This is a genomic window from Thermosynechococcus sp. HN-54 (assembly GCF_023650955.1).
Taxonomy (GTDB): Bacteria; Cyanobacteriota; Cyanobacteriia; order Thermosynechococcales; family Thermosynechococcaceae; genus Thermosynechococcus.
Genome location: NZ_CP098039.1, coordinates 1,725,502 through 1,840,844 on the forward strand (window position 1 = coordinate 1,725,502; position 115,343 = coordinate 1,840,844).

The following is a 115,343-nucleotide window of genomic DNA, read 5'->3' on the forward strand; positions in this document are numbered from 1 at the left end:
CACAAAAGACCAAGGCAAATTTTGAATATAAGAAGACCATTCACGATGAATTAGGATTACTGTGTTATTCTGACTAAATTTATACAGAAGTTTACACTCCTCAAATAATCTCTCTGCTAATTTTTTACTTCTCGGTTAACTTGCTGATCTTTACAATCCACTCAATTCTCTAAAGAAGAGTCGTATCAACCGAAAGGGTACATATCTAGTAAGCTTTTCATCAATATTTTTACTTTTTATTGCTTCACGAATAATAATTTTATTACTTTCTGTATTTTTAATTTTTAATGGTAAGTTATCAGAACTTAAATTTAGAGACTTTAGTTTCTCAGTAACCATATCTTACAATCCGAAGGATAGTCTAACTATTGAATGAGAATACCAAGCATTGACCAACATCTCAATAGCCAAATCTTTTAAGCTAATTGGTGAAGTTACCTCAAAAAAGCGACTACTTAGAATGTCTAATATTGAGAGAAAAAAGAGGAATATACAGGAATTTGTAGTGTCATCAAGCAGTCTCGAAAAAGTAACGATATCTAAGCTTTCAGAATTAGGCAGACTGTATGGACTATCCATAGAAAGTTAATCTTGTGGAAAAGCTTGAGATGGAATAAGACTAAGATTACAATTGCCTTGTAGTAACTGAAGTAATCTGAAGCACTTGGTCAGGGAACTGCAGAAGTTACACAACTTTGGTTTGGACTAATTCTTTTGCTGGACTGAGCACACCATAACCTTTTCATAGCTAGCAATAACTTGATCCGTTCGCTCTATTAACTCCAATAATGTTTCCCCTTAAGTCCAAGTATGGGTTCTACCATCTCGATGATTTTGTTCCTATTCGATTGCCTTCTGGAAAAGGTCAGGATACTTTTGTGCTATTCGTACTTACACTGAAAGAAGCAAAAATAGCAACCCGATCGACTGCGCCAGCGATAGTAAGCTGGTAAGGCAATACTGCTCTCTTCAAGCAATCTGAGAATAGCATCTTTACCTCGCTCTTTGAATGGGAAAACTAGCTTAACATTATACCAATTCAGTTTGAAGATAGGTCTAATAGAGGCTGTGTAATGAATGACCAGCCTGTCAAAGAGCGAACCACCCCCGCTGTTATTTGCGACAATACGGATGGCAGCTTTTGATGCAGTGCCTCCAGCGTCTCAGACAACTGCCATGCCAATGCTGCTGAATTGGATTCACTTCAGGGGCAAACACAGGCACGACATTCGGCAGCCAGTTCATTATGTTCGCGTGATGTCCCGTGAGCGTAAGCTGTCCCTAGCGACTCTTGTCTTGACAAAAGTAGTGCAGCCGCTTGCGGCTACCAACGACCGCTTGCAAGATTTGCAGGAGGAGAGGGAGTTTTCTTTAAAGTCTTCGGTTGCTCCTTGCAGTTCTTTAGAGCTTTCTGTAAATGTCACAAAGAGCTGGTATCAAACTTGCTTTGTGGGTTGGGGCGATCGCCTAGGTTAGATTGATAGCAAGACCTTGTATCCTAGTCCTCCTGACCTTGAGGGGCGAATGATGACCGAACCCGCCACCCGCTCTGAACTCAGTCAAGTCCTAGATGCCATCCAAGGGATGCAAGCCGATATGCGGGCGATGCAAGCCACCATTCAGGCGATGGACAAAAAATTAGATATCCACATTGCCACCACAACAGAGCGCTTCAACCTCATGGATGAAAAGCTGAAGCGGCTGGAGGACAAAATTGATGCCGTAGAAGCAAAGCTAGAGCAGCGGATCAATGCTGTAGAAGCCAAACTGGAGCAGCGCATTAACGCTGTGGAGGCTAAGCTAGAACAGCGGATCAATTCTATAGAGATACAGTTAGGGCAGCGGATTGATACGGTAGAGTCCACATTGCAGGACATTGCTAAGCGACAGGCGGGCACGGATGCGAGGCTGTGGGGCTTCTTGGTAACCCTATTGGTGGCAACGCTGGGACTGCTGGCAAAATTATTACTCTTTGATTTGCCCTCGTCTTAATCGGCGAGGGGTCGCCTCTGTACAGCCCTTTTCTAAAATACGGGATTGCAAACCGTCATCAGAACAGTCACTGACAGTCATGCAACGCTTAACAAGTTTTTTAGTGAACCTACCAGCAGGAGCATTTTCTTTAGTCCTCCTACCATTGGTTGTACCAGCAGTTGCTAACGCTGAAAATCCTGCTCATGTGCGCCAACTCTTGGAAACGCGCCAATGTCCCAACTGTGATCTGCGGGGTGCGAACCTGATGGATGCCAATTTGTTTAAGGCGAATTTAGCGGGTGCCAATTTGGAGGGCGCCTATCTGGCGGGTGCGAATCTCTTTGGCGCCAATTTGGAAAGGGCAAACTTGAACCGTGCCAGTCTCTACCTAGCGATTTTGGTCAATGCCAATTTGGCAGGGGCACAACTGGTGGGAACCCGCCTGACCCTGACTAACCTCGTGAATGCCAACCTTAGCGGTGCCAATCTAGAGAATGCCGTCATGAAAGGCGCCAATATGATTGATGTTGATTTAACGGCTGCAAATCTGAAGGGGGCAGATCTCGATCGCGCAAATTTGAGTGGGGCTAATTTAAGACAAACGATCTTCGATCGCCCCCCTAGCCCCTAGGAAGTAACCTGTGCCTGTTTCAATGCTGCTGCAAGTCGCGGTTGATCCCAGCCCCGTTGGTGGAGAATTTGCCATGTGGCCATTAAATCAGGACCATGGACAGCACCTGTGAGAGCAGCACGCAGGGATCGCATCGTTGCCCCTTTTTTCACCCCTGCGGCTTTGGTGGCCTGTTGAATCAAGTGTTGCCCCATCTCCACAGTGAGCGTCGGTTCTGAGGGTAGATGTTCTAGTAGGTAGGCCAGAATGGTTGCACTTTGGGGCTGGCTCAGTTGAGCCATTGCTTCAGAATCAAAGGTGACACTGGATACAAAGAAAACCGCCCCTTGATCAATAGCCTCCTTGAGGGTGTTGAGACCGGGTTGAAGGAGTTGGACAAGGTCAAGCAACCAAGGGCGATCGCCTCCCTCATCAAAGGCATAGCCTGCCCCCTGCCACAAGGGAATAAGTTCCGCCAAAAGTTCTTCTGGCTCTAGTTGTTGAATGTACTGACGATTGAGCCAATTGAGCTTGTCCCAGTCAAAGCGAGCGCCTGCTTTGTTAATCCGCTCAAAGCTAAAGTGCTTGGCCGCCAGATCTAGGGTAAAGAGTTCACCCATGCCCTCAGGGGGCGACCATCCAAGCAGTGTCATATAGTTAACCAAGGCTGGCGCTAGATACCCCATGGCTCGAAAGTCAGAAATGGAGGTAACCCCATCCCGTTTTGAGAGTTTTTGCCCCGCTGAATTGAGAATTAAGGGAGTATGGGCAAAGTTAGGGGGGGGGGCTCCCAGCGCTTCGTAGAGCAAAATTTGCTTGGGTGTGTTGCCAATGTGATCCTCGCCGCGAATGACATCGGTAATACCCATGGCAATGTCATCCACCACCACCACCAAGTTATACAGGGGATAACCAATTTCACCGCGGGGGGCTGCCCGCGCAATTACCATATCGCCGCCGAGATCAGCCCCTTGCCAACAGACCCGACCCCGCACCAAATCCTGCCATTCAATCTGGCGATCGTCCTCAATTTTGAAGCGAATCACAGGCGTGCGCCCTGCCGCATCAAAGGCCGCTTGTTCCTCTGGGGTCAAATGGCGGTGACGGTTGTCGTAACGCGGGGCTAGACCCTTGGCTTTTTGTTCGGCCCGCAGGGCATCGAGTTCTTCGGGGGTGCAGTAGCAGTAGTAGGCTAGTCCCTTGTCCAAGAGGGTTTGAATCGCTTGGCGGTACAGATCAAGGCGATCGCTCTGAAAATAAGGACCTTCATCCCACGTCAGCCCCAGCCATTGCAAGCCCTCAAGGATATTCTCGGTATATTCAGGTCGCGAGCGCTCGCGATCGGTATCCTCAATCCGCAGAATAAATTTTCCTCGCCAATGGCGGGCGTAAAGCCAGTTGAACACAGCGGTACGGGCAGTCCCAATGTGCAGATTGCCTGTCGGACTCGGCGCTAAACGAACACGAACTGTCACTGCTGACCTCGAATACAAAAATTGCCCTTTTGATCCTACCCCATTGGCTGTAGGCCTTTTAGGCAAGGGTATAGGGGCGATTCAGCCGCTCCAACTGCTGCACCATCAGGCTGAGGAATAGTCCCACGTCGGTGACCACGCCCACAGATTCCACAGAGCCGCGATCAGCGAGTTTGGTGACGACCGCTGGGTTAATATCCACACAGACGAGCTTCACTCCCGCTGGCGTCATATTGCCCACCCCAATGGAGTGCAGCATTGACGAGAGCATCAAAATCATATTGGCCCCCTGAATCAGGCGGGCATACTCCCGCTGCGCCACAATTAAATCCATGATTGTATCGGGCAGGGGGCCATCATCGCGGATTGACCCTGCAAGGACAAAGGGCACATTATTCTTGACGCACTCGTACATCACGCCACTGGTGAGAATGCCCTGAGCCACTGCGTTGGCGATGCTGCCACAGCGGCGAATCATGTTGATCACTTTCAAGTGGTGACGGTGGCCGCCCCGCACAGGGACGCCCCGTTGCATATCCACCCCCAAGGAGGTGCCCATGATCGCCTGCTCCATATCGTGCACAGCGATCGCATTGCCGCCGAGGAGTCCTTGGACATAGCCTTCACGGATCAGCTTGGCTAAATGCTCACCACCGCCCGTGTGGATAACTACTGGTCCGGCCACCACAATCACTTTGCCCCCCTGATCGCGGATACGCCGTAGTTCCCAAGCAATTTGCTCCACGACGAGTTCCACCCGCCGCTCACTGGAAACCCCCGATCCCATAAAGGTGAACTCTTGGGTATTGCGCTGGCTTTCCGTTTTGCGAATCGTGCGGATGCCCTCGACGCCCACAACCACGCGATCGCCCACCTCTAAATCTCGCAGGATGCGACACTCCGCCACCGTGCCTTCCGGCGTTGAGCGCACGACAATCGCCCCATCCATGCGTTGGTTTTGCACGCGAACCCACTCGCCCTGAACCCGCACCTCTGTGGGGTAAATGGTCGTTACATAAAAGTCATCCGGAGCAACGCCCGCCTGCGTTACAGGTTCAAGGGTGGCATCGCAAACTTCCGACGGCGGCAGAATTGCACCGAGGGTGATCAACTGCGCCATAATCGCATCCATCACCTCAGCATCGGGCGCCATGACGCGAATATCCGCTTGGGAGGGACTTTGCCGTTGTTCGCCAAGATTAAATTGCAGGACTTGGAAACTGCCACCACTTTCCACAATCGTGTCTAGGACACGGTTTACAAGGCCAGAGTCGAGGAGGTGTCCCTCCAGATGAATGACTCGGCTAGGCAGCGTTGCCGGTGCATGGAGTTCTTCGCGCACCGGTTCGGTCACCCGCAAGGTCAAGCATTTGGCCGCACCCCCCGCTTTGAGAAATTCGGTCAGGGGCGTCTCCACCACCTCAAAGCCCACTTGGGCAAGGGCTGATTTGAGTTCTTGGCTGGCACGGTTGAGAATCACTGTGCGATCAATATTAACCGCATTGCAGGCAAAGTTAACCGCATCAGCCTCTTTAACGGCAATTCGTTTATCCGCTGGTACCCGCAGTTCAATGAGGCGGTTGGAATAGGCATCAAAAGCGGGAGGATAGTAAAGCAAGTAGCCGTCCGTCAGCGGACAAAAACACGTGTCAAGGTGGTAGAAGCGCTCATCCATGAGCCTCAGGGAGAGGACTTCAATATCCAGCCACTTCGCCAAATAGGCATGGGAATCCAATTCTGAACGGAAGCCATACCCCGCCCACAGCCAGCGACCTTCGCGATCCAAAAGGGCATCCCCGGCTCCCTCAAAGGGGAGTTGCTTGGGTAGCTCAAAAACTTGATACCCCTGAGATTCAAACCACGCTTTGAAATAAGGTTCTTCCCCTTGGCGTTCTGGGTGATAAAAGCGACTGAGCACCACGCGATCGCCCAGCACCAAGCCTGCATTCGCCGTAAACACCATATCCGGCCAGCCCGGCTGCGGCTCAATCAAGTCAACCGTCGCCCGAGCATGGATAATTTCGTAGAGTTTTTCCCACTGCTCCTGTGCCCGATCGCGGGAGGACTTGTGGATATTTCCCTCCATCCAAGGATTGATCACATAGTCCACCTCATAATGGGTGGGAGGGCACATGAGGAATCGCAGGGTTGAACTCATAGAGGTTGTTTAGAAATCGTTGCAATTTGTGAAAACAGTTAGGTGTGGGCTACACGGCACCCATCACAAACTTTTATTCTATAGGCAGTGGGGATCCTGACGATTGCTTTTGTTATCAAACCTTGACATTACACCCGTTGCCGTTGGCTTTTAGGGGCAACTCTATTTGCAAAGAGCAGGGGAAATCTGCGCTAAAATTATAATTTGCGCGATCGCGCACACCGAACTGACACTACTACTAACCGCATCTGCGAAGGGGAATGACCTTGACTGACGTGACTGATCTCATTTCCATCACTACTGAACCGCGCTCCAATAGCCAACTGCTCGCCACGATTGAGGTTTCGGGGGCGCACTCCCAACAGGTGTATAACCAAGTGGTCAATGATCTCCTTCGCCAGACACAGTTGCCCGGATTTCGCAAGGGCAAAGCCCCTCGGCAGCTTGTCTTACAGCAAATTGGCAAAGAGCGGCTGCGCTATGTGGCCATGGAAAAACTGATTGAGGATACCGTCAAAGCCGCCGTCGAAAAGAACAATATCCCCTATCTAGGTAACCTCGAACTCCAAGGGGACATTACAGAGTTACTGAACCAATTTCAGCCCGGCGACAACTTTTCTTTCAGCGTCACGTTTGATGTCGACCCAGAAGTGACAGTCACAGCCTACAAAGGGCTAACCATTGAGTACAATCCCGTCACCTACAATCCCGAAACTGTCGAGAAGCTCTTGCAGCGGCACCAACGGGAGCATGCCACCCTCATTCCCGTCGAAGACCGGCCAGCTCAGTGGGGCGATGATGTCACCCTAAAACTGGTCACCAAAGATGAACATGGGGAGGTGGTGAAGGAACTCTCAGCAGATGAACTGCCCCTGTCCCTCGATGAAGAGCAACCCTTTTTGCTCAAGGAGATTCCTGCTGCTGTTGTCGGCATGAGTGTCGGTGAAGCGAAAACGGTGACGGTGTCTGTTGCCGAGGAAGCAAAGGAGGGGAAAGCAGAGACCCCCAAACAATTGACCGCTGAGATTGAACTTTTAGGGATTAAAGCACCGGAACTGCCCCCCCTAGACGATGCCTTTGCCGCTGAGCACAGTGAATTCAGCACGATGGCAGAATTGCGGGCTTATTTGGAGCAAAATCATCAGGAGCGAGCTGAAAACCAAGATAAGAAGGCCAAAGAAGCTGCCCTCATTGATACTCTCATTGCCCAAAATCCAGTTGAATTGCCAAAAACCCTGATCCGTAAAGAAGCAGATGTGAAGGTGCGGACAACGCTGATGCAAATTCAGTCCCAAGGCATTGATCTCAACAAGATCATGACCGAGGAACTCTACGAAAAAATGCGTCAAGAGGCAGAGCCAGGGGCTGCTAAGGAGGTGCACTCCCGTTTATTGTTGAGGACGATCGCTCGTCAAGAGGGCATTGAACCCAGCCCCGACGCAATTGAGGAACGGCTGAACCGCTATAAAGAGGCGTTGGGTAACCAAACAGCCAAGGATCTGGAACGACTCCGCGAATTTGCCCACGATGAAGTGCAGCAGGAGGAAGCCCTCAACTGGCTCCTAGAGCAAAATACATTTCAGCCAACCAAGTCCGCCCCCACCACTGATCAGCCCACAGCAACTGCTGAAGCGCCAAAAGAGACTCCCGTGGAACCTGAGACCACGGTCGAAAAAACAGCGAAGCCTTCAAAACGCTCTGGGAAAAAAGAAAGTTCTGTCCCATCCCAAGAATAGTTCGGCATAATGAAAGTGGTGATCCCTACGGAACCAAACCGCTAGTTACAATTAATTACAAACGAACCGTCATTCTAGGCAACTATGCTGCAATCGCGTTACGACCATCCCCTCAGTGCCATTCTGCGCTCTCCAGCGCTCAACCTGCCGCCTACCCATGCCAATATTGTGCCGATGGTGGTTGAGCAGTCGGGGCGGGGTGAACGAGCCTTTGACATTTATTCGCGGCTTCTCCGCGAGCGGATCATCTTCCTAGGTGGGGGTGCGGGGGATCGCCGAGGCATTGATGATGCGGTTGCTGACTCCATCGTGGCGCAGCTTCTATTCCTTGATGCCGAGGATCCGGAGAAAGACATTTACCTGTACATCAACTCACCGGGTGGCTCGGTTACAGCCGGCATGGCCATCTACGACACAATGAAGCACATTCGCCCTGATGTGTGTACCCTCTGCTTTGGCTTGGCGGCGAGTATGGGTGCCTTCCTACTGTCTGGCGGTACCCCCGGCAAACGGATGGCGCTGCCCCATGCTCGGATCATGATTCACCAGCCCCTCGGAGGGGCCCAAGGTCAGGCGGTGGATATTGAAATCCAAGCACGGGAAATTCTTTACCACAAGCGCAAGCTCAATGAACTCTTGTCACAGCACACGGGGCAACCCATCGAGCGCATTGAAGCTGATACGGAGCGGGATTTCTTTATGTCCGCTGAAGAGGCCAAGGCCTATGGTCTGATTGATCAGGTGGTGACGCGGCAGACCCTCCCTAGCCACTAAGTACACCCTACGTGCAACCCTAGAGGTTCCCTATGGCCAAATATGATACCCACCTCAAGTGCTCCTTTTGTGGTAAGTTACAGGAACAGGTGCGTAAGCTCATCGCGGGCCCTGGGGTCTATATTTGTGATGAATGCGTAGAACTGTGTAATGAAATCCTCGATGAGGAATTGGCCACTGTTCCCAATGCGGCGGCTCCCCGTCGAGACTCCACACCGTCGCGATCGCCCCGTAGCACACCCCGCAGTCGTCCCCTCAGTCAGGTACCCAAGCCTCGGCAAATCAAGGAATTTCTTGATAAGCACGTGGTCGGACAGCACGAAGCTAAGAAAATCCTCTCGGTTGCGGTCTATAACCACTACAAGCGCCTGAGTCTCTTGGATGGCGATCAACTGGGCGATGATAACGTAGAACTGCAAAAGTCCAATATTCTCCTCATTGGTCCGACGGGTTCTGGCAAAACCCTCTTGGCTCAGACATTGGCGAAGCTCCTCGATGTTCCCTTTGCTGTCGCCGATGCCACCACCCTCACGGAAGCCGGCTATGTGGGGGAAGACGTGGAAAATATTCTGCTGCGCTTGCTGCAAACTGCCAATATGGATGTGGAGGAAGCACAACGGGGAATTATCTATATTGATGAGATTGATAAAATTGCCCGCAAAAGTGAAAACCCCTCAATTACCCGTGATGTTTCCGGGGAAGGGGTACAGCAGGCGCTACTGAAGATGCTGGAGGGGACGATCGCCAATGTGCCGCCTCAGGGGGGTCGCAAGCATCCCTACCAAGACTGCATTCAAATTGACACGACAAACATCCTCTTTATCTGTGGGGGTGCCTTTGTTGGTTTAGAAAAGACCATTGAGCAGCGGGTGGGCAAAAAAGCAATGGGCTTTGTCCGCGATGGCGAACCCCTCCCCAAGGAAAAACGCTCTGCGGATATTCTCAAGCAACTGGAACCCCACGATCTGGTGAAGTACGGCATGATTCCAGAGTTCATTGGCCGTATTCCCGTGGTTGCCGTGTTAGAGCCGCTGGATGTGGCTGCCTTGGCAGAAATTCTCACCCAACCTCAAAATGCGCTCCTGAAGCAGTACCAAAAACTCATGCGCATGGACAGTGTGGAGCTGCGCTTTGAACCGGCGGCGGTGGAGGCGATTGCCCAAGAGGCCTACCGTCGTAAAACCGGTGCCCGTGCCCTGCGCGCCATTGTCGAAGAGATTATGCTGGACGTGATGTACGAACTGCCCTCCCGCAAAGATCTGCGCGAATGTATCATCACACCCGAAATGGTGGAAAAACGTTCAACGGCGGAGCTACTTCTGCATCCCTCCTCCCTGCCTACCCTTTCTGCCTAGGGGAAGGGCGATCGCCCTTGGAAGCGGTGATCTACAGAGCAAAACTAGTCGAGCAAGGGAGATCTAACATCATGGCCGTCGAACCCTACAGTCCACACCTTTCCACATAGCTGTACAAAGAGACTAAGTATGGCTCAATGCCCTGTACATTTAGATTGAGAATCAGTTGGCCAAACCACTCCCCAAAGTAGGGCAACGTTCCCTGATGGGTGGTCGGCGAGGGTTTAAGACGGTTGTAGGTTAGCCAGCGGCCACTCGATCGCCAGCCGAGGCGATCGCCAAAGGCGTTCCACTTCGCTAACTCAGCACCTGTTGTTGGTCGGCCAACGGTCTGCCAAATCTTGGCTTGCACGCTCAAGCCAAATCGTCCCTGACTGTACTTCAGCCAACGCTGATCAATCTCCTTCAGGACATCACAGGGAACACGTGCCAGTTTGATACTGAAAAATGTTGGCGAGAGTGGCTCATTAAGCGCCGGCCCACTTTGGAGGGTTCTGACCTGCCGCTCTACTTCCGACACGATGAAAGCCGTTTCGGCATTGGCTGCTAGCCACTGTTGCTGTTGCAGTAGTTTTTCTAAGTTGCTGTAGTCTGCTAAGGCTGGAGGTGTCGGCGCTAGGGACTGATTTGTTGCAGGAGGCGCTGAGGCACAGGACACCGCAACACTGCTAAAGCTACCCCACCCTAAGAAGCGAATAAACTGTCGTCGCCGTAGTCTTGGCTGAGGAATTGAGCTAGAAGAACGGGCTGGAGTCGCCATGGTGCTTAGAAGAAAATGTGGCTATCGGGCATCAAGCTCAGCTCAAGGGGCACGGCATGGGGATCTGTTTCCAAGGTAGCGCGAATGAGACGAGCAACGGTGGCGGGTCGCAGGAGTTTCTGGCGATCAACTTTCAGACTGACGGCATCCCAAAAGGGAGTATCCACACCGCCAAAGTAGAAAAGACTAAAGCGAATGCCGTAGCGCTTGAGTTCTTCGGCCATACATTTGCTAAAGCCCACCGCGCCAAATTTAGCGGCACAGTAGGCAGATCCCATGGTCATTGAATGTTTGCCCAGAATGCCGACAACGGTGCAGATATGACCCTGCTGCTGTTCTTTCATGAGTTCGGCCGCCTGCTGGCTGGTGTAAAAGCAGCCCTTGAGGTTCAGATCTAACATCTGATCCAGTTCAGCAGCCGTAATCTTTTGGTAGGGCTTCAGGAGTCCAGCGCCAGCGGCATTAATGAGCACATCGAGTCGTCCCTGTTGGCTGCGGATGGCCTCCATCAAGGCGCTCACTTGCTCAGGTTGGGTGATGTCACAGGGCTGAACTTGGACGGTGACGGCGGGGGGAAGACGATCCGCTAAGGCTTGCAGGCGATCGCCAGAACGGGCCGCCAAGACCAATTTGGCGCCGGTTTCCTTGAGTTCTTCGACAACTGCTTGACCAATACCACCGGTAGCACCCACCACCAACACCACACGATTCGTTAAGGCACTCATTTTGTTACATTTCTTTACGTTTACCCTTTGATCCTAGCGTTTCTTGCCTCCGTGAGAACTTGGCGGTGGCGGCGGCGATCCAATTTAGAAAGGCGACCCTGTGTTTTGCGTATTAGGATTGAGCCGTTGGTCTTCTGGCCTAGGTGTGACGGAGTTGGCATCAATGACGCAGCAACCACAACCCCCCTCTACCCTTTGGTCTCGTCAGTGGGGATGGAGAATTATTGGCTTGGTGGCGCTAGGGGCGATCGCGAGTGGAACACGGGCGTGGTGGTTTGTGTGCTATGAACTAGCTCCTGAAATTGCTCAGCAACTGCAACAGCACCTCAACCGTCCAGTTGAGATTGGCAACGTACAGCAGGTAGGGCTAAATTTTGTGCGTTTTGGCCCCTCAGCGATTCCCAGCTACACAGGAACAGACGGTACCCGCGAATTGGACAATGCCCTCATCAACGGCATTGAGGTGGCGTTTCAGCCATGGCAACTGCTCACGGGTCAAAAGCTGGATATTGACATTACCCTAGATCAGCCCCAACTCACTGTGGTTCAGGATGCCCAAGGGCAGTGGTGGCGCACAAAATTTCAGCTGCCAAAGGAGGAGCCAACCTTTTTTCAACTGAATCAAGTAAGGGTGAAGGTGCGGGATGGCTCGGTACTGATTCAACCGTTTGAGCGTTCTGCCTACCTACTGCGCCAAATTCATGGCGGATTGACACTGACGCCCGATCGCCAGAATTTTGCCCTCAAAGGTCAAGCGGAAGGACAACTGGCCGGGGGTGGCCAATGGCGATTGCAGGGGGACTGGAACCAACCCCAAGAAAGGGGGCAACTGGATTTGCGCTTCAGCAAGATTCCCTTTGCGCTGGGGAATGAGATTCTGCCAGAGACAATTCGTGTCCAAGGCGGCCAACTGGAGGGACAGGTGCGGGTTCGTCTGCCCTTACCAGAAACCCCCGAAGTCACGGGTCAAATTTGGTTGCGGGATGGTACTTTACGCACGGCCTTTGTGCCCCAAGACCTCAAGGGCCTCCAAGCCCATGTGCAATTGCAGGGCAATCAGGCGAAGCTGCACTATTTGCGCGGGGCGATCGCCAATGTCCGCTGGCAAGCTCAAGGCACCGTCGGTCTCCAAAGCGGCTGGAACATTGAAGCGCAAGTGCCGAGGTTTGATCTCGCCCCCACCTTAACGGCCTTGCAGATTACACCACCAGTTCCCCTTCGGGGTCAAGTCGAAGTTCCCACCCTTCGCTTGCAGGGGGATTTGGAGAATCCCCAGATCAGGGGTGAACTGCGCAGTCAAACGCCCCTCCAAGTGGATCAACTGCAACTGCAACAGGTACGGCTACCGTTTATAGCGTCCCTTGAGCAAGGGGTTAGGCTGATGGATGTCGGCGCCCAGTTGGTGGATGGGGGGGAGGTACAGGCAACGGTAGGGGTACAGCCCACGGGGGAGTTTCGCGGCCAAGCACAAGTGCAGCAGGTGAATCTTCAGGCGATCGCCCGCCGCTATGATGTGGCTCCGCCCGTGTCCCTAGGGGAGGGGTTTGCGCAACTGGACTTTGGCGGCAATCTGCGTACCCCAGAGGCTTGGCAGGCCAATGCGGCCTTTCAACTGCCGACGGCTCAATATCCACTGCGGGGCACCGCCCGCCTGACCCAAACCCAACTGCTCGTTCCTGAGTTTCAAATGCAGTTTCTAGGGGGGAGTCTACGGGGTCAAGTGCAAGCCGCCGCCGGTCAGTGGCAGTTACAGGCTCAGGCCGAGAATATCCCCCTACGACAGTTAAATCAAGATTTACAAGGTCGCCTCAGTGGGCAGGCGATCGCCCAAGGACGGGTGGATCAACTGACGCTGCCAGCAATTCGAGCCAGTGCCCATCTTCAAGTGGATCAAACCGCCACGGGTGAGCCGCTGATTGCGGCTGTGAACTGGGATGGCCAGCAATTGCAAGTCCAAGAGGCCACCCTCGGTGCGATTCGCGCCCAAGGAACCATTGGCGTTGATTTAGCGGCTTTGCAACCCACTGAGATTCAATTGGGCATCCAAGCCAGAAATCTCTCCCTGAGTACCTTAAGCACCCTCTTGGAACCGAATCTCCCCGTTCCCCTCACCCTTGCAGGTACCACGTCCTTTCAAGGCCAACTCACAGGCCGCCTCGATAGGCTCCAGTTTCAGGGGGCACTGCTCACCCAAGGATTGGCGGTGAATGATTTGCGTTTTGCCCCTCAACTCACGGGCACCGTCATTTTGAGCCAACAACAGGGGGCAACCCTCAATTTACAGGGGGGGAGCGATCGCTTGGCGCTGCGCCTTGATGCTGATGGTTTACCCCAGTCGCTGCTAATCCAACGGCAACGGGCACAACTAGTCGGCCAACGCCAAGGGGAGAACTTTGATCTGCGTCTCCAAGAATTTCCCGTGGAATCTCTGCGGTTACGGTCTCCTGAACTCCCTAAGGATGTGATTCTCGCAGGAGTCGCCTCTGGCAATCTGCGGCTGCAAAATTGGACAAGGGGGCAGGGCAGTTTTACTGTGGAACGACCGGGATTAGGAGCTTGGCGGGGCGATCGCCTGCAAGCGCAATTTAGCCTCAGTCGCGATCGCCTGACGATTCAATCGGGTCTTTTTCAAAAAGGAGAAAGTCGCTATCAGTTCAGTGCTGACCTGCAACCCCAGCGCTTGGGAGCACAGTTAACGATTGAACAAGGGAATCTCGCCGATCTGACTGAGTTAGCCACTGTCCTTGGGATAGGTCAACCAATGGCTCGCGGGACAGCTGCAGATCTAGGAACCCCTAGAGCCGGTGAAGGGACTCAAGCGTCCCTGCTCACCCAAATTCGCCGCCTTGCCGAAATTGAAATGCTGCAAACCCAAGCAGCGTTGGTACGCCAACCCGAATTGCTGCCCTCCCTTGAGCAACTTCAGGGTACCTTTAATGGCCAAATTACTTTCAGTCAAACCCCCCAGTCAGGTCTGGTGGCTAGTTTTAATCTCAAGGGAGCTAATTGGCAGTGGGGGAGTTACCAAATTGATCAATTCCTCAGTCGGGGGCGCTTTGCCCAAAATCAACTCCTACTGACGAGCCTCAATGTCCTTGCCAAGGGGGGTCAACTCAACTTGAATGGGATTGTTGGCGGTAACCAGCAAAATGCCCAACTGCGACTAGAGCAGTTTCCCATCAGTTTGGTTGCCAGTCTCTTGCCCCCTGGGGTGGATGTTGGCGGTAAGGTGAATGCCCAAGCCGTGTTGACGGGTTCATGGCAGCAGCCCATTCTTGCCGGTGAGGCTACTCTTGCGGAGGGTCGGTTGAATCAACGCCCCTTGGAGGCAGCGAATGTCACGTTCCGCTATGCCCAAAATCGTCTTGCCCTTCAGGCGATCGCCCGCTTGGATACGCCAGAACCGCTAATGGTGACGGGTTCGGTTCCCTTGATCTATCCCCTTGACCCGCGACCAGTGGTGGATCCGCAGTTAGCCCTAGATGTCAGCCTCAAGGATGAAGGATTGTCGTTGATCAACCTCTTGACCAATCAGGTGCAATGGCAACAAGGAAAGGGGCTTTTCCAAGCCCAACTGCGGGGCACATGGGAAGACCCCATTGTGAATGGCGTCCTCAGTGTGGATGATGCGGTTATTAAAACTCCCGCCTTTGAGGAACCGGTGACCAATCTCAGTGCGCGGGTGCGCTTCGATCGCGATCGCCTGCGGGTGGATGGGATTCAAGGTCTCTTTAGCCAAGGGCAAATTACGATGGCAGGCGTTTTGCCGATTCACACCCCCCTTTCCTCAGATGATCCTGATCGAGCCACACCCCTCACTGCTTCCTTGAGACGGCTGCAAGTCAATGCCGGCAATATCTATCGCGGTACAGTAGATGGCACACTCGTGATTACGGATACACTTCTGAGTCCTGATCTGGGGGGCAGTGTCCACCTCAGCGAAGGCCGGTTGGATTTAGGCGCCATCAATGGTGTTGCCAATGGCAATGGGTTAGCCACGCCTGCTGACAGTCCCTTTGAACCCCTAGCTTTTGATAACTTGGCAATTAATATCTCAGATTCCTTGCGGGTGACGCGATCGCCCGTTCTCAACCTAACGGCCACTGGCAGCTTAACCCTCAATGGGGGTCTCGATAGTCTCCAGCCCGCCGGTAAAATTCGCCTCACGGGCGGGCAACTGAATCTGTTCACCACCCTCTTTTTGCTCCAGCGGCGAGCGGATAACTATGTGCTCTTTACCCCCGCCAATGGCTTGGATCCCGAACTTAACCTCACCCTTGCTGCCACTGCTACTGAAGTTTATACCCCCGGCACCGTGACGCGACTCTCCGATGTGGGTTCCGTAACGGCCACCAGTTTAGGGACGCTGAATACCGTTCGCATTACTGCCCGCATTAATGGTCGTGCCAGTCAGTTCCAAACCAATTTACCTGCGGTGCTTGAGCTATCCAGTACCCCTTCGCGCAGCACGACTGAACTCCTTGCCTTGATGGGCGGTGGTTCAATTGCGGATCTCAACCAAGTGGGGGGAGAAGCGGCGGTGGCCAGTCTTGCCGGATCTGCGCTTTTTAATAACCTACAGGCATTGATTGATCAGGCCACGGGTAACCGCACTTCCTTTCGGATTTTTCCAGCGGTGGTGCCCCCCGATCGCCAAGCCCAAAGCCAAGCCCCAACCCTTGCCGTGGGGGCTGAACTGGGTTTTCAAGTGAACAGTTTTACCTCCGTTTCCCTCTTGCAGTTGCTCACCGCCCCCAATGATCCGACGCGGTTTAACCTTGGATTTCAGGTGACAAAGCAGATTCGCCTTGGTGGACAGGTGAGCACCACTGGTCAGGGCACAGGCTTTCTTGAGTTCCGTTACCGTTTTTAAGGTCGTCTAAGATCAGTGTACTGCCAGCAACGCTCAAGCTTGGAAGGTGACAATTGCGGCAGTTGCAGTAGCCTTGGTATCAATCCTGATGAAAAATTCCGCTAGAGCCTTATCTCAACGATGCTCGATTTCATGGCAGCGGTTAAGTCTGCGTTGGAAATTTACCTTGGCCTTGGCTCTTGCGGCGCTCTTTCCAGCCCTGATTATTACTGAAGCCCTGATTCAAGTCAGCCATCGCAGTTTTGAGCATCAGCTTGATCAGCAACTGCGCTCTAGTTTGGAGGATTTGCAGTGGGAAATCGACAATTTGGCCTATGAGTCTCGCATCCAAGCCCTCTTAATTGCCAGTGGGATGTATGCGCGGCATGTGGGTGGATCCCTCGTTGGTGTCTTGAAGCCCGCTGCTATCCAAGCCATTCTTGCGGAAGTGGATACGACGGAACGCCCTATGAACCTGATGCTGGTGACCGATGCGAGGGGTAAGGTACTGGCACAGCAAACAATGGTCTTGGCCAAAACGGGAGAGGCACTCCTTGACTTGACCCCCGAAACCCATTCCTACTATCGTCTCAGCCCGCATCAAGCCAGCAGTATTGCTAACTTACCGATGTTTCAAGTGGCTCGCGATCGCCAGCAGATGATTAGCGGTCTGGTGCTCCTCAATCGTGAACAATTACAAGAACTGGGTTTAGCCCAGCAGGCCAAGATTACGTTGCGTCCTCAACCCATCGCAACTGTATCCCCCAAGCAGCGGCCAGCCCCTGCGGGTACCTACCCCATCGGGGACGGCAATATTGGCTTACTGGCCTTTGCCGCAAAGCCCCTCTATGAAAACAACCAATTTCAGGGGCTAATTCTGACGGGCATTTTGCTCAACAATATGCCGGATCTTGTGGATGCCACCACTGCATGGTCCACAGTAGATACCGTAGCAACAATTTTTGCCCAAGATTTGCGGATTGCCACCAATGTCCCTTACACCGATGGTCGGACTCGCGCCCTTGGTACCCGCGTCGCTCGTGAAGTGGCCACTCAAGTGCTCAATCAGGGCAAAACATTTGTCGGCACAACTGACATTGTGGGTTCCTCCTACCTAACTATCTACAGTCCATTGCAGGACTTTCGCCAGCAGCTCGATCTGCCGCATCCACCGCCCATTGGTATTGTCTTTGTGGGGAAGTCCCAAGCGTGGATTGATACCATGGCCACCCAGAAACGGTTGGTGGCTTTTGCGATTACCCTTGGGGCGCTGGCCTTGGCGAGCGGTTGGGCCTATCTCACGGCGAATGCCATTGCCAAGCCCATTCAATCCTTGGCAACTTCTACCCGTCGCGTGCAGGCAGGAGATTTGACGACACTGGTGCAGGTGCACTCCCTTGATGAGGTGGGGGAACTGGCGAATTCTTTTAATGCCATGATGCGCCAGTTGCGCATTTCCTTTGAGGAGTTAGCCCAAAAAAACCGTTCCCTTGAGCAGATTCGTGATGAACTGATTGAGGCCAATGAACAGTTTGAGGCGGTACTTAATGCTGTTCCCGGCACGATTTCTTGGATTAATGCCGAGGGCATCTATAAAGGGGTGAATCGCAAGTTGGCAGAAACCTTGAATTTGCCGCCAGAGGCCTTTATTGGGCGTCCCTTGGGCTTTTTGCGTGAGGATGAGGAGCTGGCAGCCTTTATGCAGGAGTTTGTGGATTCTCCAGATCAATTTGCCTCACGGGTGATCTCCGTTAAGCGCAATGGTCAAACCGTGTTTTACCTCGTGGCTTTGCAAAAGTATATGCAGGGTACCCATACGGTGGCGGTGGGCATTGATATTAGCGATCGCATTCGCGCTGAGGAAGCGCTGCGCATTGCCGAGGAAAACTACCGCAGTATTTTTGAGAATGCCCTTGAGGGGATTTTTCAGGCGTCAACGGAAAATCGCTTTATTCGGGTCAATGCCGCCATGGCCAGAATTTTTGGCTTTGACTCTCCTGAGGAAATGGTGGAGACTGTCACCAGTATTCGCGACCAAATCTATGTGGAACCCAGCACCCGTGATCAGATTCTGAATCATTTTGCGACTGGAGCAGCAACGGGGCATTTTGAATTCAAGGCCTATCGGCGCGATCGCCAGATCATTTGGATTGAGTTGGATATGCGAGCGGTCTTGGATACCGACGGCAAGATTTCCTACTATGAAGGATTAGTGCAGGACATTACCGAGCGTAAACAGCGTGAGCAAGCAATGCAGCAGCAAATTGAAGAGCTAAGGGTAGAAATTGATCACGAAAAACGGCGGCAGCAGGTGGCAGAAATTACCGAAACGGAGTACTTTCAGCAGTTGCGCCGTGAGGCGAACTATTTGCGTCAGCGTCGCCATTCCAAAAGCTAAACCATGACCGATATCCAAGCTCTGTTTGAGCGCATTGCCCCCCTCTACGATCGCCTCAATGATCAACTCAGCTTTGGCCTTCACCATGTCTGGAAACAGATGGCCGTGGACTGGCTAGACCTCCCCCAAGGGGCAAGGGCGCTAGATCTCTGCTGTGGCACAGGGGATTTGAGTCGTCTGCTCGCCCGTCGGGTGGGGCGGCAGGGGCAGGTGATGGGGCTGGACTTTGCGGTGGCACCGCTGGCGATCGCCCGCCAACGCAGTGAGCATTACCCCCAAATTGAATGGCTCCAAGGAGATGCCTTAGCAGTACCCTTTCGGGATCAAACATTTCAGGGCATCACGATCGGCTACGGGCTACGCAATGTGGCAGATATTCCCCAAGCCCTCAGGGAAATGTTTCGGCTGTTGGTTCCCGGTGGGCGGGCGGCCATTCTCGACTTTAGCCATCCTCAAGCCCCCGCACTCCAGCAATTTCAGCAATGGTATTTGCAACAGTGGGTAGTGCCTACTGCTCGTCAGTATGGCTTGGCCGCAGAGTATGACTATTTGTGGCTGAGCATTCAGGCTTTTCCCAGCCCACCGGCTCTCTGTGCTCTAATTCAAAAAGCGGGTTTTCAGAGCGTGAAGCACTATCCCCTCCTAGGCGGGCTGATGGCGATTACTGTTGCGCAAAAGTAATCTACGTTACAAATATTAGGCTTCACTCCTTTGGCAATCCTCTAAGCTATAGATAGGCGAACCGCAGGGCGTTTGGAGGGCAGTATGTATAAAAAAATTCTCGTTGCAGTTGACGACAGTGAACTGGGAGAACAGGTCTTTCAAACGGCGCTGGACTTGGCACAGCACTACCAAGCCCAGATGATGCTGATTCATGTGCTTTCACCCACCAATGAATCCTATCCCGACCCCATCTTTACCACCCCCTTGGCCTCTGGGGTATATGTGGGACTTCATGAGGAAGTGATGCGCGCCTATGCCGAGCAGTGGGAAAACTTTGAGCAAAAAGGCTTGGATATGCTGCGCAACCTCACCCAAATTGCCATTGAAAAGGGGGTACCCACAGAATTTACCCAAGCCCTAGGGGATGCGGGTCGTGCTATCTGTGATCTGGCCAAAGATTGGGAAAGTGATTTGATTGTGCTGGGGCGGCGAGGTCTCAAGGGGTTGAGCGAGTTTTTCCTTGGCAGTGTCAGCAACTATGTGCTCCACAATGCCCACTGTTCTGTGCTCACCGTTCAGCGTCGCCGTGATTGAGACTCCCGTTCGCATTAAGTGTCTTGTACAACCTACCCGTCCCGAGTGGGTGATGCAGGCGATCGCTCACTTGGATACCATTTTGCTCGATCACTCCCACTGTGAGCGCAAAGCTGCGAGTGTCGCCATTAACTTGATGTTTCGCTATCCTTCCCACAAGCGGTTGGTAGACGCCCTCACTGATATTGCCCAAGAAGAACTGGAGCATTTCCGCCAAGTCAATCAACAACTCGAACGCCGCCACATTGCCCTTGCGCCTCTGAGTGCGCCCCCCTATGCCTCTCGGCTGAATGCGGCTGTCCGCCCGCAGGAACCTGATCGCTTCCTAGATACCCTATTGGTTTGCGCGTTGATTGAAGCTCGCAGCCACGAGCGATTACAACTGTTGGCTCAGCATTGCCCAGATCGGGAACTGGCGGAATTCTTTGCCAGCCTCGTCACTTCTGAGGCACGTCACTATGGCACCTATTGGTACTTGGCCTATGAGTTCTTTGGTCAAGAGGCGGTTGAAAACCGTCTGCGGAAGCTAGCTACTCTTGAGAGTGAGATTCTCAGTACGCCCTACCCCTTGCCCCGGATTCACAGTTAGCCCTAGATCGCTGGTGGTGTTGCCCCTTGAGCGGTGGTGGGCTGACCAACTGTAAGGCGCACCGTTTGGCCAAATTGCTCCAAAATGACTGCGGGTGTCGTGTCGTAGGCATCAATAGCACGCACAATTACATTGCCGGCGATCGTATCCCCCACCTGCACCGTGCGCGTGACATTCTCCTTGGGTGAGCGAATAATGGCTTGAAGGCGACCATCCACCGCAGCCACACCAAAAACTTTCACAGCTTGGGCATCAACCGGTGGGGGCGGTGGCGGGGGGGGTGTCGGTCGGCTAGCAGTAGAGGCAGTGCCTGCACCATTGCCGGCGGTGCCGGCAGAACCGGGAGCACCATTCCCCCCAGCACCATTGTCCATACCGCCAGTCCCTCCACTGCCCCCATTGATGCTACCCATATTGGGCAGGCGAATCGGCGCGAAGGGATTAGATCGGCCAATATTTGAGAGTCCCTCAATGTAGGTTTTCGGATTTGTGGGCGGCGTTAAGGCAGCAACCGCCGATCCAGCGGCAGTGGGTTCTGTCGGTTCAGGGGTTGGGGGGGCTGCTGTGGGGGGAGCAACCGGTTGCTCAGTGACTTCTGTTTCACTCACGATGAGGCCACAGCCGCTCATTGCTGCGGTCAGCAACCCAGTTGCAATGGTGATGAGTGTGGCGCGCTGTTTCAACATTTGGTGTCTCACCCTTGGATGATGGTCTGGTGGTGCAGACGTCTTCTTTCTTGCCTACTATAAAATGTACCGTTGGCTTTCAGTGGCTATGCATAGGCAGTTGCCAAAGTGGTCTTGGCGGCAGAGAGTTGCTGTGGGAGCGATCGCTCGGTACACTGAAGAACAACTGTAACGTTATTTACGGAATCAATCGGTCATGAGTGCTAAGCCCGTCGTGATTGCTCCCTCTATTCTCTCTGCGGACTTCAGTCGCTTGGGTGAAGAGATCCAAGCGGTGGATCGGGCGGGAGCCGACTGGATCCATGTGGATGTCATGGATGGTCGTTTTGTTCCCAATATCACGATTGGGCCATTGATTGTTGAGGCGATTCGCCCCTTGACCCAAAAGCCCCTCGATGTGCACTTAATGATTGTCGAGCCAGAAAAATACGTGGCGGATTTTGCCAAAGCGGGGGCGGATATTATCTCTGTCCATGCGGAACACAATGCTTCCCCCCACCTGCATCGCACCCTCTGTCAAATCCGCGAACTGGGCAAACAGGCAGGGGTGGTGCTTAATCCCTCTAGCCCTCTTGAACTCATTGAGTACGTCCTCGATGTTTGTGACCTCGTCTTGATTATGAGTGTCAACCCCGGCTTTGGTGGCCAGAAGTTTATTCCAGCAGTACTACCGAAAATTCGGCGCCTACGGCAACTGTGCGAAGAGCGCGGCCTAGACCCATGGATTGAAGTGGATGGCGGTCTCAAGGTGGACAATACGTGGCAAGTCCTTGAAGCGGGTGCCAATGCCATTGTGGCGGGTTCAGCCGTCTTTAAGGCACCGGATTACGCTGCCGCGATCGCTGGCATCCGCCATAGCAAACGCCCTAGTCCTGAGTTGGTAACCGCCTAGACACTGACTGCCGCGGGAACATTGAATCGCTGCCACGAAAAGGCTTTGAGGTGGCGATCGCCCGTCTGATGCAGGATCAAGTTGGCCATGAGCTTCGCTGTAATTGGGGCAAGCAAAATGCCATTGCGGTAGTGTCCTGTTGCCAAGTAAAGGTTGGCCGCTGGCCCTTGACCCAAAATGGGTAAGTCATCGGGGGTGGCTGGACGGTAACCCCACCAGGTATCAATCACCTCATAGCTCGCCAGTTCAGGAACAATTGCCGTGGCTCGGTTCAGCAGCCCTTGGAGTCCGGCAACGGTTGTTCCCCCTTGGAAGCCCACGTTTTCACTGGTGGCACCCACCACCACTTTGCCAGAGCGGCGCGGCACGAGATAGAGCTGATCGCCAAAGATCACATGGTTGAGCAGGGATTGCCCCGGCGGCTTAAGCGCCAGCATTTGGCCTTTGCGTGGGGTGATGGGTAGGGGCAGCAAACTTTGGGTCCAAGCGCCGGTCGCCAGAATGTAGATGCCGGCTGACCAACGCCCGCGATCGCTCTCTAGGGCAGTAATTTGCCCTTGGGGACTGTACTGAAACCGCTGAACCGTAACCCCCTCAATGACCTCGACGCCAAGAATACGAGCGGCGCTCACCAACACCTTGGCCAAGTTGCGGGTATTCACCTGACCATCCTGGGGAAACCACCAAGCGCCTAGCACAGTGTCAGCAAAGCCCGGCTGGTAATTCGCTAATTCTGGAGCGTCAAGCCAGCGACTGTCAGGTTCCATGGGGTGGGCGCGATCGCGCTGCCGCTCATCGGTTACCGGCGCCAAAATGCCACAGGGCCAGTAGCCCGCATCCATGCCCGTCAGTTGCTCAAGCTTATCAATCCACGTCGGGTAGAGATTGCGGCTCGCCGTACACAAATTCCACATGGCGCCTGCCGGCAAGCCTTCTGCTTGGGGGGCTAACATTCCCGCTGCCGCATGGAGTGCTGCTTCCCGAAACTGGCGGCTGAGAACCGTAGGTCGTGCCCCCCGCAATGCCAGTTCGATGGCGATCGCCAGCCCCATGGTGCCGCCACCAATAATCAAAATGTCTCGCTGTTCATCCCCAAGGATCATGCTTGACTGCTCAATCCCAATGCATGTGTTTTCCTATCTTGGCACTTGCCACCCCTTAAGGGTAGCCCAAACCACGCAAGTGAGGGGGGGTGAGCCTCCTTGTTTTCCCCTCCTGAAGTCCACTCGTTATAATAAGGGCGATCGCGGTGGATTTGCTGCCGCTGTGTGGTAACTGTCCATGATCTCATCCGGCTCTCACTACCCGATCTTTGGTCCTGAAATTCGTTGTCCCCACTGTCGGCAAGTCATTCCCGCCCTGACCCTCACCGATACGTACCTGTGCCCGCGCCACGGTCCTTTTGAAGCAAATGCCAAAACTGGAGAATTAATGCACCTGCAATCCGGTCGCATTTGGCGCCTCTGGGACGGCGAATGGTATCGCCAGCACACTCACCCCGACGGGATTCGCTTTGAAATCCACGATGCCCTCGATCGCCTCTACACCCAAGGCTACCGTGCCACCAAAGTCATTATTGCCGAACGCTATCGGGATCTCTTTTGTGCCTACCTCGAACGCAGTACCCCTTGGCGAGGCCCCACGGATCCGCAAATGCTGCGCCTCTTTGGTTTGCCCGTTGAGTTTAGCCCTCCCGCTAGCCAAGAAGAGCGCTGGGATGTGATTAACTTTGATCTCGAAAAAGAACCCGGCACCCCCATTCGCCCCCCCTATTTTCGGATGTTTGACTAGTGATGCTCACCCTCGCCGACTGTGGCGAACTGGAATTGATTGCCCGCCTGCGCCCCTATTGCCACAGGGAATTGATTGGCGATGATGCAGCGGTTCTGTCGCTACCCTCCGGTGAACAACTCGTTGTGAGCACCGACGTGCTGGTGGAGGGGGTGCACTTTAGTTTGGGGATGACCGATACCCCGGTAACAATGACGCCGGTGGATGTGGGCTGGCGATCGCTGGCCGCCAATTTATCCGACCTTGCGGCCATGGGGGCATTGCCCTTGGGGTTAACGGTGGGTCTCGCGGCACCGCGCAACTGTCCTGTGGCAACCATTGAGGGCATTTACCAAGGGATGGCTACCTGTGCTCAGGCCTATGGCACTAGTATTATCGGTGGCGATACCTGTCGCTCTAGCGTTCTCAGTCTCAGCATCACGGTCTTGGGCAGTGCGCCTAGGGAACGGATTATTTATCGCGATCGCGCCAAAGTGGGGGATGTCATTGTCGTCACTGGTCTGCATGGCGCCTCCCGCGCCGGTTTAGAGTGCCTGCTGCATCCCCAATGGGCGAGCACTGTACCCGAAGAACTGCGGCAAGCATGGATCCAAGCCCATCAGCGCCCCCAACCTCGATTGGATCTGGTGCCATGGCTCCACCAACATCTCCCCCCCTCGCGGATTGCTGGCATGGATAGCAGTGATGGCCTTGCGGCGGCTGTCTTACAAATTTGTCAAGCAAGCGGGGTCGGTGCAGTCCTTTGGGCAGAGCAAATTCCCAAGGTGTCCCATCTCGATCCGCAGCAGGCGTTAACATGGGCGCTCTACGGGGGTGAAGATTTTGAGTTAGTCCTCTGTGTCCCCCGCGAACTAGCGACCGAGGTATGTACAGCAGCGGGGAACAATGCGGCAATGGTTGGAGAAATTGTCCCTGAAACCACCGTCCAGCTTCAGCAGGCGGGCAAAACCCTACCCTTGCAGCCCCAGCAACTCTTTCAGCACTTTTAGTGGCCTGTGCAACAGCTAGAGAAGTCGCTACTCTCTGCTCGCAATCTTTCGATAGGGGGGACAGGCGTCAAGGAATATTACAAAAATTCATCAATTTTGCGGGCGATCGCCGACAAATCCCCATAAATTTATACATTTCTTAAAAAAATGCCGAGCTACCCCCGAATCGTTCTAATCTAAGTTAGCGCGTTAACTAAAAGTAAAGGGAGCCTCTTAGTAACCATGGTTGTCAAAGCAAGTGGTGGAAGCTCGGTTGCCCGCCCGCAACTTTATCAAACAGTCCCCGTTTCAACGATTATTCAAGCCGAACAGCAGGATCGCTTCCTGAATCGGGGTGAACTGGATGAACTCGCTGTTTATCTGCGCTCCGGGGCAAAACGCCTTGAAATTGCCACCACCCTCACCCGCAACGCCGACATCATTGTTTCCCGTGCTGCCAACCGCATCTTTGTCGGTGGTTCCCCCATGGCCTTCCTCTCTCGTCCCCAAACTGAAGAAGCCCCCCAATTCACCACTGGGGCAAGGGGCGAAGCCATTGACATGAAAGAAGCCATGAAGCTGGGAACCGCAACCTATGTGGACACCCGTGGTGGATTCCTAGAGGGCTTGCGCTCCGTCTTTAGTGCCTCTGGTGGTGGTGCGCCCGTGGGCTTCAAACCGATCAACATTGCCCGCTATGGCCCTGCCCGCATGGAAAAATCCCTGCGCGACTTGGATTGGTTCCTGCGCTATACCACCTATGCCATTGTGGCTGGCGACCCCAACATTCTAGCGGTGAATACGCGCGGCTTGCGGGAAATCATTGAGGCTGCTTGCTCCACTGATGCCACCATTGCTGCCCTACAAGAAATGCGGCGAGCCGCCCTCAGCTACTTTGAAAAAGACGCCGAAGCCAAGGGCATTGTGGAAACCTACTTTGAAGTTCTGATCAACGAATTTATTGCCCCTGCCCCCTCCGATAAAGTGCGGCAGCGCAACTCCACGGATCTTCAAGGCCTGCAACTACCCCAGATTTACTTCAATGCCGCCGAACGCCGTCCCAAATTTGTGATGAAGCCGGGGCTATCCGCTGCCGAGAAAAACGAAGTGGTCAAAGCCGCCTATCGGCAAATTTTTGAGCGGGACATCTCCCGTGCCTACGGCTTGGGCATCTCTGACTTGGAATCCAAGGTGAAAAATGGCTCCATCTCCATGAAGGAGTTCATTCGTCAACTGGCCAAATCGCCCCTCTACCGCAAAAACTTCTACGAACCCTATATCAACAGCCGTGCCCTAGAACTAGCCTTCCGCCATATTTTGGGTCGTGGGCCCTCTAGCCGCGAGGAAGTGCAAACCTACTTTGCGATTATTTCCAAAGGGGGTCTCCCTGCCTTGGTGGATGCCTTAGTGGATTCCAAGGAATACAGCGACTACTTTGGTGAAGAGACGGTGCCCTATCTGCGGGGTCTGGGTCAAGAGGCTCAAGAGTGCCGCAACTGGGGGGCTCAACAGGATCTCTTCAAATACAGTGCTCCCTTCCGCAAAGTCCCGCAATTCATCACCACCTTTGCCGCTCAGGATCAGCCGCTGCCGGATCAACACCCCTATGGTGCCGGCAACGATCCCTTGGAAATTCAGTTTGGCGCCATCTTCCCGAAAGAGAAGAAAAATCCCAATGCTCGCCCCCAACCCTTCAACAAAGATACCCGCCGCATTCTTATTACGCGCGGCCCAGGGATCAACAATCAGGTCAGCAATCCCGCAGCGCGTGGGGTCGCCCCCGGCAGCCTAGGGCCAAAAGTCTTCAAACTGGATCAGCTTCCCAGCATCAATGCCCGCATTGGCAAACGCTCGATTGCCACGGGCGGCGACAGTGTCAAATTTGCTGAAAGTTCGACCCAGCGGGTGATTCGTGCCGCTTATCTACAAGTCTTTGGCCGCGATGTCTATGAAGGGCAGCGCCAAAAGGTGGCCGAGATCAAACTGGAAAATGGTGAAATCTCTGTCCGTGAGTTTGTGCGGATTTTGGCCAAATCGAATCTCTTCCGCAGCCTCTACTGGACACCGCTGTACGTCACGAAGGCGATTGAATATATTCACCGTCGCCTCTTGGGTCGTCCCACCTATGGTCGCCAAGAGATGAATGCCTACTTCGACATTGCCTCGAAAAAAGGTCTCTATGGCTTGGTGGATGCCATCATCGACAGCCAAGAGTACAGCGAAGCCTTTGGCGAGGACACAGTTCCCTACGAGCGCTACATTACGCCCCAAGGTCTAGCCCTGCGATCGCTCCGCACCGGCACGATTGGTGAAACTGGCGTACCCCCTGAAAAAGAAGAAACGCCTCGCTTTGTCGAACTGGGGGCAGTGACCGAACTGCGAACCGAACCAGCGATTCAGTTCCGTGCCAATCAAGGGGTGAGCAAGCGCCGCGACCAAATCAAGGTCTTCAAGCTCACGGATCTCAACGACAAGCAAAATCTGCAACTGGTGATTCAGGCGGCCTATCGTCAGGTCTTTGAGCGGGATGTGGCGCCCTACATTGTCCGCGATGAATTTACTGCCCTTGAATCGAAGCTCAGCAACGGCGAGATTACTCTTAAGGAGTTCATCGAGGCCTTAGGTTGCTCGGAACTCTATCAGAAGGAGTTCTACATCCCCTACCCCAACACCAAGGTGATCGAACTGGGCACCAAGCATTTCTTGGGTCGGGCGCCCCTTGATCAAGCGGAAATTCGGCGCTACAACCAAATTCTTGCCACCCAAGGCTTAAAGGCCTTTGTCCAAGCCCTTGTCAGTAGTGCTGAATACGCTGAAGCCTTTGGTGAGGATACGGTGCCCTATCGTCGCTTCCCCACCTTGCCGGCGGCCAACTTCCCCAACACTGAGAAATTGCACAATCAACTCACGAAGCAAAGTGATGCGATTGTCGTGCCCAGCTTCGCACCAGTGAAACCCCGCCTCGATAACACAAAGCTGCCGCTCCTCAGTCGGGCGATCGCCGAGCAAGGGGCCAAAGCGCGTCAAGCAGATCCCAGCAAACCCCGCTTTATCGAATTGGGACGCTCCTTCCGCAATGGCGATGGTCAATCGGTGGAAGTGGGGGTCGGTACTACCCGGCGCCGTCCTGCTCGCATTTTCCGCATGACCGTGGGGGCGCCTAGTGCTGAGGTGGAACTGGTAATCAATGCCATCTACTGCCAAGTCATGGATGTCTTCAGTGGCCAAGTGCCCAGCCAGTTCCGGCGCCCTGATCTCGAGAGCCGCCTGCGCAACGGTGAAATTACCGTCCGCGAGTTTGTGCGTACCCTAGCCAGCTCGGAGATCTATCGCAACCGCTTCTACACTCCCTATCCCAACACCAAGGTGATTGAATTCCTCTTCCGTCACCTCCTCGGTCGCGCCCCAGCCACCCAAGCGGAAATTCGCCAATACAACAAAATCTTGGCGGATCAAGGCCTCAAGGCTGCTGTGGAAACGATGGTGAATAGCCCTGAGTACAGCCGCTACTTTGGCGAAGATGTCGTGCCCTACAAACGCTTCCCCACCCTGCCGGCGGGTAACTACATTGGCAGTGTCAAGGCCGATGCCGACTTGGTGAAGCAATCTTGGTCGAGCCTCTCGCCCTCATTGGTGGGGATTCAGCCAAGCCATCGCGACTAGGAAACGCTGCGACTAACCACTTGTGAATCCATCGCCTAGCGGATGCTCTTTGGGGAGTGTCCGCTTTTTTTTTGAGCTGCTCAGACCACGTTAAAATATCTTAAAGATTTTCAATCCTGAAAAATCTGCCAAATCCTCTCCTAGTCAGGGCTGGGAGTCTTTCTATAGCCAGTAAAAAAATGATAGAGTACAAAAAATTCACATTTTAATTTCTATCCATTACTGTCCTCATTGAGTAGGAGTGTCCGTTACTTTGGAGAGCCACAAAGAAAAGATACTCGTTGTTGATGATGAAGCGAGTATTCGCCGAATTTTAGAAACTCGGCTGTCAATGATTGGCTATACGGTCGTCACTGCCGCCGATGGCGAGGAGGCCCTGACCACATTTCGGCAGGAACAGCCAGATCTCGTGGTGCTTGATGTGATGATGCCCAAACTAGACGGCTATGGCGTCTGTCAAGAACTGCGCAAAGAATCCGATGTCCCCATCATTATGCTCACTGCCCTTGGCGATGTCGCCGATCGCATTACGGGGCTAGAACTGGGCGCCGATGATTATGTGGTCAAGCCCTTTTCTCCCAAAGAGTTGGAAGCCCGCATTCGCTCGGTACTGCGGCGGATTGAAAAAACCAGCACCTCCGGTATTCCCAGCTCTGGGGTGATTCAAGTGGGCAATATCCGCATTGATACCAACAAGCGCCAAGTCTATAAGGGGGATGAGCGCATCCGCCTCACGGGCATGGAATTTATGCTCTTGGAATTGCTGGTGGGTCGCTCCGGGGAACCTTTCTCACGGGGAGAAATTCTCGAGCAGGTGTGGGGCTACACCCCAGAACGCCATGTGGATACGCGGGTGGTGGATGTCCACATTTCCCGCTTGCGGGCTAAGCTAGAGGAAGACCCCAGTAATCCAGAATTAATTTTGACAGCGCGGGGAACAGGGTATCTCTTTCAGCGGATTACTGAACCGGGAGAAGCAAGCAACAAAAATCCCTAACTGGCTTGAGGGTGGGCCATGAATAAACAACGCTGGCGCTGGTCAGAGGTTGTGGGGCTAGGTCTGACGGCTGTGGCCTTGGCAATTGTGGCCTTTATGCAGCAGGATGCCCTGCGTCAGTTACAGGCTCAAACGGCAGAACAATTCACCGATGCCGAATATGAGCGCCAGAATGCCCAAACGATTACTCAAATGCGGCTGTTGGCAAATCTCCCTTCCTTTGGTTTTGACAATTTAGTTGCCGATTGGGCGTTTTTGCAATTTCTCCAGTTTTTTGGTGATTCCGCTGCTCGCCAAGTCACGGGCTACGACGATGTCCCTGCTTTCTTTGAGGTGATTATCGCTAAAGACCCCCGCTTTGCCCCAACCTACCCCTATCTCTCGACGGCAATTACGGTGTATGCAGGACAGCCGCAAACCTCTGTGGCCTTGATGGATCGGGGTCTAGCGGCGATGAATCCCGCCTATCAACGGACGGCCTACTTAGGATGGGTGTTTCGGGCGATGGATGAATTGCTCTTTTTGGGCAAGGGGCGAGCGGCAGCAGAGTCCTACGATCGCGCGGCGGCTTGGGCAGAAATGAATCCAGATTCACAAGTCCGCGCCGCAGCGGACTATTATCGCTCGTTGGCACAAACCCTACGGCGGGATCCCGATAGTCGGATGGCACAGATCAATGCGTGGATTTGGGCACTGGTGAATGCGGTCAGCGATCGCTCGCGGCAAACAGCGATTGAAAATATTGAACGCCTTGGGGGCAAAGTCTCACGGCTCCCCGATGGCACTTGGCAAATTCGCCATCCTGAGGATCTGCGGTAACGCCTGTGGAACGCACGATTGCCGAAATTAATGAAAAGATTGCGGCGGGCAAGGCCACGGTTTGGACATTGGCAGAACTCAAAGCCCGCCTTGAAAGCCTGAGCATTGCTGAAGCAACCCGCCAAGTGGATGTGGTGACAACGGGTACCTTTGAACCCATGGAGTCCTCCGGGGCGATCATTAACTTGGGACCCACTGATCCGCCGATTAAACTGCGGCAGTGCTGGCTCGATGGCATTCCCGCCTACAGTGGTTTTGGCGCTGTCGATCTGTACTTGGGAGCAGCCCAATCCCTTGACCCCAATTCCGAAGGGGGCGAAGCCGATAGTCTGCGGGAACGGGGAGGTGGCCATGTCATTGCCGATTTGATTGCGGGTAAAGTAGTTCCCCTACGTGCGATTGGCTATGTCACCGATTGTTATCCCCGCGCCAGTTTAGAAACGATGATCAGTAAAGAGACGATCAATCAGTTCTATCTCTACAACCCCCGCAACCTCTATCAAAATTTTATTGTGGGTGTGAATGGCGGCGATCGCCCCCTCTATACCTACCTTGGCCCGCTGCAACCGCAACTGGGGAATGCCGTCTATGCCTGTGGCGGTGCTCTCTCACCTCTATTGAATGATCCCTACTTGCGACTGGTGGGGATTGGCACGCGCATTTTCCTCGGTGGTGGCATTGGTTATGTGGCTTGGGAAGGCACCCAACACTTTCCCTTACAAAAACGTTTGGCCAACGACACCCCCATTGGCCCAGCGGCCACCCTTGCCCTGATTGGTGATGCTAAGCAGATGGATCCCTTTTGGGTGCGCGGTTGCTATTTCAAGCACTATGGAGCGTCCCTGATGCTGGGGGTGGGGGTTCCGCTGCCGGTGTTGGATCAAGAGGTCATTGCCCGCTGTGCCATTCGCGATGAGGACGTGGTGGCGCCGATTATTGACTTTTCAATTCCCCGCCGCGTGCGTCCCACCTTTGGCATGGTCAACTATGCACAACTCAAGTCGGGCAAAATCAAAATTGAAGGCAAAACTGTGCGCACCGCGCCCCTGACGAGTCTTCACTTTAGTCAGCGCATTGCCGAAGTTCTCAAAGATTGGATCCACAGTGGTCGTTTTACTCTGACAGAACCCATTGCCCCCCTGCCGCGCGATCGCACCTTTGTGCCGCAGCAACCTTGGATGCCCGCTGTCAGTGATGATTAGGGCGGGGGCTAACCCTGCTTTGGCTATAATTGTAAAAGGTTAGACCACCTTGGCCTTGCTAATGCTCCAGTTCCCTACCCAGTGATTCACACCACTGCTGAACACCTGCGGATGGGTGTTTAATAGGAAATAGGGATCTAGGAAGCGATTGCCTGAAAGCGCAGAATTGCATCTTGGACTAACTTAAATCCGTCATGCGTGTTATTACGGTTGATAGATATTCTAATTGTGTGTCAGTCTCAGCATTAGGGTAGAGGTCAAGGGCTGTGCAGTATCTCGCCGAGGTGATTAAAAAAACGGGTTTCATGGGGACGAAATCCGAGTTAAAACTGCTCATGCGTGAGCAATCGGGCTACTGGCACCCTGTCCCCCAAAACGAAGAGACGATTCCCTTTGACAACAGCCGCGACTACGGCAATGGCGTGTTGGTTTTTGTGGAAATGGCCGCCAACCGCCAAATTCACAACGTGGACGAAGCCTCGCGCCGTCTGACCGGTATTTTGCATGGCTTCACTCGGATGCGCGAGCGGTTTCAAAGTCAAGAGGAAGAAATTGAAGGTTGGAAGCAGTCCCTCTCCTATCAAGCAGAAGCTCTGAACCAGCGGGAACAGGAATTTGAGCAGCGTAAAGAAGAACTCCAAGAACTAGAGGCGCAACTGGCCGGAGCTGAGGAACAACTGGCACAACTCAATAAGTTACGCCAAGAACTCAGTGAAGAGGAACAGCGGATTCAAACAGAGCGCCAAGCCCTAGAAAATTTACGCCACCAAGTCCATCAAGAGCAGCAGCGCTGGGAACAACTTAAATCCAGCCATAGTGCCGGGTTATCCCCAGAGCAAATTCGCCAAGTGGACTCGATTTTGCAGCAGTTGGGCGATAGCCTCAACAGTGGTGGTCGTCTGCAAATCACGGCATGCGTTCAGATTTTAGATGAGCAGCAGGCCTTGCTGAACCAATACTGGCAGCAACTGGAGCAACTAGAGCAGGAAGTGAGTCAACGCCAAGCTGCCTTAGAGGAGCAACTGCAAGCTTTCCATGCAAAAGAGGAGACGTGGCGCACCGCTCAAGAACAATTTTGGCAAGACAGTCGCGCGATCGCCCTCCAAGAGGAACTCTGCCGCTACAAACAATCGGTTCTGGAAAAAGAACGCCACCTCTTGGCGCAACAGGAGGACATGATTCAGCAAATGCGCCAAGCGATGGTCAGTGACCTCACAGAGGCAGTGGATGTGAATGCCCTGATGAAAATGCCCATGGAGGAACTCGAAAAAGAAGTGGCCAACCGCGGCAATGACCTCAAGCGAGCCTCCGACTTTGTCAATGACCAAGAAGAAGAGCTAAGAATGGCGCTGGAGTCCTTGGCAGAGCTGGAACAAAAGGTCAAAGAAGCCAGTGACTTTGATCGCCTACAGCTGGCGGGAGAACTAGAAGATGAACGCCAGCGCTGCAATTTGCTCAATCAGGCTCTTGAAGGCCAGCGGCAAAATATCCGTGAAAAAGAAGCCATCTACAAAATCCATAAGCAAGTGCTAGAGGCACGCAAGGATCCTGCCTCCCAACAGGGGATTAGTCTCATTCCCATCCTCAGTGAACTCGAACACCAGTTTCAGAAGTACAGTGTAGCCGTCAATCAACTCGCGGAAGAATTGCAACAGGCCTACACCGATCTCGAAAGTCTGCGCCACGATCTTGAAGAACGCCGCAAAATTCAACAACAGCAAAAAGAGCAGCTCACTCAGCAGGAACACGCCCTCATTGAAGAGCAACGTTTGCTCGCTGCCAAACGGGGACAGGCAACCCTGTTGCGGGAAATTTTACAGCCTGTTCGAGATCGCCTCAATCGCTTGCGCCAAGGGCTAGAGGAACTCAACCAAAATATCCTTAATGGCCGCCCTAGTAGCCTCATTAGTGAGTTGCAGCAGGTGGTGATGAATTTAGGCCAAGGGACTTGAGGGCGCGGCTAATTGCGCTGCTTCAGGGCTTCTCGGACTTTCGTTTCGCCAGCGCGGTTATTTTGCTCGCGGTAGAGCTTCAGAGCCATTTGATAAGCACTGCGAGCTTCCGATCGCTGGCCTTGGACTGCCAAGGCTGTCCCCAAGCGATAAAATGCCTCAGGATCCCTAGCGTTGATCTGAGTGGCTTGGCGATAAATTGCCACCGCTTCGAGGGGATTGTTCTGCTGCATTAACAACTCGCCCAAACTGAAGTAGGTGGCTATCCGTTCCGGTTGCAAAGTGATGAGGCGGCGATAGGTTTGAATGGCGCGCTCGGGTTGATTGGCCGCAACGGCAAGTTCTGCCACCTGTTGCAGTAGATCCACATCTCGCTGGCCAAGGTTAGCCGCTCGATCAAGGGTCTGCCAGCCTTTACTGGTGTCTCCAGCAGCTAAAAGTGCCATCCCCAAATTGAGTTGAATGGAGGCATTGCTAGGGGCAAGGACTGCTGCCTGTTGGAGGTTGCTGAGAGCGTCAGGAATGTTGTGCTGCTGGAGGAGAAGTACCCCTAACCCTTTGTAAGCTGCCCAATTGCGAGGGTCAAGACTAAGGGCAGAGCGATAGGCTTGAATGGCTCCTTGGGGGTCGCCAATACGGGCAAGAATCACAGCCAGTCCTTCGTAGGCTTGGGGGTTGCGATTGTTGAGGCGGATCGCTTGGCGGTAGGCGGCAGCGGCACCATGATTTTCCCCCATCATCCCCAGACTGTAGCCTAGGGCATAGTAAAAGTCTGCGTTTTGTTGATCTAGCTCAATGGCGCGTTGATAGGCGTGAGCGGCGTCCGCAAATTGTCCCTGCTGGGCATAGAGATAACCAATGGCAGAATGCACGCGAGGATTGCGACTCTCGCTTTGGAGCAGTTGCTGATAAATGGCCAAGGCTTGGGCATAGTTCCCTGCTTCCACGAGTCGCCGCCCTTCCTGCATGAGGGTGCTGACTTGGGTATTGGCCTGTACTGGCGGTGCAAGCCAAAGGCTAAGACTAGCAATACTAGCCCAGAAAAGGGGATTGCAACGCATGGTAAGTGAGTCCTCCTCGCAAACGTTAATCTTAACTTAACGGTTGTTTACACGTCTCTTAAGAGATACTGCAAATTCCGCTAAGGGCGATCGCCAAGGGTTAAGAGATCTAGGTAAGGCAAACTAAGGGTCTATTCTGGACAATTTTGACCCGAATGGCAAATGAAAAGGTAGGTGTCCGATGGCGAGACGATGCAATATTGCCCTTGTAGGTAGCTACAACAGCGGCAAAACGACCCTCGCAGAAAGTATTTTGCGCCTCACCCACGCGACCAATGGTAAGGTCAGTAGTCTGTTGGATACCACTCCTGAGGCTCGCGATCGCCAGATGGGGGTGGAACTCAATGTGGTGCATACCCAGTATGGGGAGCTAGCCCTGACCCTTCTGGATTGTCCCGGCTCGGTGGAATTGCTCCAAGAAACCCTAAATGCCCTTGTGGGAGTGGACATGGCGATCGTCGTCTGTGAACCCCTCAGCGATCGCGCCTTTATACTCACACCCCTGTTCAAATTCTTGGATGACTGGCAGATTCCCCACATTCTCTTTGTCAACAAGATGGAGCGCGCCCATGACCCCTACATGGAGATCCTCGCCGCCTATCGCCAAGTTTCCAGTCGTCCCCTTGTACCCCACCAGTACCCCATTTGGCAGGGGGATGAGCTAGTAGGCTACATTGACCTTGTGACCGAGCAGGCCTATCACTACCATGCGGGGGCAGCGGCGGATTTAGTCCCCTTTCCTTCAGAATTACAAGCCGTTGAACAGGCCGCGCGGGCGGAGCTACTGGAAGCGCTGGCCAACTATGACGATCACTTGCTAGAGGAACTCTTAGAGGATATTGCGCCGCCAGAAAGTGAAATCATGGCGGATCTGCGCTGGGAGCTGGGCGCCGACTTAATTGTCCCTGTGTTCTTTGGCAGTGCCCAAACAGACTATGGCGTACGTCCCCTCTTGGCGGCCCTCGACCGCGAAGCCCCCGATGCCACAGAAACCGCTGCCCATCGGCAAATAAACAGTGAGGAACCTCTTGCTCAAGTGCTGAAGACCTTCTATCTGCCTCAGGGAGGAGGCAAACTCTCCCTTGTGCGGGTATGGCAGGGGAGACTGACTGATGGCATGAGCTTGAATGGCGTGCGCGTGGGTGGCATCTACCGTGCCCAAGGTACGCAACTCGAATCCTTGGGTCAAGCCACGGCGGGTGACATTGTCCTATTGGCACGGCTAGAGGGCATTCCTACGGGTGAGACCCTGAGTGTCAGTGGTCAAGCGGTGCCTTTGCCCTGTGCGCCCCAACTAGAACCTGTCTATGCTTTGGCGATTACCCCCAGTAAACGCAGTGATGAGGTGAAGCTCACGGGGGCACTGCAAAAGCTCCTTGAGGAAGACCCGGCGTTGCGCTGGGAACAGCATGGCGATACCCATGAAATTATTCTCTGGGGACAGGGTGACATTCACTTGCAGATTGCCCTTGATCGCCTGCGCCGCAAATATAATCTGCCGATGCAAACCCATTTACCCCAAGTGCCCTACAAAGAAACCATTCGCCGCGGCACCAAAAACAGCCATGGTCGCTATAAACATCAGACCGGGGGACACGGCCAGTTTGGCGATGTCTATCTCGATATTGAGCCGCTAGCGCGTGGGAGTGGCTTTCGGTTTAGCGAAACGATTGTCGGTGGTGTCGTGCCCAAGCAATATATCCCCGGTGTTGAGCAGGGAGTGCGGGAATTCCTTAACCAAGGTCCCTTGGGGTTTCCGATTGTGGATGTGGCGGTGACCCTCACCAATGGCTCCTACCACTCTGTGGATAGCTCCGAGCAAGCCTTTCGCCAAGCCGCCCGCCTCGCCATGCAAGTAGGGATTCCCCAGTGCGAACCGCAACTCCTAGAACCCATCATGGCAGTGCAGGTGTGGATGCCCCAAGCCTTTACCGCTAAAGTGATGCAGGCCTTGACGGGGCGGCGGGGTCAGGTCTTGGGCTACAGCAGTAAGGAGGGCTGGCCGGGCTGGGAACAAATTGAGGCCTACTTGCCCCAAGCCGAAATGCACGACTTTGTGGTGGAATTGCGCTCGCTAACGATGGGCACCGGTGGCTTCCACTGGCAATTTGACCACCTGCAAGAGGTGCCGGAAAAACTGGCCACAGTCATTGTCCAGCGCCACAAAAAAGCCTAAGCGACCAGTTGAGCGGCCTTGGCCTGTAACGCCTGAAGCCGAGTGGTGATAATCTGGCGAATTTGCGCTTCCTGCTGGCGATCGCGCTCATCAAGGTCATCGGCCACGGTGCCAGGAGCCGCTTGAAATTTTTTCAGTTGGCGGTCAAAGAAACTATTGGGAAAGCGGCGATACTCAACCGTCTGCTGCTCTAGGCGGGCAGTGTGACAAAATGCGTGCAGCCAGTGGGCATAGGCTACATCCTCAGCGCCATAGCGAAATTGGCGAAACACTGCATCTTCGGGAAAGCCGCCAATAAATTCATGGACTTCGCGGCGCACAGCCAAATTGAGCACCAACGTTTGCTCGAGGGTTCTCTGCCAGTAGGGATGCAGGCGATCGCGACAATAAACCCCCGTGCGTACCGCACCAAAATAGGCCGGAGCGTAAGGTTCGGGTAACGGCTGATTCAAAACCGACAGAGCTAAAAACAGATGCTCCGGGCGATAGAGATCATCGGCATCACAGAAAAAGATCACCTCTCCTTTGGCTAAACGCACCCCCATGTTTCGCGCTGCGGCAAGACCGGTGTTCGTTGGCAGCCCCACCAATTGTAGGGGAACCACATTCGGCCATCTCTCGGTCGCGACATCGCAGGTGTTATCTGTGGAACCATCGCTCACAAGGATCAATTCCCCCGTGGTGGTATAGGGAAAGTGCTGCTGGAGATAGCGACAACTGGCGGCGATGCTGTCAAGGGTTTCGCGAAAGACCATTTCGCCCCGCTGCGCGACGATATTGTAAGCGGGCATCACAATCGAGAAGGAACGCAGGCCAGCAAGTTCCACACTCAATCCCTCATTGACTCGCCCTCATTTTCTCTGCAGTAGCGGCTCTCATGCAAAAATTTCCCGAGGTGTTGACAAACGCTCAGTGCATTCGCTACATTAACTAATGCTGAGTCTTGCCCCCATCGTCTAGAGGCCTAGGACACCTCCCTTTCACGGAGGCGACGGGGATTCGAATTCCCCTGGGGGTATCCCAAACTGACAACTTCAAACCAAGCGATGAAGGTTTGATTCGCTGATCCCCTGCCGAAGTGCCACAATACGGAAAGTAGTGCAGGAGACAAAGGATGGATTGGGCAACGCGGGTGATGCGGGTCACACCGTCGGTAACGCTGGCGATCGATGCCAAGGCAAAGGCAATGCGCGCGGCGGGAGAAGATATCTGTAGCTTTAGTGCGGGCGAACCCGACTTTGACACCCCTGCCCATATTCGTGAGGCCGCCAAAGCTGCCCTTGATCAAGGTAAAACCCGCTATGGCCCCGCTGCGGGTGAGCCAGCCTTACGTCAGGCGATCGCCACCAAGCTGAATAACGACAACCACCTACCCTATCGTGCCGAAAATATCCTCGTCACCAACGGGGGCAAACAGGCACTTTTTAACCTGATGCTAGCCCTGATCAATCCCGGCGATGAGGTGATTATCCCTGCGCCCTACTGGGTGAGCTATCCAGAAATGGTGCACTTGGCCAGTGGCACACCAGTAATTGTTGCAACCACAGCGGAAACAGGGTATCGGATTACCCCAGCCCAATTGGAGGATGCCATTACCCCCAAAACTCGGCTGTTTGTCCTCAACTCCCCCAGCAACCCGACGGGCATGGTCTATACCCCCGCGGAAATCCGCGAACTGGCAGCCGTCATTGTGCGGCATCAACTGTGGGTGGTCTCCGATGAAATTTACGAAAAAATTCTCTACGATGGCGCTCAACACTTGAGCATTGGTGCTGTCAATGAGGCGGTCTTTGAGCGAACCATTGTCTGTAGTGGTTTTGCCAAGGCCTATGCGATGACGGGCTGGCGCGTGGGCTATATTGCTGGGTCAGAGGACTTGATTAAGGCGACAACGAAAATTCAGAGCCACAGCACTTCAAATGTGTGTACCTTTGTCCAGTATGGCGCCCTTGCGGCCCTAGAGGGAAGTCAAGACTGTGTGGCCGAGATGGTGGCTGCATTCCACGAGCGCCGCGCCTACATGTATGAACGGATTTGTGAGATTCCGCGGCTGCGCTGTCTCAAGCCGAGGGGGGCATTTTATTTGTTTGTCGATATTAGCGAAACGGGTTTAGGTTCCGTGGAATTTTGCGATCGCCTGCTGGAGGAGGAAAGAGTGGCCACGATTCCCGGTAAAGCCTTTGGCATGGATGATCACATTCGCCTCTCCTACGCCACAGATTTGGCCACCATTGAAAAAGGTCTGACGCGACTGGCAAAATTTGTCGAGCGCCTCTAAATCCACAACCGCGCCATCGGCAAGAGAAACCCCGGCATCACCTCACTGCAATCAACCACTTCAGGGGAGTCCAAAACCACCACTTCCGCTTGGGGACGGTAGAGTTCCACTTGGCGGTCTTGGGAATTGATCAGCAGCCCCAAGCGCACCCCCAGTCGCCGATACTCCTGCATTTTGGCGCGTAAGCGGTCAATAGAATCCGAGGGCGATCGCAACTCAGCAACGAAATCCGGCACGATTGGGATAACGCCCGTCAGATCAACGCCCTCTAGGCGAGGGTTAGCAATCCAAGAGACATCCGGGGAGAGCTTACCGCCCCCCAAGGCCGTAAAGTCATAGCCCGTTGAGAAATCAAAGGCACGCCCCAGTTGTGTTTGCCGGTTCCAAAGCCCCACTTCCACAATCAGCTCGAAATTTGGGGCACTCGTTTGCCCCCCCCCGTTGGCAGCATTACAACCAATTCTCCAGCCTTGGTCAATTCTAGGCGCAGATTAGGATGATCGCGGCAAAGTTGATCAAACTGTTCTGGGGTTACTCGCACCGTTGCATTGTGGACATTGAGCAGCAGCGGCGAGCTGTCCACGGGTGTCGTAGAAGTCATAACCGTTGGTTCAAGCAGAATAACTTGATCCTAGCGAAGGCGACTTAGAGATGGTCTTTCACGTATTTCCACCCTAGTTTGGCTGCACCGACGATGCCGGCATAATTCCCAAGGGTTGCTCGCAAGCAGTGGAGGTTATTGCGGGACGTGGGTAGTACCCGCTCTTCCAATTCAGCAATCATCGAGGGAAAAAAGAGGTCACTAGCGGCACTAATCCCCCCACCAATGATCACTGCTTCGGGGGTGAGGACATACACAAGGCTAGCAATGCCGGCGGCTAATTCACGGCCATAGTCTTGCCAAAGGGCGATCGCCTCAGGGTCGCCATTGCTGGCACGTATTGCCATCTCATGGGGTTCACAGCCCCAGCGTCGCCGCAGGGCTTGGGCGGAAACGTGTTGCTCAAGGGAACCGCGATTGCCACTATTGCAGGGAGATCCCTTGTAGTCGAGGGTAATCAGCCCCAATTCGCCGGCGGCGCCATCCCGACCGACAAAGAGATCGCCATTGAGGATAATTGCACCCCCAACCCCCGTCCCCAACGTCAGCAAAATTAAATCCTTGAACTGACTCCCCGCCCCTAGCCATGCCTCCCCAAGGCCGGCACAGTTGGCATCGTTGCCAATCACGGTGGGTTTGCCCGTCAAGTGTTCGAGGCTGTCGCTAATGGGCACTTCGTACCAGTCAAGGTTAATCGCCCGGCGGGCAATGCGACCAGTAGCATCCACCGGCCCCGGTATCCCCATGCCGATCGCCAACGCCCGATCCTCACCATCCAATTCTTTAATCCCCTGCACAATGGCTTTAATCACCCGTTCTGGAAAGGGTGGCTGAGGGGTCGGCAACGTTAGAGTATTGAGGCAATCCCCCTTGGGACTAAAGCGCCCCATTTTGATGGCAGTGCCACCCAGATCAACACCAATGACGTAGGGTTCGCTCACAGGGATTTAGCAGGTCTCAATTGCAGGCGATCGCGGGCATCGTCGCCCAGTTGAATCGTTACATCCGATGCTAGCACACCCGTACTCTCCACCCGCACTTCCCCAAATCCCAGCAATAACTGCACCCGACGCGCGGCCGCCAAGTCCCCCTGCTGAGCAATGATGCGCGTAATAGCAATGCGCTGAGGCAATGGCTCAGCAACCCACGGAGAGGGGTAGCCCGCGTTTTCCAGTTGCTGACTCAGGTGCACGACCAATGACTCTGGCAGGGTAGTATTTTGAATGGCAATCCGCACTTGGGCAGGGGTGCTCAAACCCGTTTCCCGTGGATCGGCAGTGGGGGTATCACGGAAATACTGATCCGTCAGCCAAGCAATCCGCCGGTAATCGGGCAACCAATAGCTGACTTCCACCTCATCAATTGTGCCGTTAAAGGTTCCGGGCAACATTAGAAACTCTACTCGCGATCGCGGCAAGCTGGTAAGGAATTGGCCCAAGCTCATCAGTTCTTCAACCGTTAGATTCGTATCCAAGTGTTCGCGAATAATACTGAGAATTTGGGGGGTACGGGCAAGGGTTTCCGGACGAGCCGTTTGCTCCATCAAGGCTCGCAAAAACATCTGTTGTCGCTGCACACGGCCAATATCGCCAAGGGCATCGTAGCGAAAGCGCAGAAATTGCAGGGCCTGGTTGCCATTCAGGTGTTGTCGTCCCGGCTGCAAATCAATGTAGAGGCGCTGACTGTCATCCCGATAGCGCATGGCTGTGGGTACATCCACCGTCACCCCCCCAAGGGCATCAATGAGTTTCTCAATGCCTTGAACGTTAATGCGCAAATAGCGATCGATGGGCACATCCCCCAACAGATCACTCACGGTTTCCGCCGCTAATACCGGGCCGCCGAGGGCATTGGCTTCGTTGATTTTGGCATCCCCCCGGCCGGAAATAAAGGTCAGTGTATCGCGGGGAATTGACAGCAGCACTAAACGTTGCTGCACAGGATCAAAACGTACCAGCAGAAGCGAGTCCGACAGTCCCTCAACGGAGTTAACCAAGGCATGGTAGGTAAGGTTGGAGTCGGGTGGTTCATCTAAGTCGGCGGTTAAAACCTTGGAGCCAATGAGCAATAAATTCATGGGTTGATGGAGCCTTGTCCCCGTCCAGCGATCGCCCCGTTGAAACACCTGCCACTCCCGACTCGTGAGCGATCGCTGCATTAGAGGCGTACTCTGACTCAGTAGCCCCCAGAGTGCCCCCAAGCTGCCGGAGAGCAGGGCAACCCCTATCCACAACACCAGTCGCCAAAATAAGACCCCCTCTTCAGGAGGAGCGGGCCATCGTCGGCGCTGCCATCGAATAAACACTACTGCCTCGCCCCACTAAAATTCCCTTCAACCTACCATAAACCTCTCGCTTTGTTTGAGGGTTTTTGAGCGTTGCCAACACACACGAGTGGGCAAGATACAATACACAAATATCCAACAAATACGCAACGCATTGCTGCCAAAATGCAATTTATTGACCTCGCAGAAATTCATGTCAAGGCCGGCAAAGGAGGCGACGGCATTATTGCCTTTCGCCGTGAAAAATATGTGCCTGCGGGAGGCCCCTCAGGGGGGAATGGGGGCAATGGTGGGTCGGTCATTCTCAAAGCTGTATCTCACTTGCAAACACTGCTGGACTTTCGCTATGCCCATGTCTTCAAGGCAGAAAATGGCCAGCGGGGCGGCCCCAATAATCGTACGGGTGCTTCTGGTGCGGATTTAATTATTGAAATGCCCTGTGGCACCATGGTCTGGGATGCCGAAACCGACGAATTGCTGGGAGACCTCACTACCCCCGGTCAAACACTGCTGGTGGCCAAGGGGGGCAAAGGCGGTTTGGGGAATAAGCACTTCCTCAGTAATCATCAGCGGGCACCGGATTATGCGCTGCCGGGTTTAGAGGGGGAAGAGCGGCATCTGCGGCTGGAACTGAAGCTACTGGCAGAGGTGGGCATTATTGGCTTGCCCAATGCGGGTAAATCCACGCTGATTTCTGTGCTGTCAGCAGCGCGACCGAAAATTGCCGATTATCCCTTTACAACCTTGGTGCCCAATTTAGGGGTAGTGCGTCAACCCAATGGCGATGGAACGGTGTTTGCCGATATTCCCGGTCTGATTGCCGGTGCCCACGCTGGCTTGGGATTGGGTCATGAATTTCTGCGCCATATTGAGCGCACCCGCCTGCTGCTGCACTTGATTGATGCCACAGCCGAGGATGTGGTGACTGCCTATCAAACGGTTCAAGATGAGTTAGTGGCCTATGGTCACGGGTTGGGCGATCGCCCGCAAATCATTGCCCTGAATAAAATAGATGCCCTAGAGGCGTCGCAAATTGCGACTGTCCAACAGAGACTCACTGCCTATGTGGGTCAACGGGTTTTTGCGATCTCCGCTGTAGCCCGTGAAGGGCTAGAACCGCTTTTAGAGGCTATCTGGCAGCAACTGGGAGTCGGGGTGTCTCATCAGTACTGTTGAAGCATGTTAGCGACAAATACCTTAGGGAAAATGAGCACCAAGGCTAAAGGAGGCCGTATCTTAGGTGCGATCGCCCTTGGAAGCAGCCTTATTCTTGGCCTTTGTCTGAGCAACTTAGCCCAAACGTCTGCACCACAGACACCGCTGCAAGAGCTGGCGAACCAAATTGAACAACTGCGGCAGCAGGGCAATGTTCAGGCTGCCATTCCTCTGGCAGAGCGCTTTGTCCAGCTAGTGGAAAAAAAGCTTGGAAGCAGCCATCCCCTGTTGGCAGCAAGTCTTAACGAACTTGCAAAACTTCAAGTTGAGCAGGGCAATTATGCTGCTGCATTACCTCTTTATCAGCGAGCATTGACCATTTATGAGCGCAGTCTTGGGCCAGATCAACCAGAGCTGTCTTCCGTTCTCAATAACTTAGCTAACCTCAGAAGTGTTGAATTCTGCAACAAAACTTAACATCCTAAGTGACAAGTAGCTCTGGCTGCCAATCAAAGCTCCAATGCACTATCGAGCAGCGGCGACTCAGTTCCAGTTGCAAATATCGCAATTTGTCTAATAGCTTCCTGCCAAAGTATTCAGGTATCTCCATTAGCTCTAAAATTAAGTACCCAATCAAAACCATATAAATCTGATTTATCACCCCATTCAAACTCTTCGTAATCAGCTTGTCTAATGATAAATGCATCTTTAGAAACTTCCATAAGTTCTCAATCCCCCACCGATGCCGATACAGCTCACTCACTTCCTCATCACTTAGATGCATTAGATTCGTCGCAATACGAAACTCTGTTCCATGCTCATCAAAAAATTGAACCACTCGGTATCTCTCATGATTGAGCTTCATTCTCATGTTATTCTTGATACGCACAACAAATAAACACTTCCTCTCACTCAGCCGCTCTAAAAATCTCCAACTCGCAAACCCTCTATCCATGATGGCAACGGCATTCTCAGGGATCATTTCTAAAATCTCGTCTTGAAAGCTTAGGTCATGTCTCTCCCCAAAAGAGACTACTGCCTTACCCAGGATGTTCTCTGTTAAATCAAATCCTGTAATTAACTTCACTTGATGGTATTTGTAGAACCAAAAGAGCTTACTCGTCAGGGTAATGACGGTTGAATCAATAGGAAACAGCATCAGACTTGAACAACGATGTCTCTTGCGAGCTTGAGACATGAGATGAGTGTAAATCCTCTCAAATAAGGTGGTTGTTCGAGTTTTGTTCGCCTTGGAAAACGTGGACATATCCACTGTAATCCCCGAATGATTCAAGCGATAAAATAAGGCTCTCATGCTGGTTAATCCTTGGTCGAGAATGTAGGTCAACCAGATTTTGAAGAACAATTGAGAGTTGAGGACGGGGTAGTCGCAAGGGCTGAGCTGCTTGAGAATAGACTTGACAAGAACTGAAAAAGATGCCATAGTAAGCTGATTAATTTTTCTTCTTTTGAGGGAAGAATACGACATTTCTTCCCTTTTTTCTAGCCTCTTAAACTATCTTTCAACACTTCTGAGCTAACCTATACCGTGCCCAAGGGAATTACGAGGCAGCATTACCCCTGTTTCAGCGGGCTTTGGCCATTGCCGAAAAGACCCTAGGTTCAGATCATCCAGAAGTAGCCGTTATTCTGAATAACATAGGCCTACTCTACACCCAGCAAAAAAACTACACCGCTGCCTTGCCCTTCTACCAGCGAGCCTTGACCATCTTTGAGCGCGCCTGGGGGGAAAAGAATCCCTATGTGGCAACGACACTCAATAACTTGGCAAGCGCCTATCGAGAACAAAAAAATGATGCCGCTGCTCTATCGCTGTATCAACGTGCCCTGCAAATTCGCGAACAAATCCTACCCGCCGACCACCCCGATATTGCCGCTAGTTTGAATAATCTAGCCACCTTCTATTTTGATCAGCGCAATTACTCAGCGGCACTGCCTCTCTATCAACGAACCTTAGCGATCGCGCAATCTCGCCTCGGGCAAAACCATCCCAATACTGCTGTTGCTCTTAGTAACCTTGCTGCTGTCTATTGGCAACAGGGGAATCTTGCTCAAACTCTTGCTTTACTGAAAACTGTCCAAGAGATTGAAGAAAAGAACCTGAGTGAAAATCTGATCGTTGGCTCAGAGGATTACAAGCGCAACTATCTGGCCACATTCCAAAACAGTACCGATGCCATTCTCACCTTGCATCTTCAGAGTCTTCCCCAGCATCCGGATGCCACTGCCCTTGCCTTAACAACCATCTTGCGCCGCAAGGGGCGGTTACTCGATTTTTTTAGCCAAAACCAAGCACGACTACAGCGGCAACTGGCTGCTCCCGACCAAGCCAAGTTTGAACAACTCACTCGACTACGCACAACCATTGCAAAGCGAGTCTTTGCCTCAGCAGAACCAGCAGCTTTATCCCAAGTGCAGCAGTTGCAATCGCAGGCCAATCAACTGGAAGCGGAACTGAGTCTGCGCAGTGCTGTCTTTCGGGAACTGGCTCAGCCGGTGACCCTCACCGCTGTCCAAAAGGCACTTCCTAGCAATGCAGCTTTGATTGAATTTATTCGTTATCGTCCCTACGATTTGAGGACTCAGCAGTTTAGTGAGCCTCGCTACGGAGTGTATGTATTGCGCGCCAGTGGTCAGCCCCTAGGAAAAGATCTCGGCTCCGCCGCTGAAATTGAGGCTCAAGTGCGTCAAACTCGTTTACGCTTGGCTGATCCGCGCTTACCGAAGGCTGAAATTCAACGGGCAGCTCAAGCCCTTGCCGCGCAGGTGATCACTCCCCTTCTTCCATGGCTCGGTGATGCAACGCACTTGCTGATTGCTCCCGATGGCGAGCTAAATACCATTCCCTTTCAAACCCTCGTGGATGCCCAAGGGCGCTACTTGGTCGAATCCTATCTGATTACATTGCTTACCTCCGGACGCGAACTCCTCCGCTTCCAATCCCGGCCAGCGGCTGCCCATGCCCCCTTGATTATTGCTGACCCTAGTTTCGAGCATTCCCTTGGAAATTCCTCTAGCGCTCCATCTACCGTGCGTTCTCTTGATTTGCGGGGTTTGGCCTTTGCGCCCCTACCGGGGACGACTCAAGAGGCTCAAGCGCTCAAGCAACTGCTCCCCAAAGCCCAAGTGCTGACCCAAGCCGCAGCCACGGAAACGGCGGTCAAGGCGGCCAATTCTCCTCTGATTCTCCACTTGGCTACCCATGGCTTTTTTCTCCCTAATTTCGGGGAGCAAGGGTTCCCTGAGAATCCGCTGTTACGGTCGGGTTTGGCCTTGGCGGGATTTAACCAACGCCAGAGCGGTTCAGACATGGATGATGGGGTGCTGACGGCCTTAGAGGTGACCGGCATGAACCTGACGGGGACGGAGTTGGTGGTGCTCTCAGCCTGTGATACAGGACGAGGGGAGGTGGTCAACGGCGAAGGGGTCTATGGTCTGCGACGAGCTTTTACGTTGGCAGGGGCGCGATCGCAAGTGAGTACGCTCTGGAAAGTGGATGATCAGGCCACGCGCGAAATCATGATCGCCTTTTACCAAAACCTGCGCCGTGGCATGGGGCGGACAGAGGCACTGCGCCAAGTCCAGCTTCAGCGGCTTAAACAGGAATTGCCCTACTATTGGGCGGCATTTGTGTCCAGTGGCAACTGGTCTCCGATCCCATTGCCCCGATGACGATGGTTCGCGCCATTCAATACCGCCTTGCACTGTGGTATGTGGGGGTGACAGCACTCCTGCTCCTCATCTTTGCCACAGGGTTCTTTTTCTATGTGCGGGGAACGCTGATTGAGCGCATTGATGACACCCTCAGCCATGTTGTAGAGGTGGTGAGTCGTTCCCTGATTATTGACACGGGCACGGCGGAAGCCATTGATTGGCAAACTAGTTTGGGCAGTAGTCCCCTTGCGGCGCTGGAGGAGGATCACATTGACCTTGAGGGGTTTACCCCAGATCAGCAGTTGGCTTGGAGCACGTTTTCAGAACCCCTTGATCTGCCCTTGCATCCCAGTCGGACGGCAGAAACGGTACAGGTGGGCGAGGATCGCTGGCTACGGCAGATGACGGTGGCCTTAGTGGTGGGCGATCGCCTACTGGGCTATTTGCGGGTTAGCCATCCTTGGTTTGAGGTGACCCAACCGAGTCAAGCCCTGCTTTGGGATCTGTTGGTCGGTATCACAATTACGCTGACACTGGTGAGTATTAGTGGTTGGTTCCTTTCACGGCTGGCGATCGCCCCCTTACAGCAGTCCTATGCCTACCTGAAGCAATTTACTGCCGATGCTTCCCATGAACTGCGCAACCCCGTGGCCTTGATTCAAACCAATGTGCAAGTAGCCTTGGCCACTGCCGATCCAGAAACCCAACGTCAGCAACTCTTGGTGATTGAGCGCCTCAGTCGCCGCCTTAGCCGCTTGGTGGACGATTTACTGTTTCTGGCACGCCAAGATAGCGGCATGATTCCCCTGCAAGCCCAGCCCTGCCACCTTGATGCCATCCTCCTAGGGGTGATTGAGGAGCAGACGCCTCTAATCCAGCAAAAACAACTGCAACTGGTGTTGGAGCTGGCGGATCCCCAGACCTCAGCAGCAGAGGCCTATCGCCTTTGGGGTAATCCCGATCACCTCAGCCGCTTGTTAACCAATATCCTCAGTAATGCGGTGCAATATACCCCTGCCGGTGGCCAGATTCAAGTGATGTTGGATCAGCAGGGCAAGTTTTACCGCATGGTGATTGCCGATAACGGACCGGGGATTCCTGCCAGTGACCTGCCCCGCCTGTTTGATCGCTTTTATCGCCTTCAGGGTACAAAGTCCGAGGGAACGGGCTTGGGGCTGGCGATCGCCCAATCCATTGTCGAAGCCCATCGAGGTCAGATTCAAGTGACGAGCGAAGTCGGTCAAGGCACCTGCTTTACGATACTGCTGCCAGCGGAAATAAAAGAGATCTAGATCGCTGGTACGATCATCGCCAGAGTTATCCCCAAATCAGCCAGTTTTATTAGGATTGCCCCCACTGTGGAAAAGAAATCGCGTTCGCTTGCCCACATTGCTACCATTGTTGCCATTGCTACGCTGTTGAGTAAACTTGTAGGACTCGTTCGCCAGCAGGCGATCGCCGCTGAATTTGGCGTCGGTGCCGCAGTGGATGCCTACAGCTATGCCTACGTGATTCCGGGGTTTCTCTTTGTGCTCTTGGGGGGCATCAATGGCCCTTTCCACAGTTCGATTATCAGTGTTGTTCTCAAGCAGCCCCCAGAAAAAGTGGCTCCCCTTGTGGAAACCATCACCACCGTTGTGGGTGCCCTATTGCTGGTGCTAACCGCAATTTTGATGGTGCTGGCTGATCCCTTAATTCAACTGATTGCCCCCGGCGCCAGCCCAGAGATTCAAGCCTTAGCCGCAGAACAGTTTCGGATTATGGCGCCCTTGGCCGTGCTCTCGGGTTTGATTGGCATTGGCTTTGGCACGCTCAACGCCGCTGATCAGTATTGGTTGCCTTCCATTAGTCCCCTGTTGTCCAGCTTGGCGGTGATCATTGGGATTTGGTTCTTTGCCGATCAATTTGGCCCAGCGGTGCTCGCTTGGGGAACCCTAGCGGGAGGGGTGCTGCAATGGCTTGTACAAATTCCTGCCCAGTGGCAAGCGGGCATGGGCACCTTGCGGTTGCGTTTTGATCTCAAGCGCCCTGAAGTGCGGGAGTTAATTCAACTGATGGGGCCTGCCACTCTCTCCTCAGGCATGCTGCTGATCAGTGTCTATATCAGTCTCTTTTTTGCCTCCCAGTTACCCGTGGGCGCTGCTTCGGCGCTAAGTTATTCCCAACTCCTATTTCTCACGCCCTTGGGGATTCTCTCCAATGTGATTCTTGTCCCCTACATGCCCATTTTTTCAAAGTTGGCACAGCCAGAACACTGGCCGGATCTCAAGGAACGCATTCGCCAGAGTTTAGTACTCACTGCCTTGAGTATGATGCCCCTCGGTGGCATGATGGCGGCTTTGGCTCTACCGGCAGTGCGAGTCGTCTATGAGCGGCGTGCCTTTGACTTTGCAGCCTCACAACTGGTGGCCGCCCTGTTGGTCGTTTATGCCATTGGTATGTTTTTCTACCTTGCCCGCGATGTGATTGTGCGGGTCTTTTATGCCCTGGAGGATGGCCGCACACCGCTTTACATCACCCTCTGGGGATTGGGATTTAATGCCCTGTTTTGCTTTTTCTTTACCCAAGCCTTTGGCGCGGTTGGGCTAGCGATGGCCACTGTTGGGGTGAATAGCGTATCGTTTATTGCCCTGACTTGGATTTTGCACCGTCGTTTGGGGGGGCTGCCTTGGGGCGAACTGGTTGTGCCCTTGGCTGGCATTGCGGTGGCGAGTGTGCTGAGTGGTGGGGCAGGTTGGGGTGCCCTTAAAGGACTGGAATTGCTCTGGGGGCGGGAAGGCTTGGGGGTGCAACTGTTGCAGTTGGCGATCGCCGGCAGTGTCAGCTTGATTGTTTTTGCAGCGGCTATCTCGCCCCTAAATCTACCGGAGCTAGAGTTTTTCCTGAGCAAAGTACGGCGGTTTTTGCCCAAGCGATACCAGTAGCTAGCTGCCATAGTATGCTAGAAGATCGGCCAATTCATGCGCCGTTGTTGCGATCGCCAACCTTGGATGACGTCCTCTCGTACCGTTCTCTGCCGTGGAGTCCACTATGAAAGTTGTTTGTTCACAATCAGTTCTCAGTAGTAAGCTCGCTCCCCTGAGTCGCGTTGCCCCCAGCAATCCCTCTCACCCAATTCTAGCGAATATTCTCCTGCAAGCTGAAAATGGCCGCCTCGGACTCTCCGTGTTTGATCTCAGTCTGGGGATGCAAATCTGGCTTGATGCAGAGGTGAAGGTACCAGGGGCGATTACTGTCTCCGCCAAGCTCTTTAGTGAGATGGTGTCGCGGATGCCCAATCGTGAGATCGAAATCACGGCGGAAGATACGCGGGTGATCCTCGACTATGGCAGCGGTTTCTTTGAAATTCAGGGAATGAGTGCGGAGGAATTTCCAGCACTGCCCACGTTAGAGGACGTGATACCGGTGACCTTGACCGCAGAGGCATTACGGCGGGGACTTCAGGGCAGTTTGTTTGCGGCGAGCACCGATGAAACTAAGCAAATTCTCACAGGGTTGCACGTGACCTTTGAGGTTGATCGCCTTGAGTTTGCCGCCACGGATGGCCACCGCCTCGCCGTCACCGTCACTGAACAGCCTGTGCCCGAAGCCCTCTCGCCAATTACGATTCCGGCAAAATCCCTCAAGGATCTGGAGCGGCTGATGGCGAAACAAGAGGGGGACGTGGCGCTGCGCTGTGATCCCACCCAAGTGGTCTTTGACATTGGCAATGACGCTCGCATTACCAGCCGTCTGCTGGAGGGACAGTATCCCAACTACCGCCAGTTGATTCCCAAAACCTTTGCGCGTCAAGTGACGGTGGAGCGATCGACCCTTGCCGATGCCCTAGAACGGGTGGCGATTCTTGCGGCTCAAAAGAACAACGTCGTCAAAATCAACATTGATGCGGAGGCCCAAGAACTTAAACTCTCGGCTGAGGCTCCGCAATTGGGCAGCGGTGAAGAGAATGTGCTGGCTCAGATTTCTGGGGAGTCTATGGAGGTGGCCTTTAATGTCAAATATCTCCTCGAAGGACTGAAGGTGATGAATAGTTCAGATGTGCAACTGCAACTCAACGGTGAAACCCAGCCCGCGATCCTCCTCCCCCTTGGGGAAGCCCAGATGAAATACTTGGTGATGCCGATTCAAATTCGCAGTTAGCGCAGGAAGTTGCTGGTGAGCCAAAAAGTGACAAAAACACCAATAGCCACCAGTTGATCCACAGTCAGGAACAGGCCGGGCAGACCTAGCTGGTAAATGGCCACGGCAACCACGGCACCAAGCATCAGGGCCACCAGGGTAATCAAAAAGGCACGGCCAAGGCGTTGTTCCTTGCGTTGGAGCCATACCAAGTTAAAGCCAACCCCTAGGGATAGTACCAATGCTAAGGTGTCGGGATTGGCTTGAGACAGTCCGATCGCCATCAGGACGGCATAGACGGTTGATGTAATAGCGATGCCCCGCAAACTGGGGGTGTCCAACTGTTGTTGCCACCACTGAAGGACAGGATGGTTGGCAATGGGATTTGATTTGGCTGATGCTGGCTCGTTCAATTGCTCCGCATAGCGAATGCGCTCGGGAACTTTGATTTTGCCCTCTTGGCGTTGCCGCAGCCGATCCATCAAGATTGCATCGTAGGCTGCCTCAATTTCGGTACGCTGCCGTTCATCCCCCGCATGAGCCGCTAATAGTGCATCCCGTGCTTCCTTGATTTGCTCGAAAGAAGCGTCTTCGGGCACTTGCAGCTTTTCATAGGGGTTGTCACTCATGGCAAATTGATCTTTGTTCATTGGCCATTCTTGCGGGCAGTATCAACAGCGGACTGAAGGCTACCAGACAACCTTTTCCACAACCGTTCAGCAGCGTAGAGGCAATTGAACGTCGCACCTGAGAGGAGCCAAGCCAGCTCAGGGGGAGTCGTCTGAGGGAAAAAGGCTGTTGGACGATAGCCTTCCCTCAAATTCTAACCACTTCCCAAGGAAAACGAGAGAAAGTCGCCTTGAAAGGGACTCAACCGCCTGAATTGTAACAAATCATTTACTTTCAAGAGTTTTAATTATTCTTTACAACAAGGCGGGCGATCGCCCCCTCGGAAAAGCATTTCTTTTTTCAGATTTCTTTTGGCGCGATCGCTGGGCAGACAAACTTTAGTTTTGGGTTCAATCGGTGAGGGGATAACTTGGCGAAGGAGAATTTTTGTATTTTTGTTTAATTTAAATATAAAACTAATAGCAAAAAAATCAAAACTAACTTCTCAAAAAACAACTAGTTTCCTGAGAGACTTCCCAAACTTGAAAAAGTTTTTGCTCATCCTCAAATAAGCTGAAATTTTATTACAAAAAAATTATTTTTCTGACCGCTGCGACTTCTAGCGATCGCTGGCCGAGAATAGCAGTTAGGTCATCGTGTCGCTCCACTACTTAGGAGGCAAGGTCAACGTGAAACTCGCAGTGTACGGTAAAGGCGGAATTGGTAAATCCACCACCAGTTGCAACATCTCGGTGGCACTAGCACGACGGGGCAAGAAAGTCCTGCAAATTGGCTGTGACCCCAAACACGACAGCACATTTACCCTCACAGGCTTTCTCATCCCCACCATCATTGATACCCTCCAATCCAAGGACTACCACTACGAAGATGTTTGGCCAGAGGATGTCATCTACAAAGGCTATGGCGGTGTGGATTGCGTTGAAGCGGGTGGCCCCCCGGCCGGGGCAGGCTGTGGCGGTTATGTGGTCGGTGAAACCGTCAAGCTCCTCAAAGAACTCAATGCTTTCGATGAATACGATGTCATCCTCTTTGACGTGCTGGGGGATGTGGTCTGTGGTGGCTTTGCTGCCCCCCTCAACTATGCCGATTATTGCTTGATTGTCACGGATAATGGCTTTGATGCGCTTTTTGCCGCCAATCGCATTGCCGCCTCCGTTCGTGAAAAGGCTCGCACGCACCCCCTGCGCCTCGCGGGTCTCATTGGCAATCGCACCAGCAAGCGCGATCTCATTGACAAGTACGTAGAAGCAGTGCCGATGCCGGTTCTGGAAGTGCTGCCGCTGATTGAGGATATTCGCGTCTCGCGGGTCAAGGGCAAAACCCTCTTTGAGATGGCCGAAAGCGATCCCAGTCTCAACTATGTCTGTGACTACTACTTGAACATTGCCGATCAAATTTTGGCACGACCTGAGGGGGTAGTGCCCAAGGATGCCCCCGATCGCGACCTCTTTGCCCTCTTATCGGACTTTTACTTGAATCCGCAAACCCCAGAACGGCTCCTTGCAGCGGTCTAAAACTCCCCTAGAATACTCCACGGAACCCCTTCGCTGGAGTGAGTATGAACCCTGAGCAATTACGGCAAACTGCACGCAGTAAGTGGCTGGCCTACTACCAAGAAAACCGCCATTGGATTGTGCGCTTGGCCATTTGGAGTACCTATCGCGGTCAACGGCGCCCCTCCTCGAGTTTTATTTTGGGGGTGCTCACGGCTTTGGAACCGCGCCTACTGGATGCTCTACCCGTCATTGTCGAACTCAGCAATGATCCCGATCGCATTATTTCTGCCTTGGGCTTGAACTTCAACCCCGACGAAGAACTGGCCAATCGGGATAACTCTGCGCAACTGCCCCCAGAACCTCGCTTACTGCCCCCCAAGCCCTTTGTCAGTAATCGGGCTGAAGAACACAGTGAGGAGGCCGCTCAAAGTCATCAAACCTAGTTCCAATCGTTTCTAGATTTAGAGGATCTCCCTATGACTGCGACTGCTCCCAATGCCCTCAACTTTGAGTGCGAAACAGGCAATTACCATACGTTTTGCCCCATCAGCTGTGTGGCGTGGCTCTACCAAAAGATTGAAGATAGTTTCTTTTTGGTCATTGGTACCAAGACCTGTGGCTACTTTTTGCAGAATGCGATGGGGGTGATGATTTTTGCTGAACCCCGTTATGCCATGGCGGAGCTAGAAGAGGGAGATATTTCGGCGCAACTCAATGATTATGAAGAGCTAAAGCGCCTCTGCCTCCAAATTAAGCGCGATCGCAACCCCAGCGTGATTGTTTGGATTGGCACCTGCACCACGGAAATTATCAAAATGGACTTGGAAGGCTTGGCTCCCAAGCTCGAAGCAGAAATTGGCATCCCCATTGTCGTAGCGCGTGCCAATGGTCTCGACTATGCCTTTACCCAAGGGGAAGATACGGTGCTCGCTGCCATGGCGGCTCGCTGCCCCACGCCCACTGCCGTCAACGATGTCGAAGAACGCAACCCCATCCAGCGCCTACTGAACTTTGGCAAGAAAAAAGAAGAAGTCCAAGCCGAAGCCAGCCACGACCACAATCACCCGCCCCTTGTCCTGTTTGGCTCATTACCCGATCCCGTGGTCACTCAGCTCACCCTCGAACTTAAAAAACAAGGCATCAAAGTCTCCGGCTGGCTGCCTGCCAAACGCTATACCGAGCTACCAATCATTGACGAGGGCTACTACGTAGCTGGGGTAAATCCCTTTCTCAGTCGGACGGCTACGACCCTGATCCGTCGCCGCAAATGCAAACTGATCCCTGCCCCATTTCCCATTGGTCCAGATGGCACCCGCGCTTGGATTGAGCACATTTGTGCCGCGTTTGGGATTCAACCCCAAGGCCTAGCCGAGCGGGAAGCCGAGACCTGGGAAAAACTCAGCGATTACCTTGAACTCGTGCGCGGCAAATCCGTGTTCTTCATGGGCGACAATCTCCTAGAGATCTCCTTGGCACGGTTCCTGATTCGCTGTGGCATGCGGGTACTGGAAATTGGCATTCCCTACATGGACAAACGCTACCAAGCGGCCGAACTTGCTCTCCTGAGCCAAACCTGTGCCGAGATGGGACATCCCCTACCCACCATTGTTGAAAAACCCGATAACTACAACCAGCTCCAGCGCATTAAGGCGCTCCAACCCGATCTGGTGATTACGGGCATGGCCCATGCGAATCCCCTCGAAGCCCGTGGCATCAGCACCAAGTGGTCCGTGGAATTCACCTTTGCCCAAATTCATGGCTTTGGCAATGCCCGCGACATCTTGGAACTCGTCACCCGTCCTCTGCGGCGTAATCAAGCCCTTGCAGGCTTAGGCTGGCAAAAACTGGTTACCAGCTAAAAAAATGAACCCCCTCTGAACATCCTCGGAGGGGGCGAGCCATGCTCAGCAGAGTTAGCGCTGTCGTGGAGGCTGGAGAATCTGATTTTGGATGGCTGGCGGCATACTCCCCGGTGTTGGCGTGTACTGATAGCCAAACCCCGCATTCTGAGTGTCATCAACAATCTTTGGTGTCACCATCACCACCAGTTCATTGCGTTGACGCTGGTTGCTCTCCCGGCGGAACAGCCGCCCCAACAGGGGAATATCACCAAGAATCGGAATCTTCGTGACTAGTGAGCGATCCTGATCTTGAATAATGCCCGCTAGCATCAAGGTTTGGCCATCACGCAAGCGAATCCGCCCCGACTCCATCCGCCGCTGGGAGAGAAGCGTCCCCGTGGACGGGTTAGCTACGCCCGGAAAGACCACCGAATAGGTACCGCTCGGAGCACTCACTTCGGGCGAGAGTTGCAGCGTAATGAAGCCATTGTCGTCAATTTGATCGACGGTGACATTAAAAATCACACCCGCGGGTCGAATGATCGGCCGAACTGTCTGAGACTGAAGAGCTGCTCCCGATCCTGTTCCTTGACTATCCGTAGTTGACTCAATACCAGAGAAAATTTCTTGGGTCAAATTAACTTGAGCAGCACTCCCCTCTTGAATTACAAGGGTTGGGTTCGTGAGGATTGTGGCATTCCCCGTTTCAATGGCAAATTGAATTTGAGCAAAAAAGTCACTGAGAAAATTACCCACTGGTGTGCTGGGAATTGGTGGCAAAGGCCCAGGGGTCAAACCACCCACGTTAGGTGTGGTGCCACGGATAACAGTGAGTCCATCAGCGTTGAAGATAGCTCCCCAAAGGCTGCTGCCAAAGTTAGTAATTAAGTCTGCATTTGCTCTCCGCCCTCGCAACAGGTTCACATCAATAAACTTGACATTCACCATCACCTGCCGCTTACGGATGTCAAATTGCTGAATCAATTGCGTAGCAATTTCCACTTTGCGGGGGGTGCCAATCAATGTAATGGTGTTGGTGCGGGGATCGCCGACAACTTCTAGGCCTTTTAGCAGGGAGCTGCGACAAATTTGGCCCACCACACCGCCCGCTGCTGCTGGGACTTGCAGCTGTTCACAGCCCGTTGGCGCGTCTTGGCGACCAGTATCTGGCAAGTTGGCACCATACATTTCCAACAGTTGCACGGCGCCCAATTGTAAGTCACCCTCGCGAACTCGAGTTTCACGGTTGAGAGCGGTTTGAGCCGTCGTTGAGGCCTGTGCGCCCTGAGCAGTGCCGCCAGAGCCGATGGTGCCACCGGTTTGGGCAAGGGAGGCAATTTCCTGTGTGGTTGCTGAGGCACCAAATACCCGCATTTGATTGAGGCGAATGGTGCGAACAATACGATTTTGGGCATCGGGAGGTAGGGTTTGGCCGACAAAGATGGTGCGACCTTGACGATTGGCTTTAAGGTTGGTTACCCGCAACACATAGTTGAAAACATCTTCAACAGACTCATTTTCAATATCGAGGGAGATGGTCGCCCCGCCCCCTGCCTCATTGCCTTCCGGAAAGACAACGTTCATATTGGCTGCGCGAGCCAGCAAAGAAAGCACTTCCCGTACAGGGGCTTCCCGCAAGAGTAAACGCGGAATCCGCTGATTGGTGCCCAATTGGATGACATCCGGATCGGCATTGACGGGACTAATGAGCATGTCGCCGACAGGCGGTGGCACCGGCCGGGGTAAAAATGGCGGAACAGCACTCGGTCCGGGAGGCATGGCCATCGGTTGGCCATTGGGGGGCACTTGGGAGCCAGCGGCGCCTTGAGCGGTAATGAAGTTAATTTGCAGGCTGTCCCGTCCTTCACGGATCACTTCGCTAATGGGGGCGGCACTGATGCCATTGACGGTGACGCGGATGGTTGTAGCATCGAGTTGCACCACCTCTACGGAGGAAATACCGGGAATGGGGTTATCTTGGCGGAAGGCACCTCCTTGGGGTAGACGCAGTTGGCTATTGGTAATGTCAGCAATGGAGGCATTGCCGCGATTGACCGTGAAAACCGCTGGCCGCAGATTCCCCTGAACGTTGAAGAGGAGCTGGATACCGTTGGGGGCCGTTACCAGACGCACTCCCGTAATTTCCGTTGCTGTGGCCCAGGTGGGGGTTTGACTGGCAGCAACAAGGGCGGTTGTGGCGACCCCTAAGCCGAGACGATGTAAAAGCTGACTCACGATGCTTGACTCCTCACAAATGCCACCAAAGGTATGAAAAGAGAATTACGACTTACTCCCAAGACACTCTACGCTGCTTCTTTGCTTGCCATGCGCTATTGCTGTTGTTGTTGCGGTTGTCCTTGCTGCTCACCTCCTTGGGGTTGACCCTCTTGGGGCGGTGCTGCCAAAGCGGCAATTTCTTCAGGGGTTAGGGGCACATAGGCCATGAGCTTAAACGTGGTAATCACTTCGTCGGGTTTGTCAGCAATCAGTTCCATCGTTAGGTTGTTAATCACGAGGAAGTTCTGCTGCTGATCAATTTTTTGCATGATTTGCAAAATACTGGGGAATGGCCCTTGAATCGTAACGTTGGTTACCTGTTGTTTTAGTTTGGCATTTAATTCTGGGCCAAGGGAGCCATCTTGGACAATTCCTGAAGCTGCACTATCCGGTTCAAACGTAGTCAGTTGGGCACCGCTTGTAACAATCAGCCGGTTGATGTCAAGAAGGAGCGTGTCAAGGGCTTCTTGGGTGGCAAAGAGCGATCGCACATCACGGTTTTCCTGTTTGGCTCGCTCTAATCCTGTGACCACATCATTGAGTTGCTTCAAGATAACCTCCCGTTGGGAGAGGTCATTTTCCTGCTGGGCAATCTCCTCCTGGAGCTTGGCGGCTTCCTCTAGTTTGGGCGCAATAAGAAGACTCCCCAAATAGACTGCTGCCCCCAACCCCAATAGGGCAATGAGGACGCCACTGACAACGGGTGTCAGGGTAATGCCAAAGACCGTCGGATAATTTGGTGCGGGTTCCTCAATCGGCGGGCCGCCAAAATCGCCGGTTAGGGTCATTGCTCTACCACTCCTTTTTCTTTGAGAAATTGAATGCGCGCCACCAGTCCTTCGACGCCATTGGCGGCAAGTTCCTCAAGGAGTTCCGATGCCGGCACGCTGGCGATCGCGGTCTTAATACTAAAGGAAACCCTTGCGGTTGTGTCCTCTTCGCCCTGTGGGTTTGCCCGCTCTGCTTTAACCAGTTGGGTGGCCTTGCCATCAAAAAAGGGAGAGCGATTTTGCAGGAGCAGTAGAAAGTCACTCACGGCATCAAAGGAGACGGCCGTTCCCTCGATCGTTAACTCTTGGGGTGTGGCTCCCCCTTGGGTAATTTTGCGAATTTGCACCCCTGCCGGCGTTTGAGTGGCCATATTCCGCATCACCGCCGACCAAGGTTTGACCTGATTAAAGACAGTGGCCAAGGCTTTGGTTTCCGCTGCAATTTGCTCCTGCTCTTTTTTAATTTGATCCATGCGTTGCAAATCGCGAGAAATGGCGGCGAGGCGATCTTGAATCGACTTTTGCTTACTCGTCAGTTGTTGTAGCCAAAGATTGGCACCCACTGAGCCGAGGAGCGCCAGCCCCACAAAAAAGAGAGCAGCCACACCACCAATAATAATTGGTACGTTATCAAATCCGCGAGCTGCGGTTGCGGCAGTGGCCATGCCCCCCACTTCGGGACGTTCTTTGAGGAGGTTAATCTCAATTGAGTACATAGGGAATGCTCCTAAGCGCCACGCAGACTCAGACCAATCACCGTGCCCCAAGCAGGACGTTTTTCGAGGGGAATCTCCTCTGGCGTTTGCAGTCCCAGCAAACTAATCGGGTCAACCAATGTGGTGGGATAGTTCAGCCGCTGACTAAAAAACTCATCGACTTGACCAATACTGGCACCGGGGCCTGCCAGCAGTAACTGGGATACCTCTAGACTTTCTCCTTGGTTGAGGTAAAAGTCAATGGAGCGGCGGATTTCGTCCGCAAGATCGGAGAGAACGCGCAAAATAGCTGCCCCACTGGGGTTGAGTGCGCCGGTGACATCCATTGGCTCTAGGGGAACCGTGAGACTCTCGATCAGGTCAACTCCCATGGAGGGAGGCAGGTTCATGGCACGGCTGATGGCCTCTTGCATCCGTTCTTTGCCAATGGGCACCTTGCGGTTGAACTGGGGAATACCATCCTTGACAATGCTAATCTCTGTGCCCTCATCACCAATATCAATAATTGCTGCTGCCTCACCCACAAACTGTTGCAGTGAATCTCGCAGGGTGCGCATGAGGGCAAAATTGGTTACTTCAAGCGCTGTCAGTTGTAAACCTGCTTGGGTAAAGGCATTGATGTAGGCATCGGTCACCTCGCGGGGCGTACCTACCAGCAGAATCTCCACCCGCTCAATGCCATCTTCATCAAGGGAGGTGCCCAGCTTTTGATAGTCAACATCAGCCTCTTCACGGGGAAAAGGAAGGTACAGCGGGGCTTCCTGCATGAGAACCACTTCCCGCAACTCGTAGTCAGGCAATTCTGCGGGCAGGCGAATCAGGCGAATCACCGCTTCATTCATGGGAATGGCACTGATCACCTCTTTTTGTTTGATGCGCTTATCCTCAATTCCTTGACGGATAGCATCGGCAACGGCAGTGGTGTCAATGATTCGGCCTTCTTCAATGGCACCTTCACTCAAGGGGACTGAGGCCATCGCTGTGATTTTCAGACCCTGCTTTTGCCGCTGAAGCTGCACGATGTTGACCCGCTCTGGGGTGAGTTCAATCCCCAAGCCCTGCTTTGGTTTTGCAAATAGGTTGCCAAGCACAATATCACCCACCAGTGAACGGTCAAGTTTGGATTAGCGAAACTGCGTGAAGAGTGAAGTATTTGAGAACAAGGCCGCACTCCACCCCACCAGGTGATGCACACACCTTTATCACTAAGGTGATCATAACCAATGCGCATCAGGCCTTTCCAAGGGATTGGTATGGTTTGCAAAGTGTCTTTATGCAAAAAGTGCGCCAAGACCGCAGGCGATGTTGTGGGCGATCGCCAGAATTGACGAGCTGCAACGCAAGTCTTGAGTTCATCTTTAATTCACTTGGATGGATTAGGGTTGAACAATCACCCTTGTGCCCACCTCAATTTTTTCAAAGAGGGCGCGAATATCATCGTTGCGCATGCGCACACAGCCATGGGAAACGGCTTGGCCAATTAAGGATTCATTGGTTGTTCCATGGAAGCCAGCGTAGTTGTTATTTCCCATAGGGGCAAAGACAATCAGGCGATCGCCCAAAGGATTGCGACCAGCCGGCGGAACCCGAACTCCCGTAAAGGGATTACGCCATTGGGGATTGACGACTTTGTGCAACACTCTGCAATGACCTTGGGGCGTTTCCCAGCCCGGCTTGCCCACAGCCACGGGATAGCTGGCTAATACTTGATCGCCTTCATAGAGAAAGACGCGGCGCTCCCGCAAGCGCAGGACAATTTTGCGTTCCAAAGCGGGTAGAAACGGAGTTGCCTCACCAAGGGGGGGAAGTGCCAAGGGCGCTAAGGTGGTCGGTAAGTACGACTCTGACTCAGAGGCGCGGCTCACCTTCAGTTCTTCAGTCCCCGCAGCAGCCATGGGTAAGGTGGCGATCGCCGCCAGTGCGAAACCCAAGACGTTTCCTTGGCCAGCTGCTTACGGCACTCGAATAGGGGTCACCGGTACAAACTCTGGTGCCGGAACAATGGCTGCACAGATGATTTTGGCGGTGGGTACACTGGCATTTGGATCCAAAATCACTGCCACATCCAGACCTTCAACAATTTCCTTACGGAAGGGACGCTGACGGTGCTTGCGATCAAACACCACCACAATCTCTTCACCCCAAGGTTGCCGCAGCGTGACATTATCCCCATCAATGTTGGTGACGACTCCTCGCACGGCCTTCACCTTCTTAGCTTCAGCTGGGGAAAGTAAAACAGTGGCACAGGTTGCCATTGCGGCTAAGGCAACGAGAGCGGTACGACGCAGATTCAACACAGCTTGACTCCTGTTGTTTTTTATCTTTGGACGATCCAATGATTGAATACTGAAAATTGAATGCTGAGGAGTGAATAATTACCTGCATTCTACGTACGACATTTCTGAGGCGTCAAGGCTAGAGCACCAATCTTGATATTTTTTTATGAAGTTGATATTTTTTTACTGAGTTGATCCAGTTTACTGAGTTGATCCAATTAACAAGTTAAATTCATTGAGTAGTATAAGAGCAATCAAGGTCAACTGACCCTGTTGGCGTCTAGGCCAATCCCTCAGGGAAAATTCTCAACGCCCTGTTCGGCTTTGCTGGCAGTTATAACAGTTGCAGACAAGCGCGAGCGATCGCCCAATCCTCTTGGGTTTGCAGTACAAAAACTCGCACGGCGGCAGTAGGCAGCGCAATGTCGCGATCGCCCTTTCCCTGCTCATTGAGGACACTATCTAACTCAATTCCTAGCCAACCTAACCCTTGGCAGACATCACGGCGCACACTTGCGGCATTCTCACCAATGCCTGCTGTAAACACCAAACCATCGAGACCGCCAAGGCTCGGCAAGAGACTAGCAATGCCCCGTTGCAGGGAATAGATAAAACAGTCATAGGCCAACTTGGCTTGGGTATTCCCCTGATCAATCGCTGCCAAGATCTGCCGCAAATCATTACTCACCCCAGAGACCCCCAACAGTCCTGATTGCCGATTTACCAAGCGATCGAGGTCTTCAACCCTGCTGCCGCGCCGCAGCAGATAGAGTAAAATCCCCGGATCAATGTCGCCACAGCGTGTCCCCATCATCACTCCTGCCGTGGGTGTAAAGCCCATCGTCGTCTCAACGGAAACTCCCCCCTTGACGGCTGTCAGGGAGCAACCATTGCCAAGGTGACAGGTAATCAGACGCAACTCTGCTAATGGACGCTGCAAGAGTGTAGCTGCGCGCTCACTCACGTATTGATGACTGATGCCGTGGAAGCCATAGCGCTGAATCCCAGCGGTGGTCAATTCATAGGGAATAGCGTAGGTACGCGCTACCGCCGGCAATTGGGCATGGAACGCCGTATCAAACACCGCAACTTGAGGCGTTTGGGGGCAAATCTCCGCCATCAGTTCTATTCCCAGTAGGTTGGCTGGATTATGGAGCGGCGCATATTCACTAAATTTGGTAATCGCTGCTTTCACCTGCTCATCCACTCGCACGGGTGCCTGGTAACGGCTGCCACCATGGACGACACGATGGCCGATGATCGTAATTTCTCCAAGGCTTTCTAAAAGCTTTGTCTGGCCGCTGGTGAGGGTTTCTAGGAGGATTTTCAGCCAGTTTCGCAGACCCGCGATCGCCCCCTCGGCATGGGTGAGGTTTGCTTCGTAGCGCTGATGCGCAGTCGTCACCTTCAGATGGGCAACTGTTGGTTGTTGTCCCCAGTCGAGGAGGCCTTGCCAGAGGGGAGCGGCGGGAGTCGCAGCGCTTGCTGCCATTGGCGGCTCTAAGCGATATAGACAAGCTTTCAGGCTACTAGAGCCAGCATTGAGCACTAGCACAGTGATCATGGCAGGCCTGTAAAAGGAATTGCCTCTATCCTAACCAAGCCCCCTCGGCAACCGATGCAATGTAGAACACAGTGACTTCAGCCAGATCGGCCTAGAATTGGGACAACAAAAACGTTGGGAGAGTCGGTGTGCCTTGGCAACAGCGGAAATGGCGACGACAGGGAGTGTATCTGCTGTTATTTCTACTGGGGTTGTTAATTGCAGCAGTGGTGCTCACGCAATTGCGATCGCACCCCATTCTCCGCCCCTCCCTGAATCCCCTCCCCCAACATCCTTACATTGCTGTCCACATGAACCACTCCCAAGCCCACAGCTATCAAGAACCCTACCGCCCCTATACCCGTGAAGGGGAAGACCTTGAGGCAATCATGATTGAGCAGATTGCCAAGGCGCAAAAGACCATTGATGTGGCGGTGCAGGAGTTTCGTTTACCGAATCTGGCAAAAGCTCTAGCAGCACGGCAGCAGGCAGGGGTACGGGTAAGAGTGATAATGGAAAATACCTACACTGCCCCTTGGGCAACGTACAGTGCTGCTCAAGTGAGCGCCATGGATCCAAGAATGCGGGAGCGCTATAACGATTGGAAAGCCCTAGTGGATACCAATGGCGATGGTCAACTTAGTGCCGCCGAACTCAGCGATCGCGATGTGCAGACAATCCTCAACGAAGCCAAAATTCCTTGGATTGACGACACGGCGGATGGCTCCAAGGGCAGCATGCTCATGCACCACAAGTTTATTGTCATTGACAATCGCCAAGTGATTGCGACCACGGCGAACTTTACCCTCAGTGATGTGCATGGCGACTTGGGACGACCCGATACCCGTGGCAATGCCAACTCCCTCTTGGTGATTGATAACCCCGCCGTAGCGCGCCTATTTACCGAGGAATTTAACATTATGTGGGGGGATGGTCCCGGTGGTCAGCCTAACAGTCGCTTTGGGGTCAAAAAGCCGCTGCGTCCTCCTCAACGGGTTGCCGTGGGCGATGCCATGGTCACGGTGCGCTTTTCGCCGACCCCGCGATCCCAACCTTGGTCCGCCTCCACCAATGGCTTGATTGGCCAAACACTGACTCGGGGGCGTCAAAAAATTGATATGGCACTTTTTGTCTTGTCAGATCAGGAACTGTCCTACGTTTTAGAGGAACGCCACAACCAAGGGGTCAGCATTCGCGCCCTCATTGACTCAGGATTTATCTACCGAGACTTTAGCGAAGCCTTGGACATGATGGGCGTAGCAATGGCCAATACTGCCCAAGCCCGACAGGGAAAGTGCTACTACGAAGCTGGCAACCGCCCGTGGCAAAACCCCATTCAAACGGTGGGTACCCCCCTACTGCCGGAGGGGGATAAGCTGCACCATAAGTATGGCGTGGTGGATGATCGCACCGTCATTGTCGGTTCCCACAACTGGTCAGAGGCAGCCAACCGCGGCAATGATGAATTCTTGCTGGTCATTGAGCATCCCACTGTAGCGGCTCACTACGAACGGGAGTTTGAGCGGCTCTATAGCAATAGTCGTCTGGGTTTGCCGCAGCATATTCGCGATCGCATTCAGGAACAACTGACCGCCTGTGGCGGCAACATTGCCACTCGACCGGCAACCTCCTCCGGAAGTCGTCCCAGCAGCCCCACCACACGGGTGAACTTGAACACAGCCACTGCTGCTGAACTGCAAACTCTACCGGGTGTCGGCCCCAAACTGGCAGCAGAAATTATCCGTGCTCGCGAGCAAAAGCCGTTTCAATCGTTGGCGGATTTAGATGCCGTCCCCGGTGTTGGGCCGAAGCTCCTCGAACGATTGCGCGATCGCGTGACGTGGTAATAGCCGCTGTTTTAGTAGGTCACAAGGGTTGTAATAGGCACATTCGGCAGTTTGTGCCGTCCCCCCAAGTCCGTCAGCTCGACGATAAAGGCAAAGCCATGGAGTTCGGCTTGCGCTTTTTGGACGAGATCCGCCGCCGCTGCCGCTGTGCCCCCTGTGGCAATCAAATCATCGACAATTAACACCCGTCGACCGGGTTCGATGGCATCTTGGTGCATCTCGAGGCGATCGCGCCCATATTCTAGTTCATACTCCACCGCATAGACGGGAGCACAGAGTTTACCCGGTTTGCGCAAAGGGATGAAGCCAGCCCCCAAGCGATAGGCCAAGGGAGCACCAAAAATAAAGCCCCGTGACTCGATACCAGCCACATAGTCAATGCCATTGTTGGCGTGTTTTTCTGCCAATTGATCAATGACGTAACGTAGCCCCGCCTGATTTTGCAGCAGCGTTGTTAAATCCCGAAACAAAATGCCCGGCTTAGGGAAGTCTGGGACATCGCGAATCAGGGATTTGAGATCCATAGGTAGTGTGTTTCCAATCAGTTCAGAAGCATCCTATCCTAGATCCTGTCTAACGCCAAAAGTAGTGGGCAACAAAGATAACCGCCAATCCCCACAGGGCGGGATGAACTTCTCTCCCTTTGCCAGCAGCCAATTTCACGATTGGATAGCTAATAAATCCCACCGCTAGCCCCTCACTGATGGAATAGCTCAAGGGCATCACCAGCATTACCAAAAAGGCAGGAATGGCCTCAGTCAGATCAGACCAAGGAATGTCTGGGAGCGATCGCGCCATAAATACACCGACAAGCACTAGCGCCGGTGCCGTGGCAAAACTGGGAATTGCAGTTGTAATCGGCAAAAAAAGGAGTGAGAGCAAAAACAATCCGCCAACCATTAAAGCTGTTAGCCCCGTACGGCCGCCCACGGCAATTCCCGCTGCCGATTCAATATAGGTGGTCACGGTGGAGGTGCCAAAGAGGGCACCCACGATTGTCCCCACGGCATCCGCCATAAAGGCTCCCAAAGCGCGGGGGAAATGTCCCTGCTGATTGAGAAACCCTGCCTGTACCCCCACCGCCGAAAGGGTGCCTACGGTGTCAAACATATCGGTAAAAAGCAGTACCAAGGTGACCAAGAGAAAAGACCCCAACTGCTGCGGTTGCAATTGTCCAAAACCCACCAAGGCTTGACCAAAGAGATGGGACGGCCATTGCGGCCATTGGATCAAGCCCGTCGGCCAAGGGGCAGCCCCCACTAGCCATGCAGCTAAGGCGGTGATCATCACTCCCCAAAAAATCGCGCCCCGCACCCCCTTGGCACAGAGAAAAGCCGTCAACAGAATGCCAAGGGCAGCGAGGATGGGTGGCCATGTGTGAAAGGTGGTGAGTTTTGTTTTCGTAGCAGCATCAGCAATGATGATTCCCGCATTGCCAAGGCCAATGTAGGCGATAAATAGCCCCACCCCAGCAGCGATCGCCACCTTCAAAGAGATGGGAATCATATTTACAATCAGCGATCGCACCCCGGTTAGAGTCAGGAGCACAAACACAATTCCCTCGAGGAGGACAGCACTCAGCGCCAATGGCCAAGGCAGCCCCATCTGCCCCACCACTGCAAAGGCAAAAAAGGCATTGATGCCCATGCCGGGCGCCAACGCAATCGGGTAATTTGCCCAAAGCCCCATCAGCACACTACCCACTGCCGCAGAGACAGCAGTTGCAATCACCAACTCAGCTTGCAGATCCTGTGGTTGCGCTAAAAAAATGGCATTGGAAAGAATTTGCGCATTCACTGGCAGGATGTAGGCCATCGTTAGAAATGTGGTCAGTGCCGCCAGTGCCTCCGTTGGCAATGAAGTCTGTGACCGCTGCAAGTGAAACCAAGCCTTTAAGCGTGATTGCCAAGATCCCCTCAAGAGGCTGCTCCTTTGTCAAAGATGAATTCAAGTTTATTTACACTTAAGCAAATCATTAGGGAATTGGATAGCGCCTGCACCTAGAGAGAAGTAGGACAATTCCCGCTAGCGTGGCCTTGAGGTTCTGTCCTCTGATCAAAGCTATGATAGCGATCGCGGGTAGATGTGAGGAAGATTACATCACTGCTTTGAATTTTGCGGTTAAGTTATATCAACTCTACACAGAAGCTGTACAAAAACCAAACATTGAGGGCATATTTAGATTGAGGGCATATTTAGAGCAGGTTGAGAGCAGTGGTAACGAAGTTGTAGCTGTACGCTGGGGAAATCCTCTGAGATATCTATCGCTCTAGAGCCAAAGTTGGGTCAGCAGGAGACAAACCAATGATCAAGAAACTGGTGCGCTCACTCAAACGCCGCTATCCCCATCCGGGGTATCGGCAGCGGGGCTTTACCCTCCCATTAGTGTTGGGCATGGGGCTGATCATGATTGTGGTTGCCCTAACGCTGATCTCGCGATCGCAACTGGATGTGAGCACCGCTAGTTTGCAAAAACAAACCCAGCAAGCCTTTGCCGTGGCTGAGGGGGGCATGGCACGTACTCTAGGCTTACTCAATGGCAACTACCAGATTCTGCTGCGCCGCACCTACAACCCTGCCACCAATACCAACTTTAATCCCCCCAGACCCTACCTCATTGATCGGTCAACGGATGCCACGAAAATTGGCCAGCCCAATACCTCAGGTCTCAACGTTCCCGCCGTCAATCAATGGACAGCAGCGAGCCTTGGCTCCGATGCCCCCCCCTGCTTTACCCTCGATAACCTGAATACGATTGTCCTCAACGGCACCATTGGTACACCGGTGCAAGGCAATTACCGCATTCTCTCCTATCTCTACGATGCGCCGACACAAACGGGGCACCTGTTGATTGAAGGCCGCCTGCCCAATAATTCGCCGGCCAATGCCTTCATCTTGCAAAAGATGGTGATTACGGATCGCAGTGTCCCTGCTAACTTCCCTGGACTCTTAGCACAAAGCATTAACCTCGGCAACAACGATGTCTTTGGCACCGTCAACGGCAATGTCATTTGCACCAACCCTGCCAACTGTGTCGTGCCCCAAGCCGAGTGCCAAAATGGTCAACCCACCCAACAGGGACTGCGCAGTGCCGTGGGAGCGCTGAATAACGCCATTATTGAAGGCACGATCGCCATCAACAAGATTAACCTACCGCCCTTTCCTTCGGCGCCCAATGCAGTGGGTGGTTCCGTGCTAGGGAGTGTTCCCCTGACCACGCTGCCCAGTTGGTTACCCACCAGTCAAGTCACTGACTTTCAGCAAGCCCTGCAAGCGGCAGGAGGATACAGTCAAGGGGCCTACGCCAACTTTCCAGTACCAGGCATAGGTAATAATCCCCCTCAGGACAGACCTGATATTACTGGTAATACAAGCAACCTGACTTTCCCACGACCAGGCGATCGCCCCTACGTTGACCCTAACCCCAACATTCCCTTCTTTATCCCTGATCCTCTACGACCCGGGGAACGAATTGTGAATCCAGAGAAAGTCTATTACGCCTATCGCATCCGTAACATCAACCTGAGTGGCAATGAAAAAGTAACGTTCAACACCAGTAACTACGCCATTCGCCTCTACGTCAGCGGTGACATCAGCCTCAGTGGTCAAGCGGGGATTGACAACACCTGTAGCCCCAATAGTTCCACCTGCGGTACCGGAGCTAATATGGGACTTCCCAGTGGCGTCGGCACCCCCGATCGCCTGCGGATTTATGGTAACCCCCCAGACCCCAACAACAGTACCCCCGATCAATCCTTTACCCTGAGTGGTGGCTCCACCGCAGGGAGTGTCTTTATCTATGCGCCCGATGCGCAGGTAGGCATCAATGGTGGCAGTCGCGAGCCAGATATCTTTGGCGCCGTTTGGGCAAAAACATGGAACGGTTCGAGTTCCAACAATGCTGAAATTCGGGTGCCCGATCGCCTGCCCGAAGCCTTGGGTGGGGAATATGCCAACGCTTCAATTGTGGTAGCACGCACCACGGAAGCCAGCAACTGGAACCGCTTAGCGCAGTACTAAACACCGGAGGCGATGTTGATGACTCACCATAAACTCTATTTTCACTGGCTGGTGCAACAACGTTCCCAAGGCTTTACCCTTGCGGAGGTCTTGGCTTCCATTCTGGTGATTAGCCTCTTTACCCTAGCGGCCATGCAGGCCATTGTGGTGGCTGCCTTTCTGCAAGCGGATGCCCGCAAATTTGCCGAGGCCAGTAACTGGATTCAAGATGATTTGGAAAATATCAAAATTGTTGCCTACGATCTGTGCCAGACGAAGTTTGCCCACCGCAAATTGGCTGCTCCTGCCCAAGGCACGGATACAACCCTCACGTTAGCCCTTATCCAACCGGGTGAAAGCGACTACGATCAAGCGATGCCCCCAGAGTATCGCGCGGGGGGTGCCTGTCCAGTGACATCGCCAACGGATGGTTTTCGAGTGGGCGATCGCGTCCTCATTGGTTCAGATTCTGGGACGCGACGGATTACCGCTATTTCTGGCAACACCATCACAATTACCCCCGCTGTGGGAGGCTATCGGGGCGCGGGAACTCGGGTGTATGCCCGCTGTCGTATTCAGCCCGACGAAACCAACGGGATTGATGGCGGGTTTGGCGCCTACCTGCAAACGCTGATTCCCCCCTTGAACAGTAATAACAACAATCGTCCGATTGTCAATGACACCTTTACATTAACCCGTACGCCAACCACCCGCACCGAAGCGCCCTTCCAAACTTTGGAACTGGCCTATTCTGTGCGCGACAGTAACAACCGCGTCGTTGCTCAACTATCAACCGAGGTGGTGCCCAATGCGTTTTTCCGCTGTCCGTGAGCAGGGCATGACCCTGATTGAAATCTTGATTGTTCTAACGGTAGCAGCTATTTTAGCGGTGGCTGTCACTCCGAGCTTTCTCTATTGGCTAGAAACGCAGCGGGTCAACCAAGCCCTCGAAAGCCTAGAGGGGGCACTACGGGAAGCGCAGCGGGAGGCCATGCGGCGTAACCAAGCCTGTCGAGTGACGATTAACACCGGCACCAATCCCACCATCGTGGGCAATCCACCCGAATGTCTGCCTAATGGGCCGCGCCAACTGGAAAACGTGACCTTGCGTCGAGGAACAGGGACGGCCTCGGTGCGATTTGGCTTTCAGGGGCGCACCAGTAGTACAGGCACTATTGTCATTGCTTCCACCAATAATCCCACCCTTCAGCGCTGTTTGGTGGTGTCTTTGGGATTGGGCATTATGCGCACGGGCAATTACCTTGAGACGGATACCACGGGTATGACTGCCGACAACTGTCAAGCACGTAACTAGAGGGGCACAGATATGCAGGGCTGGCGCAGCAGCGATCGCGGCTTTACACTGACGGAGCTACTGGTGGCGGCTGCCGTTGGCAGTATTGTGGTGGCCATGAGTGGCTGGGCAATGGTGGCGATCCTGCAAAACAATCGTCGTGTGGAGGAGCAGGCCATGACTCGTATGAACCTCAGCCGTGCCCTTGACTTTATTTCCGATGATATCCGCTCAGCCATTCGCATCTCCACAACGGCACCCTCAGATTGGACAATTCCCAGTGGGGGTTACCAGTTGGTGATGTTTATCGAAAAACCAGCGGATAATCTAGAAGAACAGGACAATGGTACCTTAGCCAGTACGACTCGGGTGGCCTACTATACCCGTCCCAAGACCAGTGGTGTGGTGTGGCGAGGCCCGATGATTCTCTATCGCCAAAAAATTGGTGATTCGACCCCCAATGCATTGATTGATGGCATTGCCAGTACCAGCCCCACCTGTACAAATAATTTGGCGGGCGCCGCCGACAGTGGCACCAACAAAGGAGGATTTCGGGTTTTTGTTCAACACAACCGCAACGTTAAGCTCTGTATTGCCGGTCTAGTGGAGTCCACAGGTACGGTTTACCAAGCAGAAACCCTCGCTGCCGTGCGATCCGGATCTGCCACACCCACTCCCTAGAGGCAGCAGCACTCCTTGAGAGGGACTTTCGGGAACACTGATAGCTTCTTCTCTTCACTCGGATGAAACAGCGTCAAAAGGTGAAAGTTCCTAGGGAACAGGCTGACACTCCCTTTGGATACCCCTTGTCTTACAAAAAGGTCATCCTCTTGCTAGCGCTGCCGTTAATAGGGAGGCACTCATGATTTGGCTTTTTTATGGTCTGATGACCATTCTTGGTATCGGTCTGCACTTGTGGCGACAGCCTCACCAGCGTACACGAACAGGGATCATCCATGTCAGTTTGCTGTACCTACTGGTTGTTTTTGTGGGAATTGGGGGGATGATGGGGGCGTTGGTGCATACCTTTGATGCGGAAGCAACAGCTCGCAAAATTGGCTGGTTGCCGGGGAGTCCTTTCCAATTTGAGGTCGCAATGGCAAATCTGGCCTTTGGGATTCTTGGCCTTCTGTGCATTTGGCAGCGGGGATTGTTTTGGACAGCCACAGGGATTGGTTTCTCGGTCTATGTCTTGGGATGTGCCTATGGCCACTACCGGCAGATGTTGCTAGGAAATTTTGCTCCCTACAATGCTGGCTGGGGAATTTGGCTTTACGATGTTGCGGTACCGTTGTTGATCTTGGCGTTGCTGTGGGGGCGCAGTCGCTGGAATGGGTTCTACCCGCCTAGAAATGTGAGTAAATCCTAACACCAATCGCCCTCAGAGCTGGTGACCTAGTGATTTTCAACTTAACAGAACAGGCGCGATCGCAAGAGGGAGTGTAGGATAGGAAAGGCGTCATTCAAACTATTTGGCTGCGTTGTCCCTATGCCTCGTCGTACCGATATTTCAAAGATTCTCATTATTGGTTCGGGTCCCATTGTCATTGGTCAGGCCTGTGAATTTGACTATTCGGGAACCCAAGCCTGTAAGGCCTTGCGCGAGGAAGGGTATGAGGTGATCCTGATTAACTCCAACCCCGCCACCATCATGACGGATCCCGAGACCGCCGATCGCACCTACATTGAACCCCTAACCCCCGAAATGGTGGAAAAAGTGATTGCCGCCGAACGCCCGGATGCCCTACTGCCGACCATGGGGGGACAAACGGCGCTGAATTTGGCGGTGGTACTCGCAAAATCGGGAGTGCTGGATCGCTATGGCGTGGAGTTGATTGGTGCCAAATTGCCAGCTATTGAAATGGCGGAGGATCGCAAGCTCTTTAAGGAGGCAATGCAGCGAATTGGGTTGGGGGTGTGTCCCTCGGGCTTGGCCAATACCCTCGAAGAGGCGCGGGCGATTGCCCAAGAGATTGGGGTTTATCCCCTAATTATTCGACCGGCCTTTACCTTGGGGGGCACCGGTGGCGGCATTGCCTATAACCAAGAGGAATTTGACGAGATTGCTGCCGCTGGTCTGGATGCTAGTCCCGTCTCGCAAATTCTCATTGAGCAGTCCCTCATTGGCTGGAAAGAATACGAGCTAGAAGTTATGCGGGACATGGCCGATAACGTGGTCATTATCTGCTCTATTGAGAACGTGGATCCCATGGGCATCCATACCGGGGACTCCATCACGGTTGCCCCCGCCCAAACTCTGACGGATAAAGAGTATCAGCGGCTGCGGGATGCGGCCATCAAAATCATTCGCGAAATTGGCGTCGAAACGGGCGGCTCGAACATTCAGTTTGCCGTTAACCCCGAAACGGGGGAAGTGATCGTGATTGAAATGAATCCCCGCGTTTCCCGCTCTTCGGCATTGGCCTCGAAAGCAACCGGCTTTCCCATTGCTAAAATGGCGGCGAAATTGGCTGTGGGCTACACGCTGCCGGAAATCCCCAACGACATTACCAAGAAAACGCCCGCTAGCTTTGAACCCACCATTGACTACGTGGTCACCAAAATTCCCCGCTTTGCCTTTGAGAAGTTTCCGGGGTCGCAGCCTGTCCTCACCACCCAAATGAAGTCCGTCGGTGAAGCCATGGCCATTGGCCGTACCTTCCAAGAGTCACTGCAAAAAGCCCTGCGATCGCTAGAAACGGGTCGAGCCGGCTGGGGGTGCGATCGCCCCGAGAAACTCCCTAGCCTTGAGCAACTGCGGGGGAAACTGCGCACACCCAATCCCGACCGCATCTTTGCCATTCGCCACGCCTTCCTCTTGGGAATGACTGTTGAAGAGGTTTATGAACTAACCGCCATTGATCCATGGTTCTTGCGGCAGATGCAGGGACTGCTAGAAACGGAAAAATTCCTCAAGCGCAGCAAACTGGAGCAACTGACTGCCGATGATCTCTGGCGAGTCAAGCAGCAGGGCTTTAGTGATGCCCAAATTGCCTATGCGACCAAAACCACTGACGATCAGGTGCGGGCCTATCGCCAATCCCTTAGTGTTGTTCCCGTCTATAAAACTGTGGATACCTGTGCGGCGGAGTTTGAAGCCTACACCCCCTACTACTACTCCACCTACGAGCGGCCTGTGGAACAGATTAACCCAGATACCGGCGAGGTCGAACCACTACCGCCGCAATCGGAAGTATTGCCCCCCCGCAAGCCCCGCGTAATGATTCTTGGCTCTGGCCCCAACCGCATTGGCCAAGGAATTGAATTTGATTACTGCTGCTGCCACGCCTCCTATGCCCTGCGGGCCGATGACTATGAAACGATCATGGTCAACTCCAACCCAGAAACCGTTTCCACGGATTATGACACCAGCGATCGCCTCTACTTTGAACCCCTGACAAAGGAAGATGTCCTCAACATTATTGAAGTGGAGCGCCCCGTCGGGATTATTATTCAGTTTGGCGGTCAGACGCCGCTGAAACTCGCCTTGCCACTCCAGCAGTACCTCGAAACCCATGGCGATCGCCTCGGAACGCAAATCTGGGGTACCTCGCCCGACTCCATTGATATTGCCGAAGACCGCGAACGTTTTGAGAAAATTTTGCGGGAGCTGGATATCCCTCAACCCCCCAATGGCACCGCTCGCAGTTATGCCGAAGCCCTGAGTATTGCTCAGCGCATTAGCTACCCTGTGGTGGTGCGCCCCAGTTATGTGCTCGGTGGTCGCGCCATGGAAATTGTCTATTCCGATGCCGAACTAGAACGCTATATGAACGAAGCAGTTCAGGTGGAGCCAGAGCGACCAATCCTCATTGATAAGTATCTTGAAAATGCCATTGAGGTGGATGTGGATGCCATTGCTGATGCCACCGGTACCGTCGTGATTGGCGGGATTATGGAACACATCGAACAAGCAGGGATTCACTCTGGGGATTCTGCCTGTAGCCTGCCCACCCAATCCCTCTCTCCCACCGTGTTGGAGACCATCCGTAGGTGGAGTATTGCCCTTGCCAAGGCACTCAAAGTGGTGGGGCTGATGAACCTACAACTGGCGGTACAAGGGGAGCAGGTCTATATTTTGGAGGCCAACCCGCGGGCATCCCGTACGGTGCCCTTTGTCTCGAAGGCGATCGGCATTCCCCTCGCCAAAATTGCGGCGCGGCTGATGGCAGGCAAAACCCTCGCGGAACTCAATTTCCTCAATGAGAAAATTCCCAACCATGTCGCCGTCAAGGAAGCGGTTCTGCCCTTTGACAAATTTGCCGGTACGGATACGGTGCTGGGGCCAGAGATGCGCTCCACTGGTGAGGCGATGGGGATTGATATGACCTTTGGCGCTGCCTATGCCAAGTCCCAACTGGCGGCCAATCAACGGTTGCCCTTGCAGGGAACAGTCTTTGTTTCCATGAACGATCGCGATAAGGCAGCAATTGTGCCCGTGGTTCAAGAGTTACAATCCCTCGGCTTTCGGATTATCGCCACCGAAGGGACGCGCAATGCTTTGTTAGAGGCGGGCTTAAGCAATATTGAACTCATCCTCAAGCTCCATGAGGGGCGCCCCCATGTCCTCGATGCGATTAAAAACCAGCAAATTCACCTGATCCTCAATACCCCCTCCGGTCAAGAGGCCCGCACTGATGCCCAACTGATTCGCCGCACTGCCCTTGCCTATAAAATTCCCATCGTGACAACGATCGCCGGTGCCAAGGCGACGGCTGCGGCCATTAAAACCCTGCAAACTTCAACCCTAGGGGTACGGTCACTTCAGGACTACCATCGGGCAGAATGCTAAACATTGGCTTTGGCAACTATGTCGCGCCCCAGCGATTGCTGGCGATCGTCAGCCCGGACTCTGCTCCCATTAAACGTCTGATTCTTGAAGCACGAGAGCACCATCACCTCATTGATGCCACCCACGGGCGGCGAACCCGTGCCGTTTTAGTTCTAGACGGCGAGATTGTCGTCCTCTCGGCATTGCATCCGGAAACCTTGGTGGCGCGGCTGAACCCACCCCCCTAGACGCCTCTAAAAAATAATCGTTACCCGCAGCGAATCAGTGTATAGGCCAGGCCTGACCCACTGCTGGGCGGGAATGCGACCGTAGATCGTCAGGGTATTGAGGACATTGTTGCCGGGAATAAAAGGTCCCCGTTGCTGTGTGCCCCCTGTGCCATCGCCCCAAATAATGCTGCGGTTGGCATCGAGGTAGAGGTTATAGTTCAGGCGATCGCTCCCACTGCTCATTTGTCGCGGTGTAAAACTATTGCTGCCCCCTTGGCTTAGTTGAACCGTTATGGGGCGGTTATTAAAGCTGCCAGCCCCCCCACCCACACAGACAAACTGGACTTGACCAGTGGTATCTAGGGGAATGGGTGAAAAAGGATCATAGTTCCCAAAGTGTAACCCGGTCACACTTTGAAACTGACAACCCGTCCCCTGAGCCTGTGCGGCTGCCCAACACCCAAGGCAACTGAGGCCAGTGATGACTCCTATCGTGGCGAGTCGGGCAAGGAACATGAGACTTCCCCTACATCGGTAAAGAAATCCTCACTGGGTGGCAGGGTGAGGTTAAATGTGCAGCGGAGTTGCTCGTAGGCCACTTCCGCGGTGTAGGTTCCTGCTTCTAGGGTATCAAAGTAAAATTCTCCCCTTGGCGAGAGGGGCGATACGATTTTTTCCTTGTCGCGTTCTAGGGTGAGTTGTCCCAAATTGGGGATGATCCGCTCACTGCCCCGCAAAATCACCATCCGACCGACATAGTTGCGACTGGGGCGGACATCAAAGCGAGCGATCGCCCCCCCACGAAAGGGCGGTGCAATCAGTAGCTCCGTGCGGCCAATGGCAAAGTCAAGGGGAATATCCTGATCCTCAATCCGCAAGGCATTCCCGTAATAGGGCAGCAAGTCTGGAATCAAAATTTTACCGCGACGATTCGTGCGACCAATTTCTTGATTGCTTAAGTACGTCCGTACCCCTGCCACATTGGGCACCTCCACCAAGGCAAAACTCCCCTGCACCACCACTATAGCCCACCCCCACGGGGGGCGATCGCGAGACGTTGAGGAAAGGAATCCCTTGATTCCCCTGTTGCAACCAGCCGCTGTTAATGGTCACCGCATTGTTGAGGAAATAGTAGATACGATCGATCTCTAGCATGCCGTTGCTCAATAATCTAAAACTTTCCCTCTAGGGCAGCTTGACAGCGATCGCACAACTGGGGATGCACGGCCGATTGACCCACACTTTCAGCATAATTCCAGCAGCGGACGCATTTTTCCCCCTTGGCGTGATCGACACCAATCCACAGCCCCTCGTCTTCAAGGACATAGGGTACCTCCACCGCGCGGGGTTGCTCCATGACCTCCACCTGGGAAACCAAAAAGAGATAGCGCAGCTCATCCACCCCATTACCACTGAGGGCATCGCTGGGATTCATTTCCTGAAGGCGATCGCGCCACTCGGCATCGGCTACATAGATCCAGACTTTAGCCTCCAAGGAGGAGCCAATCCGCTTTTCAGTTCGGGCTTTTTCGAGAACCTTGTTCACTTCTAGGCGTAATTGGCGTAGGCGTTGCCACTCAGTTGCTAGGGCTTTATCTTGCCACTGGGCTGGCAGCTGTACCCAGCCGCTTTGAAAAACAGAGAGATAGGGGGTTTTGAAGGGCAGATGCTGCCAAATATCCTCCGCTAAGTGGGGGAGGACGGGCGCAATGGCACGGGCTAGGTTTTGAACCGCAATGGCGAGAACAGTTTGACAACTGCGGCGGCGATCGCTAGCGGCAGCACTGATGTAGAGCCGATCCTTGGCAATGTCTAGGTAGAAATTGGATAAATCTACCACACAGAGGTTTTGAATGGTCTGGAAAAAGCGATAGAACTGAAAACTATCAAAGGCCGCGGTCACTTCACTGAAGACCTCGTGCAGCCGATGCAGCATGTAGCGATCCAAGGCCGGCAGTTGGGCATAGGGAATCGCATCCTGATCGGGGTCAAAGTCGTGAAGATTCCCCAAGAGAAAGCGCGCGGTGTTGCGAATTTTGCGATAGACATCCGCCAACTGCCTGAGGATGTTTTTGCCAATGGGCACATCATCGGCGTAGTCCACGGAGGAGACCCACAGCCGCAGCACGTCGGCACCATAGGGCGGATCTTGCTTTTGGTTTTTACCCCCTTCAATCACTTCTCGCGGATCCGTGACATTGCCGAGGGACTTGCTCATCTTGCGTCCCTGCTCATCGAGGACAAAGCCATGGGTAAGGACTGCCTTATAGGGCGCCTGGCCTTTGACGGCGACCCGTGTCAGTAATGAGGATTGAAACCAGCCGCGGTGCTGATCCGAGCCTTCGAGATAGAGATCCGCCTGTTGATCGCCGAGAACCGCTGCCCAAGAGGATCCGGAATCAAACCAGACATCCATGGTGTCAGTGCCCTTTTCGTAGCGATCGGCCTGATCTCGGAGGGACGCCGGCAATAATTCCGCCACAGACAATTCCCACCACGCATCGGAGCCGCGATCGCGAATAATGGCTTGCACATGGGCAATGGTTTCTGGGGTCAGTAGCGGTTCTCCCGTTTCTTTGTCATAAAAGACGGGAATGGGCACGCCCCAACTACGCTGCCGCGAAATGCACCAATCGGATCGCTCGGTGACCATGGCGGTAATGCGGTTTTCCCCTTGGGCAGGAATCCAAGTGACCTCAGCGATCGCCCGCAGTGCCGCATCGCGAAACCCTTCAACCGAGGCAAACCACTGCTCGGTGGCGCGGAAGATGGTCGGTTTTTTTGTCCGCCAGTCGTAGGGATACTTGTGAACATAGGGTTCTTCCTTGAGGAGTGCCCCACACGCTTGCAAAGCCGCAATCACGGCTTCATTCCCTTCCTTGAGGACATTGAGACCGGCAAAGGGGCCTGCTTCCGCTGTAAAGCAACCATTCTCATCCACGGGCGATAGGATGGGCAGACCATAGTGTTGACCTACGGCATAGTCTTCTAAGCCATGGCCGGGGGCCGTATGAACCAGACCCGTTCCGGAGTCAGTTGTCACATAATCGCCGCCAATAACAATTTTGCTCTCGCGCTCAAAGAGGGGGTGGCGATAGCGCGCATTTTCCAAGTCCGCTCCTTTGGCCGTAGCCACCACCTTGAGCGTACAACCGAGGGTTTGGCTGAGGCGCTCCACCAGCTCCTTGGCCACAATCAAATACTTGTAGCGAGCACTGGGTTTGACCTCAACAAGGGCATAGGTGAGATCCGGATTGACACTTACGGCCAAGTTGGCAGGAATTGTCCAAGGGGTTGTTGTCCAAATGGCAACGCCTAATTTGCCGAGCGCTTTGTACCAAGACTTGGCTAGCCCTTGGGGCAGCTCAATCACTTCAAAGGCGGCATAGAGACTGCGGGAGGTGTGGCCTTCGGGATATTCCAGTTCCGCTTCGGCGAGGGCGGTTTTAGAACTGGGACTCCAGTGCACCGGTTTCAGGCCGCGATAAATGTAGCCCCGCAGCACCATTTCGCCAAAGACGCCGATTTGGGCAGCCTCATAGTCAGGGGTGAGTGTCAAGTAGGGGTGCTCCCAGTCACCCCAAACCCCATAGCGTTGGAAACTCTGCTTTTGCTCGGCAACGGTTTTGAGGGCAAATTCTTTGGCCTGTTGACGGAGGGTGAGGGGCGTGAGCTGCGCGCGCTGTTCGGGTTTCAGGTTTTGCAGGACCTTGAGTTCAATGGGTAGGCCATGGCAATCCCAGCCGGGTCGGTAGTGTACCTTGCGTCCCCGCAGCAGTTGGTACTTGTTGATGATGTCCTTGAGGATTTTATTCAGGGCATGGCCAATGTGCAGGGCGCCGTTGGCGTAGGGGGGACCGTCGTGGAGGATAAAGACTTCCCCCGGATTGGTTTGCTGGAGGGTTTCATAAATTTTGTGCTCTGCCCAAAAGGCTTGCAATTGAGGTTCCCGTATCGCTGCATTCGCCCGCATTTCAAACGTGGTTTGCGGCAGGTTGACGGTGTCTTTGTAGTCGGGGGTAGCGTCAGTCATGGGTGGGTACAGCGGGGTATGATGGTTTTCAGCTAGGGAAAAAACGCATCTTGGCAATGGATTTCATTGTAGGGGAACTGTTCTTGCTCACTCAAGGATGATTTCCGTTCTGGGTTTGGATTTGGGGCGCAAGCGCATTGGCGTTGCGGGGTGCGATCGCTTGGGGCAGTTGGCCACGGGCATTACAACCATTCATCGCCGCAATTTTGCCAGTGATATGGCGCAGCTTCGACAGATTTGTCAAGAGCGAGGGGTGGAAAAGTTAATCGTGGGCTTGCCCTACACCCTCGATGGTCAACTGGGTTCCCAAGCACGGCAGGTGCAGCATTTGGCAGAAAAAATTGGCACAGCCTTAAATTTGCCGGTGGAATACGTTGATGAGCGGCTAACGTCGTTTCAAGCGGAGGAAATCCTCAAACAACGGCGGCGATCGCCCCGTCACCACAAGGACTTGGTGGATCAAATTGCTGCTGCCCTGATTTTGCAACAGTGGCTTGATGCCCGTTCTCAAGCTGCAAAAGCAACCCTAGCCCCCCTTGAACCGCAGCTATAAGTGATGCTCGAAATTTCTATTCCCAAATTATTGGGCAGGGGCTACCATGTACGGGGTCGAAACTGCGCATCATTGAGAATCGCCACGCCGTCTCCCGACTGGGCCAACACAAACAAACCTTGCCGGTAGGCATAGCGAGCCACCTCAGGCGGCACAATCATCCCTGCCACCGCTCCCAAGAGCTTGGTGTCACGATACTGGTGCGCCAAACGACGAAATTTCGCAATGCGCTCTAGATGCTCATCCACATCCCCTTGGCTTAGTTTCGTTTTTACCTCGACGAGAACCGCTTCATCCGTATTGACCACCAGCAGATCAATTTCTAAACTCTCGTTCCCATCTTGGAGAATGACATCGCTGTAAAGTTGAGAGACGGCAATTCCCCGACTCTGAAATAAACGGAGTACCGCTGGTCGTACCTGCCATTCCACAAATTCCCCAAGGCGATTGCCCAGTTTCCCCAGTTGCTGATTGAGTTGGCGAGCTTCTTCTCGCAGCAATCGTTCCGTTGCTTGGAAACGTCGGTCAGTCTCCTGAAATCGCCGATCCGTTTCTTGAAAGCGGCGTTCCGTTTCTTGAAAGCGGCGTTCCGTTTCCTTTTGAGCTTCTAACAGCTCCCCTAATAATCGCCAAACATCGTCAGGGGTGTATGCCTTTGTCATTGCTTGATTGAGGTGATTAATTGACCGCGCCTTGCTTGAGCGCTGCGCTACTTGAGGGGGGATAAAAAGGGGACTTGCTACATACCTTTATCTTAAGTTCTTTACGGTAGCATCTATCTATCACTTGAAATAACTATCGAATGAACCTAGAGACACTGCGCACCTACCACGATACCTACCCTGCCCTGCTCAATAAGACCTACCTCAACTATGGGGGGCAAGGGCCGCTGCACCAAGACACTTGGCATGCGATTCTCCAGAGCGATCGCCACATCCAAGAACAAGGTCCCTTTGCCAATCGGGTCTTTCCGTGGCTGAGTCAACAACTGCAAACCCTGCGAGCAGAACTGGCACAGCTTTTGGGAACAACGGCAGACACCATTGCCCTGACCGATTCTGTAACCACTGGCTGCAATATCGTTCTTTGGGGCATCAACTGGCAAGCGGGCGATCGCCTGCTAATTTCCAACTGTGAGCATCCGGGGGTAGTGGCGATTACGGAGCAATTAGCGCGGCGGTTGGGGGTGGTCGTGGATCGGGTGGCCTTTTGGCCCTGGTGTGAGGATGAGGTGGCCGCCATTGAAGCCCAACTCCATCCCCGCACACGCTTGGTGGTTCTCAGTCATTTGCTGTGGAATACCGGGAAACTTTTGCCGTTAAAGCAGATTGTTGACGTTTGCCATCGTCGCGGCATCCAAGTCTTGGCGGATGGTGCCCAAAGTGTTGGCATGGTGCCCCTGAATTTACCCGCCTTGGGGGTGGACTACTATGCCTTTACGGGACACAAGTGGTGCTGTGGACCTGCGGGGCTGGGAGGGCTGTACATTCGGCGCGATCGCCTGCCCACCTTGGAACCCACCTTCATTGGTTGGCGCGGCATTCACCAAACCCGTGAGGCGCAACCTGCGGGCTGGAAAGAGGATGCCAGTCGCTTTGAGGTGGCCACAACCGCTTTTTCCTTGGTACCAGGGCTAACCACTGCTCTCCAGATCCATGCAGCCTGGGGCACCCCCCAAGAGCGATACCAGCGCATTTGTGCCCTGAGTCATCACCTCTGGCAACAGTTACAGGGGATTGAGGGCTTGACCTGCCTCAGTCCAGTGCCACCGCTGTCGGGATTGGTGGCCTTTCAGTTGGCCAATGGTCAGCATCGTCAATTGGTGCAGGATTTGGAAGCAGAAAATATCTTGGTGCGGGAATTGCTTTATCCTGCCTCGGTGCGAGCCTGTGTGCATTACTTTACGCTGCCGCAGGAGTGCGATCGCTTTGTCGGTGCCCTCAAACAGTGGCTCCAGGATCATCCTCAGGAAGTTTGAGAATTGAATTAGAGCGATTCTCCAAGAGAGTGACCTACCATGTACGGGGCTGGAACTGGGCATCATTGAGAATCGTCACCCCATCTCCTGACTGCGCCAACACAGACAAACCTTGCCGATAGGCATAGCGAGCCACCTCAGGGAACACGATCATCCCTGTCACGGCGCCCAAGAGCTTGGTGCCCCGATACTGGTGCGCCAAACGACGAAATTTCGCGATCCGCTCTAAATGCTCATCCACATCCCCTTGGCTCAGTTTCGTTTTCACCTCGACGAGGACGGCTTCATCTGTGTTAGCAACCAGCAGATCAATTTCTAAACTCTCGTTGCCATCTTGGAGAATGACATGGCTGTAAAGCTGACAGACAGCAATTCCCCGATTCTGAAATCATCACAGCACGGCGGGGCGTACCTGCCATTCCACAAATTCCCCAAGGCGATTGCTGAGTTTCCCCAGTTGCTGGTTGAGTTGGCGCGCTTCTTCCCGCAGCAATCGTTCCGTTTCTTGAAATCGCCGATCCGTCTCCTGAAATTGGCGCTCCGTTTCCTTCTGAGCCTCTAATAGCTCCCCCAATAACCGCCAAACCTCTTCAGGGGTATATGCCTCTGTCATCCGTATTGGGAAAAACATTCTTAAGTAAAGATACTCAACCGTGGCTCGTTATACTAAAGTCTGATGGGTGTTGTTCAAGCTCAGCCTAGAGAGAACAGCAGCCAACTCAGTTGTTTTACGGATGTGTTCATGACCCAAGCCACTGTTGCCAAACCCCCCATTGCTTGGCCTACGGCAACCTTTATTATTTTTGTACACCTCGGTGCTCTTCTTGCTTTTTTACCCAGCATGTTTAGCTGGAAGGCAGTCTTGCTGGCGCTTGTGCTTCACTGGTTGACGGCTGGCATCGGGATTACCCTTGGTTGGCACCGCCTCGTTACCCATCGCAGCTTCCAAGTTCCCAAATGGTTAGAGTATTTCTTGGTCTTTTGCGGCACCCTCTCAATGCAAGGGGGGCCGATTTGGTGGGTTGGGCTGCACCGCCATCATCATCTCTACTCTGATCAGCCGAATGATCACCACGACTCGCGTAAGGGCTTTTGGTGGAGCCATATTGAATGGATGTTTCGTGAGGTGCCAGCGGAAGCAGAGATTCCCCGTTTCACCAAAGATATTGCTGATGATCCGGTCTATCAGTTTCTTGACAAGTACTTTCTGCCCATTCAGGCGGTCTTGGCCATTCTGCTTTACCTGTGGGGCGGCTGGCCGTTTGTGGTTTGGGGAATTTTTGTGCGCCTTGTAACGGTCTATCACACCACTTGGCTGGTCAATAGTGCCACCCATACCTTTGGCTATCGCACGTTTGAAACCACGGATCACTCAACCAATTGCTGGTGGGTCGCCCTGTTAACCTTTGGTGAGGGGTGGCATAACAACCACCATGCCTATCAATACTCAGCGCGCCATGGTTTGCAGTGGTGGGAACTAGACCTGACGTGGCTAACAATTCGACTCCTGCAATTTCTGGGCTTGGCCACAAAGGTGCGTTTGGTGGAGGCACCGGCAGCTTCTTCCCAAGACTAGAGGACGATGCGGGTTCTCATTCTCGGCTGCGGTTATACAGGGACGTGGTTGGCGCGATCGCTCCAAGCCCAAGGCATTGATGTGGTCATTACCAACCGTCGGGGAAAGCCGCCGCCAGAACTCAGCCATGTTCCCTGTTTTCGCTTTGCATGGGAGCCCCAGGGGGAGCAAGTCCCCTTAGATTCAGCCGCCCTTGAGGGGGTAACCCACATCCTCAATAGTATTCCTCCCGATCGCCAAGGAGAGGATGCGGTTGCGCTGGCACTGTTGCCGCAGTTAGAGAAACTGAATCTGCAATGGTTTGGCTACCTTTCGACAACGGGGGTCTATGGCGATCGCCAAGGGGGCTGGGTAGATGAAACAACATCTGTCAATCCCCAAAATTTGCGTTCACAACACCGCGTCAGCATAGAGCAGACCTTTCTCAACGCGAACCTGCCCACCCATATTTTTCGCCTTCCCGGCATCTATGGTCCGGGGGAAGGCCGCAATCCGATCACTCGTATTCTTAAGGGCAATGTTCAACTCATCGATAAACCGGGGCACTACTTTTGCCGTATTCACGTTGAAGATATTGTCCAAACCCTCGAGCGATCGCTGACACAACCCACGCCGCAGGAAATTTATAACCTCAGTGATGATCAACCCTCAGAGTCGCTCCCTGTTTTACTCGAGGCCTATCGTCTTTTGGGTCGCCCGGCACCCCCAGCTGTTCCTCTAGAGGCTGCTAACCTAAGTCCAATGGCTCAATCCTTTTGGCGGGAATCGCGCCGAGTGCGCAATGACAAAATCAAGCAGGTTTTGGGCGTCAAGCTCCGCTATCCTTCCTACCGAGAGGGGCTAGCCGCAATCGTCCGTGAACTCAGTCCAGTAAATTAATCAACTCAACTCAATTATTTGAACTCAATTAAAGAAATCTATAACTCAATGCTCTACAGGGAACAACCTTCATCCCTAGGGGGTGGGTCGGCGGCGCTGGAGGAACTCAGGAATGTCTAACTTGGGCTTGGTTTCAACTTCAGGTTCTGGCGCAGGCGCTTCAGAAGGAGACGGTGTAGTTGTTAGGGGGCGGTGCGTCAAGGGGGTGGTTTTGGTGGTGGCACGGGTACGACTGATGGGTTCACCGCTAAATCCAGTGGCAATAACAGTGACTTGAACCTCCCCTTGCATGTCGGGATCAATCACAGCACCAAAGATGATATTGGCGTTGGCATCGGCGACATTGTAAATCACCTCCGCGGCTGCATTGACTTCATGGAGGGTGAGATCGGTTCCCCCAGTAATGTTGAAGACAACGCCCTTGGCACCCTCAATCGATCCCTCCAGTAGGGGTGAAGAAATTGCACTGACAGCGGCTTCCGTAGCTCGTGACTTGCCAGAGGCAATACCAATGCCCATCATGGCAGAACCGGCATCAGCCATCACCGAACGAATATCGGCGAAATCGACGTTAATCAGCCCTGGCAGATTAATAATGTCGGAAATCCCCTGAACCCCTTGGCGCAGCACATCATCGGCCACTCGAAACGCATCCTGAACCGATGTTTGCTCCGAAATCACTGCGAGAATCTTGTCATTGGGGATCACGATGAGGGTATCAACCCGACTTTGCAAGGCTTCGATGCCTTCATCCGCTTGACTAGCTCGACGACGACCCTCAAAGGTAAAGGGACGGGTTACGACTGCAACGGTTAGGGCGCCCTGTTCCTTGGCCACTTCAGCCACAATTGGCGCTGCGCCCGTGCCTGTACCGCCACCCATGCCACAGGTAATGAAAATCAAATCGGCGTCCTTGAGGGCAGCAGCGAGGTCTTCGCGGGATTCTTCAGCCGCTTTTTGACCAATGGCAGGGTTACCACCGGCGCCGAGACCACGGGTGAGTTTTTGGCCAATTTGCAGGCAGCGGTGGGCTTGGGATTGGGCGATCGCCTGCGCATCAGTATTGACACACCAAAACTCAACACCAGCCACATTACTGGCAATCATGCGGTTGACCGCATTGCCACCGCCACCACCGACACCAATCACTTTGATGCGCGCTGCTGAAGTTTCTACCAAGTTGTCATAACTCCTTAACACATCGGTTGGTGCGCCATGACCGTTGTCGCCAGATGCAATGCCTACCTCTCCCGGAACAAAGGAGGTCGGGACTTTAGAGGGAACAGGTTCCGTAGGCCACTGTTGATCTGACTCCATAACGCAACTGTCTTCACCCATGATAAATATGGGGCAACTATATCATGAACTCTAGCAAGGGCATCGGCAACACCCCACAAAATTAATCATATAAGCCTAACTCAGGGGCGAGCGGACTTTGGCCAAGAGACCATGCTTGGGGGCAAAAATCATCGCTAATAGAAAAATTAGGGTTTGCAGGACAACAATACAGCCACCTGTTGACGCATCCAGATAGTAACTGATGTAGGTTCCCAGTAAACTGCCAAGGCCACCTACCCCAAGAGCAATGAGCACCATCACGCCAAAGCGATCGCTCAACAAGTAGGCCGTTGCCCCCGGTGTAATTAGCATCGCCACCACGAGAATAATGCCCACGGTTTGCAGGGCAGCCACAGTGGTTAGGGATAGCAGCGCCAAAAGAAGATAGTACAGCAGGGTCGTATTTAGGCCAATGGTACGGGCATGGGTAGGGTCAAAGCAAAACAGAATCAAGTCCCGATGGAGTAAAGCAATTGTGATCAATGTAACGCAGCTAACAATTACCGTTTGCCAGAGGTCGCGATCACTAATCCCCAAGACATTTCCAAAGAGAATATGCATTAGGTCAACACTACTAGCGGTTTTCGAGAGCAACACCAACCCCAAGGCGAAAAAGCCTGTAAACACTAGGCCAATAACTGTATCCTCCTTCACCCGTGTCTGCTGCTGAATAAAGCCAATGAGGGTCACGGCCATCAGACCAAAGACAAAAGCCCCCAAGGCAAAGGGCAGCCCCAGCCAATAGGCCAAGATTACACCGGGCAAGACTGCATGGGACACTGCATCCCCCATCAGTGCCCAGCCCTTCAGGGTCAAAAAACAAGACAATACCGCACAGACACAGCCCACAAGGGTGCTTACCCCCAAGGCTTTGACCATAAATGCGTGTTGCAGCGGCTCTAGTAGCCAAGTGATCATCCTCTATCCTCTCTGCCTGAAAAGTATGATAAGGTGCTGCCAGTATAGTCGGAGTGCGGTTCTCGTGGATGGCATCCTTTTACTGAACCCTTGGTGGATAGGTATCTTGCTCAATACCTTCCTTGGGGCGATCGCCCTCCTTGCGCGGCAAAAATTACTCACCCCAGCAGGACTCTTCCATGCGTGGCTCTTGGGGGTACTGATCTGGGGGACACTCGGCTGGCAGGGCTATCTCATTGTCATGGTCTATTTCCTTGTCGGTTCCGCCGTCACCCGCCTCGGCATGGCAAAAAAAGAGGCCGCAGGCATTGCTGAAAAACGCTCCGGCGCACGCGGGCCAGAGAACGTCTGGGGATCGGCTTTTACAGGCACCGTCTGTGCACTCCTTGCTCTTCTGTTTCCCCAATGGCGAGAGCTATTCTGGGTGGGGTTTGTCGCTAGTTTTAGCACCAAGCTGTCGGACACCTGTGCCAGTGAAGTGGGCAAAGCCTATGGCCAGCGCACGTTTCTTATTACCACACTGCAACCTGTGCCACCGGGGACAGAGGGCGCCGTGAGCTTGGAGGGAACGCTAGCAGGTCTGGTGGGTGCTACTATCATAGCTGTGCTCGGTTCGAGTGTGAACTTGATGGGAGCGATCGCCATCCCCATTTGTATCCTTGCGGCCTTCTTAGCCAATCTTGTGGAGAGTCTCGTGGGAGCAACCCTTCAAGAACGCTACCCTTGGCTGAGTAATGAAATCGTCAACGGCATCAACACAACCGTGGGGGCTTTACTGGCAATGGCAGTCATTTTTATGGTTTCATAGGAAATTTACTGGTGAGCTAGGAGTTTAACTCCCTTTTTTATGACTTGACTCGTTTGATTTATCCGCATTTATATTAAGATTTGTCAAGTATGAACAAAATTCTAGACTGGCTTGACTCATTGCTAATTCACAACTCATTTCAACGCGAGGTTCGTCGCTGGTTTCGAGATAAAGGCGATAGCACCTTGCGGCTTGATTATCCACTTGATACAGAGAGCATTGTCCTAGATGTGGGGGGATATAAAGGAGACTTTACTGCTCTCATTCATGAGAAATTTAATTGTCGAGTGTTTGTTTTTGAGCCAGTTTCAGTCTTCTATCACATTTGTAAGAAACGGTTCGCTGGTAATGCAAAGATTACTGCCCTGAATTATGGGCTTTCTGACACTGATGAAGTTTCTCAAGTTTATATAGCTCAAGATTCATCAAGTTTTTATAAAAGAACTTCAAAAGCATCAGCGGAAATAGCTCAACTACGGAACTGTGCCACTGTTTTCCAAGAGCTTGGTCTCGAAAAAGTAGATTTGATGAAAATTAACATTGAAGGAGGAGAGTATAATTTAGTGAGAAAGCTCATTGATTCTAACTTAATAGAAAAGATAAAATATCTTCAGATTCAGTTTCATAATTTTGTTGAGAACTCAGAAGAGAAGCGTCAGAATTTACGTTCTCAGTTAACAAGAACTCATATTGAAATGTGGAATTACGAATTCGTTTGGGAAAGCTGGCAATTAAAGAACATTTGAGTTGCAACCTAGAAAATCATTCAATGACAAAGCAAGGATTAACGGGTCTTTTTGTCTATCCTGATATTCCCACAGCCGTATTTTTTGATCCTAATGGATCTCCAGATGGATTAACACAGCCTTGGATTGCCCTGCGGGAGGGGTTTCGTGCTCAAGGCGTTGAACTTGTTGGCCTCGATGAATGCTGTAATGATCCCGATTTTGAACTCCATCTCAATGTTCAAGCTCCGCGCTCCAAGTCTCCAAAATTTGTAATTCTCGCTGAACATCCGTTGATCTATCCAGCCAATGGGCGGCGGTTCTTATTGCGTCGCTACCAAGGTGTCTTTACTTGGAACCCTGACCTTGCTATCAAGCAGACCCAGCGAATTCAACTGCCTCACCCGTTCAAAATAACAGGTGGTGTAGATGGCTATGGGCAACGTCCTCAGTTGGTAGTTTTAATCAACAGTAATAAGGCTTTGGCTTGGTGGGCTCCCTCTCAAGATCTCTACCGCGAACGGGTCAGAGCTATTCGCTGGTTTGAACACCATGCACCACAGGACTTTGCCCTTTATGGTCACGGTTGGAATCACTCAGCCCAACTGCCAGTGGTGGGAGGTATCATTCACGCCTTAGAAAAAAGGTGGATTCACAGACCATTCCCCCCGTTTCCGTCTTGGCGGGGCATTGTGCCCACAAAAACTGAAGTGTTAAGACAGTCCCGCTTCTCGATTGTCTATGAAAACGCGATTTTTCGTGGTTACATCACAGAGAAAATTTTTGATGCCTTTTGCGCGGGGAACGTGCCAGTCTACTGGGGGGCACCAGACATTACCGACTACATTCCTAAGGCTTGTTTTATTGACCGTAGAGAGTTTTCCTCCTACGACTCTTTATACAGCTTTCTCAAGACGATGCCAGAAGAGATCTATAAAGGCTACCAGCAAGCAATTTGGAATTTTCTGCACTCTCCCCAAGCACAGCGGTTTTCTATTACTCACTTTGTGCAGACCATCGTTCGTGGCATTTTGGATCGATTCAACACTATTCATAAACAGTCAGAACGATGATCTTTGTCAATCTTATCGGTGGCCTTGGAAACCAGATGTTCCAGTATGCTTTAGGAAGGGCTTTGTCTATTGCTAAGGGAGTACCTTTGCGTTTAGATATTTCGGATTTTGAAAGTTACCAGCTTCATCAAGGGTTTGAGCTACATCGTGTATTTTGCTGTGAGGCTGCAATTGCTTCTCTTGAGGATTTGAAGTCTGTTTTGGGTTGGTGGGGGGTACCAAAAATCAGGAGAGCGATCGCCAACCTTAAGCTTTCAGCACTATGTAAGGGACGACTAATTCTTGAACCTCACTATCACTATTGGGAGCAAATTCACTCTATCCCTGACACCGCCTACCTTCAGGGCTACTGGCAATCAGAAAAATACTTTAGCGAAATTGCTGATGTCCTACGGGAAGATTTCAAGTTTAGGCAACCTCTGTCGGAAGCCAATGCTCAATGGGCAGATAAAATTACTCAGTGTCATTCAATTAGTCTTCATATTCGCCGTGGAGACTATATTTCAAACTCTACGACACATAGAGTTCATGGCGTCTGTCAGCTTGACTATTACTATCGCGCTATTGAATATATCACTACACTTGTAAGTGATCCTGTATTCTTTGTCTTTTCAGATGAAGTTGAATGGGCAAAATCAAACTTAGAAATCTCGCACCCTGTTTACTATGTGGAAAATAATACTGGTCAGGAGAGCTATAATGATATGCGATTAATGAGTCTATGTCGTCATCATATAATTGCCAACAGTACGTTTAGTTGGTGGGCTGCTTGGCTAAATGATAGCCCTGAAAAAATTGTGATTGCTCCTCCAAAATGGTTTGCTATATCTGATAAAGATGATTCAGACTTAATTCCAAAGAGCTGGATTAGGATTTGAGATGATTTAGTTATTGTTAATGATGAATATAAACAAAAATCCGACCATTTCAGTTATTTTGCCAGTTTTTAATTCTGACCAATATATTGAATTATCTATAAAATCTATTCTTCATCAATCTTTTAATGATTTTGAACTCATTATTATTAATGATGGTTCTTCGGATAATTCATTTGAAATCTTATCAAGCTATGCAAAAATTGATCCTCGTATTTACTTAATTCATCAGGATAATAAAGGTTTAATTTATACACTGAATAAAGCAATTGAGATTGCTAATGGTCGGTATATCGCTAGAATGGATGCAGATGATTTAGCCTTACCTAAAAGGTTAGAAAGTCAGCTTAAATTTCTAGAAGAAAATAAATTGCATCTTTGTGGCTCATCTGTTCAGCTCATTGGCGCAGGAATTGGTTCTTGGCACTATCCTCATTCCCATGAAGGCTGTGAAGCTGAATTATTGTTTGGTGTTCCTTTTGCCCATCCATCTGTGATCGGTCGCTCTGAGGTATTCAAAGAGCTAAGGTACTCCGCTGAGTGGTCTCTTGTAGAGGATTATGATTTATGGCAGCGGGCATGGGTGGTGGGGTTTAGGATGGGGAATGTTCCAGAGGTGCTTCTTCGATACCGAGTGCATCGAAAACAAACTTCAGCTCTTTACCGACGGCAGCAAGCTCAAAATAGTCAACGGATTCGTTCGCGCCACTGGCAACAACTACTGAGTGCCAAGCTAGGAATTTCGCCAACTGAGGCTCAAGAAGCAGAGAAAGACCCGTGGAAAACGTTCCACCTCCTGCAGGAGTTAAAGCAATGTTATAAAGGAACAGAAGCAGAGAAAATTCTCCAACATGCGTTCCTGCGCCTTTGTTCTCATCGCCTCCATAGTTGGGTTTTAGATAGAACAGGCTAGTCGAGTGGCTCAAGACCACAGTTCTGGAGTGATCATGTTTTTTAGTGTCGTAATTCCTACCTATAATCGCTTGCCCATTCTAGAAAAGTGTGTTCGCGCGATCGCCCACCAAACATGGAATCCTGAGCTGGGCATCGAGGGCTATGAAGTCATTATTGTCGATGACGGCTCAACAGACAACACGATTGAGTGGCTGAGGGAGCATGGTGAGGAATTTCCCTGTGTGCGCTGGTTGCAACAGGAGCATCTGGGGCCAGCGGCGGCTCGTAACTTGGGTCTTCAAGCAGCTCAGGGTGACTGGATTATTTTTATCGATAGTGATTTGGTAGTGACGGAAACGTTTTTAGAAGCTCATGTGAAGTGCTTAACTCAAGAAAAAGAACGTCTTGGCATTGAGGATATCCCTCAGGTGCCTGCTTTTTCCTATGGCCGTGTCATCAATACCTGTAATTTTGATGATCTAACCTCAGAACCATACAAGATCATTGATTTTTCAGCTGCCTATTTTGCAACGGGGAATGTGGCGATCGCCCGCCATTGGTTGGAAAAGGCAGGCCTCTTTGATACCCAGTTTCAACTCTACGGCTGGGAAGATTTAGAACTAGGGGTGCGCCTCAAGAAACTAGGTTTACGATTACTGAAGTGCCCCGAAGCCGTTGGCTATCACTGGCATCCACCCTTTTCCCTCAGTCAAGTTCCTGCCCTGATTCGGAAAGAGATAGAACGGGGAAGGATGGGGGTTTTATTTTATAAAAAGCATCCCATTTGGGAAGTGAAGCTCATGATTCAAATGACGCCATTTCACTATCTCCTTTGGGCAATTCTATCCCTTGGTGGACTTCTCAATGAGAAAACCATGGCTCCCCTCTTGCAATGGCTGATTAATATTGGTCGTCCTCAAGATGCACTCGAAGTGGCTCGTATCTTTTTGAACTGGTACAATGTTCGAGCTGTTTATTCAGCCTATCAAGAGCAAATTAAAAATTCAGTGTAGAGAACGAGCAGCAGGTTTGCAGGCGAGCCTTTGATACAATTAGGTCATAACCTCAAGTAACTCGCTTCAAAAGCATTGGTTATCACACTAGCCATTTTTTCATGAGCACGCTAACCCTGTCACCAGAGCTGAAAGCCCGTCTAGCCATGCCGTTGCGGATTGGTTCTGTCACGGTCAACAGTCGGGTATTGCAGTCCCCTTTGGCAGGTGTGACAGACTTAGTCTTTCGGCGATTGGTACGCCGCTATGCCCCTGAGTCAATGATGTACACCGAGATGGTGAGTGCTTCAGGGCTGCACTATTTGAAAACCCTGCCTCGGATCATGGAAGTGGATGCCAATGAGCACCCCATTAGTATTCAACTCTTTGACTGCCGTCCTGATTTTTTAGCGGAAGCCGCAATCAAGGCAGTGGCTGAAGGGGCGGATACCGTGGACATCAACATGGGCTGCCCGGTGAATAAAATCACCAAGAATGGGGGTGGCTCTTCGCTGCTGCGGGATGTAAAAACAGCAGCCACAATTGTGCGTACGGTCTCCCAAGCGGTGCCTGTGCCAGTTACGGTGAAAACCCGCATCGGCTGGAGCGATCAGGAGATCAATATCCTTGACTTTGCCAAAGCAATGGAGGATGCTGGTGCGGCAATGATCACGGTTCATGGGCGGACTCGCGCTCAAGGCTTTAATGGCCCAGCCCGCTGGGAGTGGATTGCACGGGTGAAGGAGCGCTTGAGTATTCCAGTCATTGCCAATGGTGATATTTTTTCGGTGGAAGCAGCGGTGCGTTGTCTAGAGCAAACAGGGGCAGATGGCGTGATGTGCTCCCGCGGAACCATGGGTTATCCCTTTTTGGTCGGTGAGATTGATCACTTCTTAAAAACAGGGGAGCGCCGGCCGGCGCCAACGGTGGTAGAGCGGCTGCAATGTGCGCGAGATCATCTCATTGGCCTCTGGGAGTATAAGGGGGAGCGGGGGATTCGCCAAGGGCGTAAACATTTGACATGGTACGCCAAGGGTTTTGCCGATGCAGCAGAACTGCGCAGTCAATTGTGCCAGATTGAAACTCTAGAGGCGGGTTTAGCCCTCTTGGATCAGGCGATTGAGCGTTTGCAAAATGTCCAAACTGTCTCAGAAACGGGGGCGATCGCGGCCTAAACCAGTGAGGAGAACGCTTTACTTTTCGCAAAAATCAGCCCCTAGAATTTAGGGGGTATAATGAAAATGTAGGTGTGAGCAGGCCAAAGAAGACTGACGAGGCTTGACCTACAACAAATTGGTTTACATTTCTAGTTTGATTGCAATCTCTTAATCTCTGGCGCATTCTCTAGCATTTGCAGTTAGCAGGTTCGTGCTGGTTTGAGCGGGCGATCGCTATCGGTGAACGGCGATCGCGAGAAATTGCTGCACACTTGATGAGGAACATTGGTTATGAACTGTACACGTTACACAGAATTGCCCGAAGCGGCATGGCAAGAATTTACAGGTGGTGACTGGGTTCATCGCATTGATGTCCGCGACTTTATTCAGCGCAACTACACTCCCTACACAGGGGATGCCTCCTTCCTAGTGGGGGCGAGCGATCGCACCCAGCAACTTTGGGCAAAAGTGCGTGACCTGATGGCTCAAGAGCGAGAAAAAGGGGTGCTCGATGCGGATACCAGTGTCCCCTCCTCCATTACGTCGCACGCACCGGGCTACATTGACCGGGAGTTAGAGCAAATCGTGGGCCTGCAAACCGATAAACCCCTGAAACGTGCCATCATGCCCTTTGGTGGCATTCGCGTTGTGGAAACGGCCCTTAAAGCCTACGGTTACGAACTGGATCCGCGCACCAAAGAAATCTTCACCAAATATCGCAAAACCCACAACGATGGCGTCTTCGATGCCTACACACCCGAAATGCGCCGCTGTCGTAAATCGGGGATCATTACGGGACTGCCGGATGCCTACGGGCGGGGTCGGATTATTGGCGACTATCGCCGTGTGGCGCTCTATGGGGTGGATCGTCTGATTGCCGACAAACAGGCACAGCAGGCTTCCCTAGAACTGGATGTCATGGATGAAGAAACCATCCGCCTGCGGGAAGAACTTTCTGAGCAAATCAAAGCCCTCAATGAGCTGAAGGAAATGGCGGCCAGCTATGGCTTTGATATTTCGCGGCCTGCGGCCAATGGCAAAGAGGCGATTCAGTGGCTTTACTTCGGCTACCTTGCGGCGGTCAAAGAACAAAACGGCGCTGCCATGTCCCTTGGGCGGGTCTCCACCTTCCTTGACATTTACTTTGAACGGGATTTGCGCCGTGGCACAGCAACAGAAGCCGACATTCAAGAGTGGATTGACCACTTCGTCATGAAGCTGCGGATGGTGCGGTTCCTGCGGACGCCGGAATACAATGAACTCTTCTCGGGTGATCCCACGTGGGTGACAGAATCCATCGGCGGCATGGCTCTGGATGGTCGGCCACTGGTCACCAAAACCAGCTTTCGCATCCTGAATACGCTCTATACCCTCGGTCCAGCCCCGGAACCCAACTTGACCGTGCTGTGGTCGGAAAACTTGCCGGAGGCGTTCAAACGCTTCTGCGCCCAAGTCTCGATTGACACCAGTTCGATTCAATACGAAAACGATGACTTGATGCGTCCCTACTGGGGCGATGACTATGCGATCGCCTGCTGCGTCTCGGCGATGCGGGTCGGTAAACAAATGCAATTCTTTGGGGCACGGGTGAACTTGGCCAAAGCCCTCCTCTACGCAATTAATGGCGGTCGGGATGAAGTCTCTGGTCAGCAAGTGGCACCCATGTTTGCGCCGATTACCGGCGACACCCTGAAGTGGGAAGAAGTCCTGCCGCGCTTTGAGCAGATGATGGCTTGGTTGGCGAAGGTGTATGTGAATACCCTCAACGTCATCCACTACATGCACGATAAGTACTGCTACGAGCGGCTAGAGATGGCGCTCCACGATCGCGATGTCTTCCGCACGATGGCCTGTGGGGTGGCGGGTCTATCGGTGGTCGCGGATGCCCTCTCGGCCATTAAGTACGCCGAGGTGAAAGTGATCCGCAATGCCGAAGGGTTAGCGGTGGACTACGAGATCAAGGGTGATTTTCCGAAGTACGGCAACAACGACGATCGCGTGGATAGTCTCGCGGTGTGGGTTGTGGAAACCTTCATGAACGAAGTCCGCAAACACAAGACCTACCGTAATGCTGTCCCCACGCAGTCGATCTTGACGATTACCTCCAACGTCGTTTATGGCAAGAAAACCGGCAATACTCCCGATGGCCGCAAAGCCGGTGAACCCTTTGCACCGGGAGCTAATCCCATGCACGGTCGTGATACCAAAGGGGCGATCGCCTCACTGGCGTCCGTGGCCAAACTGCCCTATGTCCATGCCCAAGATGGCATTTCCAACACCTTCTCCATCGTGCCGAGTGCCCTTGGCAAGACACGGGAGGATCAAATCAGCAACTTGGTGAATATGCTGGATGGGTACATCCACGACCAAGGCTTCCATATCAACGTCAACGTCCTCAACCGCGAAATGTTGTTGGATGCCATGGATCACCCTGAACTGTACCCACAACTCACGATCCGCGTGTCGGGGTATGCGGTGAACTTTATCAAACTCACCCGCGAACAACAGTTGGATGTGATTCGCCGCACCTTCCATGAACGTTTTTAGGCTCATCGTTAGGCTCTTTAGGCGAACTGCCGCCTAGATGAACGTCGCGTCCTCTATCTCGGTTGCTCTGGCGATCGGGGTAGATTTTTTATGTGGGTCACATCACAAAAGGCAAGGGGGTTTTCCAGTCGCTTGGTCAATCTTGTCAACCGTCCCTTTTTCCATAGATACCCTGAGGGCGATCGCGCCTGTTTGCTCCTCCATGGCTTGGGGGGTGGGGTTTATGAACTGCAACTTTTGGCAGAGGTACTCTATGAAGCGGGCTGGACGGTTCAGGGCATTCTCTATCCGGGGCACGATCGCCCCCGTGCCCAAATGCCGGCCTCGACATGGCACCAATGGTATGAGGCAGTAGTGACAGCCTTTAAGCCCTTACGAGACACCCATCGCACGGTTGCCGTGGTGGGCTTTTCTACAGGGGGGACGCTAGCGTTGCATCTTGCCGATGAGTATGCCGTTGATGCTCTCGTGCTCCTTGCCCCCTTTTTGCGCATCTATCGGCCTTGGTTTTTGCCCTTGGCGCCGGAAACTTTGGTGCAATCCTTTGGTCAGTGGATTCCTTGGGTGCCTCGGCGGAGCCTACCGATTCGCGATCGCGCCCTGCGCCAAGCAGCGGAAGCCGCCTGCTTTTTCAAAAGTTTTAATCTCCAAGCTGTCCGCAGTGCCCTCAACCTGATTGCCCAAGTGGCGCAAGAGTTGCCCCTCATCACAACACCAACACTGATTTTCCAAAGCCATGCCGATACCATCGTTGACCCCCAAGGGGCGCAGATCATTTACGCACAACTAGGCAGTCCCCAAAAGGAATTGCACTGGCTCAAAGATTCGGATCACTTGCTCCCCCTTGATGTCGAGCGAGAACAGGTATTCGCCAAGGTGGTCGCCTTTTTGGGAAGATAGTTGCAGTTGGTTACTTGCCCCGCCATGGAAACACTAGATCTACGGGGAACGCCCTGTCCCTTGAACTTTGTGCGCACTAAACTGCGGCTACAACAGTTACCCCCCCAACAACCCCTTGAGGTCTGGTTAGATCCAGGGGAACCTATTGAGCAGGTGCCCGATAGTTTGCGGATGGCGGGCTATGATGTCCTCGGCATTGAGCCACGACAGGACTATTTTGCCCTTCAGGTGCAGCGTCTTCATGAGTGACCTGGTGGGCTTGGTGCGGGCAGTTCAGGCCAATTACTATCGTGTCGGCCTGCGGGAAGCGGCCAAGGGGGTTGAGGAACTCCTGTGTGTGCGCCGCGCTCGCCTCAAGAAAATGGGGCAACAGGTGTGTGTGGGGGATTGGGTGGTGGTGAGCCATCCCGACTGGCAGGGACACCGGGGGGCGATCGCTGAGATTTTGCCCCGCCGCAATCAATTGCAACGGCCGGCGATCGCCAATGTGGATCAGGTGTTCCTGCTCTGTGCCTTGGCCGACCCCCCTGCCGATGTGCATCAGATCACCCGCTTCCTGTTGACCGCAGAGGGATTGGATGTCGAGATTCACGTGGTTTTCACAAAAGCTGATTTAGTCTCTAAAGCAGAACAGGAGCTGTGGCGCGATCGCCTGCACCAGTGGGGCTATTGTTGTGCTGTTCTCAGCCTCACCCAAGGGACAGACTGGCAATGTCTGCGTCCCCATCTCGCCAATAAAATTACTGTCGTCTGTGGCCCGTCAGGCGTGGGCAAAAGTAGCTTGATCCGCCACCTTACACCTCGGGAAGATATTCGCGTCGGCGCAGTCTCCGATCACTGGCACCGCGGGCGACACACCACTCGCCATGTGGAACTCTTTCCCCTACCCGAGGGGGGGTGGATTGCCGATACACCGGGCTTTAACCAGCCGGAACTGCCCCAAGACCCCCAGCAATTGGCAGCAGCCTTTCCGGAGATTCGCCAACGGCTGAGCAAGGATCGATGCCTCTTTGATAACTGTCGCCACGATCAGGAACCGGGCTGCTGTGTCCGCGGTGCTTGGGAGCGCTACCCCCTCTACGTTGAGTATTTACATGAGCTAGAAACGATGGCCAGTTCCGGGCTAGCTTCTGAGCATGCGCCCCCCCTGAAAGCTAAAACTGATCGCCAAGGTCGCCAACGATTTGAACCGCTCTTGGATCCGAAAAAATATCGCCGTCGATCGCGACGACAGCAGCATCAGCACCTCAATCCTATGGCTGAAGAAGTCCTTGATAGCGAACTGTGATGACTATGCCCCCTGTGTTAACCCTCCTCCTGTTGAGTGTAACGGGTCTTTCCCTCGTCATCTGGCTAGTCCTGCTGCTCTTTTGGGGACAGTTTTGGCGCATGGATCAACGCCTGCAAGGGGGAGACCTTGGTGCTTGGCCAACCGTTGTTGCTGTTATTCCCGCACGCAATGAGGCGGCAGTGATTGCCACCAGTGTGCGATCGCTCCTCGAACAGGACTACGCAGGCACCCTACACCTGATTTTGGTGGACGATCAAAGTAACGATGGCACAGGGGACATTGCTCGCCCAACGGCTCTGGAACTGGGCAAGGGCGATCGCCTGACGGTCATCGAGGGCGCACCGCTCCCCCCCGGCTGGTCCGGTAAGCTTTGGGCACTGTCCCAAGGCATTGAGGCCGCCCGTGGTTTTGATCCCGATTACTTGCTGCTCACGGATGCTGATATTGCCCACGATCGCCAAAATTTGTGGCAATTAGTCGCCCATGCCCGGCAGCAACAGTGTGCCCTTGTCTCGCTGATGGTGAAACTGCGCTGCCAAAGTATCTGGGAAAAGTTGCTCATTCCCGCTTTTGTCTTTTTCTTTGCCAAGCTCTATCCCTTCCGCTGGGTCAACGATCCCAAGCGGGCAACAGCAGCAGCAGCGGGGGGCTGTATTCTGATTGATCCCGTGGCGCTGGACAAGATGGGTGGCATTGCCTGTATTCGTGATGCCCTGATTGATGATTGTTCGTTGGCAGCAGCGGTGAAGCAGGCTGGCTACCGCATTTGGCTGGGGCTAACACCGACCACCGTGAGTTTGCGTGCCTACAACAGTCTGGGCAGTATTTGGCAAATGGTGGCTCGCACCGCCTATACGCAGTTGTCCTATTCACCACTCTTGCTCGTGGGAACTGTAATTGGCATGACACTGGTGTATTTGTGGGCGCCCCTTGCCCTTGGTATCGGTCTGATCAGTCAATCGCTGCCCTTAGCCCTCATGGGGGGACTCACTTGGGGGGGCATGGCGATCGCCTACAGGCCAACCGTTCGTTTCTATGGCCTCAATGGGGTCTGGGCGCTGACACTGCCCATGATTGCCTTTCTCTATACGCTGATGACACTGGATTCGGCGCGTCGCCACTGGCAGGGACAGGGGGGCGCTTGGAAAGGACGGGTTTATCCGCGCAAGTCGTAAACGGGGTGATAGGCCATCACAATTAATGTGTCAGTGGGGTCAAGGGACTGAAAGTCCGTGGGACGAGGGTTGAGTAACACCTGTTGATTTTGGCGGCGAATCCCCACAAGGAGCAGTGGATTGTCTGGATGCTGGCTGCTGTACTCACTCACCCAAGTACTGAGAGCAGGAAAGGAGAGGCCGTAGAGGGTGACTGGATAGTGCCCCGGCTCAATGAAGTAAAACTCATTGGTGTGATCGGAGTACGTCAGCAGTTGGCGATAGACCTCGGACATCTGGCGAAAGAGGGCACTTTGGGCAATGATGCCAGAACTATAGTCCTGACTGGAAATCACTTCATCCACCCCTGCTTCTTTGAGGTGACGCTGGCGATCGCTATTCACCAATTCGGCCACCACATGAATATCCTGCTCTTGACCGGGGGTTTTCTCTAGGTGCTTCACCGCAAGGGCAATGAGGGCATTTTTTTCATCGGGAGCTTCCATGTCGGCATCGGCAAGGAGAATAATGGCCTTGGCCTTGGGGGCGTTGAGGCGTTCGAGGGTACCGTGGTGGGTGGGATCCCCCTGCACCACAAAAACATCAGCGCGCTCTTGGAATTCGGGGTCGAGTTCAATGGGTTCCGCACACAACAGGACAATATCGCGGGGATGGTGACGGTTCGCCTCAATGAGTTGCCGCAGCACAAGGGGAGCCTTGGCATTCCAGTTGCAGACAATAATGTGGTTGCTAAAAGATTTCATGGGCAGCGTTTGGGCAAGGGCTTGGGTGACAAAGTAGGAGGAAAACTTGCCAATCAGGGCACCAAAGGCAAAGGTGCCAAAGAGGAGCAGTAGCAGTTGCAGGACTTGCCCCGGCAGGGTTCGTGGGCGATCGGGATACTCCCCTACCAACGTGATCAGTGCATTACTCAAAGTCTCCCAAGCTTGACGTGGGGATTGGAGTGCCTCTTCACTCCAGAGAAAAGCCCCAATCAACAGCACCAGAATCGCGATCGCCCCAAGGGTAAGGGAGCGCTGAAGCCGTTCTTGCATTGGCTTGCTGGGGAAACATCACGTCTATTTTAAGGTTGCCTTTCCCCCTTGTAGAGTCTCCCAGATTCCAGTATCCTGACTGCTATACCACTGGCAGAGGAGCGATTTATTCAGCATTATGGAAACAGACATCGGCAGTGGAGGAGGTTGACTCTTGATCAAGCCTGACGACCGACGATGCCGACTGGGAATGTACATCTGGGGTTCCCCCTAGAAGAATAGCCGCAATGTCTGCCGCTGCCCTAGAAATTGTATTTGTGCTGCTGCTCATCATCGCCAATGGCATTTTTGCTGGTGCTGAAATTGCAGTAGTCTCTGCCCGCAAAGTCCGCCTCGAACAACTGGCAAAACGGGGTAAACGCAAAGCGAGGGCAGCACTAAAATTGGCCAACTCCCCCAATAATTTTCTCTCTGCCGTCCAGATTGGTATTACCCTGATTGGCATTCTTAGCGGTGCCGTGGGGGGTGCGACCTTGGCTCAGCGGTTACAGGCTGCCCTGATGCCGGTGCCTTGGTTGGGGCAATACAGCCAGCCCCTTAGTATTGGCATTGTGGTGACGGGACTTACCTATCTTTCCTTGGTGATTGGCGAGCTGGTACCGAAGCGCATTGCCATGACGTACCCAGAGGCGATCGCCTGCAACATTGCCAAGCCCATGACATGGCTCACCCAACTGGCAGCTCCAATTGTGCATTTATTGAGTGTCTCTACAGATGCCATTCTGCAACTATTCGGAATCGTCACCACCGCAGAACAAACCGTCACTGAGGATGAAATCAAGGTTCTCATTGAACAGGGGGCACAGGCGGGTCTCTTTGAGGTGGCAGAGCAGGATATGGTGGCGCGGATTTTCAACTTGGGCGATCGCCCAATTCAGTCCATCATGACCCCCCGCACCGATATTGTCTGGTTGGATATTGAGTCCTCGATCGAGGAAATTGAAGCCGAAATTCTGGCCAGCTCCCATTCGCGGTTTCCGGTTGCCGAAGAAACCATTGATCACTGCTTGGGGATTATCTCAGCCAAGGATTTTTTAGCCGCCCGCCTGACCCAGCAAACCATTGACCTGCGGCAACTGTTGCAACCAGCGCTGTTTGTTCCCGAAGGCCTACCCGCTCTCGATGTCCTTGAACTCTTTCGCCAGTCAAGCCAACACATTGCCCTGATTACCGATGAATACGGGGGGATTGAAGGGCTAGTGACCCTCAATGATCTCACGGAGGCGATTATTGGCACCCTGCGCCATGAGGAAGGTGAGGAACCGCAAATTATTCAGCGGGAAGATGGCTCGTGGCTGTTGGATGGGCTGCTCTCGACCTATGAACTCAAGGAATTGCTGCGACGGGAAACCTTGCCCGAGGAGGACACCGCCAACTACCACACCCTAGGAGGGCTGATCATTACCCTCTTTGGTCGCATTCCCCAATCCGGGGATTACATTGAAACCGATGGCCTGCGCTTTGAAGTGGTGGATATGGATGGCAACCGTGTGGATAAGGTGTTGGTGACTGAATTAGTGGCTGATGATGCCCTAGCCGATGAGATCAACGCCAAGGAAAAGGATTAACGACGGCGCAGAGTTGCCACAGTGCGTTGGAGCGATCGCCAGCGTTGTTGTCGCAGTTGGTTCAAGGCTCGTTTTAAGGGGGGTAAGGGGGGCTGCTCCCCGCCATAGCGCCAAGCCACATAGGCCTGCGTCAGGGTTTCAATGGCACGTTGACTCATTGCATCTAAGCGGCCACAGGTTTGCAGCGATCGCGCATATTCCCAAGGGGTTTGATTGGGACGCTTGGGCAGCCCCTGCTGGGCTAGGCCATCCAGCATTTGCACATAGAGGCGGGCAATGGGGGGCAGTTTTTGCAAGCGTTGACGATATCGCCACATATGGAGAGCAGACCACAGTGCCCAAACAACAATAACGCCGCCAAACAGGATGAGAATTCCTTGGACAATTCCCCCTAGCCCTTGGCTAAATAGATCAAAGAATTTTTGCAAAGCGGTTTCGAGGGTGGCAAAGATCATGCCAAAAAATCCCGTCACTGGTGTTGGTAACCATCCCGTCACCCACTGCCAAAACTGCTGGAGGACGCTAAAGGTCTGATCCACCTCTAGGGTGGCTGGATAGAGATCGTGCCCCGGAATCGGATCAAAGAGAAACCAGCCCAAATTGGGAAAGTAGGCTTCCGTCAGGGCATAGGCATCGGTATTGCGAACCACGTACAAGCCCGTAAAGGGGTTAAACTCTCCCGTACCTAAACCCGTAACTAAACGGCTGGGAATACCAATACTGCGCAGTAGCAGCGTCAAAGCACTGGAAAAGTGATCGGGATAGCCGCCGCGCCACTCAAAGAGAAAGGCTTCGACCAAGTCTTGATCTTTGCCTAGTTCGGGAATATCCGTTTTCAGGGCATAGGACTGCTTCAGGGCTTGGGTGAGGTAGAGGGCTTGCTCGTAGGGTTCGGGAATCGAGCGATCGGCCTTGGCAAGGAGGTCTTGAGCCAGCGCTTGCAGGCGGGGTTTCAAGTCAGAGGGCACTTCAAGGTAAGGCTGATACCCCAAGGTGTAATTTAATTTTGGCGCTCTGCGCAACAGGGAGCGATCGCGCACGGGTACTTGGGAAATCACGGAATAGGTCAGCCCCTCGGGCAAGGGCACTGGCGCACGCAGGCCACCATCGGGATCGCGGGCAATTTCACGGGTTGGGAAGTAGAGTTCACGGGGTGCGTAGAGATGGGGAATGAGGTTACTAAATTCAGAAACAATCGTGTACGTTTGAATCACTTCCCGCGTTGGCATTTGGGAGAGTTGTTGCGGCAGCAGATAGCGAAAACTCCACGGGGAACGCCGCAGCACTTCGGCCTCATCGTTGCGACTAATGCGCCAACCCCGCCCCGTATATTTGTCAAAGGCAAGGACTCGCCAAAAGCCGGGGGCTTGCGATCGCACCCGCATTAACTCTTGGGGGGTCATAATGCCCCCGATGGTCTGATCAATCTCCGAGCCAAAGCCATAGTAAAAGTTGGTATCAAAGGTTTGATTGGCCAATTCTTCGCCGACTCCGCCACCACCGCGGCCACTGACATAGCCCGGATTGATCACACGGGTTTGGTCAAACTCCCCTTCCACTTGAATTTCGGCACTAACGGGCAGGGTGCGAATCTGATAGCCGGGGAAGCGCGGCAGCAGCACAAAGACCATCATCCCCAAGCCGAGAATCAGGGCAAAGAGGCCAACCCATTGTCGCCAAGGCAAACGCAGGGATTTCAGTGTGGTGGAGAGCAAGCCAAGGCGCGAGCGGTAGTCGAGGACGAGTACGGGTAGGGCGATCGCTAGAAAGATCACCAGAAACAGCCCAAAGGTCATCGTTTGGCTGAGGGTGGCTGCCACACTAATTAAAATCAGGGCAATGACCATTGAGTAGCCCAAATCCTTGCGGCGGGGCAAGTCAAAACTGTGGAGCACTTGCAGTTGAATCAAGAGTTCCGTCAGCAAAATCCGTGAATCTTGGTTGAGCGTGGCCAATCGCCCCAAAAAGACCGCTAATGCCGTCAACATCCCAATGGCGATCGCTAGCTTTGCCACAACATTTCTTTGCCGCCGTGCCCACCAACTCCAACCAAAGCCCGCAATGGAGAGGGGAACCGCCCAGAGACTATTGGCAGTATCCGCTGCCACATCGGTTGCCACCAAGCCAACAATCACCATGCCCAAGACCCCTAGGCGCAGCAGCAGGGAATCCTCAACATCCTTGGCGGGAGCCAGCATTGGAGAATTGGCAATGGGTTGCAACCAAGACTGAAACATCGGACAGCAGCAGCAAACAGTGCCCTGATCCTAACAAATTTCCCCCCAAGAACAGGTGGCTACCTTGCTCAGCGTGTGGGGGGCGATCGCCCATTCCTATGACCTCTATAAGCAAACTCTAACCGTTGTCACGTTTCTTAATGATAAATTTCTTTTGTCTAGGTGTACTATAGTGATGCCTAACGTTGGTAGCTGCACCTGCTAATTCATAGTTTGAGAGGTGTAACAGCACTTATGGATTCTGAAGAACTAATCCGCTACTACCAGCATTTTCTCAACGATGTGAAAAATATCTAAATGCTGGCTTGCTGCTCCTGTGATCAGCGTTCAATCATCTCACTAGGAGCAACTTCCTATTGCTTAGCCGCCAGCGATCGCGGGAATGATGCTGACTTCGTCGCCATCCTTGAGGGGCGTTTCAATGCCATTGAGGAAGCGAATATCCTCATTGTTGACGTAGAAATTGACGAATCGCCGCAATTGGCCACTTTCATCACAGAGGCGCCCTTTAATGCCGGGGCAGTCCTGCTCTAGCTTTTCAAGAAGCTCAGCGATCGATTGGGCTTGGCACTCCACCGTCGCTTGATCGCGGGTGAGCTTTTGCAAGGGAGTCGGAATCAAAACAGTAACAGCCATAGACCTCTACAAACCATCCATAAATTTCAACACAGCGTCGGGAAAACCGACTAGACCAATACCGGTTGCCAATCCAACCGTTCGAGGGTGCGCGATCGCTCTAAGGCACGCTCAAAGCTGGCCAACTTGGGTTCAATCGTCAGGGGTTGACCAATGTCGTTTTGCACCGCCTCCTGGGTTTTCAGGCCATTGCCCGTGATATAGACCACCGTCACCTCCTCAGGGTCAATCGTGCCCGATTCCACCAACTTTTTGAGAACGGCAATTGTGGTACCGCCAGCGGTTTCCGTGAAAATACCTTCCGTTTCCGCCAGCAGCTTAATGCCTGCCACAATTTCTTCATCGGTGGCCGCAGCGATCGCCCCATTGGTTTTGCGGGCAATGTCAAGGGCATAGACGCCATCGGCGGGGTTACCAATGGCAATGGACTTAGCAATGGTGTTGGGCTTCACCGGTGCCACAAAATCGCGCCCCTCGGCATAGGCCTGGGCAATCGGGGAGCAGCCCACCGCTTGGGCACCACTACAGCGCACGGGCTTGTCAGCCACTAGACCCACTTCAACGAATTCACGGAAGCCTTTGTAAATTTTCGTGAACAAAGAGCCAGAAGCCAAGGGAGCCACAATGTGGTCAGGAAGCTGCCAGCCCAACTGTTCAATCACCTCATAACCTAGCGTCTTTGACCCTTCCGAATAGTAGGGGCGCAAATTGATATTGACAAACCCCCACCCGTGGGTATTCGCCACTTCCGAGCACAGGCGATTCACTTGGTCATAGTTGCCCTCAACGGCCATCACCGTTGGCCCATAGATGAGCGTGCCCAAGACCTTGCCCGCCTCTAGATCCGCTGGAATGAAGACACAGCAGTCTAGTCCTGCGTGGGCGGCGATCGCCGCCGTGGAATTCGCCAAATTGCCGGTACTGGCACAGGAGACCGTCGTAAAACCCAATTCCCGCGCCCGCGTCAACGCCACCGAGACCACCCGATCCTTAAAGCTAAGGGTGGGCATATTCACCGCATCGTTTTTGATGTACAGATGCTTCAGTCCAAGTCGCCGAGCCAGCCGCTGGGCTTTGATAAGGGGGGTCATCCCCGTGCCCACATCAATGGGATTCGCCGACATTACTGGCAAAAAGGGACGGTAGCGCCAAATAGACTTGGGACCGGCCTCAATCATGCTGCGGGTTACCGCTGCTGCTAACTGGCTCAAATCGTACTTCACCTCTAGGGGACCAAAACAGTATTCGCAGACATGAATGGCTTGAGGTTCGTACTCTGCGCCACACTCTTTGCATTTGAGGTGGGTAAAGTAGGCGGTTTCGGTGGTGGAGGTCAACGTTGCGGTCATGGGTGTCGGACTGCCTCAGACAAGTTGTTGACCATCCTAGCAGGGGGCGATCGCCCTGTCAAATATATCCGACTATTTTTATCGGGATTTGGATCGCCGCAAAAATTCTGCCCATTGTCTCTGGGAATCTATCATCCTTGGTGGTAGCCTCAGCCTACTGCTTGCTTTGATTTCAACGAATGGGTGTATGTACGGTCACCAGCTTCGTACCGTCGGGAAACGTAGCCTCAACTTGCACCTCTGTCAGCATTTCGGGTACGCCCTCCATGACATCGTCACGGCTGAGTAGCGTGGTGCCATAGTGCATCAAATCAGCAACCGTGCGCCCCTCCCGTGCTCCTTCCAAAATAGCCGCAGAAATATAGGCCACTGCTTCGGGATAATTGAGCTTGAGACCCCGTGCTTTACGACGTTCGGCCACAAGAGCGGCAGTAAAAATCAGGAGCTTGTCTTTTTCTTGGGGGGACAGTTGCATCGTTCCTCGGGCTAAACACTCAGCTTTGGCCTCTATCTTAACTTGTGGCTTTAGTGCCCAGAAAATCAATGAGCGATAAAGTCAAACTGCGACAACACTACCTTGAATGGCGGCAGCACTTGAGCGATCGCGAGTGGCAAGATCGCAGTCAGCGCATTTGTCAGCACTTGCTCGATCATCCCCAGTTTCAACAGGCAACGACAGTGTTGACCTACGTGCCCCATCGCCGCGAACCGGATTTGCGCTTCCTCTGGTCACTCCCGAAACACTGGGGCCTGCCCCGTGTCGTGGGTCAGGATTTACGGTGGCATTCTTTTAATGGCAAGGAAGACGCTCTCCAGCAAGGACGCTATGGCATTTGGCAACCGCCCCCCGAAGCGCCCCCGATTGATCCAGCGTGTGTTGATCTCTGCTTGGTGCCTGCCGTTGTCTGCGATCGCCAAGGGTACCGTCTCGGCTATGGAGCGGGTTTTTTCGATCGCCTGTTTGCCCAGCCTGATTGGCAGCACGTGTGTCGCTGGGGAATTGTCTTTGAGTCAGCGGTTCTAGCAGAATTGCCCCGTGATCCGTGGGATCAGCCGCTGCAAGCTATCTGTACCGAATCAGGCATCTTGGAAATCAGCTAAAGTCCTAGTTTTGCTAACACTGGCTGCGTCGAGACCACGTGTTTTCTCAAACCCAGTTCCTCCGGACTCAGGCCAAGGGCAAGTCCCACCAGTTGCGGCAAATGGAGAATCGGCAGATTGAGGGCAACTCCCACCTGCTGCGCAATCTCGGGTTGGCGAGCATCCAGATTCAGGTGACACAGGGGACAGGGGGTCACAATGCAATCCGCACCGCTGGCGATCGCGCTCTGGAGTCGTTGCGCCGCCATGGCAAAACTGGCCGCTGTTGCATAGCTGGAAATTGGCCAACCACAGCACTGGGTGCGTCCCTCATACTCTACAGAGGTGGCCCCAACTGCCTCAAAGACCTGTTCCATTGAGGTGGGGTGAATCGGGTGATCAAAGGGAAGCCTCTCTTGAGCACGCAGAAGATAGCAGCCATAAAAGGCCGCGCAGCGAAGTCCTGTGAGGGGACGACGGACGCGATCGCGCAACTCGTCAATGCCCACATCCCCGACAATCGCCCAGAGCAAATGCTTCACTTCTGTGGTGCCTTGGTAGGGAGCGCAGCCTTGAGCCGTCAACACTTGATTAATTTCTGCCACATACTCCGGGCGATCGCGCTGAAAAGTCTTGAGGCGTTCATCCACATGGCCAATCACTCCCTGACAGGTGCTGCAGTGGGTCAACAGGGGCAAGGCCAACTGTTCTGCAAGGGCAATGTTGCGGGCATTCACGGTATCTTCCAGCAGCCACGAATTTTCCTTAAACGTGCCTGAGCCACAACAACTGGCCTCCTTCAGTTCCACCAGCTCGATATTCAACAGGGGGGCGATCGCCCGCGTTGAGAGGTCTAATTCCCGACAGGCACCTTGAGCCACACAGCCGGGGTAGTAGGCATAGCGTAAAGCGGACATACAACTTGAAAAGCCTAAAATCTGCCCCTAGTCTAGCCAATCATCAGGTTCACTCGTGTGTCCCACCCCTCAGGTATAATTCTAGGATTTAGAAACAAGTCCTTGTTTTTTAGTCAAAAGTCCGTGTTACTATAAACCAATTTCTTGCAGTTCTTTCAACAACCCATGCCATAGGAGTGCTATCTTGCGTTACTTATTTAGTTCGGAGTCTGTCACCGAAGGCCACCCCGATAAGATTTGCGACCAAATTGCCGATGCGATTCTCGATGCGCTGCTTACCCAAGACCCCCAGAGCCGCGTTGCCGCTGAGGTAGTGGTGAATACGGGTCTGGTTCTGATTACGGGGGAAATTACCACCAAGGCACAGGTAAACTACGTCAACTTGGCGCGGCAGAAAATCCATGAAATTGGCTATACCGATGCTGAAAATGGCTTTGCCGCGAATAGCTGTGCCGTCATCGTTGCCCTTGATGAGCAGTCCCCTGATATTGCCCGTGGTGTGGACACCGCCCAAGAAGCACGGGAGCACCTGAGTGATGCCGAACTCGATCGGATTGGTGCCGGCGATCAGGGCATTATGTTTGGCTATGCCTGCAATGAAACCCCTGAGTATATGCCCCTGCCCATTAGCTTGGCTCACCGTATGGCGCGTCGCCTGGCCGCTGTCCGCAAAACCGGTCAACTTCCCTACCTCCGTCCCGATGGCAAAACCCAAGTCACCGTCATCTACGAAGATGGCAAGCCAGTGGGCATTGATACAATCCTGATTTCCACCCAACACACGGCCACCATTGGTGACATCAGCGACGAAGCTGCCGTTCAAGCCAAGATTAAAGCCGATCTGTGGGAAGCAGTTGTCAAGCCCGTCTTTGCCGATTTGACGATCCAACCCGATGACAAGACCCGCTTTCTCGTCAATCCTACGGGTAAATTTGTCATTGGTGGCCCCCAAGGGGATTCGGGACTGACGGGACGTAAACTCGTCGTTGATACCTACGGTGGCTATGCCCGCCACGGGGGCGGTGCCTTTTCTGGGAAAGATCCCACGAAGGTGGATCGCAGTGCCGCTTACATGGCTCGCTACATTGCCAAAAACATTGTTGCCGCAGGCCTAGCGGACAAATGCGAGTTACAGATTAGCTATGCCATTGGCGTCGCTCGCCCCATGAGCCTCTTCGTGGATACCTTTGGCACGGGTAAACTCGCCCCCGAGCAATTGCTGGAGTTAATTAAGACTCACTTTGATTTACGCCCCGCTGCCATTATTCAAACCTTTGGGCTGCGGCACTTGCCCCAAGAGCGCGGTGGTCGGTTCTACCAAGAGGTGGCTGCCTACGGTCACTTTGGGCGTCATGACCTTGACTTACCTTGGGAAAGACTGGATAAAGTTGCCGAGCTGCAAGCCGCTGCGGCTCAGTTTCTGAGTGCTGTTTAGGAAAAATGGGGGGCTTCTCCCCCTTCACTTACTGGGTGACCCGCTGAAGGCAGGTTTGGGCCGTGTTGGTGAGCATCTGGCGCACTTCTGACGTTACATTGGCCTGCACACTTTCACCAATGGCTTGAAATTCTGCAAGAGAGAGTGAGGATTGCAGTTCATTGATCACACAGGTACAGTAGGCATTGCTGTATTGCGCCATCTGCGGCACCTGTTGTTGCAGCGCCGTTGTACATTCACTGGTGAATCGGGAAACCACTTCTGGGGGATAGGGAGCAGCGATCGCCCCCCCACTGAGGGACACAGTACTCAAAACAGCTAAAGTTAAAGCTTTTGGGGGTAAAGTCATTTTTTGATCCCTCGTGTAGAAAGCTTGCAATGCCTAGTTTTTAATGACTTCTCCAGTCTAGGCAGGTTCCAGAGAATGTGCCACTTTGGCCAATTGCCACAGGGCGAAGATTTACATTTCTGTAGCCAGACGTTAAACTAAAAGATTGGATTGCCCCAACATTCCTCTTACCCATCGCCCTATGACGCTCTACAACCCCTCCTTGTACGAAGAACCCATTTCCCAAAAGAATTTAACTGCGGTTGGCCGTTCTGATCGCTCCATTCTGGAATGGTTGCAGCAAACTGGTCGGTTGATTCCCCGCGATGGCAGCGAGGCAGACCCGCTTCTGGATAGCACCCTCGATGATATGGGTGAAATTGAGGAATTTGTCGGTGATGCCCTTGGTGACTACGACGAAGAAGAGGAGCTTGGGCTTGAGGAGTAGGGCACCAATCCGCCTATTATCGGAGTGATGTGCTGGAACTCTCCCCATGTCCTCCACTAAAACGACTGCCGCCATTCACCCTGCTCGGCTCACCGGACAGCGACTTTTTTGGCTTCTTGGGATTAGTTTACTGGCTGCGTCTGGTGCCTACGATACACTGACAAATCACTGGCAGCAGCCTTTGCAAACTGTAACGCTGCCTTGGTTAGTTAGTTTTGCGATCGTTGCTGTTCTGGGTGTCGCTGTAGTACCAATACTGCGACGGTTGAAAACAGGACAAATTATCCGTGAAGATGGCCCCCAGTCTCACCTGCAAAAATCGGGCACACCGACGATGGGGGGCATTTTTTTTGTACCGACAGGGTTAGGTCTCGCCCTCCTGTGGACAGGATTGGCTCAAGGGAAACTATCAGCAACGGTGGGGGCGATCGCCCTCCTTGTTCTCTGGTATGCGGCCATTGGCTGGTGGGACGACTGGCAAGTTCTGCGGCGTAAGTCCAATAAGGGATTATCGGCTCGGCTGCGACTGCTGCTTGAAGGAATTGGGGCGGCTCTGTTTTGTGCTTGGCTGGTGGGCAGTGATCCAACAGCAACCATTGTCACTGCGCCTTGGGGATGGGTTTGGCCCCTAGGGATGGGGTTTATTCCCTTGGCAATTTTTGTGCCCATGGCGGAAGGGAATGCCCTGAATCTGACCGATGGGCTGGATGGTCTCGCGGGTGGCACTGCGGCGATCGCCCTGTTGGCTCTGGGATTCATTCTCACGCCCCATCCCGACTTGCAAATTCTGGCGGCGGTCATGAGTGGCGCTTGTGTGGGCTTCCTCTGGCATAACCACCATCCAGCGCGCGTGTTTATGGGGGATACGGGATCCCTAGCCCTTGGGGCACTCCTTGCGGGCATTGGCTTGGCGAGTCACCAGCTCTGGGAACTGTTCATTGTCAGTGGTCTCTTTTTTGTTGAATCTCTCTCGGTCATTGCCCAAGTCCTCTACTACAAGGCCACAAAAGGCCCCGACGGTGTGGGTAAGCGGCTGCTGCGGATGGCACCCCTACACCATCATTTCGAGTTGGGCGGCTGGTCAGAACTGCGGGTGGTGAGTACCTTTTATGGGGTGGTTGCCCTCTTGGGATTGCTCTGTGGCCTCCTGCGGTTGGCCTAATCCGATGGGGGAAGTGCAATGAAAGCAGCAGTGCTCTACGGCAAAGAAGATGTGCGCATTGAAACCGTGGCCGATCCCACGCCGGGGCCGGGGGAAGTGGTAATTCGTGTTCAGGCCGCCACCACCTGTGGTACGGATTTGAAGGTATGGCGGCGCGGTGGTCATGCGCGGATGCTAACGCCCCCCATTCTCTTTGGCCATGAGGCGGCGGGGGAAATTGTTGCCCTAGGAGCTGGGGTGACGGGATGGCAGGTGGGCGATCGCGTGGTGGCGAATAATTCTGCTCCCTGTGGCCAGTGTTTTTACTGTCAGCGGCAGGCCTTTTCCCTGTGTCCCCATCTGGAGTTTAACAATGGCACGTTTGCCGAGTACCTAAAAATTCCCGCCAGCATCGTCCGCCAAAACCTTTTGCCGCTTCCAGACTCGCTCTCCTTTGCTTTAGCGGCCCTTACCGAACCCCTCGCCTGTGTCCTCCACGGTGTGGCTCGCTCTGGCTTTGAACCCGCAATGGTTGAAACGTGGCCGAGTCCGCCGCAAATTGTGGTTCTTGGGGATGGTGCCATTGGTCTGATGTTTGTTGGGGTGCTGGCACAGCAGGGGGCACGAGTCCTCGCCTTTGGCGGTTCCGATCAGCGGCTGGCGATCGCCACCACATTTGGGGCAGAGCAAACCATCAATCATCACCAGTGCAACGATATTCCTGCCCTCGTTAAAGATTGGACGGAAAGACGGGGAGCCGATATTGTCATTGAAGCCACTGGCGTTCCTGAAGTCTGGGAAACGGCGATCGCCTGTGGTCGCCCCGGTGCCACGATTAACCTCTTTGGTGGCTGCCCCCGCGAAACTTCGATCCGCGTTGATACTGAGCGCCTGCACTACGAAGAACTCACCCTCAAGGGGGTCTTTCACAACACACCCACATTTGTCCGCCAAGCCTTGCAACTGATTGCCAGCGGCACACTGCCCTTCGAGAAACTAATTAGTGGCCAAGCCCCCCTAACGGAGATTGAAAATGTCCTGCAAGCAATGAAGGCGCGCCAAGTGATTAAAGTAGCGCTGCACCCCTAGCTATTCCCGCAGGAGCAAATAGTACAACTGCCCCGGCGTATTGATCAGACCCGCCCGCGCTTTGGCCACCTCTCCCGTGCCCATGAAAATATCCACACGACCGGGCCCGCGAATGGCACTGCCGGTATCCTGATCCAAGACAAAACGGCTGACGGGGGTTTGCTGCCATTGGCCTTGGGCTTTGAGGGGAATTTTCGTGTTGATCACCGCCAAGGCACCCGGGGGCATCAGGGACTTATCGGTGGCGATCGATCGCTCAGGAAGGACTGGCGTCGAGAGACTGCCCGTGGGGGGGCGCCCTTGGGTATGCTCAAAGAATACAAAGCTGGCGTTGCGGGGCAAATAGCGATCTAGCTCAGCAGGGTTGGCCTGAAAGTAAGCAATTAAGCGGGGCAACGTGAGTTCCTCACGGGGAATTTTGCCGTCGCGAATGAGTTCTTGGCCAATACTGGTGTAGGGGTGATTGGTTTTGCCAGCATAGCCGACGGTAAAGCGGCGACCATCGGGCAGTTGCAGCTCAGCCGACCCTTGAACGTGAACCAGAAAGGCCTCGAGGCGATCGCGCAAATACACCAACTCCAACCCCCGCAACGGCCCCTTGTGCCACTGCTGACCATCTGCTCCTTCTAGTTCTAGACGGGTTGGGTGGGGCTGCCGCCACTGGTCTAAATCAGGGGGACGACGAAAAAGGGGATAGCGGTACTCTGCCGTCGGCACCAAACTCGCACGATAGGTGGGCGCGTAATAGCCCGTAAAATCCACTCGCCCTTGGCCATCGCTACCAATAGACTGATAAAACACAAATTCTCGTTTGACGGCTGCCTGAAGTTCCGCCGCAGAGCGACAGGTTTGTACCAGATGGCGAAAGCGTGCGAGGGAGCGAATTACCCGCTGATGCAGGTTCGAGCCTAGGGTAGCCCCCGGTTGACCAAGGGCGGTGTAAGCCGCATAGTCCTGGCGTGCTCTATCCGTACGCAGATAACGCAAACTGTGATCAATGGCTTGCAACAGCCGTGCTCGTTCACTGGGGGATTTCCAGAGGGCAGTATCTAGGGCAACTGTTGGCGGTAGTTGGCTTTGGCGGATCAAGGGGGCAACCGTGGGCGCGGTGGCGATCGCACTTGTTGCAAGGATCACGATGCCCTGAATAACTCCTGTGAACAAACCAGCCATCGGCTTTAGGCAAAGCGATCCACGCTCGACGCAAAAACGGGTTCCACCCGAATCGCAAATACCTTTGAGGGGCGCACCACCATGTATTCCCCTTGGATATTTTTAATGGGAACGGAAATAAAATCGTTGGAATCTGCTTTGGCCACTAACTCGTTGCTGTACCACTTCTGGAAGTCTTGAATGGTGGGGAAGCGCACCTCCTCACGGTGGCCACCATCCAAAAATAAATGAACCGCGAATTCAGAGGGGGTTCTCGGCATAGGCGCGATCGCTCATCCTTACTGATGCACATTATCTCCCTATTATCGCCGTAATCGGTGGCTTCAGGTACTAGGGGCCGCCAGTGAGGGGACGGGGGGCGCGATCGTAGTACTGGGCAGTCATGGCTGGGTTGAGGCTGCGGGCACGCTCATAGTCCCGTTGTGCCAATTCAACATTGCCACTATCGAAGTGTGCCATGCCCCGACTATAATAGGCAGCAACAAATTGCGGATCCCGCGCTAGGGCAGCATCAAAGTCGGCGATCGCAGCTTTGTAGTTTTGCAGGGCAAGATAGGCCATGCCTCGGTTGTAGTAGGCGGCAATAAACTGTGGGTCATCGCGTAATGCGGTACTAAAGTCAGCGATCGCCCGCTGCATGTCTCCTTGGTCATAGTAAGCTAGGCCGCGAGCAAAGTAGTAGTCAGCGCTGGGGTTGAGTCTGATTGCTTGGCTAAAGGCATCTATGGCAGCGACCAGATCACCTGTACCTTGGTGCGCTAACCCCACGTTGTAGTAGTCCTCGGCACTGCGGGGCACAAGGCGTTGCAGTTCCTGAAGTTCAGGGGGTGTGAGGGTGGCGATCGCCATGGGCTGTGCCACAGCAGCACTGCTGAGACCAACAAAAGCAGCTAAAACTGTCAAAGCACTGAAGAGTTGTCGGCGCATCGTCGGCCTCCTTTTGGCATCGCTCAGCCTTACTTCGATCCTAAAAGAAAATGAAGAACTCGCCCAGCGAACCATAGCAGTTGTAATAAATCGCTGGATATGTTTACATCATCGGAGCTAGCTGCTGCGACAGCAGTGCCACATCTCTAGGGCTAACTGTGATCTAGCGCACTGACAGCAACCCTAATGGGATATTCAAAGTGATTTGTAATTGACAATGCGACCAAAGCTCTCAGGCTGCAAACTGGCGCCACCCACCAGTACCCCATCAATTTCTGGCTGTGCCATGATGGCATCAATGTTGTTGGCATTCACAGAACCGCCGTACTGAATCAGCACATCAGGATTTTGCAACTTGCTGCGAATCAGGCCAATCACACGGTTGGCTTCCGTTTCTTCACAGGTATCGCCGGTACCGATCGCCCAAATGGGTTCGTAGGCAATCACTAGGTTGTTCTGATCCACATCGACCAAATCCAGCGCCAACTGCTGAAAGATATGGCTTTCTGTTTCCCCAGCATCCCGTTGGGCTTTTGTTTCACCCACACAGAGAATCGGGGTCAGGCCGTGGCTTTGGGCAGCCTTGAGCCGTTGGTTGACCGTGGCATCCGTTTCACCAAAATACTGCCGCCGCTCACTGTGGCCAATAATCACGTAGCGCACGCCCAACTCCACCAACATTGGTGGCGAAATTTCTCCTGTAAAGGCGCCTTGATCCGCCCAGTGAACATTTTGGGCACCCAGCTTCACCCGTGTTCCGTGCAGACTCTTGGACAATACACTTAAACAGGTGTAGGGAACACACAGCACCACCTCGCGATCGCTGGGGGTGTCCACCAACTTTCCTAAAAACTCTTGCAGAAAGGCCACTGCCTCCTGTTGGGTTTTGTGCATTTTCCAGTTACCAGCAAGAACTTTTGGGCGCACTCGTCCTGACTTTCCTCTGCGAAACTTAGCGTAATTAAGCGTACCACACGGGTTGCCTCTATAAAATTTAGAGATTTGACTGAGGAAGTGGTTGAGACTTAGCCCAACTTGTCCCAAACCGCCGCAACTCGCGGAGATTGACGCTTGGGTTGCACGCGCGGCGTCCGCCGTCCGAGTTTGACTTGATAGGTGTCGTTGTCAACTGTCACATAGCCCAGTTGGAGAACCTCTGCGAGGGTAGCACTGACCTCTTCCGCAGACCACTGCAACTGCTCAGCCAATTCTGGCACGGTGAAGGGTGTTGGCTGGCGCATCATCAGTGTCAAAAGCGATCGCTGGCGATCGGGCAAAACCAGTAAATCTGCTGGATTGAGACCCCCACCGCAACCACTGCTAGCGTCTTGACTGTCTATCATTGGCAATGTTCCTCAACGGCAGTGACTGGCAGTGGCACTCGAGAAGGATCACAATCACAATCCTTACTCCTAGGCTACCCTAATCCAACAGATGCTGCACAACACTCCTGACAACCAAACTGTAGGGATGATCGGGGTAGCGTAAACAGAAAATATCACTACTCCCCAGTTGAAACATCTCTTCACACACAGGTAGAATACCCGCGACGGGCACAGCATAGGTCGTTTCCACCTGCTGCTTTAAGGAGTCCTTG

101 protein-coding genes, 1 tRNA gene and 2 pseudogenes (1 of these 104 running past the window's edge) are annotated in these 115,343 nt (G+C 53.2%); 60 read left to right on the forward strand and 44 right to left on the reverse strand.

Annotation, left to right across the window (positions count from 1 at the left end; translation table 11 throughout):
- Positions 1-732: 732 nt before the first annotated feature.
- A pseudogene (locus NBE99_RS13340) lies at positions 733-1,031 on the reverse strand (phosphoadenosine phosphosulfate reductase); the annotation flags it as partial.
- A gap of 493 nt (positions 1,032-1,524) precedes the next feature.
- Between NBE99_RS13340 and NBE99_RS08385 the strand changes: the two are divergent.
- Positions 1,525-1,992, forward strand: a complete 468-nt coding sequence (locus tag NBE99_RS08385; RefSeq protein WP_250681645.1) for a hypothetical protein — start codon at positions 1,525-1,527, stop codon at positions 1,990-1,992.
- Between the two features lie 187 nt (positions 1,993-2,179).
- Positions 2,180-2,605 carry a pentapeptide repeat-containing protein gene (locus NBE99_RS08390; RefSeq protein WP_250681646.1) on the forward strand — a complete coding sequence of 142 codons (426 nt, stop codon included), beginning with the start codon at positions 2,180-2,182 and terminating at the stop codon, positions 2,603-2,605.
- Here NBE99_RS08390 and gltX read toward each other — a convergent pair.
- Positions 2,602-4,059, reverse strand: coding sequence for a glutamate--tRNA ligase (gene gltX / locus NBE99_RS08395; protein ID WP_250681647.1), 1,458 nt, complete (start codon positions 4,057-4,059; stop codon positions 2,602-2,604). The genes NBE99_RS08390 and gltX overlap by 4 nt on opposite strands.
- 58 nt (positions 4,060-4,117) lie before the next feature.
- Positions 4,118-6,217: a TIGR00300 family protein gene (locus tag NBE99_RS08400; RefSeq protein ID WP_250681648.1), complete on the reverse strand. Its 2,100-nt coding sequence runs from the start codon at positions 6,215-6,217 to the stop codon at positions 4,118-4,120.
- 260 nt (positions 6,218-6,477) lie between these two features.
- Here NBE99_RS08400 and tig point away from each other — a divergent pair, with 260 nt between their 5' ends.
- The 3 genes from tig (at position 6,478) to clpX (ending at position 10,082) form a co-directional block, all read left to right on the forward strand.
- The gene (gene tig / locus NBE99_RS08405) at positions 6,478-7,953 is read left to right on the forward strand and encodes a trigger factor (protein WP_250681649.1); all 1,476 of its coding nucleotides are present in this window, start codon (positions 6,478-6,480) and stop codon (positions 7,951-7,953) included.
- Between the two features lie 84 nt (positions 7,954-8,037).
- Positions 8,038-8,727, forward strand: coding sequence for an ATP-dependent Clp endopeptidase proteolytic subunit ClpP (clpP, locus tag NBE99_RS08410; protein WP_149819305.1), 690 nt, complete (start codon positions 8,038-8,040; stop codon positions 8,725-8,727).
- Between the two features lie 32 nt (positions 8,728-8,759).
- Positions 8,760-10,082 (forward strand): ATP-dependent protease ATP-binding subunit ClpX, encoded by a 1,323-nt coding sequence (clpX, locus tag NBE99_RS08415; RefSeq protein WP_250681650.1) that lies wholly within the window; start codon positions 8,760-8,762, stop codon positions 10,080-10,082.
- Positions 10,083-10,167: 85 nt separating this feature from the next.
- Here the strand turns inward: clpX and NBE99_RS08420 are convergent, their stop codons facing one another.
- The gene (locus NBE99_RS08420) at positions 10,168-10,842 is read right to left on the reverse strand and encodes a GUN4 domain-containing protein (protein WP_250681651.1); all 675 of its coding nucleotides are present in this window, start codon (positions 10,840-10,842) and stop codon (positions 10,168-10,170) included.
- A 5-nt stretch (positions 10,843-10,847) separates the two neighbouring features.
- Positions 10,848-11,567, reverse strand: a complete 720-nt coding sequence (locus tag NBE99_RS08425) for an SDR family oxidoreductase (protein ID WP_250681652.1) — start codon at positions 11,565-11,567, stop codon at positions 10,848-10,850.
- A 163-nt stretch (positions 11,568-11,730) separates the two neighbouring features.
- Here NBE99_RS08425 and NBE99_RS08430 point away from each other — a divergent pair, with 163 nt between their 5' ends.
- The 5 genes from NBE99_RS08430 (at position 11,731) to NBE99_RS08450 (ending at position 20,663) form a co-directional block, all read left to right on the forward strand.
- The gene (locus NBE99_RS08430) at positions 11,731-16,440 is read left to right on the forward strand and encodes a translocation/assembly module TamB domain-containing protein (RefSeq protein WP_250681653.1); all 4,710 of its coding nucleotides are present in this window, start codon (positions 11,731-11,733) and stop codon (positions 16,438-16,440) included.
- Positions 16,441-16,606: 166 nt separating this feature from the next.
- Positions 16,607-18,817, forward strand: coding sequence for a cache domain-containing protein (locus tag NBE99_RS08435; RefSeq protein ID WP_250681654.1), 2,211 nt, complete (start codon positions 16,607-16,609; stop codon positions 18,815-18,817).
- Between the two features lie 3 nt (positions 18,818-18,820).
- The gene (ubiE, locus tag NBE99_RS08440; protein ID WP_250681655.1) at positions 18,821-19,498 is read left to right on the forward strand and encodes a bifunctional demethylmenaquinone methyltransferase/2-methoxy-6-polyprenyl-1,4-benzoquinol methylase UbiE; all 678 of its coding nucleotides are present in this window, start codon (positions 18,821-18,823) and stop codon (positions 19,496-19,498) included.
- 84 nt (positions 19,499-19,582) lie between these two features.
- Entirely contained in the window at positions 19,583-20,074 is a 492-nt protein-coding gene (locus NBE99_RS08445) for a universal stress protein (RefSeq protein ID WP_250681656.1), read from the forward strand.
- Positions 20,031-20,663 carry a tRNA-(ms[2]io[6]A)-hydroxylase gene (locus NBE99_RS08450; RefSeq protein ID WP_250681657.1) on the forward strand — a complete coding sequence of 211 codons (633 nt, stop codon included), beginning with the start codon at positions 20,031-20,033 and terminating at the stop codon, positions 20,661-20,663. Before NBE99_RS08445 ends, NBE99_RS08450 begins: the two co-directional genes overlap by 44 nt.
- A gap of 2 nt (positions 20,664-20,665) precedes the next feature.
- Here the strand turns inward: NBE99_RS08450 and NBE99_RS08455 are convergent, their stop codons facing one another.
- On the reverse strand, positions 20,666-21,349 hold the full coding sequence (locus NBE99_RS08455; RefSeq protein WP_250681658.1) for a hypothetical protein: 684 nt from the start codon (positions 21,347-21,349) through the stop codon (positions 20,666-20,668).
- A gap of 196 nt (positions 21,350-21,545) precedes the next feature.
- On the opposite strand from NBE99_RS08455, the gene rpe reads away from it, so the two are divergent.
- Positions 21,546-22,241, forward strand: coding sequence for a ribulose-phosphate 3-epimerase (gene rpe / locus NBE99_RS08460; RefSeq protein ID WP_250681659.1), 696 nt, complete (start codon positions 21,546-21,548; stop codon positions 22,239-22,241).
- Here rpe and thiO read toward each other — a convergent pair.
- Complete coding sequence (gene thiO / locus NBE99_RS08465; protein ID WP_250681660.1) at positions 22,238-23,344, reverse strand: glycine oxidase ThiO; 1,107 nt, start codon at positions 23,342-23,344, stop codon at positions 22,238-22,240. The two genes, rpe and thiO, sit on opposite strands and share 4 nt — an antisense overlap.
- 178 nt (positions 23,345-23,522) lie before the next feature.
- Between thiO and NBE99_RS08470 the strand changes: the two genes are divergently transcribed.
- The 7 genes from NBE99_RS08470 (at position 23,523) to hmpF (ending at position 33,633) form a co-directional block, all read left to right on the forward strand.
- Positions 23,523-24,032, forward strand: a complete 510-nt coding sequence (locus NBE99_RS08470; protein WP_250681661.1) for a TIGR02652 family protein — start codon at positions 23,523-23,525, stop codon at positions 24,030-24,032.
- 2 nt (positions 24,033-24,034) lie between these two features.
- The gene (thiL, locus tag NBE99_RS08475; RefSeq protein WP_250683710.1) at positions 24,035-25,021 is read left to right on the forward strand and encodes a thiamine-phosphate kinase; all 987 of its coding nucleotides are present in this window, start codon (positions 24,035-24,037) and stop codon (positions 25,019-25,021) included.
- Between the two features lie 222 nt (positions 25,022-25,243).
- A complete protein-coding gene (locus NBE99_RS08480) occupies positions 25,244-28,663 on the forward strand; it encodes a phycobilisome rod-core linker polypeptide (RefSeq protein ID WP_250681662.1) in 3,420 nt (1,139 codons plus the stop codon).
- 253 nt (positions 28,664-28,916) lie between these two features.
- The gene (gene rpaB / locus NBE99_RS08485; RefSeq protein ID WP_250683711.1) at positions 28,917-29,660 is read left to right on the forward strand and encodes a response regulator transcription factor RpaB; all 744 of its coding nucleotides are present in this window, start codon (positions 28,917-28,919) and stop codon (positions 29,658-29,660) included.
- An 18-nt stretch (positions 29,661-29,678) separates the two neighbouring features.
- Positions 29,679-30,479, forward strand: coding sequence for a hypothetical protein (locus NBE99_RS08490; protein ID WP_250681663.1), 801 nt, complete (start codon positions 29,679-29,681; stop codon positions 30,477-30,479).
- 5 nt (positions 30,480-30,484) lie between these two features.
- Complete coding sequence (locus NBE99_RS08495; RefSeq protein WP_250681664.1) at positions 30,485-31,681, forward strand: homocysteine biosynthesis protein; 1,197 nt, start codon at positions 30,485-30,487, stop codon at positions 31,679-31,681.
- 266 nt (positions 31,682-31,947) lie between these two features.
- Positions 31,948-33,633 carry a pilus motility taxis protein HmpF gene (gene hmpF / locus NBE99_RS08500; protein ID WP_250681665.1) on the forward strand — a complete coding sequence of 562 codons (1,686 nt, stop codon included), beginning with the start codon at positions 31,948-31,950 and terminating at the stop codon, positions 33,631-33,633.
- 8 nt (positions 33,634-33,641) lie between these two features.
- On the opposite strand, the gene NBE99_RS08505 is transcribed toward hmpF, so the two are convergent.
- On the reverse strand, positions 33,642-34,694 hold the full coding sequence (locus tag NBE99_RS08505; RefSeq protein ID WP_250681666.1) for a tetratricopeptide repeat protein: 1,053 nt from the start codon (positions 34,692-34,694) through the stop codon (positions 33,642-33,644).
- Positions 34,695-34,875: 181 nt separating this feature from the next.
- Here NBE99_RS08505 and NBE99_RS08510 point away from each other — a divergent pair, with 181 nt between their 5' ends.
- The gene (locus NBE99_RS08510; protein WP_250681667.1) at positions 34,876-36,870 is read left to right on the forward strand and encodes an elongation factor G; all 1,995 of its coding nucleotides are present in this window, start codon (positions 34,876-34,878) and stop codon (positions 36,868-36,870) included.
- Here NBE99_RS08510 and NBE99_RS08515 read toward each other — a convergent pair.
- Positions 36,867-37,697: a glycosyltransferase family 2 protein gene (locus tag NBE99_RS08515; RefSeq protein WP_250681668.1), complete on the reverse strand. Its 831-nt coding sequence runs from the start codon at positions 37,695-37,697 to the stop codon at positions 36,867-36,869. The two genes, NBE99_RS08510 and NBE99_RS08515, sit on opposite strands and share 4 nt — an antisense overlap.
- Before the next feature lie 118 nt (positions 37,698-37,815).
- On the opposite strand from NBE99_RS08515, the gene NBE99_RS08520 reads away from it, so the two are divergent.
- Together NBE99_RS08520 and NBE99_RS08525 are read left to right on the forward strand one after the other, a co-directional pair.
- Positions 37,816-37,888 (forward strand) — tRNA-Glu (locus tag NBE99_RS08520).
- 96 nt (positions 37,889-37,984) lie between these two features.
- Positions 37,985-39,148, forward strand: a complete 1,164-nt coding sequence (locus NBE99_RS08525) for a pyridoxal phosphate-dependent aminotransferase (RefSeq protein WP_250681669.1) — start codon at positions 37,985-37,987, stop codon at positions 39,146-39,148.
- Here the strand turns inward: NBE99_RS08525 and NBE99_RS08530 are convergent.
- The 4 genes from NBE99_RS08530 to NBE99_RS08545 are packed head-to-tail and all read right to left on the reverse strand — an operon-like array spanning position 39,145 to position 42,054.
- The gene (locus tag NBE99_RS08530; RefSeq protein WP_250681670.1) at positions 39,145-39,543 is read right to left on the reverse strand and encodes a Uma2 family endonuclease; all 399 of its coding nucleotides are present in this window, start codon (positions 39,541-39,543) and stop codon (positions 39,145-39,147) included. The genes NBE99_RS08525 and NBE99_RS08530 overlap by 4 nt on opposite strands.
- A gap of 8 nt (positions 39,544-39,551) precedes the next feature.
- Positions 39,552-39,749, reverse strand: a complete 198-nt coding sequence (locus tag NBE99_RS08535) for a Uma2 family endonuclease (protein WP_250681671.1) — start codon at positions 39,747-39,749, stop codon at positions 39,552-39,554.
- Between the two features lie 44 nt (positions 39,750-39,793).
- Complete coding sequence (locus NBE99_RS08540) at positions 39,794-40,690, reverse strand: ROK family protein (RefSeq protein WP_250681672.1); 897 nt, start codon at positions 40,688-40,690, stop codon at positions 39,794-39,796.
- Positions 40,687-42,054 carry an LCP family protein gene (locus NBE99_RS08545; RefSeq protein ID WP_250681673.1) on the reverse strand — a complete coding sequence of 456 codons (1,368 nt, stop codon included), beginning with the start codon at positions 42,052-42,054 and terminating at the stop codon, positions 40,687-40,689. The genes NBE99_RS08540 and NBE99_RS08545 overlap by 4 nt, the downstream gene beginning before the upstream one ends.
- Before the next feature lie 144 nt (positions 42,055-42,198).
- Here NBE99_RS08545 and cgtA point away from each other — a divergent pair, with 144 nt between their 5' ends.
- Positions 42,199-43,209: an Obg family GTPase CgtA gene (gene cgtA / locus NBE99_RS08550; RefSeq protein WP_250683712.1), complete on the forward strand. Its 1,011-nt coding sequence runs from the start codon at positions 42,199-42,201 to the stop codon at positions 43,207-43,209.
- Between the two features lie 30 nt (positions 43,210-43,239).
- Positions 43,240-43,665: a tetratricopeptide repeat protein gene (locus NBE99_RS08555; protein ID WP_250681674.1), complete on the forward strand. Its 426-nt coding sequence runs from the start codon at positions 43,240-43,242 to the stop codon at positions 43,663-43,665.
- 4 nt (positions 43,666-43,669) lie between these two features.
- On the opposite strand, the gene NBE99_RS08560 is transcribed toward NBE99_RS08555, so the two are convergent.
- The gene (locus NBE99_RS08560; RefSeq protein WP_399371026.1) at positions 43,670-44,632 is read right to left on the reverse strand and encodes a transposase; all 963 of its coding nucleotides are present in this window, start codon (positions 44,630-44,632) and stop codon (positions 43,670-43,672) included.
- A gap of 152 nt (positions 44,633-44,784) precedes the next feature.
- On the opposite strand from NBE99_RS08560, the gene NBE99_RS13455 reads away from it, so the two are divergent.
- The 4 genes from NBE99_RS13455 to dnaN all read left to right on the forward strand — a co-directional run bounded on the left by NBE99_RS13455 (position 44,785) and on the right by dnaN (position 51,003).
- A complete protein-coding gene (locus tag NBE99_RS13455) occupies positions 44,785-46,881 on the forward strand; it encodes a CHAT domain-containing tetratricopeptide repeat protein (protein ID WP_250681676.1) in 2,097 nt (698 codons plus the stop codon).
- 2 nt (positions 46,882-46,883) lie between these two features.
- Positions 46,884-48,155 carry a HAMP domain-containing sensor histidine kinase gene (locus NBE99_RS08570; RefSeq protein ID WP_315897330.1) on the forward strand — a complete coding sequence of 424 codons (1,272 nt, stop codon included), beginning with the start codon at positions 46,884-46,886 and terminating at the stop codon, positions 48,153-48,155.
- Positions 48,156-48,221: 66 nt separating this feature from the next.
- Complete coding sequence (gene murJ, locus NBE99_RS08575; protein ID WP_250681677.1) at positions 48,222-49,787, forward strand: murein biosynthesis integral membrane protein MurJ; 1,566 nt, start codon at positions 48,222-48,224, stop codon at positions 49,785-49,787.
- Between the two features lie 106 nt (positions 49,788-49,893).
- Positions 49,894-51,003 (forward strand): DNA polymerase III subunit beta, encoded by a 1,110-nt coding sequence (dnaN, locus tag NBE99_RS08580; RefSeq protein WP_250681678.1) that lies wholly within the window; start codon positions 49,894-49,896, stop codon positions 51,001-51,003.
- On the opposite strand, the gene NBE99_RS08585 is transcribed toward dnaN, so the two are convergent.
- Complete coding sequence (locus NBE99_RS08585) at positions 51,000-51,632, reverse strand: CPP1-like family protein (protein WP_250681679.1); 633 nt, start codon at positions 51,630-51,632, stop codon at positions 51,000-51,002. The two genes, dnaN and NBE99_RS08585, sit on opposite strands and share 4 nt — an antisense overlap.
- Before the next feature lie 648 nt (positions 51,633-52,280).
- On the opposite strand from NBE99_RS08585, the gene bchL reads away from it, so the two are divergent.
- The 3 genes from bchL to NBE99_RS08600 are packed head-to-tail and all read left to right on the forward strand — an operon-like array spanning position 52,281 to position 54,967.
- Positions 52,281-53,126, forward strand: a complete 846-nt coding sequence (gene bchL / locus NBE99_RS08590) for a ferredoxin:protochlorophyllide reductase (ATP-dependent) iron-sulfur ATP-binding protein (protein ID WP_250681680.1) — start codon at positions 52,281-52,283, stop codon at positions 53,124-53,126.
- A 44-nt stretch (positions 53,127-53,170) separates the two neighbouring features.
- Positions 53,171-53,551: a DUF5331 domain-containing protein gene (locus tag NBE99_RS08595; RefSeq protein WP_250681681.1), complete on the forward strand. Its 381-nt coding sequence runs from the start codon at positions 53,171-53,173 to the stop codon at positions 53,549-53,551.
- A 33-nt stretch (positions 53,552-53,584) separates the two neighbouring features.
- Positions 53,585-54,967, forward strand: a complete 1,383-nt coding sequence (locus NBE99_RS08600; RefSeq protein WP_250681682.1) for a ferredoxin:protochlorophyllide reductase (ATP-dependent) subunit N — start codon at positions 53,585-53,587, stop codon at positions 54,965-54,967.
- 54 nt (positions 54,968-55,021) lie between these two features.
- Here the strand turns inward: NBE99_RS08600 and NBE99_RS08605 are convergent, their stop codons facing one another.
- The 7 genes from NBE99_RS08605 to NBE99_RS08635 all read right to left on the reverse strand — a co-directional run bounded on the left by NBE99_RS08605 (position 55,022) and on the right by NBE99_RS08635 (position 62,552).
- The gene (locus tag NBE99_RS08605; protein ID WP_250681683.1) at positions 55,022-57,184 is read right to left on the reverse strand and encodes an AMIN domain-containing protein; all 2,163 of its coding nucleotides are present in this window, start codon (positions 57,182-57,184) and stop codon (positions 55,022-55,024) included.
- A 95-nt stretch (positions 57,185-57,279) separates the two neighbouring features.
- Positions 57,280-58,014, reverse strand: a complete 735-nt coding sequence (locus NBE99_RS08610) for a pilus assembly protein PilO (protein WP_250681684.1) — start codon at positions 58,012-58,014, stop codon at positions 57,280-57,282.
- A complete protein-coding gene (locus NBE99_RS08615; RefSeq protein WP_250681685.1) occupies positions 58,011-58,712 on the reverse strand; it encodes a PilN domain-containing protein in 702 nt (233 codons plus the stop codon). Before NBE99_RS08615 ends, NBE99_RS08610 begins: the two co-directional genes overlap by 4 nt.
- A gap of 11 nt (positions 58,713-58,723) precedes the next feature.
- Positions 58,724-59,815, reverse strand: a complete 1,092-nt coding sequence (pilM, locus tag NBE99_RS08620) for a type IV pilus biogenesis protein PilM (protein WP_250681686.1) — start codon at positions 59,813-59,815, stop codon at positions 58,724-58,726.
- Positions 59,816-60,088: 273 nt separating this feature from the next.
- A complete protein-coding gene (locus tag NBE99_RS08625) occupies positions 60,089-60,643 on the reverse strand; it encodes a L,D-transpeptidase (RefSeq protein ID WP_250681687.1) in 555 nt (184 codons plus the stop codon).
- A 21-nt stretch (positions 60,644-60,664) separates the two neighbouring features.
- A complete protein-coding gene (locus NBE99_RS08630; protein WP_250681688.1) occupies positions 60,665-61,009 on the reverse strand; it encodes a hypothetical protein in 345 nt (114 codons plus the stop codon).
- Between the two features lie 313 nt (positions 61,010-61,322).
- Positions 61,323-62,552, reverse strand: coding sequence for an acetate/propionate family kinase (locus NBE99_RS08635; RefSeq protein ID WP_250681689.1), 1,230 nt, complete (start codon positions 62,550-62,552; stop codon positions 61,323-61,325).
- Positions 62,553-62,680: 128 nt separating this feature from the next.
- Here NBE99_RS08635 and NBE99_RS08640 point away from each other — a divergent pair, with 128 nt between their 5' ends.
- Positions 62,681-64,378 (forward strand): phospholipase D-like domain-containing protein, encoded by a 1,698-nt coding sequence (locus tag NBE99_RS08640; protein WP_250681690.1) that lies wholly within the window; start codon positions 62,681-62,683, stop codon positions 64,376-64,378.
- Between the two features lie 11 nt (positions 64,379-64,389).
- On the opposite strand, the gene NBE99_RS08645 is transcribed toward NBE99_RS08640, so the two are convergent.
- Entirely contained in the window at positions 64,390-64,902 is a 513-nt protein-coding gene (locus NBE99_RS08645) for an adenine phosphoribosyltransferase (protein WP_250681691.1), read from the reverse strand.
- 49 nt (positions 64,903-64,951) lie between these two features.
- Complete coding sequence (locus tag NBE99_RS08650; RefSeq protein ID WP_250681692.1) at positions 64,952-66,235, reverse strand: NCS2 family permease; 1,284 nt, start codon at positions 66,233-66,235, stop codon at positions 64,952-64,954.
- A 447-nt stretch (positions 66,236-66,682) separates the two neighbouring features.
- On the opposite strand from NBE99_RS08650, the gene NBE99_RS08655 reads away from it, so the two are divergent.
- The 7 genes from NBE99_RS08655 (at position 66,683) to NBE99_RS08685 (ending at position 74,690) form a co-directional block, all read left to right on the forward strand.
- Positions 66,683-68,398, forward strand: a complete 1,716-nt coding sequence (locus NBE99_RS08655) for a pilus assembly PilX N-terminal domain-containing protein (RefSeq protein WP_250681693.1) — start codon at positions 66,683-66,685, stop codon at positions 68,396-68,398.
- An 18-nt stretch (positions 68,399-68,416) separates the two neighbouring features.
- On the forward strand, positions 68,417-69,208 hold the full coding sequence (locus tag NBE99_RS08660) for a prepilin-type N-terminal cleavage/methylation domain-containing protein (RefSeq protein ID WP_250681694.1): 792 nt from the start codon (positions 68,417-68,419) through the stop codon (positions 69,206-69,208).
- Positions 69,186-69,692 carry a GspH/FimT family pseudopilin gene (locus NBE99_RS08665; protein ID WP_250681695.1) on the forward strand — a complete coding sequence of 169 codons (507 nt, stop codon included), beginning with the start codon at positions 69,186-69,188 and terminating at the stop codon, positions 69,690-69,692. The genes NBE99_RS08660 and NBE99_RS08665 overlap by 23 nt, the downstream gene beginning before the upstream one ends.
- Before the next feature lie 12 nt (positions 69,693-69,704).
- A complete protein-coding gene (locus NBE99_RS08670; protein ID WP_250681696.1) occupies positions 69,705-70,352 on the forward strand; it encodes a type II secretion system protein J in 648 nt (215 codons plus the stop codon).
- 181 nt (positions 70,353-70,533) lie between these two features.
- Entirely contained in the window at positions 70,534-71,040 is a 507-nt protein-coding gene (locus tag NBE99_RS08675; protein ID WP_250681697.1) for a DUF6790 family protein, read from the forward strand.
- Between the two features lie 120 nt (positions 71,041-71,160).
- Positions 71,161-74,463, forward strand: a complete 3,303-nt coding sequence (gene carB, locus NBE99_RS08680) for a carbamoyl-phosphate synthase large subunit (protein WP_250681698.1) — start codon at positions 71,161-71,163, stop codon at positions 74,461-74,463.
- A complete protein-coding gene (locus NBE99_RS08685; protein WP_250681699.1) occupies positions 74,457-74,690 on the forward strand; it encodes a DUF370 domain-containing protein in 234 nt (77 codons plus the stop codon). The genes carB and NBE99_RS08685 overlap by 7 nt, the downstream gene beginning before the upstream one ends.
- 6 nt (positions 74,691-74,696) lie before the next feature.
- Here NBE99_RS08685 and NBE99_RS08690 read toward each other — a convergent pair whose 3' ends face one another.
- The 3 genes from NBE99_RS08690 to ileS all read right to left on the reverse strand — a co-directional run bounded on the left by NBE99_RS08690 (position 74,697) and on the right by ileS (position 78,705).
- A complete protein-coding gene (locus NBE99_RS08690; protein WP_250681700.1) occupies positions 74,697-75,188 on the reverse strand; it encodes a spore coat U domain-containing protein in 492 nt (163 codons plus the stop codon).
- The gene (locus NBE99_RS08695; RefSeq protein ID WP_250681701.1) at positions 75,161-75,694 is read right to left on the reverse strand and encodes a fimbria/pilus outer membrane usher protein; all 534 of its coding nucleotides are present in this window, start codon (positions 75,692-75,694) and stop codon (positions 75,161-75,163) included. Before NBE99_RS08695 ends, NBE99_RS08690 begins: the two co-directional genes overlap by 28 nt.
- Before the next feature lie 149 nt (positions 75,695-75,843).
- Positions 75,844-78,705, reverse strand: a complete 2,862-nt coding sequence (gene ileS, locus NBE99_RS08700) for an isoleucine--tRNA ligase (RefSeq protein ID WP_250681702.1) — start codon at positions 78,703-78,705, stop codon at positions 75,844-75,846.
- 97 nt (positions 78,706-78,802) lie between these two features.
- On the opposite strand from ileS, the gene ruvX reads away from it, so the two are divergent.
- Entirely contained in the window at positions 78,803-79,258 is a 456-nt protein-coding gene (ruvX, locus tag NBE99_RS08705; RefSeq protein ID WP_250681703.1) for a Holliday junction resolvase RuvX, read from the forward strand.
- Positions 79,259-79,299: 41 nt separating this feature from the next.
- Here the strand turns inward: ruvX and NBE99_RS08710 are convergent, their stop codons facing one another.
- The gene (locus NBE99_RS08710; protein ID WP_250681704.1) at positions 79,300-79,920 is read right to left on the reverse strand and encodes a hypothetical protein; all 621 of its coding nucleotides are present in this window, start codon (positions 79,918-79,920) and stop codon (positions 79,300-79,302) included.
- A gap of 140 nt (positions 79,921-80,060) precedes the next feature.
- Between NBE99_RS08710 and NBE99_RS08715 the strand changes: the two genes are divergently transcribed.
- Entirely contained in the window at positions 80,061-81,236 is a 1,176-nt protein-coding gene (locus NBE99_RS08715) for an aminotransferase class V-fold PLP-dependent enzyme (RefSeq protein WP_250681705.1), read from the forward strand.
- 34 nt (positions 81,237-81,270) lie between these two features.
- Here NBE99_RS08715 and NBE99_RS13355 read toward each other — a convergent pair.
- Positions 81,271-81,849: pseudogene (locus NBE99_RS13355) on the reverse strand (hypothetical protein).
- 129 nt (positions 81,850-81,978) lie between these two features.
- On the opposite strand from NBE99_RS13355, the gene NBE99_RS08730 reads away from it, so the two are divergent.
- Together NBE99_RS08730 and NBE99_RS08735 are read left to right on the forward strand one after the other, a co-directional pair.
- Complete coding sequence (locus NBE99_RS08730; RefSeq protein ID WP_250681708.1) at positions 81,979-82,812, forward strand: fatty acid desaturase; 834 nt, start codon at positions 81,979-81,981, stop codon at positions 82,810-82,812.
- A 6-nt stretch (positions 82,813-82,818) separates the two neighbouring features.
- Complete coding sequence (locus tag NBE99_RS08735) at positions 82,819-83,691, forward strand: SDR family oxidoreductase (RefSeq protein WP_250681709.1); 873 nt, start codon at positions 82,819-82,821, stop codon at positions 83,689-83,691.
- A 75-nt stretch (positions 83,692-83,766) separates the two neighbouring features.
- Here the strand turns inward: NBE99_RS08735 and ftsZ are convergent, their stop codons facing one another.
- Both ftsZ and NBE99_RS08745 read right to left on the reverse strand, forming a co-directional pair.
- Positions 83,767-85,029, reverse strand: coding sequence for a cell division protein FtsZ (ftsZ, locus tag NBE99_RS08740; protein WP_250681710.1), 1,263 nt, complete (start codon positions 85,027-85,029; stop codon positions 83,767-83,769).
- Positions 85,030-85,104: 75 nt separating this feature from the next.
- Positions 85,105-85,947, reverse strand: coding sequence for a metal ABC transporter permease (locus NBE99_RS08745; protein ID WP_250681711.1), 843 nt, complete (start codon positions 85,945-85,947; stop codon positions 85,105-85,107).
- A 25-nt stretch (positions 85,948-85,972) separates the two neighbouring features.
- Between NBE99_RS08745 and NBE99_RS08750 the strand changes: the two genes are divergently transcribed.
- The 12 genes from NBE99_RS08750 (at position 85,973) to NBE99_RS08805 (ending at position 98,384) form a co-directional block, all read left to right on the forward strand.
- A complete protein-coding gene (locus tag NBE99_RS08750) occupies positions 85,973-86,755 on the forward strand; it encodes a TIGR00297 family protein (RefSeq protein WP_315897261.1) in 783 nt (260 codons plus the stop codon).
- A gap of 89 nt (positions 86,756-86,844) precedes the next feature.
- Positions 86,845-87,501, forward strand: coding sequence for an FkbM family methyltransferase (locus NBE99_RS08755; protein WP_250681713.1), 657 nt, complete (start codon positions 86,845-86,847; stop codon positions 87,499-87,501).
- Positions 87,453-88,553 (forward strand): glycosyltransferase family 10 domain-containing protein, encoded by a 1,101-nt coding sequence (locus NBE99_RS08760; RefSeq protein WP_250681714.1) that lies wholly within the window; start codon positions 87,453-87,455, stop codon positions 88,551-88,553. Before NBE99_RS08755 ends, NBE99_RS08760 begins: the two co-directional genes overlap by 49 nt.
- Positions 88,550-89,431 (forward strand): alpha-1,2-fucosyltransferase, encoded by an 882-nt coding sequence (locus NBE99_RS08765; RefSeq protein WP_250681715.1) that lies wholly within the window; start codon positions 88,550-88,552, stop codon positions 89,429-89,431. Before NBE99_RS08760 ends, NBE99_RS08765 begins: the two co-directional genes overlap by 4 nt.
- Before the next feature lie 19 nt (positions 89,432-89,450).
- Positions 89,451-90,341, forward strand: a complete 891-nt coding sequence (locus NBE99_RS08770) for a glycosyltransferase (protein WP_250681716.1) — start codon at positions 89,451-89,453, stop codon at positions 90,339-90,341.
- Positions 90,342-90,375: 34 nt separating this feature from the next.
- Positions 90,376-91,335, forward strand: a complete 960-nt coding sequence (locus tag NBE99_RS08775) for a glycosyltransferase family 2 protein (RefSeq protein ID WP_250681717.1) — start codon at positions 90,376-90,378, stop codon at positions 91,333-91,335.
- A gap of 101 nt (positions 91,336-91,436) precedes the next feature.
- A complete protein-coding gene (dusB, locus tag NBE99_RS08780) occupies positions 91,437-92,489 on the forward strand; it encodes a tRNA dihydrouridine synthase DusB (RefSeq protein WP_250681718.1) in 1,053 nt (350 codons plus the stop codon).
- A 273-nt stretch (positions 92,490-92,762) separates the two neighbouring features.
- Entirely contained in the window at positions 92,763-95,018 is a 2,256-nt protein-coding gene (gene pflB, locus NBE99_RS08785; RefSeq protein WP_250681719.1) for a formate C-acetyltransferase, read from the forward strand.
- 90 nt (positions 95,019-95,108) lie between these two features.
- On the forward strand, positions 95,109-95,918 hold the full coding sequence (locus NBE99_RS08790) for a carboxylesterase (protein WP_250681720.1): 810 nt from the start codon (positions 95,109-95,111) through the stop codon (positions 95,916-95,918).
- Between the two features lie 24 nt (positions 95,919-95,942).
- Positions 95,943-96,167: a sulfurtransferase TusA family protein gene (locus NBE99_RS08795; RefSeq protein ID WP_250681721.1), complete on the forward strand. Its 225-nt coding sequence runs from the start codon at positions 95,943-95,945 to the stop codon at positions 96,165-96,167.
- Positions 96,160-97,206, forward strand: a complete 1,047-nt coding sequence (gene rsgA / locus NBE99_RS08800; protein WP_250681722.1) for a small ribosomal subunit biogenesis GTPase RsgA — start codon at positions 96,160-96,162, stop codon at positions 97,204-97,206. The genes NBE99_RS08795 and rsgA overlap by 8 nt, the downstream gene beginning before the upstream one ends.
- The gene (locus NBE99_RS08805) at positions 97,206-98,384 is read left to right on the forward strand and encodes a glycosyltransferase (protein WP_250681723.1); all 1,179 of its coding nucleotides are present in this window, start codon (positions 97,206-97,208) and stop codon (positions 98,382-98,384) included. The genes rsgA and NBE99_RS08805 overlap by 1 nt, the downstream gene beginning before the upstream one ends.
- Here the strand turns inward: NBE99_RS08805 and NBE99_RS08810 are convergent.
- The gene (locus NBE99_RS08810; RefSeq protein ID WP_250681724.1) at positions 98,366-99,418 is read right to left on the reverse strand and encodes a TrkA family potassium uptake protein; all 1,053 of its coding nucleotides are present in this window, start codon (positions 99,416-99,418) and stop codon (positions 98,366-98,368) included. The two genes, NBE99_RS08805 and NBE99_RS08810, sit on opposite strands and share 19 nt — an antisense overlap.
- Before the next feature lie 227 nt (positions 99,419-99,645).
- Here NBE99_RS08810 and NBE99_RS08815 point away from each other — a divergent pair, with 227 nt between their 5' ends.
- Entirely contained in the window at positions 99,646-100,986 is a 1,341-nt protein-coding gene (locus NBE99_RS08815; protein ID WP_250681725.1) for a hemolysin family protein, read from the forward strand.
- On the opposite strand, the gene NBE99_RS08820 is transcribed toward NBE99_RS08815, so the two are convergent.
- From NBE99_RS08820 to ureA, 4 genes are all read right to left on the reverse strand, one after another.
- Positions 100,983-103,223 carry a DUF3488 and DUF4129 domain-containing transglutaminase family protein gene (locus tag NBE99_RS08820; RefSeq protein WP_250681726.1) on the reverse strand — a complete coding sequence of 747 codons (2,241 nt, stop codon included), beginning with the start codon at positions 103,221-103,223 and terminating at the stop codon, positions 100,983-100,985. The two genes, NBE99_RS08815 and NBE99_RS08820, sit on opposite strands and share 4 nt — an antisense overlap.
- Positions 103,224-103,583: 360 nt before the next feature.
- Positions 103,584-103,859, reverse strand: a complete 276-nt coding sequence (locus NBE99_RS08825) for a MoaD/ThiS family protein (protein WP_149817514.1) — start codon at positions 103,857-103,859, stop codon at positions 103,584-103,586.
- A gap of 50 nt (positions 103,860-103,909) precedes the next feature.
- On the reverse strand, positions 103,910-105,208 hold the full coding sequence (gene thrC / locus NBE99_RS08830) for a threonine synthase (RefSeq protein WP_250681727.1): 1,299 nt from the start codon (positions 105,206-105,208) through the stop codon (positions 103,910-103,912).
- 172 nt (positions 105,209-105,380) lie between these two features.
- Positions 105,381-105,683 (reverse strand): urease subunit gamma, encoded by a 303-nt coding sequence (gene ureA / locus NBE99_RS08835; protein WP_250681728.1) that lies wholly within the window; start codon positions 105,681-105,683, stop codon positions 105,381-105,383.
- Between the two features lie 68 nt (positions 105,684-105,751).
- Here ureA and NBE99_RS08840 point away from each other — a divergent pair, with 68 nt between their 5' ends.
- On the forward strand, positions 105,752-106,309 hold the full coding sequence (locus NBE99_RS08840) for a 5-formyltetrahydrofolate cyclo-ligase (RefSeq protein ID WP_250681729.1): 558 nt from the start codon (positions 105,752-105,754) through the stop codon (positions 106,307-106,309).
- On the opposite strand, the gene NBE99_RS08845 is transcribed toward NBE99_RS08840, so the two are convergent.
- Entirely contained in the window at positions 106,306-107,205 is a 900-nt protein-coding gene (locus tag NBE99_RS08845) for a CoB--CoM heterodisulfide reductase iron-sulfur subunit B family protein (protein ID WP_250681730.1), read from the reverse strand. The genes NBE99_RS08840 and NBE99_RS08845 overlap by 4 nt on opposite strands.
- 184 nt (positions 107,206-107,389) lie before the next feature.
- On the opposite strand from NBE99_RS08845, the gene metK reads away from it, so the two are divergent.
- Positions 107,390-108,640, forward strand: a complete 1,251-nt coding sequence (metK, locus tag NBE99_RS08850) for a methionine adenosyltransferase (RefSeq protein WP_250681731.1) — start codon at positions 107,390-107,392, stop codon at positions 108,638-108,640.
- A gap of 28 nt (positions 108,641-108,668) precedes the next feature.
- On the opposite strand, the gene NBE99_RS08855 is transcribed toward metK, so the two are convergent.
- Positions 108,669-108,989, reverse strand: a complete 321-nt coding sequence (locus tag NBE99_RS08855) for a hypothetical protein (protein ID WP_250681732.1) — start codon at positions 108,987-108,989, stop codon at positions 108,669-108,671.
- Positions 108,990-109,170: 181 nt separating this feature from the next.
- On the opposite strand from NBE99_RS08855, the gene NBE99_RS08860 reads away from it, so the two are divergent.
- From NBE99_RS08860 to NBE99_RS08870, 3 genes are read left to right on the forward strand one after another with little or no spacing between them, the layout of a single operon-like run.
- A complete protein-coding gene (locus tag NBE99_RS08860; RefSeq protein ID WP_250681733.1) occupies positions 109,171-109,416 on the forward strand; it encodes a DUF3134 domain-containing protein in 246 nt (81 codons plus the stop codon).
- Positions 109,417-109,462: 46 nt separating this feature from the next.
- The gene (mraY, locus tag NBE99_RS08865) at positions 109,463-110,578 is read left to right on the forward strand and encodes a phospho-N-acetylmuramoyl-pentapeptide-transferase (protein WP_250681734.1); all 1,116 of its coding nucleotides are present in this window, start codon (positions 109,463-109,465) and stop codon (positions 110,576-110,578) included.
- A gap of 18 nt (positions 110,579-110,596) precedes the next feature.
- Positions 110,597-111,646: a zinc-binding dehydrogenase gene (locus NBE99_RS08870; protein ID WP_250681735.1), complete on the forward strand. Its 1,050-nt coding sequence runs from the start codon at positions 110,597-110,599 to the stop codon at positions 111,644-111,646.
- On the opposite strand, the gene NBE99_RS08875 is transcribed toward NBE99_RS08870, so the two are convergent.
- The 6 genes from NBE99_RS08875 to NBE99_RS08900 form a co-directional block, all read right to left on the reverse strand.
- The gene (locus NBE99_RS08875; protein WP_315897262.1) at positions 111,647-112,819 is read right to left on the reverse strand and encodes an MltA domain-containing protein; all 1,173 of its coding nucleotides are present in this window, start codon (positions 112,817-112,819) and stop codon (positions 111,647-111,649) included.
- Between the two features lie 5 nt (positions 112,820-112,824).
- The gene (locus tag NBE99_RS08880; RefSeq protein WP_149817491.1) at positions 112,825-113,079 is read right to left on the reverse strand and encodes a hypothetical protein; all 255 of its coding nucleotides are present in this window, start codon (positions 113,077-113,079) and stop codon (positions 112,825-112,827) included.
- Positions 113,080-113,149: 70 nt separating this feature from the next.
- Positions 113,150-113,746 (reverse strand): tetratricopeptide repeat protein, encoded by a 597-nt coding sequence (locus NBE99_RS08885; protein WP_250681737.1) that lies wholly within the window; start codon positions 113,744-113,746, stop codon positions 113,150-113,152.
- Between the two features lie 195 nt (positions 113,747-113,941).
- A complete protein-coding gene (gene tpiA / locus NBE99_RS08890) occupies positions 113,942-114,640 on the reverse strand; it encodes a triose-phosphate isomerase (protein WP_399371063.1) in 699 nt (232 codons plus the stop codon).
- Between the two features lie 131 nt (positions 114,641-114,771).
- Positions 114,772-115,089, reverse strand: coding sequence for a hypothetical protein (locus NBE99_RS08895; RefSeq protein WP_250681739.1), 318 nt, complete (start codon positions 115,087-115,089; stop codon positions 114,772-114,774).
- Positions 115,090-115,168: 79 nt separating this feature from the next.
- Positions 115,169-115,343 carry the 3' end of a MinD/ParA family protein gene (locus NBE99_RS08900; protein ID WP_250681740.1) on the reverse strand. Its footprint extends 590 nt past the window's final position, so the window shows 175 of its 765 coding nt (coding positions 591-765); the start codon falls outside the window, past its right edge; it ends in the stop codon at positions 115,169-115,171.

Coding starts and splice junctions, on each gene's coding strand:
- NBE99_RS08385 (WP_250681645.1), top strand. CDS start 1,525: ATGATGACCGAACCCGCCACCCGCTCTGAACTCAGTCAAGTCCTAGAT.
- NBE99_RS08400 (WP_250681648.1), bottom strand. CDS start 6,217: ATGAGTTCAACCCTGCGATTCCTCATGTGCCCTCCCACCCATTATGAG.
- tig (WP_250681649.1), top strand. CDS start 6,478: ATGACCTTGACTGACGTGACTGATCTCATTTCCATCACTACTGAACCG.
- clpP (WP_149819305.1), top strand. CDS start 8,038: ATGCTGCAATCGCGTTACGACCATCCCCTCAGTGCCATTCTGCGCTCT.
- clpX (WP_250681650.1), top strand. CDS start 8,760: ATGGCCAAATATGATACCCACCTCAAGTGCTCCTTTTGTGGTAAGTTA.
- NBE99_RS08420 (WP_250681651.1), bottom strand. CDS start 10,842: ATGGCGACTCCAGCCCGTTCTTCTAGCTCAATTCCTCAGCCAAGACTA.
- NBE99_RS08425 (WP_250681652.1), bottom strand. CDS start 11,567: ATGAGTGCCTTAACGAATCGTGTGGTGTTGGTGGTGGGTGCTACCGGT.
- NBE99_RS08430 (WP_250681653.1), top strand. CDS start 11,731: ATGACGCAGCAACCACAACCCCCCTCTACCCTTTGGTCTCGTCAGTGG.
- ubiE (WP_250681655.1), top strand. CDS start 18,821: ATGACCGATATCCAAGCTCTGTTTGAGCGCATTGCCCCCCTCTACGAT.
- NBE99_RS08445 (WP_250681656.1), top strand. CDS start 19,583: ATGTATAAAAAAATTCTCGTTGCAGTTGACGACAGTGAACTGGGAGAA.
- NBE99_RS08450 (WP_250681657.1), top strand. CDS start 20,031: ATGCCCACTGTTCTGTGCTCACCGTTCAGCGTCGCCGTGATTGAGACT.
- NBE99_RS08455 (WP_250681658.1), bottom strand. CDS start 21,349: ATGTTGAAACAGCGCGCCACACTCATCACCATTGCAACTGGGTTGCTG.
- rpe (WP_250681659.1), top strand. CDS start 21,546: ATGAGTGCTAAGCCCGTCGTGATTGCTCCCTCTATTCTCTCTGCGGAC.
- thiO (WP_250681660.1), bottom strand. CDS start 23,344: ATGATCCTTGGGGATGAACAGCGAGACATTTTGATTATTGGTGGCGGC.
- NBE99_RS08470 (WP_250681661.1), top strand. CDS start 23,523: ATGATCTCATCCGGCTCTCACTACCCGATCTTTGGTCCTGAAATTCGT.
- thiL (WP_250683710.1), top strand. CDS start 24,035: ATGCTCACCCTCGCCGACTGTGGCGAACTGGAATTGATTGCCCGCCTG.
- NBE99_RS08480 (WP_250681662.1), top strand. CDS start 25,244: ATGGTTGTCAAAGCAAGTGGTGGAAGCTCGGTTGCCCGCCCGCAACTT.
- NBE99_RS08490 (WP_250681663.1), top strand. CDS start 29,679: ATGAATAAACAACGCTGGCGCTGGTCAGAGGTTGTGGGGCTAGGTCTG.
- NBE99_RS08505 (WP_250681666.1), bottom strand. CDS start 34,694: ATGCGTTGCAATCCCCTTTTCTGGGCTAGTATTGCTAGTCTTAGCCTT.
- NBE99_RS08510 (WP_250681667.1), top strand. CDS start 34,876: ATGGCGAGACGATGCAATATTGCCCTTGTAGGTAGCTACAACAGCGGC.
- NBE99_RS08525 (WP_250681669.1), top strand. CDS start 37,985: ATGGATTGGGCAACGCGGGTGATGCGGGTCACACCGTCGGTAACGCTG.
- NBE99_RS08535 (WP_250681671.1), bottom strand. CDS start 39,749: ATGACTTCTACGACACCCGTGGACAGCTCGCCGCTGCTGCTCAATGTC.
- cgtA (WP_250683712.1), top strand. CDS start 42,199: ATGCAATTTATTGACCTCGCAGAAATTCATGTCAAGGCCGGCAAAGGA.
- NBE99_RS08555 (WP_250681674.1), top strand. CDS start 43,240: ATGAGCACCAAGGCTAAAGGAGGCCGTATCTTAGGTGCGATCGCCCTT.
- NBE99_RS08560 (WP_399371026.1), bottom strand. CDS start 44,632: ATGGCATCTTTTTCAGTTCTTGTCAAGTCTATTCTCAAGCAGCTCAGC.
- NBE99_RS08570 (WP_315897330.1), top strand. CDS start 46,884: ATGGTTCGCGCCATTCAATACCGCCTTGCACTGTGGTATGTGGGGGTG.
- dnaN (WP_250681678.1), top strand. CDS start 49,894: ATGAAAGTTGTTTGTTCACAATCAGTTCTCAGTAGTAAGCTCGCTCCC.
- NBE99_RS08585 (WP_250681679.1), bottom strand. CDS start 51,632: ATGAACAAAGATCAATTTGCCATGAGTGACAACCCCTATGAAAAGCTG.
- NBE99_RS08595 (WP_250681681.1), top strand. CDS start 53,171: ATGAACCCTGAGCAATTACGGCAAACTGCACGCAGTAAGTGGCTGGCC.
- NBE99_RS08600 (WP_250681682.1), top strand. CDS start 53,585: ATGACTGCGACTGCTCCCAATGCCCTCAACTTTGAGTGCGAAACAGGC.
- NBE99_RS08610 (WP_250681684.1), bottom strand. CDS start 58,014: ATGACCCTAACCGGCGATTTTGGCGGCCCGCCGATTGAGGAACCCGCA.
- NBE99_RS08615 (WP_250681685.1), bottom strand. CDS start 58,712: ATGTACTCAATTGAGATTAACCTCCTCAAAGAACGTCCCGAAGTGGGG.
- NBE99_RS08635 (WP_250681689.1), bottom strand. CDS start 62,552: ATGATCACTGTGCTAGTGCTCAATGCTGGCTCTAGTAGCCTGAAAGCT.
- NBE99_RS08645 (WP_250681691.1), bottom strand. CDS start 64,902: ATGGATCTCAAATCCCTGATTCGCGATGTCCCAGACTTCCCTAAGCCG.
- NBE99_RS08655 (WP_250681693.1), top strand. CDS start 66,683: ATGATCAAGAAACTGGTGCGCTCACTCAAACGCCGCTATCCCCATCCG.
- NBE99_RS08660 (WP_250681694.1), top strand. CDS start 68,417: ATGACTCACCATAAACTCTATTTTCACTGGCTGGTGCAACAACGTTCC.
- NBE99_RS08665 (WP_250681695.1), top strand. CDS start 69,186: ATGCGTTTTTCCGCTGTCCGTGAGCAGGGCATGACCCTGATTGAAATC.
- NBE99_RS08670 (WP_250681696.1), top strand. CDS start 69,705: ATGCAGGGCTGGCGCAGCAGCGATCGCGGCTTTACACTGACGGAGCTA.
- NBE99_RS08675 (WP_250681697.1), top strand. CDS start 70,534: ATGATTTGGCTTTTTTATGGTCTGATGACCATTCTTGGTATCGGTCTG.
- carB (WP_250681698.1), top strand. CDS start 71,161: ATGCCTCGTCGTACCGATATTTCAAAGATTCTCATTATTGGTTCGGGT.
- NBE99_RS08685 (WP_250681699.1), top strand. CDS start 74,457: ATGCTAAACATTGGCTTTGGCAACTATGTCGCGCCCCAGCGATTGCTG.
- NBE99_RS08690 (WP_250681700.1), bottom strand. CDS start 75,188: ATGTTCCTTGCCCGACTCGCCACGATAGGAGTCATCACTGGCCTCAGT.
- ileS (WP_250681702.1), bottom strand. CDS start 78,705: ATGACTGACGCTACCCCCGACTACAAAGACACCGTCAACCTGCCGCAA.
- ruvX (WP_250681703.1), top strand. CDS start 78,803: ATGATTTCCGTTCTGGGTTTGGATTTGGGGCGCAAGCGCATTGGCGTT.
- NBE99_RS08710 (WP_250681704.1), bottom strand. CDS start 79,920: ATGACAAAGGCATACACCCCTGACGATGTTTGGCGATTATTAGGGGAG.
- NBE99_RS08715 (WP_250681705.1), top strand. CDS start 80,061: ATGAACCTAGAGACACTGCGCACCTACCACGATACCTACCCTGCCCTG.
- NBE99_RS08730 (WP_250681708.1), top strand. CDS start 81,979: ATGACCCAAGCCACTGTTGCCAAACCCCCCATTGCTTGGCCTACGGCA.
- NBE99_RS08735 (WP_250681709.1), top strand. CDS start 82,819: ATGCGGGTTCTCATTCTCGGCTGCGGTTATACAGGGACGTGGTTGGCG.
- ftsZ (WP_250681710.1), bottom strand. CDS start 85,029: ATGGGTGAAGACAGTTGCGTTATGGAGTCAGATCAACAGTGGCCTACG.
- NBE99_RS08745 (WP_250681711.1), bottom strand. CDS start 85,947: ATGATCACTTGGCTACTAGAGCCGCTGCAACACGCATTTATGGTCAAA.
- NBE99_RS08750 (WP_315897261.1), top strand. CDS start 85,973: ATGATAAGGTGCTGCCAGTATAGTCGGAGTGCGGTTCTCGTGGATGGC.
- NBE99_RS08755 (WP_250681713.1), top strand. CDS start 86,845: ATGAACAAAATTCTAGACTGGCTTGACTCATTGCTAATTCACAACTCA.
- NBE99_RS08765 (WP_250681715.1), top strand. CDS start 88,550: ATGATCTTTGTCAATCTTATCGGTGGCCTTGGAAACCAGATGTTCCAG.
- NBE99_RS08770 (WP_250681716.1), top strand. CDS start 89,451: ATGATGAATATAAACAAAAATCCGACCATTTCAGTTATTTTGCCAGTT.
- NBE99_RS08775 (WP_250681717.1), top strand. CDS start 90,376: ATGTTTTTTAGTGTCGTAATTCCTACCTATAATCGCTTGCCCATTCTA.
- dusB (WP_250681718.1), top strand. CDS start 91,437: ATGAGCACGCTAACCCTGTCACCAGAGCTGAAAGCCCGTCTAGCCATG.
- pflB (WP_250681719.1), top strand. CDS start 92,763: ATGAACTGTACACGTTACACAGAATTGCCCGAAGCGGCATGGCAAGAA.
- NBE99_RS08790 (WP_250681720.1), top strand. CDS start 95,109: ATGTGGGTCACATCACAAAAGGCAAGGGGGTTTTCCAGTCGCTTGGTC.
- NBE99_RS08795 (WP_250681721.1), top strand. CDS start 95,943: ATGGAAACACTAGATCTACGGGGAACGCCCTGTCCCTTGAACTTTGTG.
- rsgA (WP_250681722.1), top strand. CDS start 96,160: ATGAGTGACCTGGTGGGCTTGGTGCGGGCAGTTCAGGCCAATTACTAT.
- NBE99_RS08805 (WP_250681723.1), top strand. CDS start 97,206: ATGACTATGCCCCCTGTGTTAACCCTCCTCCTGTTGAGTGTAACGGGT.
- NBE99_RS08810 (WP_250681724.1), bottom strand. CDS start 99,418: ATGCAAGAACGGCTTCAGCGCTCCCTTACCCTTGGGGCGATCGCGATT.
- NBE99_RS08815 (WP_250681725.1), top strand. CDS start 99,646: ATGTCTGCCGCTGCCCTAGAAATTGTATTTGTGCTGCTGCTCATCATC.
- NBE99_RS08820 (WP_250681726.1), bottom strand. CDS start 103,223: ATGTTTCAGTCTTGGTTGCAACCCATTGCCAATTCTCCAATGCTGGCT.
- NBE99_RS08825 (WP_149817514.1), bottom strand. CDS start 103,859: ATGGCTGTTACTGTTTTGATTCCGACTCCCTTGCAAAAGCTCACCCGC.
- thrC (WP_250681727.1), bottom strand. CDS start 105,208: ATGACCGCAACGTTGACCTCCACCACCGAAACCGCCTACTTTACCCAC.
- ureA (WP_250681728.1), bottom strand. CDS start 105,683: ATGCAACTGTCCCCCCAAGAAAAAGACAAGCTCCTGATTTTTACTGCC.
- NBE99_RS08840 (WP_250681729.1), top strand. CDS start 105,752: ATGAGCGATAAAGTCAAACTGCGACAACACTACCTTGAATGGCGGCAG.
- NBE99_RS08845 (WP_250681730.1), bottom strand. CDS start 107,205: ATGTCCGCTTTACGCTATGCCTACTACCCCGGCTGTGTGGCTCAAGGT.
- NBE99_RS08855 (WP_250681732.1), bottom strand. CDS start 108,989: ATGACTTTACCCCCAAAAGCTTTAACTTTAGCTGTTTTGAGTACTGTG.
- NBE99_RS08860 (WP_250681733.1), top strand. CDS start 109,171: ATGACGCTCTACAACCCCTCCTTGTACGAAGAACCCATTTCCCAAAAG.
- mraY (WP_250681734.1), top strand. CDS start 109,463: ATGTCCTCCACTAAAACGACTGCCGCCATTCACCCTGCTCGGCTCACC.
- NBE99_RS08870 (WP_250681735.1), top strand. CDS start 110,597: ATGAAAGCAGCAGTGCTCTACGGCAAAGAAGATGTGCGCATTGAAACC.
- NBE99_RS08875 (WP_315897262.1), bottom strand. CDS start 112,819: ATGGCTGGTTTGTTCACAGGAGTTATTCAGGGCATCGTGATCCTTGCA.
- NBE99_RS08880 (WP_149817491.1), bottom strand. CDS start 113,079: ATGCCGAGAACCCCCTCTGAATTCGCGGTTCATTTATTTTTGGATGGT.
- NBE99_RS08885 (WP_250681737.1), bottom strand. CDS start 113,746: ATGCGCCGACAACTCTTCAGTGCTTTGACAGTTTTAGCTGCTTTTGTT.
- tpiA (WP_399371063.1), bottom strand. CDS start 114,640: ATGCACAAAACCCAACAGGAGGCAGTGGCCTTTCTGCAAGAGTTTTTA.
- NBE99_RS08895 (WP_250681739.1), bottom strand. CDS start 115,089: ATGATAGACAGTCAAGACGCTAGCAGTGGTTGCGGTGGGGGTCTCAAT.